Below are 115,343 nucleotides of genomic sequence, written 5' to 3'. Positions count from 1 at the left end.
GCACCGTCCGAGGGCAGCGGGGAACGCCGAAGAGGGTTCCGGGTACTGCGATGGCGAAGGGCATCTGGTCGGATGCCTTCGCGACGAGGACTGTGGGACCCCCTCGTATGCCTGCTCGACATCGGGCACGTGCGTCCTCGAGTGGTGCGACAACGCCATCTTTGATGATGCCTCGGGCGAGACGGCGCGGGACTGCGGTGGCCGGTGCCAGCCTTGCAGGGCAGGACAGCCGTGCACGGCCGACAGCGACTGCATCGAGGGTGCGTGCGGCTCGGACATGCTGTGCAAGGAGACGAGCTGCCGTGATGGCATCCTGAACGGCGCCGAGACCGACGTCGATTGCGGCGCGCCGTCGTGTCCCGCATGCGCCGCCAGCCGGCGGTGCGACGCTCACGAGTCCTGCCAGAGCGGTGTGTGCGCGGACGGCAGGTGCCGTCGCCCGACGTGCGAGGATGGCGTGATGAACGGCAACGAATCAGGCATCGACTGCGGCGCGAACTGCCCCACTGCCTGCCCGCTGTTCATCTCAGGCGAAGAGACATGAAGAAAGGCAACATGACCACGAGCAGGCACCTTTGGGCCGCCGGCGCGATGCTCTCCGTGGCCTCGCTGTGGATCGCGTGCTCGGAGGGGGCCCCGGCGCCTGCGCCGGAGCGCCCCGAGTGCGTGACCGAGTACGATTGCGACGACCCGCCGGACCCCGCCTGTGGCACGGTGACGTGCGTCGATGGCAAGTGCCAGCGAGAGGTGGGGGAGTACCGGGGCCAGTACCCCGGCGACTGCATGACGATCGCGTGCGACAGGGACGGGCAGAAGGTCGTCTTGCCCGCGCCGGACGACGTGCCGGACGACGGCAACCCTTGCACGGATGACTTCTGCGACGGCGCGCATCAGCTGAACGAATGGACCCGGCGAGGTCCGGCCCCTGACGGCTCGGGGCTGTGCGACGGCCAGCAAAACCTGGTCGAGTGCCTGTCGGACGCGGACTGCGGGGACACGACCATGTACTGCTCACCGCGCAGCAAGTGCATCCCGCTCGACTGCGACAATGGCGAGCTCGATGTAGGCACCGGCGAGTCCTATGTGGACTGCGGTGGCCTCTGCGATCCGTGTCGCCCGACGTACCCGTGTACCACGGGCGAGGATTGCAATACCGGTGTGTGCGGCTTCGATGACCGGTGCAGCTTTGCCACGTGCAGCGATGGTATCCAGAACGAGCATGAGGTCGACATCGACTGCGGATCCAACTGCCGTACCTGCGCCGCTGGAGACAAGTGCATCGACGGCCCGGATTGCCTGACGAAGGTGTGCTTCCAGGGCAGGTGCCAGCCGCCGAGGTGCGATGACGATCGCCAGAATGGCCTGGAAATAGGTGTAGATTGTGGTGGTGACTGCCCTCCCTGCCCGGAGGGGCTCCCCTGAGCGGAAGGCGCATCGTCGCCGTCTCCCTCAAAAAGCACGGGAGCGAGGCGGATATCATGAGCAATATCGCGAGGTCGGCCGTGATCGCGGCGCTGGGTCTTTCGGGAGTGGCGTGCGCGCCGGACGAGTACCGGCCGCTCGCGGAGAACGACGCTGTTCGCATCGACGTCTACGGGTTCGAGCCGCCCCTCGTCCGCGATGGCGTCACGTACCGGGGCGAGGTGGAGGGCTACGTCTGGAAGACGGACAACCCCAATGCCTTCGGTGTCCGGAAACACGACGACGGGGAGTATCTCCCCGACAGGTTCGTCGTGAGCAACGGCCTCGAGGAGACGACGCTCCGCTGCGTCCTCTACGAGGACAGCTATCCGGAGGACGACCTCATTGCCACCTTCTGTCGCGGTCAGTTCATCCAGGCCGAACCCGGCCGTGGGATCCGTGCCACCTTCAACGAGTTTGACGGCTGGGAGGTCGTGATGCCCGAGCTCTCGAAGCTCACGTCTCCCGAGCAGGACATCGAGTTCAGCCTCAGCTCCGGCGAGGATCTGGTGCTCTCGTGGGAGCCGCTAGGCGCGGACGACCGGATGGGATGGTCTCTCGGACCCGTCAGCTTCGACGACCCGGGGCCGTGTGTGGATGACGTAGAGTGGTACCGTTCGGACGGGTCCATGGATGACACCGGGGCGTTCGTCGTTCCCAGGGACTCGTATCCCACGGGCCTGCCCCCCGAGGGGTGTCAGGCTTTCCTTCGGTTCGACCGCGGCCGGCGCGGGACCATCGATCCTGGCGTCCAGAGGGGCTCGATCTTCGCGCGCCAGTCTTACGAGGTACGGATCACGCTGAATCCGTAGCCTCGTTCAAACGGGAACGTGCACAGGTTGGGTAGTGCTCAAATTTGCCCGGAGAGAGTTCACATGAAGGCGGGAAGATCATTGAGCTTTTCTTTCCGCCTTGCCGCCTCCATGTTCAATTTTGAGCACTACCCACAGGTTGCCCCGTGCGGCGCAGCCGTCTCTTGCAAAGACGTCGGATCGTGGAGGATCTCATGAGAGACATCGTGTGGTTGGCTTTGGTCGCCGTCCTGGGTCTTTCCGGGGCAGCGTGTGGGCCGGACGAGTACCGGCCCCTGGCGGATAACGAGGCGGTCGTCATCCGGGTCTACGGATACAACGTGCCGATCGTCCGCGATGGCGTCGAGTACCTGGGCGAAGCGGAAGCCTACGTTACGAAGGTGGACGCCAGCGGCGGGTTCGGTGTGCGAGATCCCGGGGACGGGGAGTACCTCCCCGACAGGTTCGTCGTGAGCAACGGCGCGGAGGAGGCGGAGCTCGCCTGCTACTGGTGGCATGACAGCAAGCCGGAGGACAACCTCATCGCCGCCAAGTGCCGCGGCTATCTCAAGCACGCCGAGCCGGGCCGCGCGATCCGCGCCCGATTCAACGACCTCGACGGCTGGGAGATCGTGATGCCCGAACTCTCGGAGCTCACGTCTCCCGAGCCGGAGAGCGTGTTCAGCCTCGGCGCCGGCGAGGATCTCGTGCTGGCGTGGGAGCCGCTGGGTAAGGACGACATGATGAGATGGTCCATCGGACCTGTCAGCTTCGATGAGCCGGGCCCTTGTCTGGATGACGTATCCTGGGTCGACTCGTCGGGGGAGGTGGACGACACCGGCTCGTTCACCGTTCCCGAAGGCTCGTACCCCACGGGGCTTCCCGCCGAGGGCTGTCAGGCCTTCGTGCGCTTGAGCCGCGGTCGGGACGGGACCATCGATCCTGGCGCCCCAGCGAGCGTGATGTTCGGCATGCAGACTTACAAGATGCGGATGACGCTGAGGCCGTAGCGCCGTCGGGCAGGCGCGCGCGCAGGTCGGGCCCGCCAGATCTTCGCTGGCCTTTCGCTGGCGCAGCGGAGGGAGGCGCTCCTCACCGCTCAGGCCTGCTCGACGGAGAGCGCCGGCGCTCGCTTCCTGCTTCCGCCGATGTCATCATGGCGCTTATGCCCTCCGCGCCGGCGATCCAGCGAGAAGACCTTGTGGGCGGGGGCCGAGCGATCTTTTGCTTCCGGCAGCCCTCGCCGGTGCAGCCGGCCATGCGGGCGTCCGTGACCCACGCCTTCGCCGCGCTGGCGTTCTACACGAGCGGCTCTTCTCGGATCGAGCAGCGCGGCCGATGGAACGTTGAAGCTGGAGACGTCCTCCTCGTGCCTGCCGGACAACCGCACCGCTCGATCGAGAAGGCGGCCCCGGACTGGATCGGCGTTGGCTTCTGTGTCCCCTGCTTGGCCGCCGAGGAGGCGGGCAGCTTGCTCGAGCCGTTCGAGCGCGTGCGCGCCGGCGCATCCCCCGTCGTTCGGGTGCCCGCGGATCGTCACGCGCACATCGACATGCTGCTCCGCGAGCTGATGCGCGCGACGGAATCGCGCGATGGCGGCGCTCCCGACGTCGTCCAGCGGAGCCTCCTTGTGCTCATCCTCAACGAGGTTCAGCAGGCAGCGCGCTCGCAACACCCTGCCTCGCCATCGCCGGGAGTCGTCGTCGATGCCCTTCGCTTCATCGAGCGAAACTGCCTTCGACCGCTCTCGCTCAAGGACGTCGCGCGATCCGTGGGGCGGAGCCCGGCGTACGTGACGACGGCGCTCTCCCGGGCGACGGGCCGGAGCGCGGTCGAGTGGATCGTGGCCGGGAGAATGGCGGAGGCTCGCCGCATCCTCCTCCACTCCGACGAGAGGGTCGAGCTCGTCGCCGAGCGCGTCGGCTACGCAGACGCGACGCACTTCATCCGCATGTTCCGTAGAGAGCACGGGGCGACGCCGGCGGCGTGGCGCGCCGAAGCGCAGAGCAAGGGCCGCACGCTCACCCAGGAGACGGTGTCCGGCCGCACACGCTGAAGACGAGGTCGCCGACGAAGGTGGTATTGGCCTTCGTCCGTTCGGCGGCGAGACGTTCTTCCAGGGTGTCCACGTCGACCTCGGCCTCCGACGCCACGCCTCGCTGGACGATCCGCGGGAGCATCGCGCGAACGATGAGCGCGAGCTGATGCTGGATCTTCGGCGTCTGCACGATGGCCTCGGCCCTCACGAGCTGCACGGTCAGGCCCGCTTCTTCAAAAACGCTCGGCATCTGGAATCCCATGTGGAGGCTCGCGCCCTCACGCTCGACGGTCCGCCAGATCCACTGGTGCACCTGGCGGTGCAGATCCATGGGCATCAGGCTGCCCTGGCCCATCGTCGGGTCGTTCTCCTGGAGCAGGATCAGGCCGCCGGCGCGCACGGCACCGGCCATGGCACGGACCGCAGCGACAGGATCCGGCTGGTACATGAGCACCCTCCGGCCGACGGCGGCATCGAAGCGCTCGGCGGCGGGGGAGAGCGCGCCGAGGTCCCGCTCTTCGAAGGCAACTCGGCGGAGTCCCAGCTCGGCGGCTCGCCGGCGAGCGACCGCGATGGGCGCCGGATCGCGGTCTACCCCGAGCACGCAACCCCCTTCGCCGACGATGCGGGCGACCATGAAGCTCACGTCGCCTCGGCCGCACCCCACGTCGAGGACGCGCATGCCGGGAGCGATGCCGGCATCGCGCAGAAATCGTTCGGTCATGTCGTTGACCAGGTCTGTCATCGTCGTCTCCGCCAGTTCGTGTCAGCTCGCCCGTCGTTGCTGGTTTCACGCCGGGCTCGCGGGTCAGCATCCCTGCTGTTTGCAGGACTGTACGGACTGTCTGTCCTGCGCGGCAGTGCGTGTCTTTGTGCTGGATCGGCGGGGTTTGTGATCGGTGGGCGGCGGAAGTCCCGGGCGCCCGTCGCGACCGCCGCGGTGCGCGCCGCCGGCCAGATCGGGCCGCGCGTACCGTGCTCCCCGGCGCTCCGCCGTGCGCGGGCCCCGCTGCGCGGCCTGTGGCCGGCGTGACGCTGCCCGGTCACCCCGCTCGGCCCCGCGCACAGCGGCTCAAGTTGCGCTACTCCTCCACCTAGATGGTGCTCCAACCGATTCGCGTGGCCGCGCTCGCCCTGGTGACGGGGCTTGTCTTCCTCGGATCTCCGGCGTGCAAGAAAGGCGGGGAGGCCTCGCCCGAGCAGGGGCGCAAGCCCGCGAAGCAGGGGCTCAGCTTCCCGGTCGAGGTCGTGCCCGTCGCGGCGGAGCGGGTCGAGTACGCCGTGCCGGCCGTCGGAGCGGTCGAGGCGTTCGAGCAGGTGCAGCTCACCGCGCGCGTCGCCGGCGTCGTCGAGGCAGTGCGGTTCATGGAGGGCGCCGAGGTCAAGGCAGGGCAGGTGCTCGTCGAGATCGACCCGGCCCGGTACAACCTCGCCGTCCGCGCGGCGCGCGCGACGCTCGATCGGATGACCGCCACCCAGGCCGAGGCCGCCGCGGGGCTCGAGCGGCGCGAGGCCGAGGGCGCCGACGGCGTCTTCAGCAAGGAAGACGTCGCGTCCTGGCGCTCGAGGGCGGCGACGACCGCCGCGCAGGTCGCCGAGGCGAAGGTCGCCGTCGATCAGGCGCTCCTGAACCTGCGCGACGCCTACGTGCGCGCCCCCATCCAGGGGAAGATCCAGACGCGCACCGTGCAGACCGGCCAGCACGTGCCCGTCGGCACCGTGCTCGCGACGCTCCTGCGCCGCGATCCGCTCCTGCTCCGCTTCCAGATCCCCGCCGCCGACGCCCCGCGGGTCAGGCCCGACATGGAGGCCCGTTTCACCGTGAAGGGCGACGCGCGGACCTACAGCGCCAGGCTGACGCACGTCGCCGACGCGGCGGATCCGGCGACGCGCATGGTCGCCGTGACCGGCGAGGTGCAGGGCGAGGGCAAGGAGCTGCTCCGCCCGGGGACCTTCGCCGAGGTGACCGTGCCCGTGGGCGCGAGCGGCGACGCTCCCGTGATCCCACTCACGTCCGTGCGACCGAGCGAGCGGGGGTTCCTCGCGTACGTGGTCGATGGCACCACCGCGCGCGAGCGCGTGCTCTCGCTGGGCCTGCGCACGCCCGACGGGCGCGTCGAGGTCAAGTCGGGCCTCTCCGTGGGAGAGCTCCTCGTGGCGCGCGGCGCGGAGGCGTTGCGCGAGGGGGCGCAGGTCCGCATCGCGGCGCCCGGCAGCGTGCCGGGAGGCCAGGCCGCGGGGCGCCACCCCGAGGGAGGCGCAGACGCCAGCGCGTCTGCGGCCGGCGCGTCGCCGCCCGCCTCGTCCGGCGCATCGCCGCTGACCGCTCCCGCCAGCTCGTCACGGAGCGTGCCGTGAGCCTCACCGAAGCCTGCCTCAGGAAGCCGGTCTTCGCCTGGATGCTGATGGCCGCGACCATCGTCTTCGGCCTCGTCGCCGTGTCGCGCATCGGCATCAGCCAGTTCCCCGACGTCGACTTCCCCACCATCACCATCTCCGCCACGCTGGAGGGCGCCGCCCCCGAGATCATGGAGCACGACGTGGTCGAGCCGCTCGAGGAGGCGGCCGTCCAGGTCGAGGGGATCCGATCGATCACGTCGACGTCGCGCCAGGGGAGCGCCTCGGTCACCATCGAGCTCGACCTGTCGCGCGACGTCGACGTCGCGCTCCAGGACGTTCAGACGAAGATCTCCCAGGCGCAGCGGCGGCTGCCGCTCGACCTCGACCCGCCTGTCGTCTCCAAGACGAACCCGGAGGACCAGCCGATCATGTGGGTCGGGCTCTCCGGCCCCTTCTCTCCCCAGCTCGTCGCCGACATCGCGCGTTACCGGCTGAAGGAGAAGCTCCAGACGGTGCCCGGCGTCGGAGAGCTCACGCTCGGGGGCTACCTCGAGCGCAACGTCCGCATCTGGATCGACGCCGATCGACTCGCGGCGAAGGGGCTCACCGTCGCCGACGTCACCGAGGCCCTGCGCCGCCAGCACATCGAGCTCCCCGCCGGCCGCATCGAGACCGAAGGGCGGGAGCTCAACGTGCGGGTGATGGGGGAGGCGCTCGATCTCGCGACCTTCAAGCGGATCGTCCTCCGCCAGGGCGATCCCGGCTCGGCCGCCCAGCCGGGCGCAGCCGCCCAGGCGGCGGGGCCGCCGTCGTCGGCGCGCGCCACGGTGTACCTGGAGGACGTCGCGCTCGTCGAGGACGGCTTCGAGGACGTCCGCCGGCTCGCCCGGGTGAACGGGGAGCCGGCCCAGGGCCTCGGCGTGAGGAAGCAGCGCGGCTCGAACGCGGTCGAGGTCGCCCGGGGGGTCCGGGCCGCGCTTGCCGAGGTCCAGAAGTCCCTGCCCGAGGGGATGGAGGTCGGCGTGAACTTCGACTCGACGAAGTTCATCGAGGAGTCGGTCCACGAGATCGAGCTCGAGCTCGGCATGGCCATCGCGCTCACGGCCCTCGTCTGCTGGATGTTCCTCGGCTCGCTCTCGAGCACGCTCAACGTCGTCCTGGCCATCCCGATGTCGCTGCTCGGCACGGTCGCCGCGATCTACTTCCTCGGCTTCACGCTGAACACCTTCACGCTGCTCGGGCTCTCGCTCGCCGTCGGCATCGTCGTCGACGACGCGATCATGGTGCTCGAGAACATCCACCGGCACGCCGAAGGGGGGAAGGACCGCGTCCGCGCCGCCCGCGAGGGCACGGCCGAGATCACCTTCGCGGCGCTCGCCGCGACGCTCGCCGTCGTCGCGATCTTCCTCCCGATCATCTTCATGGAGGGGGTGGTCGGCCGGTTCTTCCTCCAGTTCGGCGTGACCCTCTGCATCGCCGTGCTGCTCTCGTACCTGGAGGCGATCACCCTCGCGCCCGCCCGCTGCGCGCAGATCCTCGACGTCTCCCGCGAGGGCCGGGGCCGCCTCGGGCGGCTCGTCGATCGCGGCTTCGAGGCGCTCTCCCGCGGCTATGGCTGGCTGCTCGCCCGGGCGCTCCGGTTCCCGGTCGCGGTCGTCCTGCTCGGCGCGATCCTCTTCGCCGGCGCGATCGTCGCCATGCAGCGCCTCCCGACGGAGTTCGTCCCGTCGCAGGACCAGGGGCGGCTCCTTGTCCGCCTCCAGACGGCGGTCGGCTCGGACATCGAGGAGACCGACCGGCTCTTCCGTCGCGCCGAGGCGGCCGTGGGCGCGAACCCGGCGGTGGAGCGGGTCTTCGCCGTCGTCGGCGGCTTCGGCGGAGGGGGCGGCGTGAACACGGGCATCCTGTTCGTCACGATGAAGCCGGCGGAGGAGCGGGCGCTCTCGCAGGCCGATCTCCAGGGCGCGCTCCGCAAGGAGCTGAACGGCTACCCCGGCCTGCGCGCCGTGGTCCAGGACCTGTCGCAGTCGGGCTTCACGGCCCAGCGCGGGTTCCCTGTCGAGTTCTCGATCCGCGGCCCCGACTGGGACGAGCTCACGAAGCACAGCGAGCGCATCCGGGCCGAGCTCGCGCAGAGCGGCGTCGTCGTGGATCTCGACTCCGACTACCAGCTCGGCATGCCCGAGCTCCGCATCGTGCCCGACCGGGCGCGCGCCGCGGATCTCGGCGTGAGCGTCGAGGCCATCGCGACGACGCTGAACACGCTGATCGGCGGCGGGCGCGTCGCCAAGTACAACGACAGCGGGCGCCGCATCGACGTCCGCGCGCGCCTGCTCGCGGAGCAGCGGAGCCGGCCCGAGGATCTCGCGCGCATCCAGGTGAGGAGCGCGTCGGGCGCGCTGGTCCCGCTGACGTCGGTCGTCACCTACGACGAGCGCCCCGCGCTCCAGGCGATCACGCGCCGCGACCGCGAGCGCGCGATCTCGGTCTTCGGCAACGTCGCGCCGGGGCGCTCGCAGGGCGAGGCGGTGGCCCGCGTCGAGGAGCTCGGCCGGGACCTGCCGGCCGGCTACCGCCTGGTGCTGGGCGGCGCGAGCGTGACGTTCCGCGAGTCGATGGGCGGCCTCCTCTTCGCGCTGGTGCTCGGGATCCTCGTCGCCTACATGGTGCTCGCGTCGCAGTTCAACTCGTTCCTGCACCCGGTCACGGTGCTGACGATCCTGCCGCTGTCGATCGCGGGCGCCGCCTTCGCGCTGCTCCTGACCGGGCACACGCTCAACATCTTCAGCATGATCGGGATCCTCCTGCTCATGGGGATCGTGAAGAAGAACTCGATCATCCTCGTGGATCACGCGATCGAAGTGCGCCGCGAAGGCGGGCACGGCGAGGGGGAAGGGGAGGTGATGGACGCCCGCGAGGCGATGCTCCGCGCCGGCCCGGTGCGGCTGCGCCCCATCCTGATGACCTCGATCGCGACGCTGATGGCGGCGGTCCCGTCCGCGCTGGCGCTCGGCCCCGGCGCCGAGATCCGAGCCCCGATGGCCGCGGCGGTGATCGGCGGCCTCGTCGTCTCGACGGCGCTCAGCCTCCTCGTCGTGCCGGCGTTCTATGTGGTCGCGGACGACCTGCGGGCGCGCCTTGCCCGGCTCCGGCGGCCGGGCTCCCCGGCTGCCACGGGTTCACTTGGGGCCCTGGATCGGTGACCAGTCGGGGGGCGGGTTGAAGGCGAGGTCGATGAGTGATCCGAACGCCTCGCTCGTCAGGACGGTGGCTCCCGCTTCCACGTCTCCGCCCGCGACGAGCTCGGCCTTGGCGATCGCCGCCGCCGAACCGACCTTGGAGGGCAGCCACAGGTTCCCCTGCTGATCGAAGGCGATGCTCTCCGGAAGCGCCAGCACCCCCACTTCCAGTTGAACCTCGGGGGTGAGCTCCGCTGATGCTTCGAGATCGCCGGGCTCGAACCTGGCGATGGTGTTCGAGCCCCAGTAACCCACCCAGAGCGCGCCCTGCTCGTCGAACGCGAGCCCCGTCGGGTGGCCCAGCGGCCCGATCACCGGCTCGGGGGTGAGCGCCTTCAGCACCACGTCGGCGGGATCCCCGTCGTCCGCGGCGAGCCGCCCGGCCGCGTACATCAGCACCGCGTCCTGCTCGGCGCTCGCCACCCACAGGTTGCCCGATCCGTCGAACGCGAGCGCTTGAACGTTCTCGATCTCGTCTCCGGTGATGGTCACGGAGGGCTCCACCACGCCGGAGCCTTCGAGATCGGCCGCGTCGATCCTCAGCAAATGGTCGCGGATCCCCACCCAGAGGTTGCCGGCGGCGTCGAACGCCAGGCCGCCCGCGGCGCAGGGGGTGACGCCCGCGCACGCCTCGGCCACGTCGAGCACGCGGTCAGGGGCTGCCTCGCTGCTCTCGCCCAGCGTGTCGACGAGCCGCACGGTGATCTGGCCCGCGTTGGCCGACACCCACAGGTTGCCGGCCCCGTCGAAGGCGATCGCGCCCTGGTTGATGATCTCGGCGCTCCCCTGGAACGCGACGCTCGGCGTGACCTCGCCCGACTCGAGCAGCGCCTCGCCGTCGAGCGCGCCGACCAGCTGGTCGCCGTTCTGCGCGGTGAACCAGAGCTGGTGGCTCCCGGGCGTGGGCTCGTAGTTGAAGGTGACCTCGGTGGTCGCGCCGTCGGCGACGCAGGCGCTCTGCTCCGGGTCATCGGGCCGATAGACGAAGCCGACGCGTTCGTCGTCCGGGTACTCGGCCACGCTGCCTGCGCGCAGCGTGTACTCACCCGCCGGCGTGTCGAGGGACGCGCTCGAGACCACGCGCTCGTCCGGCACTCCCGGCGAGGTCACGGCGACGTCGCCGGTGTCGTTCGGGCTCACGATCTCGACGTCGAGCGTGCCCTCGCCTCCGGCTTCGCAAGCCGCGCCTCCACCTGCACCGCCGCCGCCGTCACCGCCCGAACCCGCCTCCGACGGGTCGTCGTCGTTGTCCCCACAGCCCACGGAAACCAGCGCCGCGAGCAGAACCCAGGAAAGTCGTCTCATGGGTCACGAGTCTAGGAACCCCGGGCAAACACCGCAAAGAGCGTGTGGCCCTCGAACGCTCGATTTCGAAAAAAAAGCGTGAATCCACCGCCGCGGGAACCGCTGTGCGGTCGGCCGTGATGCGCGCTCAACGGCGGTCGAAGGAGGCGGGAAGACGCTTGGCCGCCGAGAGACAGCTTCAGGGAGCGATGAGAGAGGGCAAACCTCCCTGAAATGCACGCGCTGCCAGAAATTCGCACGAAAATGGAGTGATCCCTCGGCTTTTGCCTCGGTCGACATGTGTTTGGTGCGAAGTCGCGTTTCTGCAAGGGCCTTGGTGGTAAATGCTTCAACCCAAACGAGAGATACGGTCGCCGTGGAGACTTGTGCTTCCCAAGAGTGACGCTAGAAGGTTCGAATCCTTCCCCTTGCACCAAGACGATCCATTGAAGCAGCACGCGTCCGACCGGTGGCTTCGACGAGCTTACCGTGAACGAGGAGATCGAATACGTCCAAGCGCTCTGGGAGCGGATCGCGGCGAGGGAGGAAGAGGTGCCGGTACCCGAGTGGCACAGCGCCGTGCTCGATCGCCGGCTCGCCGAGTACGAAGCAGCGCCAGACGTTGGCCGACTTCTACTTCGTGGTGAAGCCGACCAGCGGGCGGCGGTGATCCTTGCCGTACTCTATCAGCGGCGCAGCCCGTCTGTTTGGAAGAAACGCACTCGAGACCAAGGCGGAGCGGGCTAACTCGGCGCTGGCGCCGGATCGGGCCGGATCCTGTCGGTTCGTTTCCGCCCGCGCTCGCCGGACCCATGACCGAGACAAGGCGCTCGACATCCCGCTTCATGCGCGTCTAGCGTGCGCCAAGCCCGGCAAATGCCCCCATGACCGCTCCCCAGAACCCCCTCCTCAACGACCGCGACGTCGAGTTCCTCCTCTACGAGGTGCTCGACGCGCCGCGCCTCTGCGAGCTCCCCTATTTCGCCGATCACGCGCGCGACACGTTCGACCTCTACCTCCAGAGCTGCCGGCGGTTCGCGCGGGAGGTGCTGTTCCCGACCTACAGGCAGGTCGACGAGGCGCCGCCGCGCTTCCAGGCGGGCGCGATCACGGTGCACCCTGCCGTCAAGCGGGTCTTCCGGCCGATGGTCGAGCTAGGGGTGCTCACCGCGGCGCGGCCGGCCGCGGTGGGGGGCCAGCAGCTTCCGCTCGTCGTCGCCACGCTCGCGGGCGCCTACCTGCAGGCGGCGAACCTGAGCGCGTGCGGGTACCTGAGCCTGACGGCCGGCGCGGCGCACCTCATCGAGACGTTCGGCGACGACGCCCTGCGGTCCGCCTTCATGACCCGGATGTACGCCGGCGAGTGGACCGGGACGATGGCGCTCACCGAGCCCCAGGCCGGATCGAGCCTCGCCGACGTGCAGGCGAGCGCGGTGAAGACCGACGCGGGCCACTACCTCGTCCGCGGATCGAAGATCTTCATCTCGGGCGGCGACCACGACCTCACCGAGAACATCGTCCACCTCACGCTCGCGCGCATCGAGGGCGCGCCTCGGGGCATCAAGGGCGTGAGCCTGTTCGCCGTCCCCAAGCGGCGGCCCGAGGGCGGGCAGCTCGTCCCGAACGACGTCGAGGTCGCCGGCATGATCCACAAGCTCGGCTGGCGCGGGCTCCCCAGCCTGTCGCTCAGCTTCGGCGAGAAGGGGGACTGCCACGGCTACCTCGTGGGCAGCCCCCACCAGGGCGTGGCCTGCATGTTCCAGATGATGAACGAGGCCCGCATCCTGGTCGGCGCGAACGCCGTGGCGACCGCCTCCGCGGCCTACCACGAGGCGCTCGGCTACGCGCTCGTCCGGCCGCAGGGCCGGCCGCTCGGCGCGAGGGACCCGGGGGCGCCGCAGGTGCCCATCATCGAGCACGCCGACGTGCGCCGGATGCTGCTCCGGCAGAAGGCCATCGTCGAGGGTGGCCTCGCGCTCGTCTCCACGACCGCGCTGTACGCCGATCTCGCGGCGCACGCCGCGGACGCGGCGGAGCGGGAGCGCGCCCAGCGGCTCCTCGACCTGCTCACCCCCATCGCCAAGACCTTCCCCGCCGAGAAGGGCTTCGAGTCGAACGCCCTCGCGCTCCAGGTCCACGGCGGCTACGGCTACTCGAGCGAGTACCTTCCGGAGGCCTGGCTCCGGGATCAGAAGCTCAACTCGATCCACGAGGGCACGACGGGGATCCAGGGCCTGGACCTCCTCGGCCGCAAGGTCGTGGCCGGGAACGGCGCCGCGCTCATCGCGCTCGGCGGCGAGATCCGGCAGACGATCGTCCGGGCGCAGCGGGCCGGCGTCGAGCCCGCGTGGGGCGAGCGCCTCGGCGCGGCGCTCGCGCTGCTCGGTGAGGTGACGGTGCAGCTCGCCGAGGCGGGGATGCGCGGCGACACCGAGCGGATGCTGCGGCACAGCGCCGATTACATGGAGCTCGTCTCCGTGGTCGTGGTGGCCTGGCAATGGCTCGCGATGGCCGCGGCCGCCCGCGAAGGGCTGGCCAGGGGCGCCACTCCGGCCGGCTTCTACGAAGGCAAGCTCTGCGCGGCGCAGTACTGGCTCTCGACGGAGCTGCCCCGGGTCGAGGCGCTCGCCGCGCTCTGCCGCTCCGGCGAGGACTCGTACGCCAGGATGCAACCCGGGTGGTTCTGAGGCGGGCGCGCGGCCCCCGGCTTCCTCGGCCCCCTCGGGGGGTTCCGAAGCGGCGGCGCTCCCCCGGCTTCCTCGCCGCTCCGACGGTCCGCCGGCGTCTCGTTGGTGAGTTCGCTCACGGCCGGCGGTGCCAGCGATCGCGCGGGGACGAAGCGGAGCGGGCTGCTCCACACAGCTGATCGGCTGCTCCAGGTATGTCCTCGGAGCAACATCTTGGAGAGCTTACCTTGTTCCCGCCGGGTGCTTACGCTACCTGATTGACGCCACCTTCAGGGGTGGCCGGACAAGGGCAGGGCAGCGGGCGTACCAGGCGCGCTCCTTGCTTGACAGGCGACCCAGGATTCCTCCACCAGGAGAGCGAGATGCACGTCCCGACGACGGCGATCCGGCCTCAGCTCGATATTCGCGCCCAGGCGCCCGTGCCCACGAAGCACGGCGTCTTTCAGATGTTGGTGTTCCACTTCGGTGGGACGACGAGCCCCGACCAGGGGCTGTCTCCCGATCACGTCGCGCTCGTCATGGGCGACGTGCGCGGCCGGTCGGACGTGACCCTCCGCGTCCACTCCGAGTGCCTCACGAGCGAGGTGTTCGGCTCTCTCAAGTGCGACTGCCGCGAGCAGCTCGAGGCGGCCCAGGCCGAGATCGGGCGCCGCGGGCTCGGCGTGGTGCTCTACCTCCGGCAGGAGGGGCGCGGCATCGGGCTCGCCAACAAGATCCGGGCGTACCAGCTCCAGGCGTTCGGCCACGACACGGTCGACGCGAACCGCATCCTCGGCCTGCCGGACGACGCCCGCGGCTACGAGCCCGCGGCCGCGATGATCGAGCACCTCGGCATCGAGTCGATCCGGCTCCTCACGAACAACCCCGACAAGGTCGACGCGCTCCGCGCGCTCGGCGTCCGGATCGCCTCGCGCTCGGCGGCCATCGTCCCGGCCAACCCGTTCTCCGCGCCCTACCTCGAGGCGAAGCGCCTCCGGATGGGCCACGTCATCCCGTCGCTGCGGGACGGCGAGGGCGCCGCGGTCGGCGACGCCGAGTAGCCGCGGGGCCTGATTTCAGCCCCGCCGCAGCGCCACGGCCGCCGCGCGCTCCAGCACGCGGAACGTGAAGCTCTCGGTGAGGAAGAGCTCGACGACCTGTCTGTCGTGCCCGTCGTAGCCGATCGACAGGTCTTCCCCCACGGTCAGCTCGAAGTCGCCGCCTCGCGTGCTCAGGAGCACGCCGCCTTCGAGCGCGGGCGCCCACACGATCGGCCCGTCGATGAGCTGGCGCTCGATGTGCTTGAGGAGCGGGTACCCGTCCTCCGCGGCCGCGGCCAGCTCGTCGTACGCCTTCGGGCCCAGCGCGAGCGCATAAGGACCGTCGACGCCCGCGGCGCGGAGCACCTCTCTCGCCTCCACCACGGCGCGCGGCCACGCCTCCGGCGCGGGGATCACCACGGGCTTGTGCGGCGCGACCTCCAGGATCCCTTCGATCCCGGCGGCCGCGAGCCCGTTGAAGATGGCGCCGTCCTCGAAGCGCGCGGCGTGCTCGGCGGCGCGCACGACGTCCTCGATGTTGGGCTCCTGCGCGCCGCGTCCGACGGCGTCCAGCTCGGCGAGCTCGAGGCGGATGGGCGCGCGGAACTCGACGAGCGGCCGCACGAGGCGGACGCCCGCGCTCACCGAGGACGCCTCCGTCCGCTCGATCGCGCGCAGGCGGCCCGTGTTGACGGCGGCGACCTCCCAGCCGAACGGACCGCGGAAGTCGACGACCTTGCGGCCGGCGAGGTGCAGCTTGAGCACGCGCGTCGCCTCGTGATCGATGAGGTCCCACGCGGCGGGGAGGATGGGAGCGAGCTCGCGCTTGAGAAGATCCATGATCATGCCCCCTTCAGGCTCCCGATACCGAGCGCGCCGCTCGGCGCCATGGCGCCGGTCTTCGCCGTGGCGCCGAGCTTCGCCGCCTCCTCGGCCGCTTCCACCTCGGTGATCGGCCCCTGGCTGTTGAGGTAGATGTCGATCTTCTCCTGGAAGACGTGATCATTCCGCCGGAGCCACTCGAGGTTCATCATCGCGTGCTCCACCTCCTCCTCGAGGTGGTGGAGCAGCACGGCACGGAGCTCCGCGTCCGAGCACGCCTCGGCGCGCTGCTGGTACCAGTCGATCGCCTCGAGCTCCTCGATCAACGAGACGATCGCGCGGTGCCGTTCCTTGGTCGCCTCCGACAGGAGCTCCGGCAGCTCGTGGTAGTTCTCGCTCGACACGCCGCTTTGTCCTTCTGCCTAGGCGCTCTTTCGCGCCGTTTGCACCTGGAACGCCACGATCTCCGGCTCGACGTTCGAGCGGCCGCAGGCCGTGCACTGGACCGTGCGCTCCCGCTTCTGGCGCTCGAACTCGGAGAGCGACGCGACCACCTCGAACTCGGCGCCGCAGTCGTTGCACTTGAACTCGTACGTCGGCATGGGGCTCCTGTCCTGCAAATGTGAATTGAATCACATACGCGGGCACAGGCGAGATCCGTGCCCTCCCAGGATTCGAGCCGACCCAGGTTGCAGCCGGACGACCGCGGGGGCCGTCGGCGTCACGCGAAAATGACCTGCGCTGTCGTTGCCGGAGGCCGAGCTACAGCCGCGGCCGGAAGCTCGGGCCGGATCGCCGATGCGCCCGCCACGTCCCTCCGGGCGCTGGAAGGTGTGATCTCGACCGGCCGGCCGGTCGCCTCGCTACCGCCCCTCACCGTGCGTGAACAGCACGGCGCCCGCTACTTCTTCGCCGCGTCCTTCAGCCGCGCCTTGAGCCGCGTCGCGTAGCCCTCCTTGTTCTCCTGCTTCACCCGGCCGATCGCCAGCGCCTCGTCCGGCACGTCGCGGGTCACGGTCGTGCCCGTCGCCACGTAGGCGCCGGCGCCGATCTTCACCGGGGCGACGATCTGCGAGTCGCTGCCGATGAAGGCGCCGGCGCCGATCTCGGTCCGGTGCTTCCGGAAGCCGTCGTAGTTGCAGAAGATCGTCCCGGCGCCGACGTTCGCGCCCTCGCCGATGTCGCCGTCGCCGAGGTAGGCGAGGTGGTTCGCCTTCGCGCCCTTCCGGACCACGGTCTTCTTGGTCTCGACGAAGTTGCCGATGTGCGCGTCGGCCTCGATCTGGCTCTCCGGGCGGAGGTGCGAGAACGGCCCGATCTGCGCGCCGGCGCCGATCGACGACTGCGAGGCGACCGTGTACGGCTTCACCGAGGCGCCTGCCTCGACGACCACGTCCGTGAGCACCGAGCCCACGTCGATCCGCGCCCCCGCGCCGACGCGCGTCCGGCCCCGCAGGACCACGGCGTGCTCGATCACGGCGTCCGGCTCGACGGCCACGCCCGCGTCGATGCGGGCGCTCGTGCGGATCGTGACGCCGCTCTTGCGCAGCCGGTCGGCGATGCGGCCGTAGAGCACCTCCTCGGCGGCGGCGAGCTGCGCGCGGTCGTTGATGCCCACGAGCGAGCCGACGTCCCTGGCCACGACCGCCGCGGCGCCGCCGGCCTTCGCCGCCTGCGCGACGATGTCGGTCAGGTAGAGCTCACCCTGCGCGTTGTCCGTCGTCAGCCCGGCCAGCGCGCGCCCGAGGAACCCGCTGCGGGCGAGGTACACGCCGGGGTTCACCTCGGTGATCGCGCGCTCCTCGGGGGTCGCGTCCTTGTGCTCGCGGATGCCGATCACGCGGCCCGACGCGTCGCGAATGATCCTGCCGTACCCCGTCGGATCGGAGACCTCCGCGGTGAGCATCGCGATCGGCGCGTCGCCCGCGCGGTCGAGCGCCCCGCGGAGCTGCGTGAGCTGCTCCGGATCGAGCAGCGGCGTGTCGCCGCACAGGATCAGGACCGCCTCGGAGGTCGCGTCGATGTGCGGCATGGCGCAGCGCACCGCGTCGCCCGTGCCGCGCTGCTGGGCCTGGAGCGCGGTGCGGACCTTCTTCCCCTGGGCGCCGAACGCCTTGTCCAGGGCCGCCGAGACCTCGTCCCGGCCGTGGCCGACGACGACCACGACGTCCGAGGCGCCGGCGGCCAGCGCCGCGTCGACGACGTAATGGAGCATCGGCCGGCCGCAGAGCTCGTGGAGCACCTTCGGTCGGGCGCTCTTCATCCGAGTCCCTTGTCCAGCAGCGAGAACGACAGCGGTGAGCGGGGTGGGTTGGGTCGCCATCGCTCCGCAGCGTATACCCACGAGCCCGCCGCCGTCCTCGTCGCAGCGCAGTGACGCTGGAGAACTGGAGAACGCGCGCTCCGGCGCCACCCACCTGACACCCGCAGGCGCGCCAAGCCCCTACGCACCTGGGGTGGAATCGTCTACCCTGGGGGGAACTGGGGGAGGTTGTCGTCATGCGCAGGCGCGCGCTGGGTTCCTCGGCCGCTGTCGTACTCCGGCTCGTCGCGCTCATCGCGGCCGGCGGGGCGATCGCTTCGTGTCACGAGCCGCTCGACACGACGCGGAAGCCGCCTCCGAAGGTCACGGAGGGCGGCGGGCTGGGCGACGACGTCTTCGGCATGCTCTGCGACCGCGTGGGCGCGTCGAGCCTCCACGAGGACCCCACGGGCGCCTCGTACCAGCGTGTCTGTCACTACGACCGCGAGGGCCGGTACGAGGACGAGGTCGACGTCTCGCTGCTCCCGCCGGTCTCGGGCGAGCGGGCGGAGCAGGCGCGCAGGCTGGGCGTGGCCAAGGTGGAGGCCATGGCGCGGTGGCGCAACGCCCTCGTGGACGCCGTCAACGCCGCGGTGCCGGACATCGAGATCGACAACGTCGCGCCCGGCGAGGGGGGCGGCAAGATCCGGCTGCACGATGCCGTCCTGAGCCTCTCGCAGACCCTCGCGCCGCTCTACGAGACGAACCCGTTCGACGCGGCGGGGCCGCCGGTCCTGCCCGCGTCGACCCGGGGGATCGCCCGGCTCCTGGACGCGCTCATCCACGGCGGCGAGGAGAGCGCGAGGCCGGAGGGACCGGAGGAAGAGGAGGGCGACCAGAAGAGGCAGCGGGAGCGGGCGCCGATCGCCTGCGACCGGGCAGAGGGGCAGGAAACGCCCGTCTGTGCGCTCGCGAGCATCTGGGGGCGCCAGGGCTATCGCTCGGCGGAGGTGGGGCTCGGCATGGCGGGCGCGGCGCTCGCGTACCCCGGGCTGCGCCCGATGACCGTGGCGGCGCTCGACGTGCTCGGCCCCGGCGGCCCGGGGGCGCCCGCGCTCCAGGCGTTGCTCGCCGCCGGCGAGCAGGAGCTGGCCACGCTGCCGCTGCCGGAGCGGGCGCCGCTCGCGATCGACGCCGCCACCGCGCAGCCGAGCCGCCCGCGCACGGCCCTGGAGCTCGCGCAGGCGGCGCTGCTCGCGGAGCACCCCGAGCTCGCCGCGCCGCCGTCGATCTTCATCGCCCGCCGCGATGGGCGCGGGTGGGTCCTCCCCCAGGGGGATGGGGTCCCCGCGCCGTTCGCCGACGCGGACGGCGACGGCCTCGCCGACGTCGACGCGTCCGGCAGGTTCGTGGACCGGACCGGCGCGCCGCTCGCGATCGAACCGCCGTTCGCCATCCCCGGCGTCACCGAGCCGCCGCGGGACCCGTTCGGGGGCCTCTCGCCGGAGCTCTACGCCTACGTCGACACCTCCCGCACCGTCCTCGGCGCGGCGCTGCGGTCGATCGTGCCGCTCGTCGACGGGACCCGGTACGCGGGCAAGGGCGATCCGGAGCCGTGGAAGACCGAGCACGAAGGGCTCATGTACGCGCTCTCCGGCGCGTACCTGCTCTTCGGCGACCGCGAGGAGGCCCGCTACGACGTCCGCCGCGGCAGGCTCGTGCCGTCGGACGAGCGGTGCGACGGCTGCCTGTCGTACCGCCGCTTCCGCGGCGAGGACTCGCCGCTCGCCGACCTCGCGCACGCGGTCGGCCAGGTGCTCGCCGACAAGGACTCGGACGTCCTCCTCCTCACGCTCATCGATCTGCTCGAGAACCGCGAGGCGGAGCTCGCGCGCATGACCGCCGCGGCGCTGCGCATCCGGGACGTCGCCCGCGAGCACGACCGGCTGGCCGCCCAGGGCAAGGAGGCCCCCGCGCGGATCGATGACGAGGCGCCGCTCTGGGACGAGCTCGCGGCGGCGCTCGGCGGGGCCGTGGAGCAGCCGGGGCTCGTCGCGCGCTTGCTCGAGGCGATCGCGGGCGGCGCGCTCCTCACCCCGCACGGCAGCGCGCGGCACGCGGGCGACGCGATCGCGGCGATGCTCACGACCCGCGACCAGTACGCGTACAACCCGTCGGACCTGAACGGCCCGGCCATCAACCTCACGGTCGGGGCGCCGTCGACGGCGGCCCCGAAGACGCCGGTCGACCCGAAGAAGCCGAGGGGCGGCGACAACCGCTCGGGCATGGAGCGGCTGATGCAGCTCATGCACGACACCGCCGGCGTCAGGCAGTGCAACAAGGAGGGCGCCGTGGTGAGCGCCTTCGAGGTCACGGTGCCTTTCGTCGAGTTCGCCGAGTGCGAGCTGTTCCAGATCGACGACCTGGCGGCCTTCTACCTCGACTCGCTCCTCCCCGACGGGGATCCGAAGCGGGCCGAGCTCGAGGTGAAGCCCTCGGCCCTGGCGATGCTCGTGACCGACTCGGTGCTCGTGGACTCCAGCGGCATCGGCGGCCTGACGAGCCACCCCACGCCGGCCGCGCTCAGCCGGCTCATCTACTTCGGGGCGGACTCGGCCAGGTTCCCGGGGCTGCCGGACCTGGATCCCTTCCGGGCCGGCGCGAACCTGACGACGAACCTGTTCATCTCGGGGACGCTCGAGCCGGCCGGCACGATCCATTGCCCCAGGAACGCGCTGGGCGTGAACGAGTGCAGCTCCCCGGAGAACCTGATCCGGGTGCGCCACCCGGGGACGACCTACCTCCTGGAGCAGCTCGGGCTTGCCGCGTACCTGGGCCCCATCGTGAAGGCGTTCGCCGACGTCGACCACGGCACCACCGGCGAGGCGATCCTGACCGATCTCTTCAGCACGGCGTACCGCCACTGGCCGGGCAAGGAGCACGGGCCGGAGTGCATCAAGGCCGGCTCGCCCGAGACCAACACCGCGTACTGCTCGGAGGCAGGGGTCAACAGCTACGAGCCGCTCATGGCCGACGCGCTCCGGGCCGAGGACGTCCTGGCGTCGTCGGTGGCGTTCGCCCGGGTGGCGCGCGACACGTCCGTGACCGTGCGGCGCGGCCCCGCGGCAGATCGGCCGCTGACGAAGGCGCAGGTCATCGAGAAGCTCGCGCGCATCCTCTTCAGCACCCGTTACGCCGCCGGCGTGGGCATGGTCGACCGCTGGGGGAAGAAGAAGGCCACGTGGGCGGATGGCCGGGTCCAGGACCAGCTCACCGTGTTCACCCTCCTCGCCGGCGCTCTGAACGGCATCGACGCGCGCTTCGCGCAGCGCAATGCGCCCGACGCCGCCGAGCGAGAGGGCCAGTGGAAGCGCGGCGTGGACGAGCTCGTCGATGCGCTGCTCGCGGTCGAGGGGTCGGGGCCCGAGGCCCGGTTCAAGAACCGCGCGCTCCCGAGGATGGGCGCCCTCGTCCTGCGCGTCCTCCGCGAGCAGCTGAACGCCCACTGCCCCGATCGCGAGACGACGGGGCGGTGCGCCTGGGCGCAGAAGGAGCTCGGCGCCACGGTGAGCGACCTCCTGAGCCATCCGCTGTTCGCCGCCGCCGTCGACGTGATGGAGGCAGTCCGCGCCCACGAGCCGGCGCGGCGGGAGATCGAGCGGTTCCTCACCTACCTGCTCGACGCGGACGCAGCCGGCGCCTCGTTCCAGGTGCTGCCGACGACGCTCGCCGACGGCCTCCAGCTCCTCGCCGACGACGACGCCTTGCGCCGGATCCTGAAGGCCGCGTCGACCGCGCTGACCCCGGCGGGGGGCGCTGGCGGGCCGGGCGCGGTCGACGCGGGGCTCAAGGCGCTGAAGGCGCTCAACGACGATCGCTACGACAAATATCGCGCGATGGGTCGCGTGCTCCCGGCGCTGGTGACGCCGATGGCGGACGGCCGAGCGCCGCTCGACGTGTTCCTCGACGCGTTCGCGGACGTGAACCGCATCGAGGCCGGGAGCGGCGCGCCGCTGACGGCGGAGGACTACCGGCAGCTTTTTGTCTCGGCCAGGGACTTCCTGACGGACGAGACCCGCGGGCTCGAGCAGATCTACGCCATCGTCAAGAACCGGCCGCACGAGTGATCCACGTGCAAACGCCCACGATCCGCGCCGTGCTCTCCGTGGCGTCCGCCGCGGGGGCGCTCCTCCTGCCCGCAGGCGACGCCGGCGCCGCCGGGCTGTACTTCACCGACCGCGGCGTCCGCCCGTCGTCCCGCGGCGGGGCATACATCGCCGGCGGCGACGATCTCGGGGCGATCGCCTACAACCCTGCGGGGGTCTACGAGGCCGGCACCCAGGTCCTGTTCGACGTCGGGCTCTTCGAGTGGCGCAGCCGGCACACGCGCCAGGCGATCGTACGGCAGGTCGACCCGAACACCGGCGAGCCGACGGGCGCGAGCTTCGTGCAGACGATGGCGCCGGTGACCGGCAGCGCGCCGGTGCTGCCGATCCCCACGCTGGCGGCGTCGTTCAAGGTCGATCCGCGGTGGGTCGTCTGGGGCGGGATGTGGGCGCCGTACGCGGCCCTCTCCAGCTATCCGGAGCAGGTGAACGGCATGCCGGCGCCCCAGCGCTACGCGCTGCTCACGCTCGAGGGCTCCGCGCTCGCCCTCGTGGGGGTCGGGGCGGCGTACGCGCCGTCGCCCGCATGGCGCTTCGGCGCCGGGGTCAGCGCGCTGGTCGGCGCGTTCAACAGCCGGATGGTGGTCTCCGGGTGCCTCCCGGAGCGGATGTTCTGCGCGCCCGAAGATCCGGAGTGGGACATCCATTCCGAGCTCAGCGTCGCGCCCATCGTGGCGCCCACGGGCCAGCTCGGGGCGCTCTTCGTCCCGACGCCGCGCTGGCGCGTCGGCCTGGCCTTCCAGCTGCCCATCTGGGTGCGCGCGCCCGCCAAATTCAGGGCGCGGCTCCCGGCGGCGCCCGTCTTCGAGCGCGCCGTCCAGGAGGGCGAGGACGCCGACGTCGCGTTCGACCTGCCGTGGATCCTCCGCGCCGGGGTGGAGGCGCGGGTCGTGGACGACCTGCGCGTGGAGCTCGGGCTCGGCGTCGAGGGCTGGAGCATGCACGACGACATCCTCGTCGAGCCCGACGGCGTGGTGCTCCGGAACGTCGCCGGCTTCCCGGAGGAGTTCCGCGTGCCAGCCGTCTCGTTCCCGCGGCGGTTCGAGAGCTCGCTCTCGGCGAGGCTCGGGGGCGAGTATTCCTTCGATCTCGCGGGCGCGCGGTGGGATCTGCGCGCCGGCGTGAGCCTCGAGCAGAGCGCCGTCCCGCCCGGGTACCTTTCGGTCCTGACGATCGACGCGACGAAGCTGACGACGGCGGCCGGCCTCGGCGTCCACCTCGGCCGGTGGCGCCTCGACGCGAGCTACGCGCACGCGTTCGCCGCGGACGTGAGGGTCGATCCGAGGGAAGCGCGGCTCCCGCAGGTGAGCCCGGTGCGGGCCAATCCGCCGGAGAGCCCGAACACCATCAACGGCGGCGCCTACAGCGCCCGGGCGAACGTCGTCGGGCTCGGCGTCGCCTACACGTTCGAGGCAGCCGGGAGCGGCGTTATCCGGCCCGCAGCTCGCGCAGCCGCTCCGTGAGCCGGGGGCCGTCCAGCCAGCTCAGGTCCTTGTCCACGCTCGTCTCGATGTGGTTACTGACCTGCTTGCTCACCGTGCCGCGGAGCAGGCCGAGGAAATGCGGCGGCGCGACGAGCACCAGCGTCTCGTAGGCGTGCTCGTTCAGACCCTTCTCCAGCACCTCCGCGAGCTCCTGGGCGAACTTCTGCTTCTCGACCTCCTTGGGATCGGTGTCGGGGGCGGCGCCGGGACGGCCGAGGTACTGACCCCCCGGGCCGCCGCCGGGGCTGGCGTTCCCACCGGAGGTACCGTTCGGCTTGCGGCCGTGCGCGTCGGCCATCAGATCCCGCACGCGCGCCCGGCTCTCGTCATGGTTGTATGACTCGAGCAGGGTGAAGCCCTTGCCCGCAGGCTCTTCACGATAGAGCTGGGCACGGCTTGCGTCGGAGACCAGGATCCATGTCTTCCGTGCTGCCTTTTTCGCCATAAGCCTCCACGAGGGAATCAACCATTCCCTTTGTCTACGTTAAAGACCGACCCCACGCGGCGCAAGCGGCCGGAGAGCCAAGTCCGATATAATTCGGCCGGATCGCACCCCGAGAGGCAGGCTCCGGCAGACTCAACAACCTGCGCGCGGCCTGAATTCGTGGAGAGCGAGAGGGGGCGATCGGCTCTCGGGAGGTGGTTGACCGCGAAATACAGTGTTTGGTGTACCGGGTATGTCCAGCGAGCTCGGCCGCGCCGCCGCGGCCGCGCTCGTTGCCCGCGGGTCAACGGAACCGGTCGGTCGCCTCGACCAGCTCGTGCAGGATGCCCGGCTCCATCGCCGAGTGCCCTGCGTCCGCCACGATGCGCAGATCGGACTCGGGGAACGCGCGGTGGAGCGCCCACGCGCTCTCGGGCGGACAGACCACATCGTAGCGGCCCTGCACGATGACGGTCGGGATATGGCGGATCCGGCGCACGTCGTCGAGCAGCTGCGTCTCCGTCGTGAAGAACCCCTTGTTCATGAAATAGTGGCACTCGATCCGGGCGAACGCGAGGGCGAACTCATCACCTGACGTCTTCGCGACGAGCTCATGGTTCGTGAACAGGCAGCTCGTCCGCCCCTCCCAGACGCTCCACGCGCGCGCCGCCCGCTGCTGCAACCCGGGGTCCGGGCTCGTGAGGCGCCGGTGGTACGCCGTGAGCAGGTCGTCCCGCTCGGGCTCGGGGATGAACGCGAGGTACTCCTCCCACGCGTCGGGGAAGATGGCGCTCGCGCCCCGCTGATAGAACCAGTCGAGCTCCTGCTTCCGCAGGAGGAAGATGCCGCGCAGCACGAGCTCCGTCACCCGCTCCGGGTGGCGCTCGGCGTAGGCCAGCGACAGCGTGCTCCCCCACGAGCCGCCGAACACCTGCCAGCGCTCGATCCCGAGGTGCTCGCGGAGCTTCTCCATGTCCTCGACGAGGTGCCAGGTGGTGTTCTCCTCCAGGCACGCGTACGGCGTGCTCCTGCCGCAGCCCCGCTGGTCGAAGAGCACGATCCGGTAGGCGGCCGGGTCGAAGAAGCTCCGCTGCTTCGGCTCCGTGCCGCCCCCGGGGCCGCCGTGCACGAAGACCACCGGTTTGCCGCGCGGATTGCCCGACTCCTCGAAATAGATCTCGTGAAGATCGGAGACGCGCAGCCTCCCGGCGCGGTACGGCTCGATCTCGGGATACAGCGTTCGCCTCCGGGTGCCTGTCGTCGTCATGCCGCTCCCGTTCGTCGGTCGACGTCGCGCGTCGCGCGTCGCGCGCGCCGGCGCGTCCAGCGTACGCGAAGGCGCGCCGGGAGGGGAGAGGGCGTGGACGGGGGGGGGACGGCAGGTCGCGGCGGGGGACCGCCGGTCGGGGGGCGCGGGAGGCTCAGCCGGGCTGCGCGGCGTCGCGCGCAGCGGTCTTCTCCGCGCCGCCCGCGCCGCCCGCGCCGCCGTAGAGCGCCTCGAGCGCGGGCCCGTACTTCTGGAGCGCCACGCGCCGCTTCAGCTTCAGGGTCGGCGTGAGCATCCCGTTCTCCGCCGTGAAATCCTCGGCCGTGAGGGCGATCTGCTTGATCTTCTCGAAGGACTTGAAATCAGACGCGTACCTGTCGACCTCCGCCTGGACGTGCGCGACCACCCGCGGGTGCTTCAGCATCGCCTCCGTCGACTCGAACGAGAGCCCCTCGGCCCGCGCCCATTCCGTGAGCGCCGCCATCTCGGGCGCGATCACCGCCACGTTGAAGGGGCGGTTGTCGCCGTAGATCATCGCGCCGTTGATCAGCGGAGACAGCTTGATCTTCTCCTCGAGCGGGGCCGGCGCGACGTACTTGCCGTTCTCCAGCTTGTACTGCTCCTTGATGCGGCCCGTGACGAAGAGGTAGCCGTCGTCGTCGAGGTAGCCCAGATCGCCTGTGCGGAAGCCGCCATCCTCCGTGAAGACGGCCTTGTTCTCCTCGTCGCGCTTGTAATAGCCCACCATGACGTTCGGGCCGTAGACGACGATCTCTCCCTGCTTCGGATCGTGCGTCTCCGACCTGTCGATGACGATCTTCACGCCCGGGATCGGCTTGCCCACGCTGCCGAGACGGCGGGCCCCCGGGTAGTTCACGGTGGCGACGGGCGATGTCTCCGTGAGGCCGTAGCCCTCGTAGACGGTGATGCCGAGCGCGTCGACGAACTCGGCCACCTGATAGGCGAGCGCCGCCCCGCCGCTGATGGCGTACTTCAGCTTGCCGCCGATACTGGCGCGTATCTTCGAGAAGATGACGCGGTCCGCCGCGACGAGCGCGAGCCGCTCGACGAGGCCGAGGGGCTCGCCCTTCTGCTTCTTCGTCGCGGCGCGCATCCCGGCGCGGAACAGGGCCTGGATGACGGCGGGCTTCCCCGCCATCTTCTTCTGCACGCCCTCGTAGATGCGGTTGAAGATCCGCGGGACGCTCATCAGCACGGTGGGGCGCACCTCGCCGAGGTTCGCGAGGATCTTGTCGACCGACTCGCTCAGCGCCATCGACGCGCCCACCGTGATCATCACGTGGAGCTCGCCGGTGTGGCCGAACGAATGGGCCCAAGGGAGGAACGACAGGCTCCGATCGCCGCCGCCGAAGGGGATGAGATCCAGCACCGCGCAGACGTTGGAGGCGATGTTGCCGTGCGACAGGATCACCCCCTTGGGGTTGCCGGTCGTGCCCGACGTGTAGATGAGGCACGCCGTGTCCTTCGATGTCGGCTGGATGACCGGGGCCGGGCTCCCCTCGCCCGCGGCGAGGAGCTCCTTGTACGAGCTGGTCTTCGCCCCGGGGACGCCGTCCCTCGCCCCGTCGGGGTCGAACAGACAGACAACGTGCTTCAGCGAGGGCGCCTTCTCGGCGAGATCCTTGCATTTACCGTAGATCTGCGGCGTGGCGACGATCGCGGCCACGGCCTCGCAATCGTTGATGATGAACGCCCACTCGCTCGGGAGCTGCGCCTCGTACATCGGCACGACGGCGACTCCCATGCTGAAGCAGGCGTACGCCGAGACCGCCCACTCGACGCGGTTGTTGGAGATGAGGGCCACCCGATCCCCCCGCTGGACGCCGAGCGACGCCAGCCCACCGCGGAACCTGGCGACGAGCTGCCCGAACTCCGCATACGTGATCCAGTCCCAGCGGCCATCGGTCTTCGTGCCGAACAGCGGCCGGTGGCCATGAAGCTTCAGCGCGCGATCGAGCAGGTCTACCAGGTTCTCCAGTTTCGCCATCGGTCACCTCCCGACCCGATTGTTAACATGGTACTGCGCCGCGTCAGTGTCCTTTTGGCGGCACGTGGCGCCGGATGTTGTCGCGCCGACGCTGGAGCGGCCCCGCGCGCGTCGATCGGCGCGGGGTCGGCGGTGCCCGCGCGGGGTTGACGATGGGGGGAGCGGGAGCGCTCGCGCGGCGCGGCGTCGACGGCGGGGCTCCTGGCGCGCGAGGTGGCGGCCTCGGGCCCCTTCTGTTAGAGCGTTCATCGCCTCGATGCCCCGGTATTCCATCACGACGTTCGGCTGCCAGATGAACGTGCACGACTCCGAGCGGATGCACGACGTGCTCCGTTGCGCCGGCTACACGGAGGCCGGCAGCGCCGACGAGGCGGACGTGCTCGTGCTCAACACGTGCAGCGTGCGCGAGAAGGCCGAGCAGAAGCTGCGGAGCGAGGTGGGGCGGCTCGCGCGCTGGAAGCGGGAGCGCGCGGACCGGGTGCTCGTCGTGGCGGGCTGCGTGGCGCAGCAGGAGGGGGAGCGCCTCCTCAAGCAGATGCGCGCGATCGACGTCGTGGTGGGGCCCGACAACATCCCGGAGCTGCCCGGCCTGCTCGGCGACCTCGCGATCGGTGGGCTGCCGATCGCGCGCACGGTGTTCGACCTCGACGCGCCCCGGTTCCTCGTCGCGTCGCCGCCGTCGCCCTCGTCCTCCTCCTCGCCGCGCGCCGCGCCGACGGCGTTCGTGACCATCATGAAGGGCTGCGACGAGCGCTGCTCGTTCTGCATCGTCCCCCACACCCGCGGGCCGGAGCGGTACCGGCCGAGCGACGAGATCGTCGCCGAGATCGCGGCGCTCGTGGCCGCGGGGACGCGCGAGGTCACGCTGCTCGGCCAGACGGTGAACAGCTACCGCGACCCGCTCGGCGCGCTGCCGCGGGCCCCGGGCGCGAGCGCGGACGACCCGGACGAGAGCGAGTTCGCGGCGCTGCTACGGCGCGTCGCGGCCGACGTCCCCGGCCTCGCGCGCCTGCGCTACACGAGCCCGCACCCGCGGCACCTCACGCCCTCGCTCGTCCTCGCCCACGCCGAGCTCCCGGTGCTGCCGCGCCACGTGCACATGCCGGTGCAGTCGGGCAGCGATCGGGTCCTCCGGCGGATGATCCGCCGCTACACGCGCGCCGAGTACGTCGCGAGGACGCGGGCGCTCGTCGAGGCGGTCCCGGGGCTGACGCTCTCGACCGACATCATCGTCGGCTTCCCGGGCGAGACGGAGGACGACTTCGCGGCGACGCTGTCGCTCGTGCGCGAGGTGGGGTTCAAGGGGCTGTTCGGCTTCAAGTACTCGCGCCGGCCGCACACGCCCGCGCTGAAGCTGCCGGACGACGTGCCCGAGGGCGTGAAGGGCGAGCGGCTCGCGCGCCTGTTCGAGCAGAGCGAGGCGCTGCTCGCGGCCCACCTGTCGGCCCTCGTGGGGACGACCCAGGAGGTGCTCGTCGAGGGGCGCGACAAGGAGCGGGGTCACGGCGGAGCCGGCGGTGCGCTCTGGTCCGGCCGGACGGGGCGCCACGAGATCGCGCACATCGACGGCGCCGGGGAGCTCGATCTGCTCGGCGAGGTCGTCGAGGTCTCGATCGCGCGGGCGAACAAGCACTCGCTGCAGGCCGAGCTCACCGAGGCGGCGCGCGCCGCGGCCCGGCCGCGGCAGCGGGGCGGCCTGGAGCCGCGGCCCGCCCGGCGCTCGCTGCCGGTGGTCGCCGCCGAGGGCGGCTGAGGTGGCGCTCGTCCTCGACCTCGGCGGGGTGTCCCCGCGGCTCGGGCGCGACGTGTTCCTCGCGCCGAACGCGACGGTGATCGGCGACGTCGAGCTCGGCGACGAGGCGAGCGTGTGGTTCGGCGCGGTGCTGCGCGGGGACATCGGCGCGATCCGCGTCGGCCCGCGGACCAACGTGCAGGATCTCGCATGCCTGCACCTGACGGGCGGCGTCTCGCAGACGATCGTCGGCGCCGACGTGACCATCGGGCACAGCGCGATCCTCCACGGCTGCCGCGTCGGGGACGGGTGCCTGATCGGGATGGGCAGCATCGTGCTCGACAACGTCGAGATCGGCGAGTGCTCGGTGATCGCGGCGGGCGCGGTGGTGCCGCCGGGGCGGGTGATCCCGCCGCGCTCGATGGTGCGCGGCAACCCGGCCCGGGTGGTGGGCGAGGTGCGGCCGGACCAGGCCGAGCTCGGGAAGCTGGGCGCCGCGGGCTACGTGGAGAACGCGCGGCGCTTCCGGGCGGCGCTCGCCGGGGAGGCCGTCGAGCCGCCGGAGGTCGCGGCGCGCTTGGTGATGCGAGAGGTGAGGAAGCCATGAACATCACGGTGAACGGGGAAGCGCGCGACGTGCCGGCGGCGCTCACGGTGCGGAGGCTCGTCGAGCTGCTCGGGCTGACCGAGGGGCCGGTGGCGGTGGAGCGCAACGGCGAGGTGATACCGCGCGCCGAGCACACGGCCGCCGAGCTCGCCGAGGGGGACGTGATCGAGATCGTCCATTTCGTCGGCGGCGGCTGAGATCGCCTCGGCGATCTTGGCGTTCTGACGGTTTTTTCTCTTCTCAACGGTCTAGCGATCTTCCAGATCGTCCGCGATCCGGCTACCATGGCGAGCTGCCGTGGATACGAGGGCCCTCGTTCTGGTCTTGGCGCTCGGCGGGTCGGCCGGCGTGGGTGCCGCCATGGGGGTGCGCCATGTGTTGCCGGCCTCTCCGGTGGTCCACGGCCTCTCGGTCGGCGAGCGCTTCCTGCCGGACGGCGCCGCGCCGGCGGCCTGGCTCGCGGCGCGGCGTGACGCGCTTCGCGAGCGCGTGGTCCGGCTGCGCCACGACGACGTGGAGCTCACCGTCACGCTCGGTGAGGCGGGCGTCGAGGTCGACGTCGACGAGACGCTCGCGGCGGCGCAGCGCGTCGGCCACGAGGGGCCCTGGGCGCGGCGGCTCCGCGAGGCTCGAGGAGCGCGGCGCGGCGAGATCGACGTGCCGCTCGCCTGGGCCGTCGATGAGCCGCGGGCGCGGGTGTTCCTCGAGCAGCTCGCTCCGCAGATCTACCGGGCGCCCGTGGACGCGCGGCTCGACCTCGCGAACCGGCGCAAGATCCCGGAGCAGGCCGGCCGGGCGCTCGATGTCGACGCCTCCCTCGCGGCGCTGCGGGCCGGGGAGCACGGCGACGAGGAGCTCATCGAGCTCGCCGTCCGGCAGATCTTGCCGCAGGTCGTCGTCGCCGACCTGGTGAGCGTCGACGTCACCAGGGTCGTCGCGGCCTACGAGACGAAGTTCAAGCAGCACGGCAAGGAGGCGGGGCGCGCCCGCAACATCAGGAACGCCGCCTCCAAGATCGACGGCACCATCCTGGCCCCGGGCGATACCTTCTCGTTCAACGCCCATGTCGGCCCCCGGACGGCCAAGAACGGGTTCACGATCGCCCCGGAGATCCTGGGGGACGAGACCGTCCCCGGCTACGGCGGGGGGACGTGTCAGGTCTCGAGCACGCTCTACGCCGCGTCGCTCTTCGGCGCGCTCGACACGCCGGACCGCCAGAGCCACTCCCGCCCGAGCGCCTACATCCCCATGGGGCTCGACGCGATGGTGACCTACCCGGAGTCGGACCTGAAGATCAAGAACACGCTCCCGTTCCCGATCATGATCCACGCGTATCTCCCCGAGCCGACGGTGCTCCGCGTCGAGATCCTGGGCGGAGACCCCGTGGCGGAGGTCGAACACCACGTCTCGGCGGAGCACACCGACGATTTCATCCGGCGCATCTACGTGAAGTCCGAGCTCGCCGAGGGCAAGGTGAAGCGCCACCAGAAGGGCTCGTGCGGCTACGACGTGAGGTCCTTTGTCACCGTCCGTTACAAGGACGGCAGGGCCTCGGAGCGCAGCTATTCGAGCGAGTACAGGCCCGCGCCAGAGGTGTTCTGGGTCGCGCCCGACTACGACCCGCAGGCGCTGCCGGCGCTCTCCGAGCACGCGAAGGCGGTGGAAGAGCTCCGCGAGGGGGAGTCCCCCGCCGAGGCCCCCGCTGCGGCGGGGCAGGGCGGCGCCTACTCGATGTGAGCCCGTTCGAGGGCGCCGGACCCCTCGAACGCCGGCGCGACGGCAAGGACATTGGCTGTCCGCGCGCCCCTGGCGTCGCTTGACCAGGAATCGTCCTCAGGGGAAACTCTGTGTCCATGGCGGCGGGCGGCGCCCCTCTGTGCGCGGCCGATGCGCCGAGGATCGCCTGCTGCCAGGGACGACGACGGGCGTGATCTTCGCTTAGCTTAACTTCGCTGCTCGCGACGACAGACTCATGATGATCGTCATCTTCTTCTGGCTCGCTCAACGTGGCCGACGCGCGAGCTCGGCCATGAGGCCGAAGAGCTCGATCGGGCCCGGCGAGGGGAGCTTCCCGCCGCTGAACTCGCGGTAGAGCGTGTGCACGTTGACCACGATGCGCTCGGCGTCGCTCCAGCTCGCGTAGTCGGCGAGCGCGATGTCGCGGGCGGCGTCCGCCGGGGGCATGCCGGCGTCGTAGCGGCGCCGGGCCTCGTCGCGGATGTACACGAGATAGTCGCGGACCGCGCGCACACCCGCGCGATCCGTGATGGGGCCATGCCCCGGCACGATGACGTCGACGTCGGCCGCGAGGAGGATGTCGCAGGCCTTGAGCCAGTTGCCGACGGGCCCTGCCCACATGATCGGCGTCGCGTCGATGAAGAGGACGTCTCCCGTGTAGATCACCCGGTCCGCCGGCACGTGCACGAGCAGATCGCCCTTCGTGTGCGAGGGGCCCACCTCGATGAGGCGGACCTCCTTGCCCCCGACCGCGACGGTCAGCTCCCCGTCGAACACCCGGGTCGGCGGCGTGGGGGCGATCCCGTCGAAGTCGAAGGCGCCGAAGCAGTGGACGAGGTACTCACCCAGCGCGCCCGCGGCGCCGCTGCGCGCCTGTCGCATCAGCATGGCCAGCATCGGCGCGGGGACCTCGTCCATCTCGGCGGCGCCGGCGCGCGTGGCGATGAGGATCGCGCCCTCGACGAGCGCGTTGCCGTAGCAATGGTCGCCGTTCGCGTGGGTGTTCACGACGGTGCCTATCCGCGCCGCGGCGGGGGCCGCCGCGCGCATGGCGTCGAGCATCTCGCGCGTGCGCTTCAGGTCGAAGAGCGTGTCGACGAGCAGGGCCTCGCCGTCCGAGGTGACGAGCCCCGCGTTGCTGAGGCCCCAGGTTCCGGCCGGCTGGAGATAGGCAAAGCAGCCATTGCCGATGTCCTCCAGCCCTCGTTCATACCGCCATCGGCTCATGGCCACTCCCTCGTTCCCGGGCGCCGCCCGGCGCTTCTCCGAGCCTCGAAGGTAGGCCATCCGCTGGCCGCCATGGAATCGAAATCAACCCCCGCACGCCGCCGTGAGCGAGGGGGCCCGGGGGATTTGTCAGGAGGCGGTCGCGGTCGTCGTCACCACGCGTAGGCCTCCGGCGCCTCGCCGCCGGGGCCGGGGAACATCGCGTCGAGCCGCCCGAGGTGCTCCGGCGTCAGCGTGATCTCGAGGGCGCGCAGGCTCCCGTCGAGCTGCTCGGCGGTGCGCGGGCCGAGGATGGGCGACGTCACGACGGGGTTCCGGAGCAGCCAGGCCACGGCCACGTCGGCGGGCCGCTCTCCGATCTCGGCGCAGAACGCCTCGTACGCCTCCAGCTTGGCGCGGTTCTTCTCGATGCGCGCCTGCGCGTCGGCGGAGGAGCGCCGGCCCTCGCGCGCCTTCTGGAGGGCGCCGCCGAGCAGCCCGCCGGCGAGCGGGCTCCAGGGCAGGACGGCGAGGCCGAGCGCGCGGCACGCGGGCAGGACCTCCAGCTCGACGGTGCGCGCGTTGAGGTTGTACAGGCTCTGCTCCGAGACGAGGCCGAGGAAGTGCCGCTGCGCCGCGAGGCCGTTCGCCTGCGCGATCTGCCATCCAGCGAAGTTGCTGCTGCCGACATAGAGGACCTTCCCCTCGCGGACGAGCTGCTCCATCGCCTGCCAGATCTCGTCCCAGGGCGTCTCGCGGTCGATGTGGTGCATCTGGTAGAGGTCGATATGGTCTGTCTGCAGGCGGCGCAGGCTCGCCTCGCAGGCGCGCCGGATGTGATAGGCCGAGAGCCTCCTGTCGTTCGGCCCATCGCCCATGAGGCCGTAGACCTTCGTGGCGAGCACGATGCGGTCCCGGCGCCCGTCGCCCTGGGCGATCCAGCGCCCGACGATCTGCTCGGTGATCCCCTCTCCGCGCTTCCGCCCGTAGACGTTGGCTGTGTCGAAGAAGTTGATCCCGTGTCCGAGCGCTCGGTCCATGATGGCGAAGCTGTCGGGCTCGCTGGTCTCCGGGCCGAAGTTCATCGTGCCGAGGCAGAGGGGGCTGACCTTCAGGCCGGTGCGTCCGAGATTGCGGTAGTCCATGGCGCCGGAGGGTAGCAACGCGCTCCGCCGGCCGTCCACGCCCCAGGGCGGAACGCGTCGTAGGGTTTCGCCGGAGTCGCGCGGTCATGAGCCGGCCCGACGGGCGGCGGCGCGCGGCGTGTGGCGCGCAACAGGCACCGCGCGCCGCGCCGGACACCTTGTCGCGGCGTGGCGGCAGCGCGGATCCAGCGCGGAGGGCCGCTTCCTTGATGCGCAACGGTGCTTCACTTATGCTCGCTCGCCGGGGCGAGGAGACGACCATGTGGCAGCAGGAAGACACGGAGATCGCGCACGCCGAGAGCGTCCACGACGAGGCGCGGGGCATGCGCGGCGTCCGGTTCGTCATCGATATCGGGAACATCGACCCGCTCGACGCCGCCGCGATGTGGTGGGATCAGCACGGCTGCGCGCGGGAGCTCTTCCCCGGGACCGGGTGCGAGATGCAGTCGGGATCGTACCGTGAGCCGCGCTTCGTCGTCCGGATGAGCGTGCCTCTCCCGGGCGTCGGGCATTTCACGCAGACGTTGCGCTTCTCCGCGGAGCGCGCCTCGCCCGAGGTCTGCGTCATCGCCGTCGATGCGTTCGAGGAGAACGTGCTGTGGACGCGGGGGCTCGGGACTTACCGCTTCTCGCCGGGCTCGGGCGGCACGACGCTGATCGAGGTGACGAGCCTGTATGCGCCCAAGGTGCCGATCATCGTCCTGAATCAGGCGTCGCTGGCGGCGGCCCGCGCGCACCAGCGGCGCTACCTCTCGGGCCGGCGCCCGACGGACGAGGAGAGAGAGCAGTTCCTGTCGGCGATCGGCGCTGGCCCGCAGGCCGACGCCTGAAGCGCGCCGCTCGTCTCGGCAGCGACCCCGCCTCGCCCGCCGCGGGGGTGCTCCTCAGGCGCGCGGCTTGCCACGAGGCGATGACGGCGGCTCCGCGCGCGGCATCGAGGCGGCCAGCACCGCGGCCTCGTGCGCGGCGAAGCGCTGCTGGAGGAAGTCGACGAACAGCCGCGCCCTCGCGGGCAGGAAGCGCCGGCTCGGGTAGATGACGTTCACGGCCGAGCCCGGCGCGGGCAGGTCGGTGAGCAGCGGGACGAGGCGCCCGGCGTCGATGTCGGCGGCGACGTCCCAGATCGACTTGAAGGCGAGGCCATGGCCGGCGACGGCCCAGTCGCGCACCAGGTCGCCGCTGTCGGCCACGAGCCGTCCGGAGGGCCGGACGGTGTGGAGCCCCTGCTCGGTGCGGAAGGTCCACGAGAGGGCGCGCATGCCCGGGCGCTGCAGCACGATGCACTCGTGGTCGGCCAGGTCCGCGATCGTGCGCGGCCGCCCGCGCCGCGAGAGGTAGGCCGGCGCGCCGCAGACCACGCGGCGGCTCCGGGCCAGCCGGCGCGATACGAGGCGGGAGTCGGCCAGCGCGCCGATGCGCACGGCCACGTCGACGCCGGCCTCGAACAGGTCCACCACGCGGTCCGACAGGCTGACGCGCACGCTGAGCCGCGGGTGCGCCGCCGCGAAGTCGGCCGCGGCCGGCCCCACCCACTGGCGGCCGAGATCCACGGGCGCCGACACGCGCAGGACGCCTCGCGCCTCGGCCTTTCCGGCGGTCACCGCGAGCTCGGCCTCGCTCACGTCGGCGAGGATGGACATGCAGCGCTCGTGGTAGGTCGCGCCCTCGCTGGTCAGCGTGAGCCGCCGCGAGCTGCGCTGGAGGAGGCGCACGCCGAGCGCCGCCTCCAGCCGCGTCATGCGCTTGCTCGCCACCGCCGGCGAGAACCCGAGCTCGCGCCCCGCCGCCGACAGGCTGCCGCTCGCGACCGCGCACACGAACAGCTGCATGTCCTCGAGCTCGACCATCGCGCGCGCCCTCGGCGAACCCGGGCAGGGTAGGCGCGCCGGCGAACATCTTCAACTTTTTCGAAAAGCTGGTTCGGCCAATGCGCTCGTTCTCCTTCATGGAGGAAAGGATCAAGGTGTCCCTGTCGCCGTCCACGGCCCGCCGCGCTCGACGCTGCGCCCCGCCGTGCCGGCGGCGCCTCCTGTCGGCGCGTGCGCGCTGACCGGCTGCCCGAGATCGTCGTTCGAAGGAGACACGTCATGAGAAAGCCCTTGTTGATGAGCGCCCTCTCCCTCTCGCTCTTCGCCGCCGCGAGCGCCTGCTACGTGCAGGGCGCCGGCGCGGAGGACCTGCCCTCGCCGCGGTCGATGGTCGTCGACGCGAGCCTGCCCAGGGCGCAGGCGGACGCGGAGATCCTCGCTGCGCGCCGCTTTTACGCGTTCTGGGGCACCGGCGACACGCGCTACCTCGACGCGGCGATCGCGCCGACGTTCACCGACCGCACCTTGCCCGAGGGGCGCCCGCAGGGCCCCGAGGGCCCGGCGTTCGCGTCGAAGAGCTTCCGCGCCGCGGTGCCGGACCTGAGCTGCGAGGTGGAGCAGCTGATCGTCGCCGGCGATCGCGTGGTGGCGCACCTGCGCTTTCGAGGCCGCTTCACCGGCGCCTTCGGCGACAGGAAGGGCGCCGGGCAGGCCGTGGACTTCATCGCCACGGACATCCTGCGCGTGCAGGACGGTCGCATCACCGACAACTGGCACATCGAGGACAACCTGACGCTGTTCCAGCAGCTCGGCGTCGTGGCGCAGTGACCGCCGACGGGGGGCGGAGCGGGCCAGGGGTATTCGTCACATCGTGGCAAAACCATCGTGGCAATCTCGCCGGGAGCGCGACAGGCGCGCGGCTCACTTGGCCAGCTTGATCACCGACGCTGGCCGCTCGTCGGTGGCCCAGGTCGTCCAGTAGAGGGCGCCGCAGTCCTGGGCGAGATCTCGGATGTCCGCGCTGTCGGCGAGCGGCTCCGGCGCGCCGCCCGAGGTGCGCACCCGCTGGAGCTGCCCCTCGCGGCTGTACCAGTAGACAAAGGTGGAGTCTGCCAGCAGGCGCGTGGGGAAGTCCGTCGCCACGAGCGCCCCTGCGTCGGTACCGTCCTTGTTCACGGCGTAGATGGCGTAGCCGCTGATCCAGAAGATCCGCTCGCCGACCGCGATGTCTCCGGGGAGATCGCCGTCGTGGATGGGGATCGACGCGACGATCTCGGTCTGGCCGGGCTCTCCGAGCGCCATCCGCCGAACGGTGCTGTGCGTCCCGCCGGGCGGGAGCTCGGTCCAGTAGAGATGGGTGGCGTCGAGCGCGAGGCCTCCGACGTACGTGTTCCGGTCGAAGACGGGGAGGCCTGTCTGATCGGTCGCGTCGGCCCGCGCCGCCCAGATGCGCTTCGGGACATCGCGCGCGTCGGGATCCTGCTCCGGGTCCTCGATCACTCCGGTGATCCAGTAGACCCAGCCGCCGCCGGCCACGGGCCGCCGGTAGCCCGCCGCTCCCTGGGCGCTGGCGACCGTCGAGACGGTGACGTTCCCTGTGAGCGGCATCCGGTGCACGTCCGGCTCGGTCTCGTCGGTGATGAGCAGCGAGCTCTCCGAGCGCGCGAGCAGGGTCGCTAGCGAGTCGAGCACCACCAGCGGCTCGGTCGAGCCGGAAGCCGCCTTCTCGGTCGCGAAGATCGTGTTGCCGTAGCCGCTCGCCCAGAGCACGCGCCCATCGTCCCCGTCCCCATCCACAACGAGGCCGATCGCTTCGTGCTCCTCGTCGTTGGCCGTGGCGAGGACGACCGGCAGACACCTGCCCTCCTCACAGGCGCCGCCGAGGCAGCTCCTGCCGGGCACACAGCAGTTCTCCGGATCGGAGAGGTAATCGTTGTCGCCGTCGGCGGCCTGGCACGCGCCAGGCGCGCGCCCTGTGAACGGCTCAAACGGGCACTCCGCGGAGGGCGCGCCGGCCGCGCCGCCCTGTTACTGAGCACCGTCGTTGATGCCGATGGTGCGCCTGTCGATCCAGCTCTTTGATGGCAGGGTGCTCGACCCACCGAAGAACACCATCACCGAGGCGGATCAGGTGCGATGACGGGGATGTCCGAGGGCAGCAAGCTGCCAGGGGGCTCCCCGGCCATGCATTGCGCCGAGTCCGACAAAATTCTCAGCGTAGCTACTCCTGAGCATGCTCGCGTTGGTCGAATCCAGGAGCACAGGAAAAGAGGGAGCGCGCATTCCGTTCGCCTCTCGAAAATTACCAGCACGACTCCTCGCCCGTCGGCGTAACGAACGGAGTAGGTCAGCGGCAGGAGCGGAGCATCGGCGCGGCGCCGGCCACAAAATAGGCGACGGGAGGAGCTCGTTTGGCCGCGTGCCCCCTCCCGTCGTGCTCCGAATCGCTTGAAAGAGCGGAGCCCTCAACAGATCGTCCATTTGGACCTCGATGTCAAAGGCTGGCTCGCTTCCCCGCCCACCGTAGACCGCGCGCGGCCAGCCCGCTGCCCCCGTTGCGGCGCGGCGGGGTGCCCGCTGGGGGGCGGGTTGGGGCTGTGGGGTCACGGAACGCGGTCGCGGCAGGTGCGCGGGCCGCTGGCTGCCGGCGAGCGCGGCGGGCTCGTCACGATCGAGGCGCGCCGCTATCGATGCCGCCGCTGCAGCGCCGCGATCACGGTCGTTCCGCGGGGCGTCGCGCCGCGACGGCACTTCGCCGCGACGGCGATCGGTCTGGCCCTGCTGCTCGTCGGCGTCGCCGGTGCAGCGCTCATCGAGGTGCGGCGGCGCGTCAGCCCTTGGTCAGCCAGCTTCGATGCTGACAGCTGGGTGACCGTGCGGCGCTGGCTACGCGCCATCGACCAGGAGCGCCTCTTTGCGGCGGTCCGCCCCAGTCCCCTCGTTGCAACGCTGCGGCAGCGGGCCGAGCGGGCCGCGATGACGCTCGTCGCGATGGCGCCTTTTGCGGCCGAGGTCCCCGAGGCCGCCGTCATGGCGGGCGCCGTGCGGGCTGCGTGATGGCAAGCGGCCCGCTCGCCGAGCTCATGCCGGACCCCACCCGGTTGGATCCTCGGTCGGCGAAGCGCATTGCGCTTGGATGGCTGTGCGGCCGGTGCGGTGTCACCGGCGCGGAAAGGACACGACGTGCAAGACCCCCTCCAGCCGAAGGACCACGCCGAAGCGGTGGCGCTCTATCGCAGCGAGATCATCGGCTCGCTCATGCACCGCGAGCTCGACCGCGGAGAGCTCGCCGAAGCGCTCGCCGACCTGAGCAAGCAGCGGTTTCGCCCACCGCGCGCCCATTCTCCGTGCACTTACTCCGTCCCCACGCTCGAGCGCTGGTACTACGCGTACAAGACCGAAGGTCTCGAGGGCTTACGCCCCAAGCCCCGCAAGGACAAGGGGCGGGCGCGCGAGCTCACCCCCGAGCAACGGCAGATGCTGCTCGAGATCCGAGAGGAGCACCCGAGCGCTTCGGTCTCGCTCATCCTCGACACCCTGATCGCGGCGGGTCGCATCGACAAGGGCACCATCTCCGCCACCACGGTGCGACGGCTGTACGCCGAGCACCACCTCGATCGCGTCGCGCTGCGCGATCGTACGGGCGGCAAGGTGCGGCTGCGCTGGCAGGCCGAGCATCCCGGCGCTCTGTGGCACGGCGATGTATGTCACGCGTCGCCGATCCTCGTTAACGGCAGCCCGGCGCCGGTGCGCATTCACGCGCTGCTCGACGACGCCTCCCGGTACATCCTCGCGATCGAGGCGATGAGCGCCGAGCGGGAGGTCGACATGCTGGCGCTCTTCATCCGGGCGCTGCGCAAGCACGGCGCTCCCGACGCCCTCTACCTGGACAACGGCTCGACCTACCGCGGGCACACCTTGCACCTTGCGTGCGAGCGACTCGGCACCACCCTGATCCACGCCCGCCCGTACGACGCCCCCGCGCGCGGCAAGATGGAGCGCTTCTGGAGGACGTTGCGCGAGAGGTGCCTGGACTTCACCGGAGCGCTCGGGTCGCTCCACGATCTCAACGTCCGGCTCTACGCATGGGTCGACGAGCACTACCACCGCACACCGCACGCGGCGCTCTTCGGCAAGTCCCCCGCGCAGGTCTACGAGGAGTATCCCCACGTCACCGACGACCTCGACGAGCGGAAGCTGCGTGACGCGCTCACGACCCAGGCCCGCCGGCGCGTGCGGCGTGACAGCACGCTCTCGATGGATGGGCAGGACTGGGAGACCGATCTCGGCTTCCTCGCCGGCCACCTCGTCACGGTGTCGAGGTGCCTCGTCACGCCGAACGAGCCGCCCTGGATCGAACACGAGGGCAAACGCTTCGCCCTGCACCGGGTCGATCCGGTGAAGAACGCCCAGCGGCCGCGACCGGCCTGCAACCTCGATGTCGCTCACGAGGCGCGCGTCCCCTTCGACCCGCCGAAAGCGCTCCTGGACAAGGCTCTCGGACGGACGCCTCGCGGTGACGAGGAGGGATGACCATGGACTTCTGCAGCTACTTCAGCTTCACCGCAGAGCCATTTTCCAAGGAGGTCGAAGACGGCGAGCTCTGGCTCCCCCCGTCCAAGCAGATGCTCCTCGAGATGCTCATCGAGGCGGTGCACGCCAGAAAGAGCGTGCTGCTCGCCGGTGACCCCGGCGTCGGCAAGACGTGTCTGCTCCGCGCGCTCCGTCATGCCCTTTCGCCGCAGACGTTTCGCTTGACCTACTGCGCCAACGTGACGCTTGGACGCCGGGACTTCTATCGCCAGCTCTGTCTGGCCCTCGGTCTCGCGCGCTGCAGCACCGCTGGAGACGTCTTCTACGCGGTCAGCACGCACGTCGAGGAGCTCGCGAAGGAGCGCGTATTTCCGGTCTTCGTCCTCGATGAGGCCCATCTACTTCATCAGGACACACTCGATCATCTTCACATACTCCTTAATTACGCCTGGGATAGCCGCGCTTTGCTTTCGCTCGTGTTGCTTGGCTTGCCCGAGCTCGGCGAGCGGCTCCGCGTGCGCCGCAATCGCTCCCTGTATTCACGCCTCCATTACCGATTGACCATTGACCCGCTCACGCCGGACGATACGGCCGACTATCTGCGTGTACGTCTCGGCCGAGTCGGCTGCACGAAAGAGCTCTTCACCTCGGACGCGATCGCGATGCTGCACGAGGCGGCCGCTGGTAGCCTGCGCGACACCGATCGACTCGCCACCGCCGCGCTCCGCGCCGCTGCGCGCAAGAAGCGCAAGCTCGTCGAGCGCGACGTCCTGAGCCGCATCCTGCAGCTGGACGCAGAGGAGGCCGGATGAACCCCGTCCCCCTGGCCGAGGGGGACACGCGGCGCGGCGACGCCGCGGGCAGCGCAGCCGCCGCCCTCGTCGCGGCCCTCGCGCTCGCCCGCGACGCGCTCACCGCGCGCTACCCGGGCGACCCGGATCCGCTTTGCCCTCGCCTCTACGCCGTCGACGTCGTGCTCCACTACCTCAATCGGCTCGACGACGCTCTCGCTCGCTACCACGCCGTCCTCGACGGCGATGACCGCCTCCCCCTCCGCATCGACTGAGAGCGCCGGCGCTCTGCGACCGCCGCAGTCACCCGGCGCATCGCCTCGCTGCAATCGCGGTGAGCGGAGATCCAGCTCGATGATGGCCATCACAGAGCCGGATCTTCCGGCCATCAAACAGCCTGCTCGGTAACACGCCCCCGCCCCCGCCGGCCCCCGAGCCTGCGCTCGCGGTGGCCCCTGCGCCCCCTGAGCTGCCCGAGCTGCCCGCGCCGCCTGCCGCGGGATCCCCGCTGGCTTCTCCGTCGGGGATCCCCCAGATCGCGTTGCAGCCGAGCGCCGTGCTCAGGGCGGCGCACGCCGCCAGGCCGGTCCAATAGGTTTGTCGCATCGCGGTACTCTAGCGCCGCGTGCTTTCGGTGGAGAAGCCGGACGCGCGCGCGACGTCGGTTTCTGATCGACGCGCGTCGACTCCCGTCGGCAGGCAGACGCTCAAGGCGCCAGCCCCGCTGCCACGGTTGGAATTTGGCGACCACCTCGTCCACCATCACGCGATTGCGTCGCGTGCGTTCACATGCTTTCTAGTCTCTTCGTCAATCGCTCGCGCGGCGAGCGCCGCGTGACCAACACCATATGAAGAGGTACCTTGCTTTATCACAACGATTCGCTTCGATTGGTTCTTTGCCTGGCTCTCGGGCTCTCGGCGGTGGCTTGCTCCGATGACGATTCCACGGGCACTGGCGGCGGCGCCGCCTCCAGCACGACCAGCAGCGGCAGCGGCTCCAGCCAGGGCGGCGGCGGCGCTGGCGAGGGCGGCGGCGGTGCGCCGGCCGGCACGGGGGGCGAGGGCGGCGGTGCGCCGGCTGGCACGGGGGGTGAGGGCGGCGGCGGTGCGCCGGCTGGCACCGGGGGCGAGGGCGGCGGCGGTGCGCCAGCCGGCACGGGGGGCGAGGGTGGCGGCGCGCCTCCGAGCGATCCCGCCTGCGGCGCGGACACCGCGGCGTTCGCCGATGTGGAGCCCATCCTGACGAGGAGCTGCGCGAACCAGTACTGCCACGGCAGCGCCGGCGCACCGTCCGGCGGGCTCGACCTCCGCGCGAGCGCGGCGGTGGGCAAGCTCGTCGATCAGGACAGCGGGTCTTGCTCCCGCGAGCAGGCGCTCGTCGTGCCGTTCAAGCCGAGCAGCAGCTATCTCATGAACAAGCTGAAGGATGTCGGCCTGTGCGACCCTGACGAGAGCAGGATGCCGCCGGGCGCGCCGCTGCCCGAGGCCGATATCAAGACGATCAACGACTGGATCTGCGCGGGCGCTCCCGCCCGCTGATCTCTGCCTCGCTCAGCGCACGTTGGTCCAGCCCTCCCGGCAATCGTCCGGGAGGGCTCGGCAGCTACGGCCGCAGTCCAGGATCCTCGCAGCAGCGAAGCCCGATCTCGTGGAACCGGAGCATCGATCCATGCGAGTCGTCGATACCGGGCCATGATTGCCGTGCTCAGGAGTCGGCCCCACCGCGAGCGCGGGCGCCGGGAAGCCGAGATTGTGGCGATAAGCCCCGCGCACGTAACTGACGCGTCCGATGCTCCTCGCGCTCAGGGCCACGCGCCTGCCGGCGGTCGTCGAGCGCGGAAGCTGAGCGTGCCAAGCGCGGGGGATGGAGTTATGGGTAGCTTCATGGTGCGGCGCTTGGTGGGACTGCTGGTATTGGGGCTCGTAGCGGGCTGCGACGGCACGACGACGCTCTCGCCGGGCGAGGAAGAAGCGACGAACGACGGCAGCTCCAGCGCTTCCGGAGGCACTGGCGGTGGTTCCGCCGGAACGCCCGGCGTCGGCCCCATCGACGAAGCGGCGTTGCCGACACGGTTGCCGATGAGCTGCGGCGGCGGGCGCACGTCGCTCAGCTTCGCGCTGCCGTGCCACGTCGGCTTGAGCCTTCTCAGCGGCGAGGACGAGCCGGGCCATCACGTGGTGGAGTGTGAGCTGGCGGATTTTTCTGGTACCGCCGTCGCCTTCTCGCTGCCGTTGGTGGAGCTACCCCGGCTGTTGAACCAGCCCGTGCAGCTACCGTTCGACGCGTTTGCGCCGCCTTCGGGTCCGGGCGCGATGATCGATGGCGAGCGCTTCGTCGGCACGCTCGAAGGTACCGCCACCGTCCGCCAGGTCGATCTGAAGGGGCGAGCCTTCGTGGCCGACTTGCAAAAGGGCCACGTCGCTTGGACCGGCGAGCAGGGCAGCCAGTTCGAGTGCAATACCATCGACGGCCCGCTCTGGGCCGTCGCCGGCAATTTCTTGTGAACGGCTATTGGCGCGGCACGACGCGCATCGCCGGCCTGGGCAGATCCACCCTACCGGCGCCGATGTGGAAGCTGACGTTCGGCGACTGATTGTGCGCCGACGGTTCGGCACGGCTGTGCTCGACGCCGCGAGCACATGTCCTACGGCCCTGGCCGCGGATCCTTGCAGCAGCGAAACCCGATCTCGTAGAACCGGAACATCGGTCCATGCGAGTCGTTGGTCCCCCGGCACCCCGCCCACGGCTTGGACCAGTAGCCGCCCTTCAGCGACGAGCGGTGTGGCCACTCGGGGCGCGAGGTCGACACCCACTCTTCGACGTTGCCGACCAGGTCGACCACGCCGTAGGGGCTCACGCACGCTGGATACGAGCCCGACGGCTCCCCCTGCCAGAGCCGCTGCGTCTCGGCGGCCCGCACCGCCGGGTCGTCGGACGCGAGCCGCCGCTCGCTGATCCCACGGTACGGCTTGCTGACGTTGCAGGCGGCCGGATCGTGCGCGTAGCCGTAGGGGAAGGGGAGCGAGGACGGCCCCTCGCAGGCGAGCTCCCACTCGAACTCGGTGCAGAGGCGCTTGCCGACGGCGGCGCACTCCCGCTCGGCCTCGATGAAGCGGAGCATCACGACCGGCAGCGCGCCGGCCCGGTTCGGCCACTCGTGGCGGTCCATGCACGTGCGCACCGGCGTGAAGCGCGGCTCGGCGGCGAACAGGCCGGGGAAGAAGTCGAAGCAGTGGCCGCCGCGGTAACTCGTGCAGATGCGCTGCACGTTCTCGGCGTGGGTGCCCTCGACGAGCACCATGTCGGGCGGGCAGGACGCCGCGGGTCCGGGCCGGGGCGGCGCGTCGGCCTGGGCGAGCAGCGGGGCGAGCAGGAGGTCGAGGAGCACGCGGCGGGTCTCTATCGCAAAGCCGCGCGGCGGACGAGAGGCCGCGCGGCGGCTCGCCTCGATCCGCGCCCGTGCGCCCGTTGCGCCCGTGCCGCGCTCGCGCTCGGGCGCCCACCTGGGGTACTCTCGCGGTCTATGCGAATGGCGCTGCTCAGGATGCGCGCCGCTGCGCTCGCCGCCCTGGCGTGGGGAAGCGCCTGCGGTGGCAACGTGGTGGTCGACGGGATGCCGGACGGGTCAGGAGGCGCCGGGGCGACGAGCTCCAGCGCGATCAGCACGGGCGCGCTCGCGGTCAGCGCGGTCAGCGTCGGCGTGGGCGGTTCCACCTCGGTGACCGTCGGCGTGGGCGGCTCCAGCGCGATCAGCACCAGCGCGACCTGGATGGCCACGTCGGGGACAGCGAGCGCCTCCACCGGGGCGGGCGGCGGCGATGCCTGGTCGTCGTGCATGAAGTTCTGCGAGACCTATACGGATGCCTGCGGGCAGGTGGAGCCGGGGCAGTGCGAGGGGTTCTGTAAGGGGTATGTGAACGAGGCGCCCCAGTGCAACGAGCCGCTCGCGCTGTTCTTCGACTGCGCGACGAACGGCAGCATCGACTGCGACTTCGTCCTGGAACGGTGCCGGCCGTTCCTGGCCGAGTACGACGCGTGCCAGGCCAGCGGCGGCTGCACGCCGCTCGAGTGCTTCGCCGATCGCAACCGGGCCTGCTCCTGCAAGGGCTCGTGCCCGAACGCGGCGTTCGCGGTCGAGTGCCGCCCCGACATGCGCAGCGGGATCCTCTGCTCCTGCTTCGTCAACGGCGACGAGGTGGCCACGTGCCAGGATTTCGGCCCGGCGTGCGACCTCGCCCATGGCTGTTGCGAGCCGATCTTCGACGAGTTTCGCTGAGGGGCGCCCGCGGCGTTCGCCATGGAGGGCCAGCCGGGGAGCGCGGCGCAGGGCGGAGCGCTCGCCGAGACGAGCGCGCGCTGCGTGGGGGCGCGGGTCGACGCGGCGCTCGCGCCCGGGCGCGCTCCTGGGCTACTCTTGCGGCCCATGGGAATGACGATGCTCAGGATGCGTACCGCTGCGCTCGCCGCCCTGGCGTGGGGGAGCGCGTGCGGTGGCAACGTCGTCGTCGATGGGATGCCCGACGGGTCAGGAGGCGCCGGGGTGACGAGCTCCAGCGCGATCGGCACGGGCGCGTTCGGCTCCAGCGCGATCAGCACGGGTGCAGTCGCCGCAAGCGCGGTCAGCGTCGGCGTAGGCGGCACCAGCGTGGGCGGCTCCGGCGTGGGCGGGTCCACCGGGGTGACCGGCGGCGGGGGCGGCTCCAGCGCGGTCGGCACCGGCGTGGGTGGCGCCGGCGGGAACGGCTCCAGCGCGGTCAGCTCCAGCGCGACCTGGATGGCCACGTCGGGGACAGGGAGCGCCTCCACCGGGGCGGGCGGCGGCGAGGCCTGGTCGGCGTGCGTGCGCTACTGCGAGCGCTACGAGGAGGCGTGCGGGGCGCTGGAGCCGGGCGGCTGCGGGACGATGTGTGACACGGAGCTGGCCCAGGCGCCCCGGTGCAACGATCTGCTCGTCCCGTTCTTCGACTGTCTGATGAACGGCAGGTTCGACTGCGACCTCATCGGGCCCCGGTGCCAGCGGTTCCTGGACGAGTACAACGTGTGCGCGAACGGCGACGGCTGCCCGGGGATCGCGTGCGCCGGCAATCCCGGCGGGGCCTGCAGTTGCAAGGGAGCGTGCCGGGGCGTGGTCGTCGCGGCCGAGTGCCGCACCCAGAGCTTCGGCAGGACCCTCTGCTCCTGCTTCGTCAACGGTGAAGAGGTGGCCTCGTGCGAGGACCGCGGCGAGACCTGCGAGCTCGGGCTTCGCTGCTGCGGGCCGTACTTCGAAGCGTTGCGCTGAGGGGCACGAGCGGCGTTCGCCATGGAGGACCACACGGGGGGCGCGGCGAAGGGTGGGGCGCTCGCCGAGGCGCTCGCGCGCTGCGTGGGGGCGCGGATCGACGCGGCGCACGCGAACCCGGCGACGGGGCTCGTCGCGCTCGCCGTCTACGGCGGGACGCGGTGCGTGCTCGGCGCCGGCATCGGGCCGCGCGTTTCAGGGGTAGGGATCCTGCCGAGGCTGCCCCGGCTCCGCGCCGGCGCGTCGCACCCGCTCGTCGCCGCCATGAGGGCGCACCTGGTCGGCCGCCGCGTGCTGGCGATCGAGGTGCGGGGCGACGGCATCGTGATCGTCGCGGGTGATGATGATGCGGTCATGGTGGAAAATGACCGAGGTGGTGGAGAGGGCGCACCCGGGTTGAGGTTGGCCGCGCCCGAACCCGGGTTGAGGCCGGCGGCACCGGGGTTGGGGTTGGCCGAACCCGGGTTGAAGCCGGCGGTCATGGTGGAAAATGACCGAGGTGGTGGAGAGGGCGCACCCAGGTTGGGGTTGGCCGCGGCCGAACCCGGGTTGGGGCCGGCGGCCGCACCCGAACCCGGGTTGGGGCCGGCGGCCGCACCGGGGTTGGGTTTGGCCGAACCCGGGTTGGGGCCGGCGGCAGGCCCCGGACCCGGGTTGGGGCCGGCGGCAGTTCCCGAACCCGGGTTGGGGCCGGTGGCGTCCCCACCCAGGTTGGGGGCGTCCCCGGGAGGGCGGCTGGACCTCACGCCGGGACGCCGCGGCGAGGCGCGGCTGCTCGACGCCGCCGGCCACCTGATCCTCCGCTGGCCGCCTCAGGGGGGCGCCCCGCAGGCAGCGGTCGCTTACCCGGCGGATCCGCTGGCCGCCGGCGCGGCGCTCGTCGAGGCGAGCGACGACGCCGCCGCCGGGCAGGAGAAGGCGGCGCTCGCGCGCGCCGTGAAGACGCGGCGCGCGGCGCTCGAGCGCAGGGCCGAGGCGGTGCGCGGCGATCTCGGGCGGCTGGGCAGCGTCGCGCGCCTGCAGAAGACGGGGCAGCTCCTGCTCGCGCAGGGCGCCCGTGTGCCGCGGGGCGCCGCGAAGGCGCTCCTCGACGACTGGGAGACCGGCGGCAAGATCGAGGTCGCGCTCGACCCGGCGCGCCCCGCCAAGGCGCAGGCCGAGGCCTTCTTCGCCAAGGCGCGGCGCTACCAGCGCGGCGAGGCGGTGATGCGCGCGCGCCTCGCCGAGACCGAGCGCGCCCTCTCGGCGATCGCCGCGCTCGAGGCGGACGTCGCCGCGGCGGAGGCGCGCCCCGAGTCGCTCGATCCGCTCGCGCAGCGCGCCCGCTCCCTCGGCGTCTCGCGCGCGGAGCTCGCCGGCGAGCCCGGGACGTCCGGCGCCCGCGCCCTCGGGGCCGGGCGGCCCGCGCCGCGGCGGCCGTTCCACGCCTACCGCAGCGCGTCCGGCGCGGCGATCCTCGTCGGTCGGGGCGCCGAGGACAACGACGCGCTGACGACGAAGCACGCGCGGCCGCACGACCTCTGGCTCCATGCGAAGGGCGTCACGGGCTCGCACGTCGTCGTGCCGCTCGCGAAGGGGGCGAGCTGCCCCGCGGACGTGCTGGTGGACGCCGCGACCCTGGCGGCGCACTTCAGCGACGCGCGCGGCGAGGCGGTGTGCGAGGTGAGCTACGTCCAGCGCCGCTACGTGCGCAAGCCGCGCGGCGCGGCCCCGGGCGCGGTGGTCTACGACCGGGAGAAGGTCATCGCCGTCCGCATCGAGGACGGCCGCCTCTCGCGGCTGCTCGCGACCAAGGAAGAGGGCTGACGCCGCGCACGGCCGGCGGAGGCCACGCCCGGCGGCGCAGCGCTTCGCCCCCGGCGGAGCCCGCGCCGCCGGCGGGGGCCGCCGTCAGGTCGCGAACGCCGCCCGGACCTGCTCGTTCAGCTGATCGAGCCGGCGCGCGGGGAGCTCGGCCGCGCGGGCGAGCGACTCGATGACCGCGCGCTCCGCGTCGGAGATCCCCTCGCTCGCGTGGGCGACCGCCAGCGCGATGATGATGCCCTCCTCCACCGCGTCGCAGTCCATGAGGATCTCCGCGAGCAGGCGCACCCGCGGCTCGACGCCCGCCGCGGCGATCACCTTCAGGCTCGCCTCGATGAGGTAGCGGACGAGCTCGACGTTGAGCTGGGCGCCGAGCATCGGCTCGATGAGCTGGCGCAGGGCGTCGATCTCCTCGGCGTCGACGGTGCCGTCGGCGTTCGCCACGAGCGCGCCGAGGTCGACGATCGGGGTCGGGTTGTACTCGTTGAGATCGAAGCGGGCGCGGAGCAATCCGGCCGCCTGCTGGACCAACTCGGGAGGCTTCATGTCTCCACCGCCCCGGCGATTCGCCTCATGACTCACCACCTTTCGGGCCGCGGCGCCGCACCGTCTCGGATTCGCTGAGGCCGAGGCAGAGCTGCGCCCGGAGCGCGCGCAGCCGCGCGAGCACCTCGGCCGAGGCCGACTCGGCCTCGGCCCGCTCGATGGTCGCGTCGAGCGTCGCGAGCCTGCCTGTCTGGAGCGCCTTGAGCGAGTAGGTCATCTGCACGAACGTGTCGAACAGGTCCCCGAGCTCATCGCCCTTTCGCAGCCCCTCTCCGATGGTGAGCCGCGTCGTGCCGACCTGGCGGCAGAGGCGCTTCAGCTGGTGGACCGGCCCCACGATGCGCTGGGTGATGAAGACCCCGAGCACGCCGAGGACGGCGAGGAGGAACGCGCCGCCACCGACGAGGATGCCGAGGAGGCGACCTTGCAGCGCCTCGACGTCGGCGCGCCGCTTGGCGACCTCTGCCAGGTTGCGCTCGTACTCGCGGTTCGTCTTCTCGAGCTCCTCGTCGAGGGTGCTGCCGAGGTCGGCGCCGTCGCCGCCCAGGGCGGCGGTGCTCATCTTGAGGATCTTGGCGCTGTTCGCCGCCTCCTTGAGCGCGAGCTCCGCCTGCGTCGCCGCGTAGCGCGCCTGTTCGTTCGCGACGCTCGCGGTCTGCCAGATGACGAGTCCGAGCGCCAGCATGACGGCGAGCACCACCGAGACCAGGAGCCCGGTGTATTTGAGCTGGAATCGCGGATTCAGGAGCAGCTTGCGGCGGGATGCCGGGCGGGCCGTGGCGCGATCCTGGGCAGGTGAGGTCATGAGGGCTCGTCAGCGGGCGCGCGGCATCGTCGCGTGTCCAAGATAGACCAGGAGCGGGCCGCGCCGGTGCGACCCCCCACGAAAACGCACTGCGGTCTCCGTGGTACAGCATTCCGTGCGCCGGTCGCAAGGCCCAATCCGCGGGCGGGGCTCCGACGCGGTTCGCGGCTTGTGAGGGCCATGAGGCCGCGGCGCTGGTTGTCCGGGGCTGGCGCGGCACCGCCGCAGCGGCGCGGCGTGATGGTGCACCCGGCCGGGGCATCGTGTGAGCTCCTGTCGGGCCCAGTCGGGGCACAGGAGGTCGTCGGCGTCGCGCGAGGCGTCGTTCGGCCCCGCCCAGCTCAGGGAGAGCAGCGGCACGGGTGCCCCGGTGATTCCCGATCTCATCGTCATGAGTGATGAGCTCGACAGCGGCTCAGGGGTGGCGTTCGTTCCGGCGCCCGAGGCGCTGCCGCTCCACCACACGGCCTGCAGTCGCTAGAGGCAACCGCAAGCGAGCGAGCCTTCGCGCACCGAAAAGCCGTCGGCATCGGCGTCGTCGGTCCAGAAGAACGGCTTGACGCCGCCGCTGCACTCCGCGTCCGGCGCGAGCGCGATGCCTTCGTTGTTGGAGTCCGGCAGCCCGCTGGGGGGACTGAAACGCCGCTCCAGCACGAAGCGCCCGAGCGCGTCGTCGATACCGAAGACGGCGGATTGGTTGTCGCACGTGTCGTCGCAGGATGCCCACAAGCTCCCGGTGTCACGGTCGAGCTCGAGCCCCATCACGCCCGCGAGCGGCGTCGAGATGCTGGCCACCAAGGTGGCCGCGCCGCCCTCGTGATTCAGCGCGAAGGCGTACACCTTGCCGGTCTCTTCCACGCCCACCAGAAACAGGCCGGCGCCGTGCTCGCCGTAGTCGCTCGGGACGTAAGCTCGGGCCTTGCTCTCGTCGAAGAAGTGGTGCGCCGTGAGCAAGCTGTCAGCCGCCCAGGTGACCGCTTCCAGGCCCGCGTTCGCGTCGACCTCGGGCAAGAGCGCGGTGAGGTTCCACTCGTGAGTCGCGGTCAGCGTCGCTCCGGCGGCCGTCACGTCGTAGCGCAACACGGACAGCCGGCTCACGGACGGATCGTCCGTGTCGCGCTCGGTGCACACGTAGACGCCCGCGGCGCTCGTGGCGGCGAGCGTGACTCCCTCCGCGTCGGGGGTGCCCTTGCCGTTCGGGTAACGTAGCCGTTTGCCGGAGGCCCAGTCCTTGGAGGTGTCCGGCGCGTAGCTCGCTCCGCTCTTCAACAACCGAAACAGCCTGGCGGAGAGGTTGTCGGTCGCCCACAGCACTCCGGGTGCCTCGTAGGTCAGCCCGCTCAGATCGCTCTCGAACGCGTCCTCGCTGTCGAGCGTGCGTACCTCGGCCTTGCCAGGCCACGGCGACATCTGCGTCGAGCCCGCCGGGCACGCGCCGTCACCGCCCGCCCCCGCGCTCGCACCACCGGCTCCGGCGCTGTCGGCGGCTCCGGCGCCGCCAGCGTTCGGGCTGCCGGCCACGCCGGTCGAGCCCGCGACAGCCGCAGCGCCGCCGCTCGCTCCCGCGCCGCCTGCTTGTGCTGCGCTCCCGCTCGATCCTCCTGCCGCGGACGAGACGCCGGCCGCCGACGTACCGCCTGCTCCGCCCGACGGCGCTGGCAGCGGCGGCTCGCTCGACCCGCTGCCGCACGCGGCCAGCCATGCCATGGCGACGACGGTCGCATGAGGCCGGAGGTTCATCGTCCTCTTCCCCTCGGCCTTGAGCTCTCGCCAACCGGTCGCCGGCACCAAGCAACGATAGCACTCGAGCGCGCCACGTCACAACGGCTGATATTCGAGATCCTCCGCGCGAGCGCCAGCGTGGTGTAATGCCAGGGCGACGAGGGACTAGCGCAGCGGGGCCATGTCCCGCATCAGATAGTCGATGCAGGAATTCCAGGTGGAGGGCTCGAGGAGCTGCGCGAGCTCGTCGGATGAGCCGCCGAGCGCCGCTTCTTCACCCGTGCCCATCGCATCCATGAGCCGCCGCAACCTGGCGTCGTCGCCGCGAACGAAGCAGCGGACCATGCTGGCCGCTTGCACATAGAACATCAGGGCATCGTCCGTGCGGAGCGTGTAGGGGACCGCCTGCTCCATCAGCTGCAGGGGCATCGGAGCGTGCCTCACCTGCTCGAGCCTAGCCGGGGCGAGCCACCATATCTCTTGCGCGATAACCATGGCAATGCCCTCTTGCGCCCAGGCCGGCCCCAGCATGCCGTGGCTCATCAGCACGTGATGCGTGTACTCGTGCACGACGCTGGTCCGAGTGTCCGCGCGCGTCGTGACAACGTGCAGCGCGCCGTCGTAAAAGGCGACCACGTCGCGGTTGGTGCAGGCAGCAGCCGTGAGCAGGTCCGTATCGAGGTACGCGAAGACGTCAGGGCGCTCGGCTTTGAGCTCCAGCCGGTAGAACACCTCCCGTTCCGCATGCTCGAGGTGATCGAGAAGGCGCAGGTGCGCGTCGTCCGGCAGCCTGGGGTCGACGTACAGGCGCCCGGCATCTCCCCACGTCTCGTGGCGGAAGTGGGAGATCAACGTCTCTTGCGCGCCGGCTGCCTCGCTGGGGTCCGTGCACAGCCCGGGCTGTAACCTCCGCCGGAATGCGGACTGCTCCGGCGGGCGCGCGGGGCGCGGCGGGGCGGCTGGCTTCGTGGGGGCATGGTGGATCGGACGCTCGATCGGCTCCTCATTGAGGGGGGGAGACGGGGGCTCCTGGGGGGCTTGATCTTCCGGACCGCGCGCCGAAGCCCGCAGCGGTATGGGCTCGGTGGGAGGCTCGCCAGGCGCCGGCCGGCTCGGGACGGAGATGGCGCTGGGCTGCAGCGCGGGAGGGGAGGGTGGCTCGGGTGCGGAGGCGCCAGCTCGGACCACCGGCGGTCGCGGCCGCTGCGGGGTGGGGGTGCTCACGATACCTGAGGCCCACGCGATCACCGCGATGACCATGATGAATCCGAGGCCGAGCGCGAGGCGGCGAGCAAGTGTCACGGTGCGGTGATGGCAATCAGTGCGCCGCGTAGATTCACGTGATTCGAGGTACTGCACGCGGTTCGTGCTGCGTTATGGTGGACAAATCTTCGAACGCAAGCAGCATTATCGACGATCTGTGGCGACCCACCCAGGTTTGCGCGCCGCCGCTGGGTCAGTAGCGGCGGCCGAGGCCGTTCGCCGGTCATCCAGGGTGCTCTCACGCTGCGCCGCGGACGACAGGCACGATCGACCCCGCTCGCCCGCTACCGGTGCAGGGGTTAGAGCCATCGGAGCCACGCGCGCAGCACGGACTCCAGCGCCGCCTGCTTCGCCTGGACGTCCTCACCGTCGCTGAACGTCACGAGGCAGCGATCCTTGGCAAGCCACTCCAGGAGGCCAGCCGGGTCCGCGATCTCGAGCCCCTTCGCCGCTGTGTCCTTCACCTTGGCTCCGAGGTGAAGGATGAGCCGGACGCGGTCCTTTGCGCGCAAGTTGAACGTGGCGAAATGCTCGGTTGTCCGGAAGCTCGGTGCGTTCCACTTGATCTCCTCGCGGATCGCCGGGTTGACGCCGAGGATGATGTGCCGGAGGGCCACGATCGCCTCCTTCCGCGGATGATCCAGCTCGCGCAGGAACGCGACGACGGCCGGGCTCTCCTGCGCGCCGGCGGGCGTGGCGGGCGCGGCGGGCGCTCCGGGGGCCTCCCGAGGCTCGCGCCTTTCGGGCGACCCCTTCTGCGCCTTCGCTCGCGGCTTGCTCGGCTTCTCGGTTGCGCGCTTCATGATGTGTTGTACGCCTGACTCGATGGCCCGAGCTCCAGCGCCCTTTCAGGGGATCTCGCGTGACCCGACCGTCGTGATCGGACGCGCTTAGGGTGAGAAAAGACGAACCGACGCGAGGATGTCAAGGCGGTGAGGTCGGCCTCGGAGAGGGTGAGTGGCGTGGCCGCGCGGAGGCGGCCCCACTGCGCGGCGGAGAATCCCTCGTACCCGGCGGCGACGTCCATGCTCGGCCGGGGAGGATGATACGCCACGAGCGCTCCCGGCGAGCCGCTTCTCGCCGCGCGGTGGCACGTGCGATCATCGCGGCATGGACATGTCCTTTGCGCCCCGCGCCGCGTTCTCGGTTCTCGCTGCCGTGCTCTCCCTTCCCGCGTGCGGGGCGCGCAGCTCCCTCGAAGGCGACCTCGGCGCCGGCAGCGGCATGGGAGGCAGCGGCGGCGCCCCGGCCGCCTCGACCCACGCGGCGTCCTCGGCGTCCGCCGTGTCGACCGCCTCGGCCTCGATCGCCGCCTCCTCGTCCGCCGCGTCGTCTTCCACGGGCGGCGGCACGAGCAGCGGCTGCAGCGACGGCACCCGCGAGGGCTTCCTCGACGAGGCGGTCTATCCGCTCATCGCCGCCTGCTCCGGCGGCTGGTCCATCCCCGGGATCCTCACCGCCACCGCGCCGCGATGCGCCCACCTCGCCGGCAACGACAGCGCCAACCCCACGGGGCTCAGGTGCGGCGCCGCCGACCTTTGCGCGCCCGGCTTTCACGTGTGCGCAGGGGCCGAGGACGTCGCCCGCCGCTCGCCCACGGGCTGCGAGGGCGCGCAGTTCGGCCCCGACCTCTTCTTCGCCACGCGCCAGGGGAGCACTGGGTGCGCGATCTGCGCGACCGGCTCGCTCGAGGACTCCCCGTCCTGCACGGGCTGCAGCTGCGCCCGGGGCTGCGCGACCTCGCCGCTCACGGCCAACGATCTCTTCGGCTGCGGCTCCATGGGTGACGCCCGTGTCGCCGCGAGCTGCGGCGTGCTCGATCGCTTCTCGAACGATCTGTGCGGAGCCATCGGGTCGATGTGGAATTGCCGCGGAGATGGCAGCGGAGATGGCTGCGATGAGGCCAACGTGGTGACGAAGACGTCCGACAAGGGCGGCGGCGTGCTCTGCTGCGCGGATTGACCGCGCCGACGCGCCGCGCTCCCGCCGCCACGGGTCCAGCCCGGGTCGGAGCGCTCCGGCGCAACGTGCTTCCCTCCCTCGACGGCCGCTCGTCGTCCCGCGCTTCCCCCTCCTGCCGTCCACATAGCGTCCGTGTCAGGCCGCGACGAGCCCGCCATCGATGGGCAGGGCGACCCCGGTCACGAACGACGCTTCGTCGCTCGCCAGGAAGAGGGCCACCCGAGCCGGCTCGATCGGGTCCGCGAACCGGCCGATCGGGTGGCTCGCGAGGACGTGTTGCTCCACGGCCCCATCCTTTATCCACCTGTCGAACATTGCGGTGTGCGTGCCCCCGGGGCAAATCGCGTTCACCCGCACGTTGCGAGCAGCGAAATCGATGGCCGCGGCCTTGGTCAGCCCGATGACGCCGTGCTTCGACGTCACGTACGCGGACAGACCAGGCGTCGCCACGAGGCCTCCGACGGAGGACGTGTTGACGATCGCGCCCCCGCCGGCCTTGAGCATCTCCGGGATCTGGAACTTCATCGACAGGAAGACGCCCTTCAGGTTGATGTCGATCACGCGATCCCACTCGTCCTCCTCGAGCTCGGGCAGGCTCTTGATGACCTGCTCCACGCCTGCATTGTTGAACGCGACGTCGAGCCGCCCGTACCTCTTCACGGCGGCTGCGACCATGGCGGCGCAGTCGGACGCGCGCGACACGTCCGCCGGAACGAAGATGGCTTCTCCCCCTCGGGCGACGATCTCCGCGGCCGTCCTCTCGCCCTCGGCCACCCGGCGAGCGGCGATGACCACCTTGGCGCCTTCCTGGGCGAACAGCAGCGCTGCGGCCTTGCCGATTCCCATGTTTCCACCCGTGATGAGCGCGACTTTTTCTTGCAACCGTCCCATAGGATTCGCTCCGGATCTGTGGGCCTGATGAACGACAGGCCATGTCATGCCAGCGCGCGGCGCCGAGGCGCTCCGCCGCGCGTCGAGGAGGGCAGCGCCCGAGTCGAAACGCAGCGGATCGCCTGCGAACGCGACGTCCGTCAGATTCGCGCGCAAGCGGGTCGAGGATGAGCCGAGGATGACGAGACCCGCGACCTCGGGACGGAGGATGTCCACCCTCCGCCGGCGCGGCTTGGGCGAAATTGACGGGACCCGCGCAGCGTGCGATCCACGGAAATGGGCCTGGCGCGGTGCGCGCTGGCTCACTAGGATCCGGAGCATGCCGAGCGCTTTGCCAGCCGGCGACCCGGACGATCCGCTGCGTATCGAGATCGTGCGACCGAAGGCGCTTTCCGGCGTGACCGTGGCCCGCTGCCGCAGCGATGCTCGGCGCCACCGTTCCGTGAAGGACCGCTTCGCCTCGGTCTCCTTCACGGCCGGCCAATGCGCGTGGTGGGCGCGCGGGCGCGCTTGGACGGCGACGCCGGGCGCGCTCGCGCTCATGCTCCCGGGTGAGGTGCATCGCGAGGAGAGCCGCGATGGGCCGGCGCGCTTCCAGGTGGTGCTCTTCGACGACGCGCTGGTCGACGAAGCGCGCCTCTCGCTCGGAGGCCGGCCCTTCGCGCTCCCGCCAGGCCTGTTTCTCGAACGCGGAGAGCCCGAGGGCGCGCCGCTCCTCACCCTGCACGCGCTCGTCCGCGAGGGCGACGCCGAGCCCCTCGCGCTCCAGACCGCGCTCGCCGAGTCGCTGCGCTCCGTCGTCGCGCTCACCAGTCCGGGTCACGCCGGGCGCGGGCGCCCGTACGCCTGGGGCGCCCCCCTGCGCCGCGCATTCGAGCTCATCCGCGAGCGCTTCGTCACCGCGCTCTCTCTCGACGAGATCGCTCTGCACGTGGGGCTCGACAAGTTCCAGCTCATCCGCGCGTTTCGCGACCAGCTCGGCGTGACGCCGTATGCCTATGTGACGCAGCTGCGAATCGGTCGCGCCCGAGCGCTCCTCACGCGGGGCGTGCCGCCGTCCGAGATCGCCGCGCGCGTCGGCCTCTACGACCAGAGCCAGCTCAACCGGCATTTCAAGCGCATCGTCGGCATCACGCCGGGACAGTTCGCGCGCGCCGTGGTGTGAGCGCGCCTCCGCCCGCGGGGAGAGGGACGTCAGCGCAACTCAATAGAATTCGCTGCGGCAGGAATCAACGGACGATCACGCGCACCGGAGCGCCGGGCATACCGCTTCCAGATACGGCGCCTTGGCCAGCGCCTCGGGGTCCGGATCCGCGCCCAGCGCCGTCAGCTCGTCCTGCAGCCGGGGCAACACGGCTGGCGCGTGTCCGAGAAAATAGAGCGCCCAGGTGAGCGCGCCCGCGGTCGTGCTGTGCCCCGCGAAGAGCAGCGTGTGCAGAGCAGCTTCTCGAGGCGCGCCGCTTCCGTCGGCGCAGTGACCCCGAACACGAGGTGGATGATCGTCTGCAGCGAGATCGTCTGCATGAGGTCCTGCGCCACCAGCTCCAGACCCGGCTTGAGGTCCCGGGAGTGCTGCTGGGCCAGGTCGCAGATCTGCTTCCCATACTGCAGGCGGGCCGTACGCTCCAGAATGCCGCTTTACGCCGCGAGGAGCAATCGTTGGCGCAGGAGCCCCACGCTGGCGTGGCCGTACATCTGGCGCTTGAGCACCTTCAGCTTCGTCACCTGATCCTCGGTCTGCCCGTTGCTCCACGTCGACCGGGGCACGTTGCTCAATGTTGAGCACCACCGCGCCTTGTCCACCGGGAGATGAATGCGACCCATGTTCCGCGTGGACGAGCCAGCCCACCCGGATGGGTTCGCGGCGTCCCGCTCGCCCCTGCGCGGGGGCGAGCCAAACGACGCGGATCCCGCTCACGCCGCGCGACGCGGAGCACAGCCGCGACGCACAAAATGGAGGACCGCTCCAGGCGAAGCTTCCACGAGCCACGATCGGCTGTATGCTCTCGGGCATGAAGGACCCGAAGCACCTGCCCCGACCCGAGGGCCAGGCTCATGGCTGGTGAATCCTGCGGCATCTGCGGCGGCGACGGCCGCATCGCCAACTCGTTCTCCGGCACCACCGCCTCCTGTCCGGGCTGCCACGGCACCGGCCGGCGCTCGGACGACACCGGCTTCCGCGACGTCACCAAGACGAAGCCTTCCCACTTCCGGCAGCCGAACAAGCAGGCGGCCGTCGAGAAGCCGGAGGGACCTGCGTCGCTGGAAGGCATCCAGCTCGCCAGGGAGGTGAACGCGGCTGCACATCTCTCCAGCGGGACGAAGGCCAAGCTCACGCTCGAGATCATGGAGCATGAGGGCACTCACGGAAAGTGCACCCAGACCTTCATCAAGAAGGTCCGCAAGCAGCTCCGTCCGCCCGGATCGTGATCGGCGCAGGGCAGCCGCGAGCGCCATGTCATGCATCTGGTGCCGCGATCACTGGGTAGCAGTTTTCCTTCTCGGGTGGTGGCTACGTCACGAAATATCAAGGCGCCGGCGAAGCAAGGCGCTGCTCGTCGTGCACGATCACGACGAGCCCGCAGGCCACGCTCAGAGGTCGAACAACGTCCCCTGCCGGCTCGGCCGCCTGAACGTCGACTCGCCCTCTCGCTCGATGTACTCGCCGCTGCCGCGCGCCACGTTGAGCCCGAGCCGCTGGCAGTGGACCTCGAAGAGCCGCTGAATCGCCGCCCAGCGCGGGCCCGCGCCCTGGAAGCGCGCCCCGAAGGCGGCCTCGTTCATCTTGCCGCCGCGCATCTCCTGGATGCCGCGGCGGACCTTGGCGGCGCGGTCCGGGAAGGCCTCCTCGAGGCGCTCGTCGAAGACCGGGAGCACCTCGCGCGGCAGGCGCAGCGGCATCATGAACGCGCTGTCCGCGCCAGCGGCCCGGGCGCGCTCCAGGAGCTCCGGGACATCGCTGTCGTTCAGGCCGGGGATCATCGGCGACAGCGAGATCCCCGTCGGCACCCCCGCGTCGGAGAGCGCCCGCATCGCCTCGAAGCGCAGCGACGAGCGGCTCGCATACGGCTCCATCTTGCGCGCCACCGCGTCGTCGGCGAACGGGATGCTGAAGTGGACCCGAGCGCGGGCCCGGCGCGCCAGCTCGCCGAGCAACGCGGCGTCGCGCCGCACGAGCGCGCCCTTCGTGATGAGCCCGACCGGGTTCCTGAACGCGAGGCACACCTCGAGGCAGCGGCGGGTGAGCTCATAGCTCGCCTCGAGCGGCTGGTAGCAATCGACATTGCCCGAGAACACGATCGTGTCTCCCTGCCAGCTCGGCTTGTTGAGCTCCTTCTCGAGCAGCTCGGGCGCATTCGACTTGACCACGATCTTGCGGTCGAAATCCGTCCCGGCGCCCCACCCGAGGTACTGGTGCGACGGCCGGGCATAACAGTACGCGCACGCGTGGAGGCAGCCCCGGTACGGGTTGACGCTGAACCGGAATGGAAGATCGGGGCTGTCGTTCGCGGTCACGATGGAGCGGGCCTGCTCCTCGAAGATCTGCAGCGTCGCCGGGGGCGCCTCTTCGAGGTACTCGACCTGCGTCGACGACCAGGGGTTCGGAGGGTTGTTCACGGGGCGCGGCATGGTGCGGAGTACTCCGGGCGAAGAGGCGAGCGCTGCGAGCGCAGTCTAGCGCGTCCCGGTCAGGATGGGAGCATTTGTTCAGTAGAGGCCGGCGGGCTCCGCCGGGGCGCCTGAGACGCACCGGTCGTACCGGCGGGGAGGCCACGGCGGGAAGAGCGGATTGACGCGGTAGGGGAGCCCTGCTGGCATGGACGCCCTCAGTCGAGACGGGGGAGGGAAATATGGCCGAGCCGAGACAGCCTGGGTTCGATCTCCGCAGCACGTACCTGCACCTCGCGGACGCGGGGGATGCGCTGCAGATCGATGTGAAGCCGACGTTCTGGCAAGAGCTCATGTCCGACGAGCCGGCGGGCGCCGAGATCCGGCGGGTCAAGCGCGTGGATGGCTGGCTCGTGACGCGGTTTCACATGGCCGAGGACACGCCCCGGTGGGAGATGCACCCGGCCGGGGACGAGATCCTGTACCTCCTCTCGGGCGCGATCGACGTGGTGCTGCAGGACGAGGGCGGCGAGCGGGTCGTCGCGCTGCGCGCAGGGACGGCGTGCACGGTGCCGCAAGGGGTGTGGCACCGGATGATCGTCCACGAGCAGGGGGATTTCTTGGCGATCACGTTCGGCAAGGGGACGCAGCACCGAGCGGTGTAGTCGCCCCACGGCGAGCCCGCCGTCCGACGCCTCAGCCCCGCCCTGCGTGGCGGCGGTGCTCCACCATCAGGCAGCGGTCCTGCACGACCAGGATGCCTGCCTCGACCAGCCGCTCGGCCACCTGGTCGTTCCGGATGCCGCTCTGCAGCCAGACGGCGCGCGGCCGGGCGGCGAGCAGGTCGTCGAGGTGCCCGGCGACGTCCTGGCCCCGCCGGAAGACATCGACGATGTCGATGGGGCCCGGGACGTCGGCCACCCGGCGATAGACCTGCTGGCCGAGGATGGTCTTCACGTCAGGGTAGTAGACAGGGACCGGGATCACCTCCACACCCGCGCCCTGCAGATAGCTGGCCACGTAGAACGCTGGCTGATCCGACTGCGCCTCGGTCTTGATGCCGAGCACGGCCACCCGCCGCGCCGAGCGCACCAGCTCCGCCACCCGGGCCTCGTCGTCGCTTACATCGCGAATGTCGTCCATGGAAGGAGTCTACGCCCCCGGGCGCGGCTCGGCGACGGATCCCCGCGCTCGGGCCGTGGCAGAGTTGTGGCAGACTCGGCCGCGTGAACCTCGACCGGCTCCTCGCGCTCTGGGCCGACCTCATCCGCTCTCCCGCCTCGCTGCCCGTCGCGCTGGCGCTCTCGGCCTCCGTCCTCGCGCTCGGCTTCTTCGCCTACCGCCTGGTCTTCGCCTCGCTCTCGCGCCTCGCGGGCGCCACGCAGACGTCGCTGGACGACCTCCTGGTCCGCCGCATGCGGCTGCCGGCGCGCATGCTCGTCGCGCTGCTCGCGCTGCACGCGTTCATCTCCCTTCGCGGGGGAGAGCTGCCCACGCTCCACAAGGGCGTGCTCCTCCTGGAGCTCACCCTCGCCGCGTACCTCGCCATCGAGATCGCCGAGACCCTGGTCATCGACTACTGGCTCGCCGAGCGCAGGAAGGTGCTGCTCCCGGCGCTGGTGCGGCACCTCCTGCTCACGATCCTCTACCTCGTCGCCGGCCTCTCGATCGTCGGCGCGGTCACCGGGGTCGACCTCGTGCCGCTGCTCGCGACCTCGACCGTCATCACGGTGGTCCTCGGCCTGGCGCTGCAGGACACCCTGGGCAACCTGTTCGCCGGGCTCGCCCTGCACTCCGAGCGCTCGTTCGGCGTCGGGGACTGGATCCTCGTCGACGGGGTCGAGGGGCAGGTGATCTACGTGGGATGGCGCTCCACGCGCCTCCGGACGTTCTCCGGGGACGTCGTGATCCTGCCGAACTCGATCATCGCCAAGGCGCGCGTCCAGAACTTCTGCGCGCCGGACCGGAACTGCGCGCGCAACATCGAGATGCTCGTCGCGCTCGCCGCCTCCTCCGAGGCCGTGGAGCGCGCCGCCCAGCGCGCCTGCAGCGAGGTGCCCGAGGTGCTCCGCGAGCCCGCGCCCAGGCTCTGGCTCGCCGCCGTCACGCCGCTCTTCCAGCGCTACGTCATCAAGTTCTGGATCGCCGACTTCGAGCGCCACGATCTGCTGGAGTCCGAGGTCATGAAGGCGTTCTTCCGCGCGTGCCGCGACGAGGGCGTGGCGCTCAGCCCCGCGGTGGCGCAGCCGGCCCTCGCCGTCGAGATACGGCCTCCAGCTGGCGCCGCAGGGCCCGCCGAGGGTGCTGCAGGACCCGCCGGCGCCGCAGCACCCGCCGCCGACCCGAGGGCGGCGCCGGCGGTCCTGGCGGCGATCGTCGTGGCGCCGGCCGCCCCGCCGCCGGGCGGCCACGGCTGATCCCGCGCGGGCTCAGCGGCCCGATTTGCCTTGGTGCAATCGCCCCGGCGCTGTACCCCAGCGGTATGCCTGATCACCGGACCATCTCTTCCAGCAAGGTCGCGATCGTGGGTGCTGGCAGCGTCGGCGCGACGATCGCTTATGCGAGCCTGCTCCGCGGCGTGGCGAAGCAGATAGCCCTGTTCGACACGAACCGGGCCAAGGTCGACGCCGAGGTGCTCGACCTCAACCATGGGCTGCAGTTCGTCCCGGTGGCCACGCTCGACGGCAGCGATGACGTCGAGGTCTGCCGCGGGGCGGACGTTGTCGTGATCACCGCCGGTGCGAAGCAGAAGCCCGGGCAGAGCAGGATGGACCTCGCCACCGCGAACGTCGCGATATGCCGCGAGCTCCTGCCGAGGCTCCAGGCCGTCGCGCCGGACGCGCTCTACCTGCTCGTCACCAACCCGGTCGACGTGATCACGTATGTCACGCTCAAGCTGACAGGCCTCCCGCCCGCCCGCGTGATCGGCAGCGGCACGGTGCTCGACAGCAGCCGGTTCAGGTTCCTCATCGCGAGACGGCTCGACGTGGCCGTGCAGAACGTCCACGCGTACATCGCGGGAGAGCACGGGGACAGCGAGGTGCCGCTGTGGAGCAGCGCGAACGTGGCGAACATCCCGCTCGACGCGTGGTCCGTGCCCGGCCACGGCGCGCTCGGCGCGAGCGACCGGGCGGAGATCTTCTCCAACGTGAAGAACGCCGCCGCCCAGGTGATCTCCGGCAAGGGCGCGACGAACTACGCTATCGGCCTCGCGACCGCCAAGATCCTGGAAGCCCTGCTCCGCGACGAGAGCCGCGTGCTGCCCGTCAGCAGCCTGCTGAGCGGCTATCGCGGGATCGACGACGTTTGCCTGAGCGTGCCGTGCATCGTGAACCTGTCCGGCGTCGAGTCACAGCTGCCCATACCGATGAGCCCCGAGGAGGAGGCCGGCGTCCGGGCCAGCGCGGACACGATCCGCAAGGCGATCCGAGCGCTCGGATTCTGAGGCGACCCCGTGCGGCCGTTGCCCATCTTCAAATAGGCCTTCCTCGAGGTGTGCTGCGTGGCGGCGGCCGCGGCTCACGGCGCGCAGCGCGTCCCTGTCTTGAAGCTCCAGCAGGCGGCGCTGACGCCGGCGTGGCCTGCGCTGGATGACGACTCGAGTCCTCCCAGACCGCCTTCACCCGGCTCTCCAGGGATGAACTCCTTCAACGACGGCACGACAGCAGGGGCGGCGTCGTAGGCGATGCCGATCGCATGTCCGCCGCGCCCGCCGCCTCCGGGGCCGCCATCGCCGCCACGACCGCCCATCCCCCCAGCCCCGTTGTCGGGCGCATTCGTATCGTTCCGGGTCGTGCCGCCCGGCGCACCTCGCCCCCCTTCTCCGCCGCTCTGTCCTGCGGCGCCGATTCCTCCATGGCCGCCATGACCCACCGTGACGGTCACATCGGCCAGGCCCAGCTTCGTCTCGGTGCTCACGATTCCGAGGCTGGACCCGCCGGCTCTCCCGCCTGCGCCGCCCTTGCCGCCGCATCCGCCTGCGCCTCCACCCCCACCTCCAGGGGCAGCGCCGTCTGCCGGACGTCCGTCGATGAAGGTACAAACGACGCCCAGCACGCGTGCGCCAGCTCCCCCTCCGCCTCCCTGGCCCGGCTTGCCGGGCTGGCCGGGGGCGCCGTCGCCGTCTGTGATGCCGGCGAGGGTCAGCCTCCCGTCATGGCCGCCTTCGCCAGGCGTCCCGCTGGCGCCAGTGGCACCGGCGATGCCGGCTTGGCGGGTTCCCGAGGCGTCGACCGTGCCTCCAAATCCGTCCGGGGGCGTGCTCGCGAGCGGCTTGCCGCCCTCACCGGGTTGCGCGGGCGTGGAGGGCAGACTCACGGAAAGGGGCGACGTCTCCCCGGTCCCGCCCGGGCCACCATCGGTGACCACGTCACCGCACGTCATCCGTCCGGACTCACCACCGTGCGCGGGAACTACGCAGGCATTCGTCGGTGCGTGCGCGCCCTCTGTCGGAGCGTCTCCCCCAGCGTCTGCCGCGGTCGCCTCCGGCTCACCGTCGGCGCCGGGCATGCCGTCGCCGGCCCGCACCTCGAGGTGGCTCAGCTCGGCCGCGATGTCCGCCACGACGACCGCGATGGACGACCCGCCAGGCTCCGTCGCGCTCGCCGCGGAGATCACGAATCCATGCACCTTCGCCCCGTCCGCGTCGCCCGTCAGGGTCAGCGCGACCTGCCCCGCCGGCCCCGCGATCGTGCTCTTCGCATCCGAGCTCTGCTTCCACTCTCCATTGCACGTGAAGTCCCCACGCACCTCGATCCCCGCGGGCAGCGTCACGGCCTCGGCGAAAGGATGGCCGGCGCATGCGCAAACCGTCCCGCCCTTCGCGTCGTCGATCGCGTCTTGCAGGCGCGCGTGGGGAGCGTCGCGCGTCCCGGCGCCTCCGGGCGCAGCGCTCGCGCTCGCGAACACGTCGCACCCGACGACCGGCCTCGGTCCTACAGGCTCCTCGTACATTCGCGCCCGCTGGCACGCGGTCGCGCACAATGCCGCGGCGAGCACAGCGGCGCACCGGAATCGATGCGTCTTCTCCAACGGATTGCATCGCATGAAGTCACTCCTCCGTGTCACTGTCGTATGCTCAGCGAACGACGTGCGCCGGGCTCATGTACAGCGGAGACCCGACCGCCCCGCCTGGCATGGTGTGGAGTCCGCCGTTGATCGAGAGGTTCCTGGCGACGCTGAAGTCGAGCACCTTGACGACCCACCCGTCCTGTTCAGCCTCGACATGCGCCCCTCTCGCGGCGAAGCCAGCGCGCCGTGAACGGACCGCATCGGGTAGGCCGCGCCGGACGCAGCTCGACGTCCAGCGGTGTTGCTCCCCTGCAGGTGTCTCGCGATCGATGGTGGTCCGGTGACACGCTCGCCGCGGTGCAGACATGACGCGTGCCACGAACGGCCGTGCAACGTCATCGCACCTTCGTGAACGTCGAGGGCGTCTATCGTCCGTCGGCTGACCAGACCCAGCTCGTGCCTCTCCTCGGGCCGGTCAGCTCAGCAAAGCCCCCACACGCGCAACGAGCCGCCCCGCCTCTTCGTCAGCCCAGCAAAGCTCAGCCGCCAGCCGTCGCCTGGTCCGACTCCCCCCACGCCACCATGACCGCGCTCGTGTTGTAGAACCCCTCGACGCTCCCCCCGAACTTCGCGATCTGCCCGTAACACGCCATCCCGAACATCGGGTTCGACGCCGCGTTCGGCGAGAGGAACGCCCGCACCTCCTCGCGGTACCGCTCGCCCAGCATCCGGAACCGCGCAGCGCAGTCGAACACCAGCGAACCGGCCACCCCGGGCAGCGGCCCCAGCACCTTCGTCGACAGGCTCTTCGCCGCCTGGAGCACCGCGTCGGTCGCCGCGTTCACGACGCGCACCACCTGCCCGCGCGCCAGCCCCCCGGTCAGCACCACCGCGCCGTCTCCGCGGATAGCGATCGGCGACCTGATCTTCAGCGACTCGCCGAACGGCGTCTTCGCCCCGAGCGCGTGCTTCGCCATCGTCTGGAGCAGCCCCTCGCCGCTCGACCGGAAGCCGAGCCGCGAGAGCTCCTCCTCGTACACACGCGCCGCAGGCTGCCCGTCCAGCGTCCTGAGCACGTTCCGCTCGATGTCCGTGATCGTGAAATCCCGCCCGCCCTCGGCGGCGCGGAAACCGTGCACCACGTCGATGTTCACCCGCTGCCGGTGCGTCAACCGCACGAGGACCGCCGCGTCCGTAAGCACCTTGCGGCCGAGGAAGACCCGCGCCCCCTCGAACGTCCACCCGTCGCCCGCCGTCCCGCCGAAGACGCGCGTGTGCGGCGGCACGCCCTGGCGCAGCGCGGCCACCAGATCGTCGCCGTCGCACGCGAACGCGTCCGCCAGCACCAGGATCGAGCTCGTCGCCCCGCTCCGCCCGCTGCCGCTCGAGACAGCCTCGTCCATGTCGCTCAGCGCCGCCCTGATGCTCTTGCCGTGATCCGAGCGCAGCTCGCGCGCCGCGGTGCACGCCACCTCGACGTTCGCTCCCCCGAGGAAGGCGCACGTCACCCCGCTCCTGCTGAAGCCGCGCTCCGTGAACGACACCCCGCCGGTGGTGGCTCCGACCACCGGAACGCCCGTCGCGTCCTCGACCGCGGCGAGGTACTCCTCGTGCTTCGTCCCGCTCGGCATGGCCACGATCGCGAGCCGCGCGGGCTCCTTCCACTCCGCGACCGTCCGCTCGATCTTCCGGCCGAGCAGCCACGCGTTCCCGTCAAAGGGTCCGAGGGTCATCATCTTCATGCGCTGAAGCTCCTGAGTGCCCGGCGCCGGAGCGCGGGCTTCGGATCCAGGCCATCGCCGACGAACCGCGTCATGACGGTGATATCACGCACGAGGGAGGCCGCTCTACTCCTCATGGAGGGGCGCGCGATAGAGGGGTGCGCGCGGCCGCTCGCTCGGGTGACGAGCATCGGGCAGCCTCGGCTCAGCTCGGATGCTGTGTTCGGGCCGCATACCTCCGCGCCGGAGCACCGCGCGATGCTCCGCCCTGCGCGCAAGCGCGGCGTCGCGCGGCGTCGACAGCAGAGCGTACGAGCGCCGTCTCTGCGAGCGCGCTCACATGCCGAGCAGCATCGGCTCCCGCTGCCGCACGAACCCCTCCACGAGCTCCCGCTGCTCGCCCGAGAGCCGCACGAAGCGCGCCCCGAACCCAGGCGGGCCCTCCTCCTCTGCCTCGCGCGTCCATTCGACCACCCCCACGGCGTCGATCTCGCCGCCCTCCGCGAACGGGATCTTGAGCGCCACCGTCGTCCCGCGCGCCGGCGGCGGCCGGAAGGTCGGCACGAAGATGCCGCCGTGGTCGACGACGTCGGCCGCGGGCGCCGTCCGGTAGAAGTTCGCCGGCGACGCGGCCCCGACCCGCGCCTCGAAGCGCGGCGGCGGCGGCTGGCTCTGCGGGCGCGCCGCCGCGCGGACCTTCTCGTCGAGCGACCGGAGCGCCTGCGCGAGCTCCGAGACCTGGGCCTCGATCGCCCGGATGCCGAACGCGCTCTGCGTCGTCGCCTTCGCGAGCGGCGCCACGAGCCGCTCCACCAGCGACAGGTGGTGCCCCACGAACTCCGACACCGAGCGATCCGTCTCGACCTTCACGTCGACCCGCGGCTGCGCCGCCCCCCTGAGCGCCGTGGAGAGCCGCTCCATCTCGGGCGCGAGCCACTGCTTCATCTCTCGCGCCCGCGCGTCCCCCGCCTGCGCCACCGCGGCCGCCTTCCCGATCGCCCCGCGGATGCCCTCCAGCTGCTCGCCCAGCATCGACAGCGTGCCGGTCACGCGCACGACCGGGTCGTCCTCCTTGCCGCCCATGCGCTTGATGCGCACGAAGCCCTTCTTGATCTCGTCCCACCGCGCCGCCTGCTCCGGCGTCATCCGGCCGCGCAGCTCGGCGAGCTTGAGGAGGTTCTGCTCGGCGCCCGTCGTCAGCGTCTGCGACTCGCTCACGTAGTGATCGTCGATGAGCCGATCGACCTCCTCGGGCGTGTGCGCCGCCACGACCTTCTCGGCCAGCTTGTTCATGTTCCGGTAGCTGCCCTGCAGCTTGAACGGCGGCTCCGTCCGGAAGGCGTCGTCCTGCGACGCGCTCCGGATGTACTCGAGGTTCACGGACAGGAGCACCTTCTGCACCCGGAAGAGCCGATCGAACACGGCGACCATCTCCGAGACCTCCGCCGCGGAGTAGGCGTGCTCGAGCTCCGTCGAGGCGATGGCCTCGCCCTGCGCCATCCGGATGAGCTTGTGCGTGTCGCCCGGCGCGCGCCCGGAGAGCGGCGCGAGCGTCGGGTTCGACGTGAGCGCGTTCTCCAGGTAGCTCAGCGCGAACAGCGCCTCCTTGCCGTCGAGGACGTCGCCGAGGTTGTACGTGTCGGCCCGGTTCGACAGCATGTCGGGGATCTGGAACCGCGCGCCCGACTCCGTGTACGGGTTGCCCGCCATCACCACGCAGAACTTCTTGCCGCGCAGGTCGTACGTCCTCGTCCGGCCCCGCCACACGCCCTCGATCCGGCGCTGCCCGTCGCAGAGCGAGATGAACTTCTGGAGCAGCTCCGTGTTCGTGTGCTGGATGTCGTCCAGGTACAGCATCACGTTGTTGCCCATCTCGAACGCCAGGTTGATCTTCTCGACCTCCTGGCGCGCCGTCGCGTTCGGGGCCTCGGCCGGGTCGAGCGACGTCACCTCGTGGCCGAGCGACGGCCCGTTCACCTTCATGAACACGAGGCCGAGCTTGCTCGCGACGTACTCCATGAGCGTCGTCTTGCCGTAGCCCGGCGGCGAGATGAGCAGCAGCATGCCCATCAGGTCGGTGCGCTTCACGTCGCCCGCGGCGCCGAGCTGCTTCGCCAGGTTCGCGCCGACGAGGGGCAGGTACACCTCGTCGATGAGCCGGTTGCGCACGAACGACGTGAGCACCCGCGGCGCGAACTCCTCGAGGCGCAGCCGCTTCCGCTCCCGCTCCGCGATCTCGCTCCTCACCTTCCTGTAGGCGCGGTAGCGCGGCGCCCTCTCGTGCAGGAAGTCCTCGATCCTGCTCAGGAATTCGTCGAGCCGGAGCGCGATCGCGCGCTCCTTGATGCGCGGGTGCTGCCCGAGCAGCCCCTCGACGCGGGCCTCGGTGACGGCCCCGCTCGGCTCCCGCTCGATGTGCCGCTCCGTCACGACGACGACCGCCGCCTCGAGGGCGAGGTGCCTGAGCGCAGGGTTGCTCGCGGCGAACCCCCTTAGCCACGCGAGCGCGAGCTCCAGCCGCTCGGCCGGGTGCTTCTCGAGCTGCCGCAGGTCCTCCTCGAACGCCGCGCGGCCCCCCGCGAGGTCGAGGCGCGCGAGCAGCGCGTCGCGCAGCGCGAGCGCCGCGTCGCTCGTCACGAACCGGGGGCGCTCCGCCGCCAGCTCCTCCACGAGGTACCGCGCCGCCACGCGCACGTCCGCCGCGCTCGCCTCGAGCCGATGCGCCGCCGCCGCCGCGGCCACGCCCTGCGCGAGCTCGGCCGCGAGCGCCGCCCGCGCCTCGCTCTCGCCGAGCTGCGCGGCAAGCCGGCCGAGGCTCCGCGACCGCCGGTGCGCGAGGTCCCGGGCGCGCGCGTCGAGCCCCGCCCAGGTCAGGCAGGCGAGGGCCCGCGGCGCGCTCCCGAAGCGCAGGAGCCCCGCCGTGGACCGCAGCGCGAGCACCTTCTCCAGGATCAGCGCCGCGTCCGTGTCGTGGACGCCGCGCTCGTAGCCCTCGTCGTGCCGGCCCTCCGCGTACGCGCGCACCGCGCCGAGCAGCCCGCCCGGGCCGAGGGACGCCTCGCGCAGCCGCTCGATCGAGAGCCCGCCCCGCCCCGCCTCCGCGTCCGCGAGCATCGAGCCCGCGAGGAGCTCGCCCCGGTAGACCTCGGGGGTCTCGCTCGCGAGCTCCTGGCCCCAGAGATCGCGCGCGCTCTCGAGCGCCGGATCCTCGATCGGCTCGAAGAAATCGGTCCCGGTGAGGTGCAGCGCGAGCCCCTCGCCACGCGGGACCAGCGTGAGCTCCAGGGCCTGCGTGCTCACGTTGAAGCGGTGGCGGCCCAGCTTGATGACGTCGCCGCCGCCCTCGAACAGGTCCTCGCGGTCGCGCAGCGCCCGGAGCGCGTCCTGCCGCGCCGACTTGAGCCGCGCCTCGACCTCGTCCCCCTTCACGCTGTCGCCGAGCGCGTGGAGATCGGCCGCGAGATCGCGGAGCTTCGCGACCATGGCGTCGGACGCGAAGTACGTGTTGAGCTCGTCCACGCCCGCGAAGGTGCGCGCCCGCCGCGCCACCCCCTGGACGATCCGGTCCGCCGCGGCGACGAGGTTCGAGACGCGCCGCTGCCGCTCGTCGAGCAGCGCCTGTCTACGCGCCGCGATCGCGTCGTTCACCTCCTCGCGCTTGGCCGCGAGCTCGTCCAGGAACTCGTCGAACTCGCCGAACTTCCCCTCGAGCTCCTCGAGCTGGACGAGCAGCTTCGACAGCTCGGCGTCGCAGCGCTCGGGCGTGTCGCACACCGCGATCGCGCTCGAGACGCTCTGGCCGAACACCTTGAACTGCGCGCCGAACTCCGCGCGCCCCTCCGCGCCCCGCAGGTCCTTGCCGCGGGCGCTCAGCGTCGCGCGCGCGCGGTTCAGCTGCGCGTAGACCTCGCTGATCCCCTCCAGGATCCGGGTCCGCGCCGTGGGGTCGTCGACCTTGAGGCTCGCCACGATCTCGGCGAGGACCGAGAGCCCCTCGTTCACGGCGTCGAGATCCGCGGCGAACGGCGCGAGCTCGGGCGACTTCGCGACGGCCTCGATCTTCGCGATGAGGCCCGCGAGCCGGTCGGCCAGCGGGCGGAACGCCTGCTCGCCGAGGAGGAACGTCACGCACGCCTGGCTCACCTCGTCGGCGCGCGCGACGATCTCGGCCTCGAGCGCGTCGACGCGGCCGAGGTCCATGTACTTGAGCTCGCGGAGCGTGATGAGGTGCCCCCGCTGCCGCCGCAGCGCGGTCAGGGCCTTCAGGAACGCGTCGACGCTCGCCGCGTCCTCGGGCCGCACCCCGGAGAGCAGCTGCCGCTGCGCCGCCTCGGCCTCGGCGAGCGCGGCCGCGGCGCGCGCCTTGATGCCCTCGACCTTCTCGAACTCGTCGACGATGCTCTCGGAGACGCCCCGGAGCTCGTTCACGACGGACAGGAGATCGCCCGCCTCGGCGTGGCCGAGCCAGTAGTAGGCGTCGGCCATCCGCTCGGCGGTCTTGATGAGATCCTCGTACGTCTGGCGGGTCGGCGACCCGTCCAGCGCCGCGCGCCGCATGCTGAGCGCGTCGGAGATCCCCCGGACGAGGTCGGCGTTGCCCACCTTGGCGAGGTACGAGCCGTCGGTCGGCGCCGACGCCGCGAACTCCGCGGTCATGAACGGCGTCTGCCAGATCTGCATCGGGTGGACGCGGGTCGCCTCGTCGCTGGACGCCCGGAAGATCACCATCTTGCCGTCGTCGAAGAGGCTGTACCCGTGGCACTGGATCGGCGTCGCGATCTCCTTGCGGATCAGGTTGTACGGGAAGAGCACGTACCGCCCCTCGACGACCTGGTGGAACACGTAGAGCACGTCTTCCCCGTTCGGAGAGCGGATGACCCGCTCGAAGACGAGGCTCTCGGTGCTGCCCTCGAAGCGCTTCGTCTCGCCGGTGATGAGGTAGTAGCCGTTCGGGAAGACGATGCCCTGGTCCTCGGGGAGGCTCAGGCAGGCGAGGCCGATCGCGTCGATGCGCGTGACCTTCCGGGTGCGGCCGTTGTAGACGAGGTAGCGGTACGAGGGCTCCCGGAACGGCTTGATCTTGAGCAGGATGAGCGGCCCGAGCCGGGCGTACTGGATGTCGGCGTCGTCGAGCGCCTGGCCCGCGTCGTCGACCGGCTCGCGGTAGATGCCGAGCCCCGTGGTCGTGTTGTTCTCGACCTTGACCGTGAGATCGCCGCCGACCGTCTCGACGAAGATCTCGCCGAGGATCGCGACGTGCGGGTGCTTGCCCTGCACGTGGTCGTCGCGGGTGGCCTGGGTCCAGGCGAAGTCGTGGGCGCGCGGCCGGACGTTGTCCTCGTCGCCGCGCGCGTCGAGGTACCGGATGCGCCCGGTCGCGTCGATGCTCCACCGGAACACCTTGGTGTCGCGCTCGGTCGCGCCGACCTGGAAGATGGCGAGCAGCCGCGTGTCGCCGCTGCGCCGCAGCTGGAGCAGCCGGGGCTCCTTGACGTAGCGGTGGAGGTCCTTGAACTCCTTGACGAAGCTGGGGTCGCCGAGGAACGCCTCGCCCTCGTCGAGCGGCACGTGCGTCAGGTCGAACGCGCCGCCGTCCTTCGCGAAGCGGTGGAGGCTGAAGACGTCGCCGACGTTGACCTCCTTCAGCCCCATGAACACGAGGTAGCCGACGAGCAGCTTGCCCCGGATGCTCACGATGTCGCGCGGCACGCAGTTGTTCTCGGTCCTGACGCGGGCGTTCTCGAGGAGCGCGAGGTCCGTGCCGCCGAACACCTGTTTTCGCCGCGCGTTGAGCGCCTCGGCGCGGCGGGCGAGCTCCTCGGCGCGCTCGACGAGCCGCCGCCGGATGACCTCGTAATTGCCCCCATCCAGCGGCTCCGCCGCCTGCGGCGGGGACGCCCCCGCCGCTCGGGCCGCGCCGTCCAAGGCCCCTGTCGACACCATGCATGCTCCGTGTGGTCAGCCGAAAGGCCCGCCCCCGCGTCGAATCCGCGCGGGCCTCGGCCTGCCCGCGGCCAGGTTACAGCCGTTCGCCGCGTCCGGGGGGCGAGATGGCGACCGCGCGGCGGGCGGCGCGCGAGGCGGCGCGGCGCGCGAGGCGGCGCCCGGACCTCTTCCAGGGATGTCAAGCTCGAGCGCCGCCGCCGTCGCGCCGCCATGCCGCCGCGCCGCCCGCGGATTCCGTCGCGTCCCGGCGGGCGGCGCGTCGGGAACCCGCTATACCGTGAAATCCGCTTGCTCCACGCGGGTGGCTGCGTTGCGATGAGGCGGGAACGAGGGCGACCCACATGTCGATGCGAGCGCGCGCCTGTGCGACGTGCGCTCACTTTGCCCCCAGCGGCGCACCTCGTCGCTCGAGGCGCCTCGCGGCGTGGCATGGACAGCGTGACGACCTTCTGAAGCAAGTTGGGATGGTGGCGTCGATGGGCTTGGGAAAGAGACTTACTTCCGTGCTCCTCGTCGTGCTCGCCGGTCCGCTCGTCGCCTGCGGTGGCGGCGGCGAGGGCGGTGCGGGCGGCGGCGAGGGCGGTGCGGGCGGCGGCGAGGGCGGTGCGGGCGGCGGCGGGGCTTCAGGCACCGGCGGCGAGGACAGCAGCGGGGGCTTCGGCGGGTTCATGACGGTCGGATCGGGCGGGAGCGGGGGCGCCGGGGGCGATCCCTGCGAATCGCCGGATCCTCCGCCGGAGTGCGACGCGGTGGAGCCGGCGTGCGGCGATGGCGAGATCAACCAGGGGAGCGAGGCGTGCGACGACGGGAACAGCCTCCCCGGGGACTGCTGCTCTGGCGCCTGCAAGGTGGAGCCGTACTGCGTCTGCGAGCCCGGGGAGCTCTGTCACACGACGATCGCGTGCGGCAACGGGGCGGTGGAGCCCGGCGAGAGCTGCGAGGACGGCAACACCGCCTCGGGCGACGGCTGCGACGATCGCTGCCAGAGGGAGCCGGGCGACTGGGTCTGCCGGACGCCGGGGGAGCCGTGTTACCGGCTCCACTCGTGCGGCGACGCGCGCGTCTCGGGCGGGGAGAGCTGCGACGACGGGAACACGGTGTCCGGAGACGGGTGCTCCGAGGTCTGCGCGCTGGAGGACCCCGGCAGCGTCACGTGCCCTGTCCCCGGGCAGCCTTGCAAGCCGGTCGAGCGCTGCGGCGACGGCCGCCTGCGGCCGACCGAGCGGTGCGATGACGGGAACACGGAGCCCGGCGACGGCTGCTCGCCGAGCTGCCTTGTCGAGGCCGGCTGGAAGTGCCCGGACGGCGTGCACTGCACGTTCACGGTCGTGTGCGGCGACGGCCAGATCGGCGTGGGCGAGGCGTGCGACGACCGCAACACGGTCTCGGGCGACGGCTGCTCGTCGACCTGCGGCCTCGAGGCCGGGTTCGACTGCGCGCGCGCGGGGAGCCGCTGCACGGCGGTCTGCGGTGACGGGCGCGTCGTCGCGGGCGAGGACTGCGACGACGGCGACACGACGAATGGCGACGGGTGCGACGCCACCTGCAAGTGGGAGCCTGGCCTCGTGTGCCAGTCCGCGCCCGGCGGCTACGTCTGCCGCGATACCCTCTGCAACGACGGGAAGAGGGAGGGCTCGGAGCCGTGTGACGACGGCAATGCCAACCTCGGCGACGGCTGCACGCCGTTCTGCCAGGTCGAGCCGGATTGCGGCGACAGCGGGTGCTCGTCGGCCTGCGGCGACGGGCTGCGGCTCGGCGACGAGGCGTGCGACGACGGCAACACGAGGAGCGGCGACGGCTGCTCGAGCGGGTGCACGATCGAGCCGGGGTACAGCTGCCGGAACGATTCGACCCTGGGCGACGAGCTCCGCGTGCCGATCGTGTACCGCGACTTCAAGCACGACGCGCCGAACTTCGAGCCTGACTCCAACCCGCCGGACGCCATCGTCACGGGCATCGTGCAGAGCGCGCTCGGCGCCGACAACAAGCCCCAGTTCGCCGCGGCGCGACCGAATGCCTTCCTCACGAACGCCACCGATTTCAATCGCTGGTACAACGACTCGGACCTCTCGAAGACGGTCGTGGGCTGGCTCCCGCTCGCGCGTGTCGGGACGTCGGGCGTGTTCCTCTTCGAGGATCACCTGTTCTTCCCGCTCGACGGCAAGGGCTGGCAGGACCCGTCGGTGCCCGTGGAGCAGCGCGAGGCGAACCGCGAGGCCCGCGATCCGTTCAACGACTGGGTCGTGGCGGGCAATCACAACTTCTACTTCACGAGCGAGGTCCGCTACTGGTTCGAGTACCACGGCGGGGAGCGGCTCGATTTCTACGGGGACGACGACGTCTGGGTGTTCATCAACAACCGGCTCCGCATCGACCTCGGCGGCATCCACACCCCGATGGGGACCGGCGAGGTCGCCGGCGTCGAGGACGATCGCGGGACGGTGCGCATGGATGACCTCGGCCTCACGGAGGGGCGCGTCTACGAGGTCGTCGTGTTCCAGGCGGAGCGCCACACCACGGCATCCAGCTACAAGCTGACGCTCGGCGGCTTCAACGCGGCCTCGTCCGTCTGCGAGCCCGTGTGCGGCGACGGCATCGTCACGCCCGACGAGCAGTGCGACGACGAGGACGAGAACGGCCCGGGGTACGGGAAATGCTCGACGAGCTGCACGCTGGGGCTCTACTGCGGCGACGGGGTGACGACCTCGCCGTACGAGATCTGCGACGACGGCACCAACCTGGGCGGCTATGGCTCCGAGGCGTGCGCGCCGGGCTGCGTGGCGGCTCCCCGCTGCGGGGACGAGGAGATCGACAGCCAGTTCGGCGAGGAGTGCGACGACGGCGTGAACGACGGCCGCTACGGCGGGTGCACGCCGGAGTGCGTGATCGGGCCGCGGTGCGGCGACGCGGTCGTCCAGGAGCCCAACGAGACGTGCGACGACGGCGTGAACGACGGCCGCTACGGCGGGTGCACGCCGGAGTGCGGCGACGCGGCGAAGTGCGGCGACGGGGTCACCCAGGACGCGTGGGGCGAGGAGTGCGACGACGGCGTGAACGACGGCAGCATGGGCTGCCTCGGTTGCCGGATCGGCGCCGTCTGCGGCGACGGGAGCGTGCAGCGGGAGCTCGGCGAGGAGTGCGATGACGGCGAGAACGACGGCGGCTACGGCGAGTGCGCTCCGGGCTGCGTGTACGGCCCGCGCTGCGGCGACAGCGTGACCCAGGCGCCGCCCGAGCTGTGCGACGACGGCGAGAACGACGGCGGCTACGGCGAGTGCGCTCCGGGCTGCGTGTTCGGCCCGCACTGCGGCGACGGCGTGCGGCAGACGGCGTTCGAGGAGTGCGACGACGGCAACACCGCGAGCGGCGACGACTGCAGCGCCACGTGCCACAACGAGGTCCACTGATCCACCGCGAGCCCTGACGGCGACGGGAGCGCGGCGGCTCGCCTGGGGCCGCCGCGCTGCCCTCTCGACGGCTCAGGACACGTACCACGCGGGCTATCGAAAAGGGGTACCATGCGAAATTCGACATCTGGCGTGCTCACGTTGCTTGCGCTCCTTCCGGGGTTCCTTCTCGGGTGCTCCGGCGAGGAAGCGCCGGGCTCCACGGCGGCGTCTCCGACGTTCCATCGAGACGTCGAGCCGCTGCTGCAGAAGCACTGCATGAGCTGCCATTCTCCCGGCAACATCGCCCCGTTCAGCCTGACGGCGTACGACTCCGCGCACAGCGTGGCCAGCCTGCTCGCGCGCTCGGCGCGGGAGCGCACGATGCCGCCGTGGGGTGCGATGGAGACGGACGAGTGCCAGCCTCCTCACGGCTGGAAGGACGATCTCCGGTTGACGGAGGAGGAGATAGCGGTCCTCGAGGCGTGGGCCGCATCGGGGGCTCCCGAGGGGGATCCGGCGGACGCGCCGCCCCCGTTCGTGGCCGAGGCGCCGGGGCTGCCCGGCGTCGAGCTGGAGGTCGCGCCGCAGGAGCCGTTCGTCGCGAGCGGCGATGCCGACCAGTTCCGGTGTTTCGTGATGGATCCTGGGCTCACGGAGACGCGGTACATCAACGGCGTGCACCTCGTGCCGGGCAACAGCAAGGTCGTGCACCACGCGCTCGTGTTCATCGACAGGGATGGCGCGACCGACGCGCTCGTGGATGAGCACGGCGGATACGACTGCTTTGGCGGCCCCGGGTTCTCGGGCGAGCTCGTCGCCGCGTGGGCGCCGGGGGGCGTCCCCATCGAGCTCGAACCGAACATCGGCGCTGAGCTCCCCGCGGGGGCGCGGCTGGTGATGCAGGTCCACTATCACCCGGCCGGGACGACCGCCGAGCCCGACGCGACGCGCCTCCAGCTGCGCTTCACCCAGGGCGTGCCGGAGTGGCTCATGGGCATCGCGCTGATCGGCAACTTCGAGTCTCCCTTCGCGCAGGGGCGCGGCCTCCTCCCCGGGCCGAACGACGCGGATGGCGTGGAGTTCCTGATCCCCGCCGGCGAGACGGATCATGTCGAGACCATGCAGTTCAGGATGCCCGCTGCGGTATCTCTCTCGGAGACGTACCTCTATGGCGCCGGCACGCACATGCACTATGTCGGCACGGACATGAAGGTCACCCTCGAGCGCGAGGAGGGCGCCGCCGACGCGCCTGCGGAGCAGTGCCTGGTGCAGACGCCGAGGTGGGATTTCTCGTGGCAGCGCGGGTTCTACTACGACGCTCCCATCGAGCAGCTCCCGCGCCTCCGCGGCGGCGACCTGCTGACGATGCGCTGCACGTACGACAACTCGAACAGCAATCCATTCCTCGCGAAGGCGCTCAAGGAGCAGCATATCCCCGCCCCGGTGGACGTGCACCTCGGCGAGAGCACCCTCGACGAGATGTGCCTCGCCGCCGTGATCCACGTGACGAGGAAGCAGTAGCGGTCATGGCGCGATGACATCGGGAGATCGGTAGCGGTCGGCGAGAAGCTTGCCCTCGAGGCGGCCGGGAGCCCCGTCCGCTCGGGCGAGCTCTCGCGGATTCCGGACGAGGCCGTCGGCGACGCGCGCCGGCGTGCAGCGCCGCGTCGCCGACGCGCCCCGGCGAGCCGCCGCCGCGTCGGCGACGCGCCCCGGGGACACGGCAACGGCGGGGGGACCGCCGCCGCGTCGTCACGGCGCGGTCGAGCACGTGGAGGAACTGCGCGCGGGTTGCGATCGGCACGCCCGTCGCCGAGCATGCCCGCATGGCGCGAACAGCCCCGTTTCCCAACGCAGCGGTGATCCCCGGCATGAACCCCGGCGTCTTCATCCTCGGCGGCGGCGGGGGCGGCGGAGGCGGCAACGGCCGCGGCGGGAATGGTCGCGGCGACGGACAGGGCGGCGATGGGAAGAACGGCGGCAACGGCGCGCGCGGCGGCGGCAAGGACGCGGGGAGCTGCGGGCCCGGCAGCGGCGGCGGCTGCCCTAACCCCACCCACGGAAGCGGCGGCGGCACCCACGCGGGCGATCCGGTCGATCCCATCACGGGGCGCGTCACCACGGTGGCGGTCGTCGACCTCGCGCTGCCTGGCGCGATCCCGCTGGCGATCAAGCGCAGCTACAGCTCCGCGCTCATCGAGGAGGACTGCGGCCTCGGCTTCGGCTGGACGCACTCGCTCGCGTGGCAGGTCGAGGAGCGGCGCCGCGGCCTGCGGGTGCTGGAGCCGCACGCGGCGGCGACGGAGCTGCCGAGGAAGCTCGATCCCGGCGAGTCGGCGCGGCTGCCGTGCGGGATGCTGACGCGGTACGCATGGGGCTACGCGCTCGCAGCGGAAGGGCTGGCGTACCTGTTCGCGGAGCCGCGGGGCAGCCGCTGGCTGCTGAGCCGGATCGTCGACGTCCACGACAACGCCATCTCGCTCGCCTACGAAGACGGCCGCCTCGCGCAGGTCATCGACAGCGTGGGCCGTGTGGTGCGCGTGCGGCGGCACGCCGACGGGAGCATCGCCGCCTTCGAGGTCAAGAACGCCTTTGCGCACGGTCGGTGGGAGACACGGCGGCGGTACGCGTTCGACGCGCGCGGCGACCTCGTCGCGGCCGAGGACGCCGCGGGGCACGCGCACCGCTTCGCCTACGACGAGGACCATCGCCTGGTGCGGCGGGAAGAGCCCGGCGGGCTCGTGGCGGAGTTTCGCTACAAGGACAGGCGCTGCATCGAGGCGTGGTGTCACCGCGAGGGCAACGACGCGCTCGACGACGGCGTGCAGGGGACCTTGAGCGACGGTTCGCGGGCGAAGGGATTCCTGCACGTCAAGGTCGACCACCACGACGGCGTGCTCACGGAGGTGATCACCTCGCGCGCCATCCGGCGGGTCGACGGCAATGTGTTCGGCAAGCTCGACCGGATGGTCTGGGGCGCCGGCGGCGGCGTGCATCTGTTCGGCTACGACGACACCGGCGCGCTGTGCACGTACCGGGACGCGCTGGGGCAGGTCTTCCGCTGGGAGCGCGACGCCGAGGGGCGGCTCCTGGCCGAGGTCGATCCGGCGGCGAACAGGACCGCCTACGAACACGACGCGCGAGGGCACGTCTCGGCCATGACCGACGCGCTCGGCGGCGCCGCGCGCTACGAGCGCGACGCGCGCGGCGATGTGGTGGCCGTCTAAGACGACATGGGCTTCGTCGTCGGATTCTCCTACGACGCGCGCGGCCTGCTGGCCGGCGCGACCCTGCCGAACGGCGGCGAGACGCGCATGGAATACGACGCGCTCGCGAACCGCGTCCGCGTCATCGAGCCCGACGGCGCCGAGCGGCGCATCCGCTACGACTTCCTCGGCCGGGTGATGGGTTTCACCGACGAGCGCGGGCACGAGACCCGCTTCGCGTACGACGCCTGCGGCAGGCTCGCGGCCGTGTTCGGGCCGGGCGGCGCGGTGACGCGCTACGACTTCGACGCCGACGGCAACCTGGCGAGGATCAGCGACGCCGATGGGCGCACGACCACGCTGCGCTGGGGCGGCTTCCACGTCGTCACCGAGCTCGAGCGGCCCGACGGGAGCAAGGTGCGGTACCGCTACGACCGCGAGCAGGACCTGGTGCGCATCGTCAACGAGGCGGGCGAGGAGCACCGGATCGAGCGCGACGCCGAGGGGCGCATCACCGGCGAGCGGACCTTCGATGGGCGGGAGATCCGGTACAAGCTCGATCTGCTGGGCAGGATCGTCCGGAGGCAGTGTGGCTCCGAGAGCGTCGACCTCGAGGTCGATCCGCTCGGCAGGCTCGTGAGACGGAGCACCTCCGACGGGCGCGGAGATGTCTTTGAGTACGATCCGCTCGGCCGGATCGAGCGGGCGGTCAGCGGCGACATCGAGTGCGAGTACACCTACGACCGGCGGGGGCGGGTGACGACCGAGGTGACGCGGCGGGGCGCCGAGGTGCTCGCGGCGTTCGCGTGGACCTACGATGCCATGGGCAAGGCCACCTCCGTGCGCGGGCCGGGCGGTGAGATGAGCGTGCAGCGCGACGTCCGGGGGCGGCCCGTGGCCGTGCAGATCGGCGGGGAGAGCGCGCCGCTGCGCCTCGCCTACGACGCGCGCGGCTTCGAGGTCGAGCGGCTCTTGCCGGGCGGCGGCACGATCGCGACCGAGGTCAACGCGGAGGGGTGGATGGAGCGGCAGCGCGTGCTCGGCAGACCGGTATCGCCGCGCATCGGCCCGGGAGAGCCCGCGTGGGTCGGGCCGCTCATCGCACCTGAGACGTGGCGCAGGACGTATGCTTGGTCGCCCGCGGGGCTGCTCCGCGCCGACGAGGACCTCGGCGGCAAGATGGGAGAGCTGCTCCGCGATACGAACGGCCGCGTCGTCGAGCGGCGCAAGGCGGGCAAGGCGGCAGAGCGGTTCCGCTTCACCGCGGCGGGAGAGGTGGCGCGAGCTGGCGAGCAGCGGACGTACGCACCGGGAGGACGGTTGACGGCGCGCACGACGGGACAAGAGACCGTGCGGTACGACTACAGCGAGCGCGGCGATGTGGTGCGGAAGCGCGTGAGCGAGCTGGACGGCCAGGGGGAGGTGCGGCGCGAGCTCGTGTGGACCTACGACTGGAGCAGCGATGGGCGGCTCATGCAGGTGCGGACCCCGGAGGGGAGGACGATCGCGTTCGCGTATGACGCCTTCGGCCGCAGGATCGAGAAGCGCGTAGCGCGGCTCGGGAGGACCGAGAGCGTGACCCGATATGCCTGGCGCGGCGATGTCGTGGTGTACGAGCGCTGTGAGCGAGCGCCGCACGGAGAGGCCCCCGTCGTGGAAGAGCGGAGCTACGTCACGCTGCCGGAGAGCGTGCTGCCGCTCGCGCAGCGGGACGGTGCGGCAGGTGCGCTCAGGTACTTCGTCCACGGCGTGAACGGTTTTCCGGAGGCGCTGTTCGAAGGCGACGGGAGCGTCGCGACCGAGCTCGAAGCGGGGCTCTACGGCGACGTGCCGGCGGAGCAGGCGGGCATCACGCCTCTCAGGTTTCCGGGGCAATATGCGGACGAGGAGACGGGGCTCCACTACAACTGGCACAGGTACTACGACCCGGAGATCGGGGAGTACCTCAGCCCGGAACCGATCGGGCTGGAAGGGGGCCTCAAGGCGTATGCGTACGTCGACAGTCTGCCCTCCGAGCACGTGGACATCGATGGACTCGTAAAATGCACGCTCTTTCGCAAAGATGGCAGCACCCTCGAAAGGAGCAGCGCCGGAAGTCCGACCACGCTTCATCCCGCCGTTGAGAAGGCATTGCCGCGGCAGCCGGCAAGGCACCCCCTCGACCCACACCCCGCGACGAAATGCGCCGAACCGCACGTGCTCAGCGATCACATCAAAGATTGGGAGGCACGGACCGGGAAGTCTTGTAAACCAGGAATGCCGCGATGGCGCCAGAATCTCCGCGATGCGCTCGGTGACGTAGAGAGCATGCGCGCCGAAAGTGGGAGCGGGGCCATCCCTGCGTGCCCGAACTGCTCCCAGACGATCCCGAGGCTATGGACCATGGCCGGGCTCAAGCCGCCTCGACCGAGCGAGGTCGGTGGCGCCACAAACCCCAAGAATCCGGCATACTACGACAATCCGAGCAATCGACTGAGCCAGCCGCAGCGACCGGGCGGCATCCACGATGTCGGCACGTGGAAGGTCACGGGCAATCAGTTCCAGCGCGTGGGGAAACGATGAGCGGCAACTGGGAGTTCTCCGATGCCCTGTCTCACCTCGGCACAGCCGCGGTCATCAGCCGGCCGCACGACCGACGCGCGCTGTCGAAGCTGGCGCCGCCTGGTTGTACACCGCGATGGGGCGATGCGGCGGATCTGCTCTTGCAGCTCACGAGTGGTCGCGGGCTGCCCGTTCTCGGCGACTATGATTTCGGCGTCCTTGCCGAATTCGACTGTTCTCCTCGACAGCGGCGGTCGGATCTCCCTGGTCTCGTGATCGCGCGACACGCGTCCGGCCGACCTGTCGTGCTTGCCGCCAGGGATGGCGCGGTCTACCTCGGGAGATTCGAGCAGCGCCTGGGTGCGAGCCTGCGCATTTTCCTCGAGAGACTCGCGGCGGAGCGCTTTCCTGCACCGGCTGTCTACGGATTCCGGATCCACACTCGCTCTCGCGACGAGGCCAGGAAGCTAGCCAACAAAATCCATGTCGCCGAAAACTTTGCCGCTTCTTCTGCACATGACCATTGCTGGTCGGACGATCGGTGGTTCGTCCTGCAGGACCGTATTTCCGCGCGGTCCTTCGACGATCTGCCGGCATTGCTCGCTGCGGCGCAGGCTACCGGTGTCGAGATTGGACTGCACGACGGCCGCGCGGACGCGCTTCTCGTCGAAGTGTACCAGCCGGTGCCTGAAGCGCCTCAGTATCATATGAAGACCGGCATCGGTGAATTGTCGATATGCGCCACCGCAGACCGGCGCATCGAGCAGGCCCTCCACTACGGCGACATCGCGACGGAGTGGGCCGAGTGGAGCGAGGGCGAGCTCCTCGTACAGCGGAAGCGCCCGCTCGTGGAGCTCTTCAAGCCCATCCCCGATCTGCAAGAATACCTGGACGCGCGGCGAATCCAGAGGGTGGACTCCTTCCGGCGGACCGAGGAGGATCTTCGAAAGCTCCATGGCGCCGACCTCTGGCCTGTGCTCGCTGCGCTGGAGCGCGATTATGGTGGCCTTATTGCAGAGGACGATCTGACCTATTGGGCTCTCTTTCATATCAAGCCTCTGGTGGCGCCGGGCTTCATCGCCGAAACGGCTCCCGAACGCGAACGTATCGGGTCAATCAAAGGGGAGCCGGTCCATCGGGTGGGCACGGTGCGGTTGGACCATCAGCTCTGCGTTGACGCCAGAGGCCGATTCTACATCACCGATCACATGAGCTACGACATCGAGGCCGGCGGCGACGATCTCGAGTCGACCTTGCTGCGCCTCGCGCTCGACTGGAAGTACGAGCGCTGGCGCACGGACGCGTGCCTTGGTGGATTCCTCGACCCGCAGGACGCCGCGCGGTTGATCGGGGAGCTTCGCGGGGCGATCGTGCGCAAGCTCGACACGTTCGGCCACGCCTATTACGAAGGTCCAGGGTTCGTGCTGCGGCACCCCAAGGAAGTCCTCGGGCAGAAGTCCTTCTTTCACCTCGTCGCTGGTTCTGCGAAGCGATTTTCTGACGTCTTGCGGCCGCTCACGGCCAACAGACAACCGATCAAGGTCGAGCAGGACAACCTCTCGTTCCCGACGGATGACGAGATCGCTCTCTGCGCGCGCTCGGGCGTCCTGCTCGCCGAGTAGGAGGCATCGGGCGTCCTTCCCTGAGCGCGTGGAGCGCGCGACCGGGGAGCAACTGGTTTTCGTGGGGGCGTGGATGAGAGCGCCGGCGCGCTCCGGCGCGCCGAGCGCCGAAGACGCCGAGATGGGCCCGTATCCGAAGCGGGAGCGCCGCTCAGGCGCGCGGGGTGCGCAGCTTCGCGAGCTCGTCGATGCCGAGCTCACGCGCCTTCTGGGCCAGCGCCTCGAGCTTCTTCTTCCCGTCGGCGTCGGCGCTCGGCAGGAGCGACGTCAGGAGCCCCGACAGCGTGCCATCCGAGGGCTTTCCCCCGGGCGCGACGAGCTGCTTCAGGTCCTCCGTGACGCTCGCGTTGCCGTTCAAGTAGTCGCCGGCCAGGGCGCGCACCGTCGCGCTCTGGTCGACCAGCCCGTCGACCGACTGGCCCAGTGTGACCGCCTTGACGAAGCGATCGAAGAACGCCCCGTCGCCGCCGACGATGTTGATCTTCGCGTGCTCGAACGCCCCGTGCAGGATCTCGGCCTGCGCCTTGGCGATCTCGGCCCGGATGCGCAGCGACTCGAGCTCCACCGCCCGCTCCTTCTCGAGCCGGAGGCGGAACTCCTCGTGCTCGCGCCCGACGCCGTCGAGCGCCTTCATCGCCGCCGCCTTCTCCGCCGTGCCGGCCGCCTCGGCCAGGAGCCGCTGCTTGATCGCGGTCGCCTCGGCGAGGCCCGTCTTCTCCAGGGCGAGCGCCTCGGCCTCGCGCGTCCGCGCGGCCGCGAGCCCCTTCTGCTCGATGCCCGCCGCCTCGGCGAGGAGCCGCTCCTTCGCGACCGTCGCCTCGGCGCGCCCCTGCTTCTCGATCGCCATCGCCTCGGCCTCCTTGACCATCACCCGCGCGAGGCCCTGCTTCTCCTCGCCGGCGGCGGCGGCGTTCATCTTCTCGAGCGCCACGCGCGCCTCGGCGAACCCCTGCTTCTCGATCGCCTGCGCGTCGGCCTCCTTCACCCGGATGCGCGCCAGCCCCTCGGCCGCGGACTCGGCCTGCAGGCCCTCGGCGAGGCGGATCTTCGCGCGCGCGGCCTTGTCGCTCACCTCGAGCTCGGCGTCGGCCGTGATGAGCTTCTCGCGCGCCCGGAACTTCGCCGCCTCCTCGCTCGCCTCCGCGCCCTTGAGCTGCTTGACGAGCTGCTCCTGCGCCTCGGCCTCCGCGTTGATGCGCGTCACGTCCTTGAGGCGCGTCGCCTCGGCCACCGCGCGCACGTCCTTGATGCGCTCCTCCTCCTCGGCCACCGTCTTGTCGACCGCGATCCGAGCCCGGACCACGTCGGCGATGTCCTTCTTCTGGAGCTCGAGCTCCTTCTCGCGCGCGATCTGCTGGAGCGTCACGTCGCGCTCGCGGCTCACGATCTCGAGCTGACGCGCCTTCTCGACGCGCTCGGTCTCGACCGCGACCTCCCGCTCCTTGTTCTTCTGGGCGACCGAGACGCCGCGCTCCTTCGCCTCGCGGGCGACGAAGGCCTCCTCGTCGTTCTTCTCCTGGAGGAGCACCGTCTTCTTGCGCTCGTCGCTCACGATGCGCGCGGCCTCGTTCTGCTCGCGCGCCTGCGCCACCGCGATCTCCTTGGCCTTCTTCGCCTCGGCCTCGGCCCGGCGCTGCTCGAAGCGGAAGATGGCCTCGTCGGAGTTCAGGTTCTGGCTGCCGATCTCCATCCGCTCCTTCTGGCGGAGCTCGTTCGTCAGCACGTTCTGCGCGACCGTGAGCTCGGTGATCTTCCGGATGCCCTCGGCATCCATGATGTTGTCCTTGTCGAGCAGCTCGATGGGCGTCTGCTCCAGGTAGTCGATCGCCGCGTCGGCCAGCACGAACCCGCTCAGGTCCTTGCCGATGACGTCGATGATGTCGTCCTTGAACTTCTGCCGCTCCTTGTAGAGGTCCTCGAAGTTCAGGCGCTTGCCGACCGTCTTGAGCGCCTCGGAGAACTTCGCGGCGAAGAGCTGCTCGAGCGTCTCCGGGTTCGACGCGCGGACGCAGCCGATGGTCCGCCCGACCGTGCGCACGTCGTCCTGCGTCTTGTTCACCTGCACGAAGAAGGTGACCTTGATGTCCGCTCGGATGTTGTCCTTGCAGATGAGGCCTTCCTTGCCGCGCCGGTCGATCTCGATCGTCTTGACCGAGATATCCATGTACTCGGCGCGGTGGATGATCGGCAGCACCAGCGTCCCGGTGAAGGTGACGATGGGGTCCTGGCCTCTCGTGTTGATGATCAGCGCCTTGCCCTGATCCACCTGGCGGTAGAACTTGGCGTACATCACCAGCATCCCGAGGGCGACGAAGGCGAGGACGCCGACGAGGACGATGATTAAGGGGACGGTCACAGGGGGCACGCGGAGCTCCTTCGCGTTTCGGTGGAGGGGAGGTCGCCGGCCCCCGCGTTCACGTCGGTGAGGGTCGGACGGCCAGGCCCGCTCAGAGCCGGGTCGGGGGCCGAACGACGCCCCCTAAGGGATGAGCGTACACGAAACCGCCCGCCCGACAGCGGCGTTCAGCGCCGGCGTTCAGCCGCGGCGCTGCCGCTCGTCCGCTGCGCGCGCCGCGGGCGCGTCGTCCTCCTCGACGCCGGCCGGGCGTGCTTCCACGCGGGACGCACCCCGCTCGGCCAGGGGAGGGGGAGGGCCGAGGAGGGCGTCGAGCGGCTCGACGCTGAAGATCTCTCGGTCCGGGTCCCAGCTCACGAGCAGCGCGCGGTCGCCCCGGCGGAGCGCGCCGGGCGTGTCGCACCGGACGTCGAGGATGTGGCTCGCCCCGCCCTCGTCGATCGTCGCCTGACCGAAGCGCTCGTCGACGCGCCCGGTGGAGATGACGCACACGCGGCCCACGAGATCCTTCTTCGACTGGCCGTGCCGGGTCACGAACAGCGGGCCGAGCGGCCGCACCGCGAGCGAGGTCGAGAGCACGGCCGCGGCGAGCGAGCCGGCGAGCACCGCGACGCCGAGCGTCCAGCGAGGCAGCCCCCAGCCGAGCCAGAGCGGCTCGACGAGCACCGTCGACAGGGCGCTCGTGAACCAGCCGAACGCCGCGATCAGCGTGAGCGACACGGTCGCCGGCACGCGGTGGAGCCGGAGCGCGGCGAGGAGCGAGCCGGCATCTTCCGCGCCGCCGGCCCCGTCCGCCGTGCCCGTCGCAGCGCCCTCGAGCGAGCCCTTGGCGGCGCCTTCGAGCGAGCCCTTGACGGCGCCTTCGAGCGCGCCCTTGGCGGCACCTTCGAGGGCGCCCTTGGCGGCGCCTTCGAGCCCGCCGAGGTCGGGGGCGGCGTGGCCGTGGGCGCCGCCGAGCAGGTCGAGATCGACCGCGCCCAGGAGGACGAACAGCCAGTAGATGAGCGCGAGCGCGAGCGCGACCGTGAAGATCACGGCAGGGAACGCGAGCGATGCGGCGAGCACCTCGGCCATAGGCAGACGCGGGCAGGGCGCAGGATGCGGCGCCAGCGACCAGCGTCGCCGATAGGATCACAAGGAGGGGAGGGATGGGGCCAAATTCGGTCGCCCAGCGTGCGGCCGAAAAGACTTGACAGGCATGGACAGGCGCCTGGCGCGAGCCGCCCTACAGGGAGCCTACAGGGATCGCACAACCAAGATGCGATCCGGCCCTCATGGAAAGGTGACGCCAGCTCAACAAGTAGCCATGCACCGAGCGCCGTGGCTCAGCGAGCTTCCTGGCTTTCGAGGCTCGAGAGCACGCTGAGGTCCTCGGGCCCGCCGAAGACCGGCGCAGGCACGCCGAGGATCCCGAGCTCGAGCAGTTCCCCGAACGACCTCGCCGAGATAGCGAAGTAGCCGCTGCACCGGGAAGCTTTCAGATCGGGCCTCGCGCTCGCCAGCGCGTCGAGCCTGCGCGCGCGCTCGCTCAAGATCGCGCCGACCTCCCGCGGGCGCGAGGCATGTTCGGTGAGCGCCGCGTACCCGATTCGGACCCGCGGCTCGTCCTTCGGCAGCTTCGCGAAGGCGTCTCGCGCCTCCTTCTGAAAACGCTCGGGCACGATGCAGAGCCCCGCGTGATCCGGGATCAGCCAGCCCTTCGACAGCGAGGCGAGGAGGATCGCGCTCTCGTCGTCGAGCAGCGCCCGTGCTTGCTCCGTCGGCGGCGTCGCATAGGCCGAATCGAGGATCAGCATCCGCCGCTCGTCCGCGCGCGCCCAGCGCCGGAGCTGGGCCGCTTCGAGCGGCGACAGGTGCGAGCCCCACGGCTTCAGGGGCTCGCAGATCAACACCGCGTCGAGCCCGTCGAGGACAGGTAACCCGAGGCGCGCATTCCACGGCACGAGGGTCGCTCCCGCCTCGGCCGCGAGCTGCTGGTAGACGGGGTAGACGTCGGCGGGGACGCCGACGCGCGCTTCCCGCTTCGCGAGGAGCCCGAACAACGCGCGAAGCGAGCGACGGATACCATGGCTGACCTGCGTGCGCGGCTTGAGCGCCTGCGGGAGCTCGAGGTGCGCGAGGAACCGCTCCGCGAGGTGACAGCGATACGGCGCCTCCGGGTGGGTCGAGGGCGCGATGGCCGGGAAGAGACGCGCGAGGCTCCGGTAAACGTTGAGCTCCGAGAGATCGACGAGCGAAGGACGCGTGGCCCTGAGCTCCGCGCGGCGCGCGAGAAACGCTTCGTGCTTCATAACGTGGAGCTCGGATCTTCCAGGGAGGCGAGGCAGGACCCGTCAGCCATCACGTTCCACGAGCGGACGAGGCCATGTGTCCGTTCCCAGCCGACCGATGGCTCGGTGTAGGCAGCCACGCGGAGCATGCGGCCTCCAAGTGTTCCTTCGAAGACCGGGCTCCCCCAGGGGAGCTCCGCGCATCTCTCGAAGCCGAGGCCCGCGAGCGTGTGGAGCACGAGCGAGAGAGGCACCTGGTTTGCCTCGCAATACCGGTTGGCCGCGCTCGGCGCCCACGGGTTCTCCGAGAGGCTCGAGATGTAGAGCTCCTTGAAGCACACCTCCTGAAACCCCTCTTCGGCGCTCCGTTCGAGGTAGGCGCGCACCTTCGCGGCGTCGTCGACGCCGCCGCGCTGGAGCACGCAAATGGCCCGCGTGCGGAGGCCCGGCGCGCTCCCCAGCGCGCCGGAGTCGACCTCGATCCCCATGATGCGCGCGTCGTCTTCGCGCGTCACGCCGTGCCGGCTCACCGCGAGGGTGGTGAGCCCTGCGTCCCGGAGCCGTTCGACCTGCGCGAGGTCGAGGCGCGCGCCGTTCGTGATGAGGAGGGTCTTCGGTAGTAGCTCGGAGAGGCCACGAACGAGCGCGCGGAGTCGTTCGGGATCGAGCAACGTCGGCTCGCCGCCGCCGGTGATGACGGCGCGCTCGGCGCCGCGCTCCTTCGCGCGCTTCGCCCAGTCGACGTAGCGCTCCAGCGTGGCGCTCTGCTGGCGCGCGAGATCGGAGGCGCTCGCCTTCGAGAAGCAGAATGCGCAACGCGCCTGGCAAGCATTCGCGACGGGCAGCACCGAGAGGCTCCGCGGCCGGCATCTCGCCCAGTCGATGAGGCCGGCGTCATCGAGGCGAAAGGCCTCCGCGGTGATCTCCTCGTGCCGGGTGGGCACGAGGGCGCCATGCGCATCGACCCACGCCACGCCGCTCAAGGGGATCTCGCTCGACGGCCAGCGCCAGCCGATTCCCGTGCCCGTCACGTCGTTCGGGCGCATCGCGTCGTGCCCGACGGGGAGCCGCGCCCGCAGCGCCACGACGCGATCGTTCGGCCGTCCGAGCCTCGTCACGAGCCTCCGCGCCTTCTGGAGCCCGGGCGCAAAGGGCTCGTCTTCCTTCAGCATGTAGAAAGCGTCGGGGAAGGTCGATTCTCGGATCAACGCCTTCGAGTAACGCATCCCGTAGCGATCGAAGCCCCGCAGCCAGTTCGACAGCGGAATGAAGGCAACGAAGGGGACCATGACGACATGGTCGATGAGTCACCGAGTCGAGTCAACCGGACTCGAGGGGGCGGACGCGAGGCTCACGCCGCTGCGGGCGCGCGCCCGACGTCGGCCATCGCCGTGCGCCTGGCTCTTGCGAGGACGAAATGATCCGCGGGAGTGGGGACGAGCCACGGTGCGATTGGCGCACGTGCTCTCGAGAGCTCAGGTGGCGCGGCGGGGCCTCACGAGGCGCCGGCGCAGCCGCGTGGCGGCGAGCGCCCCGAGGGCGAGCAGCCAGGCCGGTGTCTCCTGAGGGCCATTCGCCGTGCGGCAGCCGCCGCCCCCTCCTGCGCTCGGGAGATCACCTCCGCCGCCGCTGGTCTGCGTGCCCGTCGCGCTCGCGCCGGTGGTCGTGGGGTCATCGTTGCCAGCGCCGGTCGTGGTGGATGTGGCGCCTCCTTGCTGGTTGGTGTCACCGCCTTGGCCGCCTGTGGCTGTGCCGCCAGCGCCACCTTCGCCGCCAGCGCTCCCGTCGCCCCCGCCGCTGGTTCCGCCGCCTGGGTTGCCACCGGTGCCACTGCCAACGTTGCCGCCGCCGGCGCCTGGATTGCCACCCACGCCACTGCTGCCATCGCCGCCGCCGCCGTCCGGATGACCACCGACGCCGCCGCCTGGATTGCCACCGACGCCGGCGCTGGCGTCGCCGCCGATGCCGCTGCTGGCGCTGCCACCGATACCACTGCTGGCATCGCCGCCGCCGCCGTCCGGATGACCACCGACACCGCTGCTGGCGCTACCGCCGATGCCACTGCTGGTGTCGCCGCTGCTGCTGGCGTCGCCGCCGCTGCTGGCGTCGCCGCCGCTGCCGCTGGTGTCGCCGCCGCCGCCGCCGCTGCCGCTGCCGGCGTCGCCGCCTCCGCCGTGGCCGCCCGCGGCCGTGCCGCCTGCGCCGCCGCTGCCGCTCACGGCCCCGCCGCCTTCGCCCGTGGTGGCGCCGCCGGCGCCGTCGCTGCCGCCCCCCGCGCCAGCGCTCTCGCTCCCGCCTCCGCCCGGCACGCAGGCGCCGCTCTGGCACATCCCGGGCGACGCCGGCTGCGCTGTGACATAGAGCCACGCATTGTCGAGACGTTGATACGTCGTACCGCCGCCGGCGATCAGGATACGGCCGTCGTGGAGCCGCTCCACCACGGCGCTCTGAGCCCTCACGTCCAGCGCCGGCGCGAGCGTCCAGGTGTCGCTCGCTGAGTCGTAGATCTCGGCCGTGAAGGCACCGTCCGTGGCTCTGGATGCGGACGGGAGGCCCGTCACCAGGACCCTGCCGTCGGGGAGGAGCGCCGCGCTGGGGGAGTGCCGTGGCTCGACCGTCGCTCCCGTCGAGGTCCAGGTGTCGCTCGCCGGATCGTAGATCTCGGCCATCTCCATGTTGCTTCTGCTGCTCCCTCCTCGTCCCCCGACGACGAGCACCCGGCCGTCCAGAAGCAGCGTTGCCGCGTGCTGTTGGCGGCTCCAGTTCATCGAGGCGACGCGCGTCCACGTGTTGGCCGCCGCGTCGTAGATCTCCGCGCTCACCCTCGGGGAGTCCTCGTCTCCGCCCGCGACGAGGACCCTGCCGTCCTGCAGCAACGTCGCCGTGGCGAGGCCTCGCGGGACGTTCATGGGCGCCGCCAGGGTCCACGTGTCCGTGACGGAGTCGTAGATCTCGACCTTTTCTGCGCCGGCGTCGACGTTGTTGTCGCCGCCGGCGACGAGCACCCGGCCGTCCGCGAGCGGCGTGACCGTCGCGCGGGCGATAAGGCGCGGCCCGGTGCTGGTCGCGGCCGGCGTCCACACGCCCGTCTCAGGGTCGAATCGCATCGTCGGCGAGGGGCGCCGGAGCGGGCGATCGGGGAGCCCCAGGGCCGTCCCGTCAGGAAGCGATACGAGCCTCGACGGCAGCTTCAGCCCGTCCAGCTTCTCGGGGGGCTGCCACGAACCCGTGCTCGGGTCGTAGCGGAGCCAGAAATTGCCCGCCTGCGGCGGATTGCCTGTCTCGCCGACGCCGATCATGAGCAGCGTTCCATCCTGGAGCAGCGTGGCCGCAGGCAGGTTGAGGAGGACGCCCATCCGCCCCGTCGCCTGCCAGCCCTCGGCGGAGCCCGGGAAATCGCAGGACGCACCGTCCGGCTTCGCGGACGCGGGCGCCGCGCACCCCGCCGCGGGGTCGCACACCGGCGCTTCATGACAGTCGTCGACGGGCAGGCACACCGCGAGGCTCGACCCCACGCAGGCGCCGCCCACGCAAGCGCTCGCCGCGGAGCACACGTCGCCGTCGCTGCACGGGGTCCCGTCCGGCGCGGCCGCGCCGCCGACGCACGCGCCCGCCTCGCAAAGACCCCCGACGACGCACGCGTCCGTGTCGTCGCAGGTGACGCCGGTGAGCGGGGTGCAGACGCCGTCCTGCGATGCGCCCGAGGCCGTCGCGCAGGCGTCACAAGACCCGGCGCAGGGCGCGTCGCAGCAGACCGAATCCGCGCAGGAGCCGCTCCCGCAGTCGCTGTCCGTCTCGCAGGCCGCGCCGAGCGGCGAGCGCTCGCGGAAGAGCACGGCCGATGCCGTCGCGGTCGTGGCGTCGACGTAGCCGCCGGCGATCAGCACGCTGCCGTCGTTGAGCCGCGTCGAGGAATGGCGGGCGCGCGCCAGGGTGGCGGGCGGCTCCAGATCGAGGCTCGACCAGGAGAGGGTCGCCTCGTCGAAGATCGCCCGGGTCGCGTGGAAGGGAAGGATGAGGTCTCTCGTCCCCTGCGCAAAACAGGGCTCCACACCTCCCGTGAGCAGCACCTTTCCGCTCGGGAGCAGCGATGTGCGCATTCCCCGGATGCCGGAGCCGCCCGCAGCGCACGGCGTCGAGGTCGGAGCATACGACCCGGAGGTCGGCGCCCATCGATCGTCCTGCGGGAAATAGACCTGTGAGAAGGCAGGATCAGCCGTGCCCGGACCGGCGGAGATGCCTCCCAGGACCAGGACCCCGCCACCCGGGAGCGTCGTCGCGCTGGGGGCCTCGTGCTGGGTCGTCGGCCTCACGGCCCCGTTCTCCCAGGTCCAGATCCCGGTCTCCAGATCATAGAGGCTGCAGCCGGCTCCGGTCACCATGACCCGGCCGTCCTGGAGCAGCGTTGCGCTCACGGGACTGGGCCCGTATGTCGTGTACCGGTCCACGGATTTGCAGAACGGCAATTCCGCCCAGCCGCGCGACTCCGGGTCGTAGATGGCCGAATTCATGTAATAGCGCAGCTCGGCCACGCCGTCCATGTTGCGATCCGCAAAGTCCCAGCCCAGGCCGACGAGCACCGGCCTGCCGCCGGCGAGCATCATCGAGGGCGCGGGGTGGGGTATCGACAGCGGCCCTGCGGGCGTCCAGGTGTCGGTCATCGGGTCGTAGATCTCGGCCGAAGGCAGGGACGTTCCCAGCGCCGCTGCGTTCCTCGTCCTGCCACCGGCCACGAGGACATGGCCGTCTGGCAGCAGGACGGCCGCGTGTCCGCTGCGGGCCTGGAGGAGCGGCGCCGCGGGCGACCACGTCCTGGCCGCCGGGTCGTAGATCTCGACTGCCTTGAGGCTCATCGCCTCTCTCGTCGTCAGCGGCGGTTCGTCCAGCTCCGGGTATCCACCCGCGACGAGCACCCTGCCGTCCTTGAGCACCGTGGCCGTATGCTCGCCCCGCGGGGTGATCATCGACGGCACGCTCTCCCAGGACGGCGCGCTGGCCGCCGACGCGACGCCCGCGCACAGTGTCACGAACCCGCAGGCAGCGGCGCTCCCGAGCCTTCCGATCGATCTCATGTCCCGATGGCCTCCGCTGCCTTCTGTTGCGCGCGGTGGCGCGAAGATTCAGGGCGTGCGGGTCGCGCTCCCGGAGCGGAATGGCGGGCGGCGTGGACTCGGAGGATGTCTTTTCCCCTTCAGGGGCCGGCGCCGCGACCAGCAGAGCAGGCCGAGGGCGCCGAGCCACGCGGAGCTGGCCGCCGTGCCCGCCGGCGTCGGGTCGCCGTTCGTGCTGCACCCGCTGCTGCTGCGGTCGGGGCTGTCAACGTCGGCGCCGGAAGAGGAGGCGCTGCCAGCGCCGGCGATCCCGGCGTCGCCTGAGCTGCCAGCGCCGGAGGAAGAGCTCGCGCCGGAGGAAGAGCTCGCAGCGGTAGCGCTGGACGAGCCTCCGCCTCCGCCGCCGGCACTGGCGGACGAAGCGGAGGTGCTCGAAGCGGCGTCGCCGCCGGCGCCGCCAGCGCCCGAGGAGGAGGTGGCCGAGCCAGCTGCGTCGCCGCCGGCGCCGCCAGCGCCCGAGGAGGAGGTGGCTGAGCCAGCGCCGTCGTCGCCGCCAGCGCCCCCGTCGCCCCCGCCGCTTGGATCGCCACCGATGCCACTGCCAACGTCGCCGCCGCCGGCGCCTGGATTGCCACCCACGCCACTGCTGGCATCGCCGCCGCCGCCGTCCGGATGACCGCCGACACCGCTGCTGGCGCTACCGCCGATACCACCGCTGGTGTCGCCGCCGCTGCTGGCGTCGCCGCCGCTGCCGTGGCCGCCCGCGGCCGTGGCGCCTGCGCCGCCGCTGCCGCTCACGGCCCCGCCGCCTTCGCCCGTGGTGCTGCCGCCGGCGCCGTCGCTGCCGCCCCCCGCGCCAGCGCTCTCGCCCCCGCCTCCGCCCGGCACGCAGGCGCCGCTCTGGCACATCCCGGGCGACGCCGGCTGCGCTGGGACATAGAGCCACGCATTGTCGAGACGTTGATACGTCGTACCGCCGCCGGCGATCAGGATACGGCCGTCGTGGAGCCGCTCCATCACGGCACTTTGATGCCTCACGTCCAGCGCCGGCGCGAGCGTCCAGGTGTCGCTCGCTGGGTCGTAGAGCTCGGCGGCGAAGGCACCGTCGTTGGCTCCGGAGGGGGACGGGAGGCCCATCACCAGGACCCTGCCATCGGCGAGGAGCGCCGCGCTGGGGTACTCCCGTAGCTCGACCATCTCTCCCGTCGAGGTCCAGGTGTCGCTCGCCGGATCGTAGATCTCGCCCGCCTTCATGTCGTCTCCGCCGCTTCCTCGTCCCCCGAGGACGAGCACCCGGCCGTCCAGGAGCAGCGTCGCCTCGTGCGAGCTGCGACTCCAGCGCATCGAGGCGACGCGCGTCCACGTGTTGGTCGCCGCGTCGTAGATCTCCGCGCTCATCCTCTGGGACTGCCTGTCACCGCCGGTGACGAGGACCCTGCCGTCCTGCAGCAACGTCGCCCTGGCGTGGCTTCGCGGAACGTTCATGGGCGCTGCCAGGGTCCACGTGTCCGTGACGGAGTCGTAGATCTCGACCTTCTCTCCGCCGCCGTCGACGTTGCCGTCGCCGCTGGCGACGAGCACCCGGCCGTCCGCGAGCGGCGTGACCGTCGCGGTGTTCATCTGACGCGACACGATGGTGGGCGCGGCCGGCGCCCACACGCGCGTCGCAGGATCGAATCGCACCGTCTGCGAGGGGCGCCGGAGCACGCTATCGGCGATCCCCAGGACCGTCCCGTCAGGAAGCGATACGAGCCTCGACGGGCGCCTCGGCACGTCCAACTTCTCGGGGGGCTGCCACGAGCCCGTGCTCGGGTCGTAGCGGAGCCAGACATCGTTCCACCGCGGCGGATTGCCTGTCTGGCCGTACCCGATCATGAGGAGCGTCCCATCCTGGAGCAGCGTGGCCGCAGGCCGGTTGAGGAGGACGCCCATCCGCCCCGTCGCCTGCCAGCCCTCGGCGGAGCCCGGGAAATCGCAGTGCGCACCGTCTGGCTTCGCGGACGCGGGCGCCGCGCACCCGGCCGCGGGGTCGCACACCGGCGCTTCATGACAGTCATCGACTGGCAGGCACACTGCGAGGCTCGACCCCACGCAGGCGCCGCCCACGCAAGCGCTCGCCGCGGAGCACACGTCGCCGTCGCTGCATGGGGTCCCGTCCGGCGCGGCCGCGCCGCCGACGCACGCGCCCGCCTCGCAAAGACCCCCGACGACGCACGCGTCCGTGTCGTCGCAGGTGATGCCGGTGAGGGGGGTGCAGACGCCGTCCTGCGATGCGCCCGAGGCGGCCGCGCAGGCATCGCAGGGGCCGGCGCAGGTCGCGTCGCAGCAGACCGAGTCCGCGCAGAAGCCGCTCCCGCAGTCGCTGTCGGCGTCGCAGGCCTCGCCGAGCGGCGAGCGCTCGCGGAAGAGCACGGCAGACGCCGTGGCGGTCGTGGCGTCGACGTAGCCGCCGGCGATCAGCACGCTGCCGTCGTTGAGCCGCGTCGAGGAATGGTAGGCGCGCGCCATGGTCACGGGCGGCGCCAGGTCGAGGCTCGACCAGGAGAGGGCCGCCTCATCGAAGAGCGCCTGGGTCCCATAGAAGGGAAAGACGGACGCTGACGAGCCCGCGGGCCTGCAGGGCTCCACGCCTCCGGTCAACAGCACCTTTCCGCTCGGGAGCACCGAGGTGCGCATCCCCTGGATACCCGAGGAGTCCCCCCCGCATGGGCTCGATGCCGGAGCGTACGGTCCGGGGGTCGGCTCCCAGCGGTCGTCCTGCGGCAGGTAGAGCTGCGAGAAGGCGTGAATCTCCGGGTCCGGGCCGGCGGGGAAGGTGCCTCCGACGACGAGGACCCCGCCGCCCGGGAGCGTCGTCGCGCCGGGATACGCATATTCGGTCGTCGGCTTCACGGCCCCCTGCTCCCAGGTCCAGAGCTGGGTCTCCAGGTCATAGAGGCTGCAGCCGCCTCCGGCCACCATCACGCGGCCGTCGTGGAGCAGGGTCGCGCTCACAGGCTGGGGCCTGTAAGGCAGCCTCACCCACCGGTCCACGGCGTCGCAGTGCGGAAGGTCCGTCCAGCCGCGCGACCCCGGGTCGTAGATGGCTGCGTTCTGGTAATAGTGCAGCACGAACTGGCCATCGAACTCGTCGTAGACGTCTTGCCAGGCCAGCCCGACGAGCACCGGCCTGCCGCCGGCGAGCATCATCGAGGGCGCGGGGTGGGCTATCGACAACGACCCCGCGGGCGTCCAGGTGTCGGTCATCGGGTCGTAGATCTCGGCCGAAGACAGGGAGGTCCCCTGCGCCTGTGCGTTCATCATCCTGCCGCCGGCCACGAGGACATGGCCGTCTGGCAGAAGGATGGCCGCGTGTCCGCTGCGGGCCTGGAGGAGCGGCGCCGCGAGCGACCATGTCCCGGTCGCCGGGTCGTAGATCTCGACCGCCTTGAGGCTCATCGCCTCTCTCGTCGTGTAGGGCGGTCCGTCCAGCTCCGGGTATCCACCCACGACGAGCACCCTGCCGTCCTTGAGCACCGTGGCCGTGTGCTCGCCCCGCGGGGTGATCATCGGCGGCACGCTCTCCCAGGACGGCGCGCTGGCTGCCGACGCGACGCCCGCGCACAGCATGACGAACCCGCAGGCCGCGGCGCTCCCGAGCCTTCCGATCGATCGCATTCCTGATGTCCTCCGCTGCCTTCTGTTGCTCGCGGTGGCGCGAAGATTCAGGGCGTCGAGGACGCGCTCCTGGAGCGGAAGGGCGGGCGGCGAGCCAGCACCGTCGCCGCCAGCGCCCGAGGAGGTGGAACCGCCGCCGCCGCCGTGACACGACCCGACGTCGCCAGGCACGCCGCCCGATGTGCCGTCGATACGGCAGCAAACGGCTCACCCTGGCGCAATCTCATCGTCTCACGCTTGGAAATCCGCGATTTGCACTGGCACATCCATTGCTGAGGGGGCGGCATGAAGACCTTTATCCGATGGCTCATTCCCCTCGCGCTCCTTCCTGTGTTCGCTTGCTCCGACGCGGTCGAGCAGCCTTCCGGCGGCGGTTCGGGGGGCGGCACGCCCGACGAGACCCTGTCCTCCAGCGTATCGAGCGGCGCCGGCGGCACGCCCGAGGACACCACGTCGTCCAGCGCCTCGACCGGTGGCGACACCCCCGTCGAGTGTGATTTCTCAGGAGGGGGCGCTCCGCCGGGAGCGCGCTGCGCAGTCGAGGGCCAGCTTTGCGACTACGCCTGCTCCCCCTGCAGCGTCACCTGCACCGACGGCGTGTGGGTCGAGCACTGCACCGCGTGTCCCAGTCTAGAGCCTGAGAACGGAACGGACTGCAGTGCCTATTACAGCGTGGGGCCGTGCAGTTATAAGCGCGCGTGTGGCACAGTGAGTGCCACTTGCGACGGACCGACCGGGTTGTGGGTGGTCAGCTGCAGTGACCAGAGCGACGGGAGCGGCGGGGGCAATGAAGGCGGCGGGGGCGCCGGCGGCGGCGAGGACACCGAAGGCGGCTGTGGCTAGTTCCGCGTGTCAGACTGGCCCGGTTCAGCGACCGATCGTCGCGTGCATCGCCGTCGGCTCCGCCTGCGTGGCAGCGAGAGCGCTGAGCGTGGTCGGCGGCGTGCGGCGTACAAGCGGCCCGCGGGGGCCGCATTCGCCTCCAGCGCTCGTCGCGGCGCCGGTTCCCTCCTCACCCGGGCTCGCCGGGGAGGACGATGTGCTTTTCGCGGAACGCCGCGAGCACCCGCTCTGTCAGGGTGGTCGCGTACTCCGCCTCGTACTTCACGTCGAGCACGTAGGCCTTGGCGACCAGGCGCACCGTGGCGACCTCGCTCAGGATCTGGCTCGTGACCACGCACCATGGCTTGCCGAGGAACACGTAGCGGTTGCTGGTGATGCACTCCTCGACGATGCGCCTGGCGATCGCGATGTCCTGCGCGGAGCTGATGAAGAACTCCACCGGGATCAGCATGTCGAGCCGCCCGTGGTTGGCCGACGCGACCGCCTCGGTCAGGAACTTGTTGTTCGGTATCGTGACGACGTGGTTGTCGAGGGTGATGATGCGCACGGAGCGCAGACCCATCGACGTGACCTCGCCATAGAACGCGTCGAACTTGACCCGATCGCCGACCTGGAAGGGGCGATCGACGATGAGCGTCACGCCGGCGAGGACCGACGCAGCGAGATCCTTCAGCGCGAAGCCGATGGTGACCGCAACCGTCCCGGTCAGGGCCAGGATCACCTCCCGGGAGAGGTTGATCGAGGCGCCGATGGCGATCGCGATACCACCGATGTAAAGGAAGAACCGGAGGAGGGTCGCGATCTGGTTGAGCAGCAGCCGCCGGTGCGCGAAGCGGGTGCCGCTGCGCTCGAGCGCGGCCGTGATCAGCCGGACCGCGAACCACGTGATGCTGAGGATGACGAGGCCAGTGATGACGCCGCTGACCTGGATGGTCTCGATGAGCTTGGCACCGTCGGGCACGTCCACGTCCGAATCCACGGTGGTCGTCCTTTCTCACGGTCTCACGGCTGAATCAGGTGCTTCCGCACGAGATAGTTGCTGACGGCGCGCTGCCATCGGGTCGTGACGCGGTGCCGGCCGCGCAGATCGTCGATGATGCCGAGCTCGACCATCTTCGCCAGCGCGTCCTGGCACGGGAGCGCGTCGACGCCGAGCGAGCGCGCCGCCTCGTCGGTCGTGAGGCTATCGTGCCAGACCACGCTCGCGAGCACGAAGCGCTCCACCTCGCTGAGCGACTCCAGCTCGTCCTCGTCCGGCGTGCGGAAGAGGCGGACGCGGAGGCGCCGCTCGCCGTGCGCGTCGTCGACCAGCAGCGATCGCTGCCAGAAGTGGAGCGCGACCCGCGGACAACCCTTCGCGTAGTCCCAGAGCAGCCGCGCGAAATCGCGCTCGGTCCTGAGCTCGCGCTGCACGCGATCCGTGGACTCGTCGTCGTCCATCACGAGGTCCTCGTACGAGACGCTGTAGCCGCTCGCCCGGGTGCGGGCGGTGAGGAGCTCGGCGAGCCGCTGCTCGGACCAGGGCGCGAGGTGCACGATCGTCCGGAAGACCGTGGCTCCGCCGCGCGCGAAGACGAGGTAGCGGTAGGGGTGCTCGGCGATCGCGCACAGCCAGAAGATGCTGGGCGCCGAGCGCTCGACGATCTCCAGGAACGCCTCCCAGGCGCCCCACGCCTCCAGCCCGCGGAGGAACAGGTGCTCCAGGTCGTCGAGGACGAGCAGCCGGCGCGGCTCGAGGCGGAGCCACGCGGTGAACGCCTCGACGCCGGTGCGCGCCTCGGGGGGCGCGTCGAGCGCATTCCCGAGCGTGGCGATGACGTCGGCGGCGGTGAGCTGCCGCCTGTCGAGCGCGACGCGGACGACCGGGACCGGCGCCTCGCGCTCGGCCGCCACGAGCCACGTCGTCTTCCCCGAGCCGGCGCCGCCGACCAGCAGCAGCGAGCCGATGCGGCGGCTGTCCTTCCACGCGGCGAGCGATGCCTTGAAGCGATCGAGGCCGGCGTAGTGATCGAGCCCTGTCGTCGGATCCAGGAGAGGCTCTTCGGACAGGTGCGCTAGCACATCCTGCGGGAGCTCCCGGGCGAGGCCGTCCGGGTGCGCGGAGTCGGTGCGGCGCTCGAGGCGCTTGCGGAAGATGAACGCGAGGACCCGGTGCGTCAGGTCGAAGCCGAGCAAGACGCGGCGGCCGGCGCGGCCCATCCTCGCGAGCACGAGGGCCAGGAGCGCCACGACGGCGACGAAGAAGCCATACCACCGGACGCGCGTCTTCCGTACCGCGCTGGCGAGCGTTCCCTCGTCGTGCCGGCGGAGGTACGCGTCGCTGATGTCGTCGCGCCACCAGCGGATCAGGACCCAGCCGAGGAGGAGCGCCCCGAGCGAGGCGGCGCGGAGGGCGGTGTTGTAGAGGTAGCCCCTCCCGGTCGCCGCCTCGACGGCGCCGACGAGGAGGCCGACCGCCAGCGCGAACCGCCCGACCGCCCGGAGCGACCGGAGGACCTTGCCGCTGGTCGCCTCGCCGATCGGCGCTCCGAGGTCGCTCGGTCTCCGCGCGATCCAGCCGTGCATGGCCGCCAGCGCGAGGCGGTAGAGCGCGTACCAGAGCAATATCCCGTAGGCGAGCTCGACCTCCCGGACGGCGGCGGCGTCCGGCCCGAGCGCCCGGTGTACCCCCCAGATCGTGGCGAGCAGGAGGAGCGAGCCGGAGAACATCGCGAGGATCGAGCGCGCGCTCTCGAGGATGCGCTGCGCGCGCGCCCTGCGGACCACGCGCAGGATCACGGGCCAGGCGGCGTCCATCCAGCGGCGCCTTCGCCGGGTCACGATCACGGCGAGCGCGATCACCGCGACGACGAGGGCGGCGCGGTACGCGAGCGCGGCGACGACGAACGGGTCGCTGAGCGCCGCGCGGCTCTCCTCGACGGCGCTGTCGCGGTGGAGCCGGTACCACCGCGCCCGCGCGCCGATGCGAAAGAGCTCCGCGCGGAGCTGATCGACGCCGGCGCGGCCCGGGCCGAGCGCCTCCTCGCGCATGCCGTCGGGCAGCCGCGACAGGAGCAGCACCCGCGCGGCATCGAGCTGCTCCTCATCCTCGAGCGCGCAGGTGAGCCGCTCGACGCCGGGCGGCGTGGCCGCCTCGCGGAAGTCCGCCTCGATGTCCGGCTGCAGCGCGCGCAGCTCGCCCATCACCTGCCCGAGCTGCGCGCCGGCCTCCGCGCTCTTGTGTGGGCTCAGCCGCGCCGCGACGACGAGCTGCTCGACCCGCCCCCGCCGCGCGCCGGCGGCAGCGTCTCGGCACGGCGCGCCCCCGTCCGCCGTCGCGGCAGCCGCCGCGTCAGGCGTGACGGCGGCCGCCGGGGTGCCGCCCGGCGGATAGCCCAGGGCCACCGCGAGGAGCGCGGCCGCAGCGGCGCCCCGCGCCCTGCGCGTGATCCCTTCGCGCTCGCGCGCCAGCGTGGGAAAGACCATATCGAGACCGCTCGGCTTATCGGATCTCCGCGAGGCGCCCCGTGTGCTGCGACCGCCAGCGATAAAACGTGCTCGCCGAGATGCCGAGCTCATCACACATGTTGTGCACGCTCTTGCCCTTGCTCGCCTGCGCGAGGATCTCGTGGATCTCGCGCTCGGTGAACCGCGGCCTCCGCGCCGCTCGGGTCGCGGTCGTCCGAGGCGACACGGCGACGGCATTGCGCTCCGAGCGCCGCTGCATCTCGCGGAGGAGGTCCACGTCGTGCCGCACATCCTGGGCGAGCTGGGAGGCGACCTTCACGAGGTCCGAGGGGGCGGCGCTCTGCGCCTCGCCCCTGCCGGAGAGCCCCAGCAGGCGCGTGCCCGCCCCGACGAGCCAGCGAGACAGCTCGTCGATGTGCCCTTCGATCCATGAGAGAGCCTTCATGACGGCGCCCTTCACCACCTCGAGCGGGGGGCGCTCCTGGGTCATTCGTTCGGCTTCCAGGCGGGCGAGCGCGCTCACGATCGCCTGCTCGACCTGGGCCGCACACGCGGCGATGTGGCTCTCGCTCTCCGGGCCCGCGCCCTGCGGCGCCCACACCATCGGCTCCAGGAGCTCGATGAGGATCTTGGAAGGCCACGGGATGTAGGGCGGGATGAACGGCCCGAGCGTCAGGCCCCAGGGGATGCTCAGCATGAGGGGCCACGCGTTGATGCCGAGCTTGCTCTTGGCCCCGATCGCGTCCGCCAGCCAGGGCAGATCGTCGAGGATCATGGCCGTCGAATGGCTGCCGACGGACACCACAGGCACGATCGGCACGCCGTATTTCATGGCCAGCCGGATATGAGAGGTGCGCCCGTTGAAGCGAAGGCGCGTCCTCTCCCGGTGCGGGCGCATGAGCTCCACCTCGGCGCCCGGATACAAGAGCAGCGGGTGCCCACGCTCCAGCACGCGCGCCGCGCATTGCCCGGACGCGCGGACGCAGCCGTACTTGGTGAAGATCTGGTTCAACAGCGGCAGCCTGATCGTCAGCTTGTGCGCGAGCACGTACGGAAACCGGCTTATCCCGTATTCATTGAAGAGCGCGGCCGTGAACAGCCAGAAGTCGGACATGTACGGATAGCCGTTGTGATTGCCGACGTAGATGAGCCCGTCCTGGCGGGGGATCCGCGAGAGCCCGCGGACCTCGGTCCGATGATAAGGCGCTATCGTGCTGTCGAGGATGCTCGTCATCCTCTTGATGAACCGGGGATCGCGGTTCTCGAGGGAATCGGGATCGTTCAGCATGGCGGCTCCAGGGCCGAAGGACCCCTCGGGGCCCACTTCAAGAAGATGTCAGCTGGCGGTGGAGATGAGCTTCGACTTCGACTTCCCGTTCTTGAGCGGCGAGGTCTTGCTCGCGCGCGCCGGCGCTCCGAGGGGGGGCGCCGCCCGCCGCTTCACCGGAATGTTGCCCGCGATCTCGCGGGCGACCAGGGACCACACGCGACGGAACTGCTCCTCGTCGAAACCCGCGCCGCACGGGAGCCAGTCGGCGTGGCGATCACCGCCCGAGTACGGAAAGTGCCCGACGACGTCGAGGTGGTCGCCGAGCACGATGTCCAGCACCTTTCCATAAGCCTGGCTCTGGCACGGGACCACGCCGTCGTTCGATGTCTTCGTGATCTCGATGGGGGCGGAGTGCTCGTTGAGGTTGAGCGTCTCGATGTCCAGCGCAGTGCAGGGGTATTGTCTGGGGACCGCCGAGGTGACGCGGTACAGGGCCCAGAACGCGAAGATGGAGACGGCCCGCACCGGCGAGAAGAAATCGGCCGGACGGAACGGGAACGAGCTCGGCGGCGGCGCTACGCAGATGATCGAGCTGTAGTGCGTCTCCGGGCGGTCCGCGACGGCGGCGTTGAACAGGTGCATGGCCTCCATCGTGAGCTGGATGGACGCACCCTGATCATTCGAGAGCTCGCTCAGGAATTTGAACATCAGATCATCGGCGTTCTTGCCGGTCCGCTTCAGCATCTTGTGGACGATGGTGTCGAGGAACGTATCGGTCCGGCCCGTCCAGTCGTCGGCGCGCGCCACCAGCTCGATGACGCGCGCCAGCGCCCGGAAGCCCTTCCTGCCATGGGGCTTGCCGAGGAGCCCGAGCATCTCGAACGCCCTCCGGAACGGCAGGCTCCCGAGCAGGTACGCTATCGGGCTCCCGTAATGGGGCGTCGACATCGTGACGATGGAGCTGATGCGCCGGCCAATCCGCTCCTCGAGGCGACCCGGCACGAGCCTCGCGCCCGGCGTCGCGAGGAGCCGCGCGTCGAGCCCACCGGTCGAGTGGCCGACGATGTGGATGCTCTCGGCCTGTTCCCCGCCGTGCGCCGCGATGAACTCGAGCGCTTGCTGCGCCCTGCGAGCGATGGATCCGGTCGGGATCGTGGGGCACTCGTGGACTTCAATCCTGTCGTGGCCGAGCTCCCCCAGGAGCTCCACGAGCATCTTCGGCACACGCCTGAAATAGGCGAGCTCGCCGAACGACTGAAAACCCATGAAGCCTGGCAGAAGATAGATCTGGGTCATCGTGTTCCTGCTGTGATCAGGCCCGAGTGCCGAACTCCGGATACCCGCGTTCTTGTAATGCTGCAATCGTCATCACAGACGCGGCGCATCATCGTTGCGCTTTTCGATCAGCTTGCGTTTTTTGATCAGCGCGCGCCGCCGCGTCGTCGTCCGGTCGGCCGGCGGCGCGAGAGCGTCTCGGATGGGCTCTCGCGGAAGTGCTTCCTGTAGTCGACGCTGAACCGCCCCGCGCTGCGGAAGCCCATCGCGCCGGCGACGTCGGCCACGGTCGTCTCGGGCAGGGCGGCGAGGAGCATCTGTCGCGCAAGCTCGAGCCGCCGGATCTTCAGGAACCCCATCGGCGTGACGCCGCGCGCCGCGCGGAACGCCGCCTGGAGCGAGCGGGCCGGCGCCCCCGCGGCGGCGACGACGTCCGCCAGCGTGACCGCTTCGCCCGCGTGCATGGCGATGTACTCCTCGGCCCGACGCACGACCGCCGGAGCGACACGCGGGGGCGCGAGCTCGAGCAGATGGGAGCCCGCGTGGCGAGGGATGGTCACGAGCGCGGTGAGCAGCACATCGCAGAACTGGGAGCGAACGAAGGGCGAGAGCGCCGGGCGCTCGAGCTCCTCCCGGAGCAAGCGCGCGATCCCCTGGAGCGTCGCGCCGCCGCCGCCGGTGAGATCCAGGTCGGGCTCGAACAGGATCGCCTCGGGCGGCGCGTGGCCCGTGAGCATGGCGAAGTGCGCCTCGAGCGCAGATCGCAGGACGGTGAGGCTTCGCCCGCTTCCGCCCGCCGGTATCTGGATCTTCACGGGCCATTCTGGGACGAGCAGGATGGCCCGCTTGCCATGGGCCATCGAAAGGCGCTGGCGCCTGACCTCCACCTCGGTGTCGCGGCTGCCCTCCCCGGCGAGCCCCAGCACGTAACGATCGTGCAGGGTGGCCGCGTCCATCCGACCGCCGAGGGTCCAGTCTGTCGTCACGAAGCTCACGGGACCGACCGTGGCGATACCGAGCTCGCACCTGAAAGCGGTTCCTTTCAAAGGCCGGAGCGTCACTCCCGGGCAGAGGCGGGCAAGGGCGGGGGCCAACTCGTCGGGATCGGAGGTGCTGAGACGGGTTCGCGAGACCGAGAGGGGCGGCGCCGCCGCGTGATCGGCCCCCCGAGCAGGCTCCGGATCGCGGTGGATCGTTGGTTGTTGGTCGAGACCCGGATTGAATTTGGTGCGAGTCATAGCCGCCGAATCTCGCGTGAAACGGCGCTCGACGACAATTGCGAAGCTCAGCCCCTCCGCCGTGCAGCGGGTGGTTTCCCCGGCACCCTTGACCGGGTAACATCAGGTCTCGCCATGCGAGGTGCACACATGGAACTGAGGATCCAGGACGTTTCGAGGACGTACCCGAACGGTGTGAAGGCGCTCTCTTCCGATCCGCCGAGATCGCTGCTCGAGCAATTGCTCGAGCACGTCACCCGCCGGCAATCAAGCGGTGGACGTTGTCGAACCGGCGACCGCGCAGCACCTTTTCAAGATCATGCGCAGCGTGGAGCTCGTCGGCTGCAAGGGGCTTGTCTCGGGGATACGTCCGAGCGTGGCGAAGATAATGGTCGAGCTCGGTATCGAGCTCTCGACCCTGGTCACGTATCCGACGCTCGTCGAGGCGCTGCGGAGATGGATCAACCGGCGCGCTGCTGCTGCTGCCTGCAGGCCTCAACTGCGGAGCGCGAGCCTCGACCTCGTGAAGGCGCGCCCGACGTCGTGAACAAGGCGGCGAGGGCGCCGCAGCCGGCCGAGCTGCTGAGCCCCCGCACCATCGAGCTCGTGCAGTGGTCCTGGTCGGCGTCCGCGACCTCCCACGCGGACGGCCCGCCATTTGCGAGCGGCAGGAGCACGCACGCCCGATCCGGAGCGCGAGACGAGGATCCCAGCCTCGGAGGGGGGCGCGTGTGAGGTGCGGTCTCTTGATCCGCTATGCTGAGTCCGTTTCTCCCCTTACAGCCTGCCCGAGACCTCCATGCATAACCGATCCGCTCGCCAGGGGCTCGAACGCCCTCCGCTCATCGATACGCGCGATCTGGAGGCGGCCCGCGTGCTCCTCGCGACGATCTACGGCGACCTCACCGCCGACACCGTCGGCCGCGGTCACCGTTTCGAGTGGCGTGCCACCCCCGTCGACATGGGGCCGGTCTCCCTCTTCTCGGGCGCCTTCGCCTCCGGCATGTGCCTGCGCGGCGTGAGCTCGGGCTACACCGTCAGCATGGCGACCGGCGGCTCGGTGCCGGCGGCCTCGTCGGGGGAAGCGGCGGAGATCGCCCCTGGCCGGAGCGCCGCCGTGTTCTCGCCGGGGGTCCGGTCCGAGTGGAGCGTGGAGGGCCCGGCCCGCCCCATGAACCTCCGCGTCGACGCCCGCTATCTCGAGGCGCAGCTCGAGGCGCTCACCGGCGTGGCCATCCGCGGGCCCCTTGCTTTCTCGCTGTCGATGCCCACCACCGACGGCCCCGGGACCTTCCTGGCACGACTCTGCCGCTTCCTCTCCACGGAGACCGAGCGGGCAGGGCGAGCCCTCGGCCACCCCGTGGTGATGGCCAGCCTCGGCGAGGCGGTGGCGCGCGCGCTGCTCTTCGGGCAGCCCCACGATCACGCCCACCTCCTGGAGAAGGCAGCGCCGCCGTCGAGCCGGAGCGTGGTGCGGCTCGTCGAGGAGTACCTCGACGCCCACGCGGAGGGCCCGATCGGCACCGCCGATCTGACAACGCTCGCGGGCGCGAGCATGGCCTCGATCGACGGGGCCTTTGCCTATCGGGGCGCCACCCCGTGGGACTTCCTCCGCAAGAGGCGCCTGCTCCTGGCGCGGGATCGCCTGCTCCTGGCCGAGCCGGGCGAGACGGCCGCGAGCGTGGCCCACGCTGCCGGCTACCTGCGCGTGGAGCGTTTCGGCGCCGCCTATGCAGCGGAGTTCGGCGAGACCCCGGCCGAGACGAGGCGGCGCGGGCTCCTCGCGGCCGAGGCGCCGCCGAGCCCGCGGCCCAGGGCGACGAGCCCGTCCCCGCGAGGAGCGGAGGCGGCGACCGTCTTCCTGGTGCACCGGGATCCCTGCTGGCGCGGGGCCGCGGCCGGGCTGCTCCAGGAGGCGGGGCACGTGGTGCAGGCGTTCGCGTCGTCGCTCGCCTTGCTGGAGGCCGCGCGCGCGGTGGTGTCGGGCTGCGTGGTGCTCGACGTCCAGCTCCCCGATCTGAACGGCCTGGAGGTGAGGGCCCTCCTGCGCGAGGAAGGGTGCGCGCTCCCCGTGGTCTTCACCAGCGACGACGGGGACGTGACGGTGGCCGTGGAGGCGATGAAGGCGGGCGCCGTGGACTTCCTCGCCGAGCCCCTCGACGCGGAGGCGCTGCTCGCCGCCGTGGCGCGCGCCCTGGCCCTCGATGCGGAGGCGCGGGCGGCGCGGGCCGAGGTGGAGGCGCTCGCCGCCCGGCTCGCGGCGCTCTCGCCGCGCCAGCGCGAGGTGTGCGAGCGGGTGGCGCGGGGGATGCTGAACAAGCAGATCGCGACGGAGCTCGGGATCTCCATGTCGGCCGTGCGGCTCTACCGGTCGGAGGGGATGGAGAAGCTCGGGGTGGCGTCTGCCGCCGAGCTGGCGAGCCTGTTCGCGAGGCATGAGCGGGGCACGGGGGAAGGCGGGGGGTAGGCGAGCCTCTCTTCCCGCGCGCGCCGCCCGGGGAGGGCGGCGCGCCTCTCGCGTGGGAGCTGGAGGCTCAGTTGCAGGTGACGTTCTGGGACGCCGCGAAGTTCAGGACCTCGGCCCTGCACGCCGCAGCCTGATCCGCCGTGAGGCCGTCGATGAAGTGGCCGCGCGCCCGGGTGGGGGCTCGTTCAGTGCGTGTTGATCAGTGCGTGTTGAGCCAGTCGTCCATGGCGCTGATGCTGCAGCCGTGGTTCACGTGCCCTTGGCCGAGGCCGAGCTCATCGATGATCTGCTCGCAGCTGCACCCGCCCGTGTCCTCGACCGTGTAGGTCCTGCCGGGGCCGGTTCCGTTCGACGACACCGTGTCGAACACGCCGTCGCCGTCGATATCGGCGAACCTGTTCACGCCGAGCTTCACGGTGGGGACGCCCTCCGGGAGCACGGTGCCGGCGCAGAGGTCCACGTCACCGCAGACCGCGTCGCCGTCCGCGTCGTTGTCCACATCGGCCGGGCAGCTGTCGCAGATGTCGCCGAGGCCGTCGCCGTCGGAGTCGGTCTGGGCGCCGGGCACGCCCTGGCAACTGTCACAGACGTCGCCCACGCCGTCGCTGTCCGCGTCCAGCTGGCTCGCGTTGGAGGTGGTCTGGCAGTTGTCGCAGACGTCACCCACGCCGTCGCTGTCCGCGTCCAGTTGGCTCGCGTTGGCGGTGCTCGGGCAGTTGTCGCAGGCGTTGCCCAGCCCGTCGGCGTCGTCCTCGGCCTGATCCGGGTTGGCGACGCCGACGCAGTTATCGACCGGGTCGCAGACGTCGTCGGCATCGGCGTCGACGCAGCAGACGTTGTCCTCGTCGATCGCGCTGTCGCAGTCGTTGTCCACGCCGTCGCAGGCCTCCTGCTCCCCGGGGTTCGCGGACGGGTTCGCGTCGTCGCAGTCGATGCATGAGCTGTAGCCGTCGGCGTCACCGTCGATGTCTCCGCAGGCGACCGTACCGGTGCAAGCGCCGACGCAGCCGCCCAGCCCACCGAGGAACACCCCGCTGTCGAAGGAGTAATCGCCGCCGTCGCAGATCACGATCTCCAGCACGTGCGCGCCGGGCGCCGCGAGCGCCTGCGTGGTGAGCAGGCCCGTCGATCCGTCGTACGCGGTCTCGGTCGCCGGGCCCACGACCACGCTCCCGCCGCTGAAGAACGGGCCGTTGATGGTGATGGGGGCGTTGTTCTGGTCGAAGACGATCTGCACCCCGTCGAGGTAGACGCCGTAGACGTCCGCGAACGCGCCGCCCACGAACTGCGGGTACTCCTCCGATCCGAAGATGGACTGGAACGAGATCCCGCTGAAGCCCGGCGCGAGATCGAAGTTGATCGTCAGCTTCGCGGCGTCCTGGCTCGGGACGCCCGGGATCAGCGCGTTGCAGAGCGGATCGCCGGGCAGGTTATTTTCCTGACTGACCTTGAAGGGCGGGCCCGGAGGCAGGGCGAGCGACGCGCCCCCGGACGTCAAGATCGCGCCGTCCGCGATGCCGAGCGGCCCCTCGGAGTACGTACCTGAGGCGGTCGCCGCGCCGCTATAGCTCACGGACGTCACGCTGATCGCGCTCCCGGACGCCACCAGGGCGGAGGTCAGCGTGGCGGCGTCATTGGTTGTCCCTATGGTGAGGCCGAACGCGCTTCCCCCGTGAACGAGGCACAACAGCGCTGCGCAGGTAGCTGCGAGATTTCTCATCATGTTCTCCGTAGGTGGATTCGTGGTCTCAACCTAGAGACCTACACCCGGAATGGCCGGGAGCGGCACCCTGCGCCGGCACGTCCGAGGTCGCGACCTGGATCGTGATCCAGCTTTCGGAAGTGCAGGCTCTCGTGGTAACGTGAAGGTCTGCCGGCGATCTGCTCCAGCGAGCCCGCCGTTGCCTGGAACAAGGAGGTCGCTCGGATGACACGCAGCGTTCAGCTTCGGATCGTTCTCATCGCTTCTTTCTCTCTCTTGCTCTCGTTCGCCGGGATCCGCCCGGGCGCCGCCCAGTCGGGCTTGCCCTACTGGACCGAGATTGCGCAGGGCGGCGATGTCCCCGACGCCATCTGGGACGGCGCGAGCGCCTATCACGAGGGCCTATTCTACATCTTCGGCGGGTTGAACGGGACCTACCCGGATGACGAGGCCGTGGCCGCTTTCAGCGCCTTCGACGTCGACACGCAGACCTGGTACGACCTCGGCCAGTACCCGGGCGGGCCGTCCGCCAGGGCCGAGTCGATGATGTGGTGCGTCGCCGAGGAGGACGCGCTGATCGTCTCCGGCGGGAGAGGTCCTTTCCGGCGCGGGCTCGACCTCACGCACCAGGACACGTTCAGGTTCGATCCGGCGCACGGGTGGACGCAGATCTCGCAGAGCGCGGCCGAGATCGGGCGCGCCAACCGCTCCACGGAGGCGGTCGCCGTGCGCAAGAAGGGGAAGCACAAGACCGTCGCGTACGCCTTCTCGGGCTCGTCGTCGACGATGCCGGCCTTCATCAATCGTCCTGACGGACTCCAGCACGACCTGGTCTGCTACAAGAACGGCTGGAAGCAGGTCGCGACCGGCTCGCCCGCCCCGCGCGCTCGCGCCCACCATCCGCTCATCTACTCCGAGGGCTGGAACGCCCTGCTCGTCTACGGCGGATACACGAACGACGCGGTGAACGGGACCGGCCTGTTCACGCCGGAGAACTACCTCGGCGACCTCTGGATGTTCGACATCGACACGGAGACCTGGGATCAGCTCGTCTTCGACGAGGCCGGCGGGCCGGGCCACCGCGACAACGCGAAGCTGATCGCCGATGAGCACGAGGGCCGTATCTGGCTCTTCGGGGGCAGCCAGTTCGACGGTACAACCCTGTCCGATCTCTGGTACTTCGATCTCCACACAGGGGCCTGGACGCGCGTGGACACCGCGATGACGGGGCCGGCGCCGGCGCCGAGGTTCGGCCAGTTCTACTTCACTCGCAAGACCGCCACGGCCTACGAGCTCTACATCTTCGGGGGAGCGACAGCGGAGTTCGCGCCGGTGCTGCTCAACGACATGTGGAGATTGACGATTCCCCTCGACTGCGGCGGCTGATCGCGAGCGAGCCCGGTGGGCTCACGCGTGGACGAGCCGCGCCGGAAGGAGGGAAAAATGAGGCGGTGCCTCAGGGAGACCTCCTCAGGTTACCACGAGAGCGTGCATCTCCGAAAGCTGGATCACGATCCAGGTCGCTCCCTTGGACGAGCTGACGCAGGGTGCCGCTCCCGGCGGGCGACCCGCGGATCGCGACCGCGCGTCCCGCCAAAGGAGAAGCGTCATGACGCATGTCACCTCTCTTCGCAGGCTCGGCGCGATGGTCGCGCTGCTCGGCCTGAGCTGCTTCACGTTCCTCGGTATCGGGTGCTCCAGCACGGACATACCCGACGAATCGGACTCCGAGCACGTCGGCGCGGCGGAGCAGCCCCTCGTCGGCTTGCTGTGCACGCTCTTGGCAGTCAACGGCAAGGTCCAGATTTGCCACCATGCCGGCTCGGGGAGCCACCCCTACACCATCCTCCAGGCCAGCAAGGACGCCTGCATCCTCGAACACGTAGGCCACCTCCACGACTACATCGCCGTGGGCAACCCGAGCTGTAGCGGCGACGGCTGCCTGCCCGCGAACGCGTCCTGCGACGGGACGCTCCCTTGCTGCGGCAACTCGTCGTGCACGAACGGCGTCTGCGGGTGTGACGCGGGCTGGGGCGGCGAGCGCTGCGAGACCCAGTGCCCGCCGGGGTTCACAGGCGCCGACTGCGACAGCCCTTCGCTCCCCTGCGAGCCCAACCCCTGCCAGAACGGCGGCGTCTGCACGCCGGGCGCGCCCCCCAGCTCCACGTACACGTGCTCCTGCGCGCACGGGTACACGGGCGTGAACTGCGAGATCGACGCCTTCGCCGTCAAGCACTGCGATTCGAACCCCTGCGTGGGGGAGGGCAGCACCTGCGTCGACGACGCGCAAGGCTACACCTGCCTCTGCGCCGCGCCCTGCCCCACCAGCACGAACGAGTGCGAGCCAGGGGGCTGCGATTCGAGGACCGGTGTGTGCGTGATCCCCGCGGCGGTGCCGGACGGCGCCGCCTGCACCGACGACGGGGACCCTTGCACGGTGGACACTTGCCAGGGTGGCGCGTGCGCGCACGTCGTCGGCCCCGATGTCTGCGGCGGCACGAGCTGCAACGGCACGCCGCTGGTCTGCGACCAGCACATGGGCGACTGCGCCACGGGCTCCTGCTTCGTCGCGCAAGACGCCGTCCCGGGCGCGTTCGTCGCGCAGACGATCACGCTCGGCGGCGCGGTCCTCCAGATCGCCCCCGAGACAGCCGTGCAGGTCGGCGGCGCCACATCGGCGGCTCCCGTCACCATCACGCTCCAGGCGACAAGCGATCCGTCGCTGCTCCCCTCGTCGCTGCCCACCGCGGATCCGGTGCTCTTCCCGATCTACCAGTTCGGCCCCTCGGGCACGCGGTTCTCGCCGGGGCTGCTGTTCACGATCCCCGTACCGCTCACGGCGACCACGCCGAGCGCGTGGCTCTGCGACGACACGGGCCTGAACTGCGAGCGACGCAACGGGTTCCTCACCCTCGACAGCTCGGTCTCTCCCCCGCGGCAGACGCTCACGGTCGCGATCGACCACTTCAGCACGCTCGTTGTCACGCAGTCGCCGACCGCTGTCGCACAGGCGTCGTGCGTCACCGTCCAGCGGGGGTTTTCAGGCAACGTCGTCGACGCCACCGCCCGATACCTGACCCCCCACGACCCCCCCACCCAGCTCGTCGCCGGCATCGCGGCCCAGAGCAACCTCTATGGACCGGGAAGTACGGGGGGCACTTCGAGGTACTTGCCGCACGTGCAGTGGGACCTGAGCTCGATCCCGACGTACGCGAACGTCACGTCCGCGTTCATCCAACTCTTCGTCGAGAACAACTTGAGCCCCTACGAGGCGAGCACGTTCTACGCGGCGGCCGGACCGTGGGACGAGGCGACGATTACCTTCGGCAACAGGCCTGAGCTCTACCGCCAGCCCAGCGCGACGCTGCAGTACGGTAAAGGCTTTGCGCGCGCCGACGTCACGCTGATGACGCAGCTTTGGACGATCGGGGACACCCCGAACTACGGCGTCGCGCTCTACGCGGACATCCTCGACACGTCCGCCACCTATATGAACTACGGCGCCACGTCGTTCTGGAGCAGCGAGGCGCCCACCGTGAGCGTACGGCCCAGGCTGGACGTCTGCTACACGGTGGCCTGCCCCGGGCCGGGCTGCGTGGTGCAGGCGGGCCCCGGTCCCGTGACCCAGGTCAGCGCGGGTAACGACTTCACGTGCGTCGTGAAGAACGACGCCAGCCTCTCTTGCTGGGGCGACAACACCTTCGGCCAGCTCGGCGCGCCGGCCGGCACCTTCACCCAGATCAGCTCGGGAGGCTGGCATAGCTGCGCCATCGGCACGAGCGGCCAGGTCAGCTGCTGGGGCGACAACTCCTATGGCCAGGCCAGCCCGCCGTCGGGCACCTTCTCGTATGTCGCGTCGGGCGAGCTGTATACCTGCGGTGTGCGGACGAACGGCGACCTCGCTTGCTGGGGGCTCCAGAACGACGGCCTCCAGTACGATTACGGCCAGGCCAGCCCGCCGCCGGGCACCTTCACGCAGGTCTCGGTGGGCGTTTACCGGGCTTGCGGCCTGCGAGCGGACCAGACGCCCGTCTGCTGGGGGAACAGCCCCACAACCTTCTCCCAGACCTACACGCAGGTCGCCACGAGCTCCGGACAGACCACGTGTACCCTCTTCGCGGGCCAGCTCACTTGCACCGGCAACAACGACGCGGACGCGGCCACCCCGCCCACCCTCGACTCTTTTGGCCAGCTCAGCCTGGGATACCTTTACGGATGTGCTCTGAGGACCACCGGCACCCTCCACTGCTGGGGGGACAACAGCCATGGTCAGGCGACTCCGCCCCCTACCACGTTCGTCCAGGCCGCGACGGGCCGACAGCACGCGTGCGGCGTGACCTCGATGGGCACCGTCTCTTGCTGGGGGCGCGGCAGCTCCGGTGAGACCGCTGTCCCGGCCGCCTTCTCCGGCTTGACGCCGACGTGCACGGACGGGGCGAAGAACGGCACCGAGACGGGCAACGATTGCGGCGGCGGCACGTGCCCGCAATGTGTCGTCGGAGGCGGCTGCAGCACGAACTCGGACTGCGTTACCGGGAACTGCGCGGGCGGGGTTTGCAACGCCAACCCGTGCACCGCGGCGCCCTGCCAGAACGGCGGCACCTGCGCCTCGAGCGGGAGCAGCTACACCTGCGCCTGCCCGTCCGGCTACACGGGGACGAACTGCCAGATCCCTCCCGCCGACCTGTGCAGCGGCGTTGTCTGCGCGCCCTCCGACGCGTGCCATGACGCGGGCACCTGCAACCCGATGACCGGGGTGTGCTCCAATCCCTCGTCGACCGCTTGCGCGACGGGGATGTTCAGCGACGGCGGCGGCCCGGCCAGCCACCGGACCGATGGCCCGGGCACCGTCGGCATGCTGTTCCAGGTGGGGAGCAGCGCCGTGACGATCGGCGCCCTCGGGGCGCAGGACGATAGCCTCTCCGGACCGGCCGCCGACGGCTTCGCCGGCGGCGGCGTCCAGGTGGGACTGTGGGACGCGACGGGCACCACGCTCCTCGCGTCGACCACGGTGCTGAGCGCCGATCCGCTCGTCGGTACGTACCGCTACCGCGCTCTCGCGAGCCCCATCACGCTCCAGCCGAACACCAGCTATCTCATCGGCGCGCTGGTGGGTGGCGCCTTCGAGCCGTTCGAGGACAACATCGGAGCCGCGAAGTTCAGCGCCCACGGCGTGACGATCGTCGGCAATCGGTTCGCCTCGGGCGGCTCGCTGACCGCGCCGACCATCGATGGCACCGGGACGCTCGGGCGCTGGGCGCCGGCCAGCGCGCTGTTCGGGTGCTCCGGCGCGGGTTGCCAGGCCGGGATGTTCAGCGACGGCGGCGGCCCGGGCGACCACCGGACCGATGGCCCGTACACCATCGGCACGCAGTTCCAGGTGGGGAGCAGCGCCGTGACGATCGGCGCCCTCGGGGCGCAGGACGACAGCCTCTCCGGACCGGCCGCCGACGGCTTCGCCGGCGGCGGCGTCCAGGTGGGACTGTGGGACGCGACGGGCACCACGCTCCTCGCGTCGACCACGGTGCTGAGCGCCGATCCGCTCGTCGGTACGTACCGCTACCACGCTCTCGCGAGCCCCATCACGCTCCAGCCGAACACCAGCTATCTCATCGGCGCGCTGGTGGGTGGCGCCTTCGAGCCGTTCGAGGACAACATCGGAGCCGCGAAGTTCAGCGCCCACGGCGTGACGATCGTCGGCAATCGGTTCGCCGTTGGCAATTCGCTGACCGCGCCGACCATCGATGGCACCGGCACGCTCGGACGCTGGGCGCCGGCCAGCGCGCTGTTCGGGTGCTTCGGTGCGGGCTGCCAGACCGCGCTCTTCAGCGACAGCGGCGCCCCGGCCAGCCACCGGACCGATGGCCCGTACACCCAGGGCGTCCTGTTCCAGGTGGGGAGCAGCGCCATGACGGTGAGCGCCCTCGGGGGACAGGATGGCAGCCTCTCCGGACCGGCCACCGACGGCTTCGTCGGCGGCGGTCTCCAGGTCGGGTTGTGGGACGCGACGGGCACCACGCTCCTCGCGTCGACCACGGTGCTGAGCACCGATCCGCTCGTCGAGACGTATCGCTACCACACGCTCGCGAGCCCGGTCACGCTGCAAGCCAACACGAGCTATCTGATCGGCGCGCTGGTGGGGGGCGGGGTCTTCGAGCCGTTCGAGGATAACGCCGGAGCCGCGAAGTTCAGCGCCCACGGCGCGACGATCGTCGGCAATCGGTTCGCCATCGGTGACTCGCTGACCGCGCCGACCCTCGATGGACTCGAGACGCTCGGGCGCTGGGCGCCGGCCTCCCTGCTTTTCTCGAGCCCGTGACCGGTGCTTCCGAGCACTCCCTGCCATATTGATGCTCGCAGTAATATTGCATTGAGAATCAAATGCCCAGTCGGGTGGACCTCGACGATTGCCCACCCGGCCGGGCGACCATCAAGGAGATCTTCATGCGTACATTCTTCCGCGGCGCCGCCGCGTTCATCGCTGTCTTGATCACCGCCGGGCCCCTGTCCGCGGCGGGCAACTCGATCCGGTTCGCGCGGGCGCAGCCCGAGGGGACGGTCGTCACTGTCAAAGGCGTCGTGTCTGTCCCCTCGGGCGCGTTCGCGCCCAACGACCAGGGGTTCGCCATCCAGCGCGGGCGCACGGGGATCTATATCCACGACGCGCTGGGTGGGAGCTATGCGCTCGGCCAGGAGGTCGTGGTGACTGGCACGGTGGCGAACAGCTACGGCCAGGTCCTCGGCGTCCAGCCCACGGACATCGCCGTCTCCGGCTCCCATCCAGTCCACCCGGCGAAGCCCATCGACACGGGCGACGTGGGCGAGGATTCCGAGGGGACCCTCGTCCGCATCGGAGGCACGGTGGTGGACGAGGTCTTCGACGACGGGGAGTATGGCTACCGGTTCCACGTCGACGACGGCTCGGGCGAGGTCACTGTGTTCGTCTATGCCGGGACCGGCATCGACGTGAGCGGCGTCGCCCCGGGGGACGACGTGGAGATCACCGGGTTCAGCGGTCAGTTCCTCGATCACTACGAGGTGAACCCGCGGGTGCCCTCGGACATCGAGGAGCTCCCCTGAGCCTGCCTCGGGACGAAGGGGTCTGACGGCCTCTCTCGTCCCCCCGGCCCACGACCGGGTACCGTGTCGCCCAAGGACACGACGAAGGCCCCGCGATCTCGCGATTGCGAGGCCCTCGCCAGACGAACCTCAGGGGACGAGCGCGCGGCGCGCGCGTCTTTGGGTCGGCGTGCGACTTCAGATTGCGATGAGCCCCGTTGACGTGGAGCTCGGTGGAACTCTCATGAGGCGTTCCGGCGCGACTCGTTGTTCTTCGTCTCCGGGGGCGACGTCGCGCTGATGGAGGTCCCGGAGCCCGCGGTGACGCCGCTCGTGCTCGCGGCCGTGCGCTCGCTCGACGACGACCCCATGCTCGTCCTCACCTCGCCCTGCTGCTGCTCGCGGTAGAGCCGGATCTCGTTCCGCACGTCGACCACGCCCGAGATCCGCTCGGCGAGCGCCTCCAGCTGGTGCTTGAAGCGACGCTCGCGGACGGTCCCGGAGAGGACGACCTCGCCGTTCTGCACCTTCACCTCGACGTCGCTCGCGTCGAGGTCCGGCTGATCGGAGATCTGGTCGC

Annotated in this window: 86 protein-coding genes and 1 tRNA gene (2 of these 87 cut by a window edge); 46 read left to right on the top strand and 41 right to left on the bottom strand. The window is 71.0% G+C overall.

The window, feature by feature from the left end; translation table 11 throughout:
* From WMF39_RS29095 to WMF39_RS29075, 5 genes are all read left to right on the top strand, one after another.
* On the top strand, positions 1-544 hold the 3' portion of the coding sequence (locus WMF39_RS29095) for a hypothetical protein (RefSeq protein ID WP_437739744.1). It extends 242 nt beyond the left edge of the window; the window shows 544 of its 786 coding nt (coding positions 243-786); its start codon lies off the left edge, out of view; the stop codon is at positions 542-544.
* Between the two features lie 11 nt (positions 545-555).
* Positions 556-1,422, top strand: a complete 867-nt coding sequence (locus WMF39_RS29090; protein WP_437739743.1) for a hypothetical protein — start codon at positions 556-558, stop codon at positions 1,420-1,422.
* 56 nt (positions 1,423-1,478) lie between these two features.
* The gene (locus tag WMF39_RS29085) at positions 1,479-2,273 is read left to right on the top strand and encodes a hypothetical protein (RefSeq protein ID WP_437739742.1); all 795 of its coding nucleotides are present in this window, start codon (positions 1,479-1,481) and stop codon (positions 2,271-2,273) included.
* A gap of 194 nt (positions 2,274-2,467) precedes the next feature.
* Positions 2,468-3,262: a hypothetical protein gene (locus WMF39_RS29080; protein ID WP_437739741.1), complete on the top strand. Its 795-nt coding sequence runs from the start codon at positions 2,468-2,470 to the stop codon at positions 3,260-3,262.
* 248 nt (positions 3,263-3,510) lie between these two features.
* Positions 3,511-4,308, top strand: coding sequence for an AraC family transcriptional regulator (locus tag WMF39_RS29075; protein ID WP_437739740.1), 798 nt, complete (start codon positions 3,511-3,513; stop codon positions 4,306-4,308).
* On the opposite strand, the gene WMF39_RS29070 is transcribed toward WMF39_RS29075, so the two are convergent.
* A complete protein-coding gene (locus WMF39_RS29070; protein ID WP_437739739.1) occupies positions 4,274-5,035 on the bottom strand; it encodes a methyltransferase domain-containing protein in 762 nt (253 codons plus the stop codon). The two genes, WMF39_RS29075 and WMF39_RS29070, sit on opposite strands and share 35 nt — an antisense overlap.
* 353 nt (positions 5,036-5,388) lie before the next feature.
* On the opposite strand from WMF39_RS29070, the gene WMF39_RS29065 reads away from it, so the two are divergent.
* A complete protein-coding gene (locus tag WMF39_RS29065) occupies positions 5,389-6,648 on the top strand; it encodes an efflux RND transporter periplasmic adaptor subunit (RefSeq protein ID WP_437739738.1) in 1,260 nt (419 codons plus the stop codon).
* Complete coding sequence (locus WMF39_RS29060) at positions 6,645-9,833, top strand: efflux RND transporter permease subunit (protein WP_437739737.1); 3,189 nt, start codon at positions 6,645-6,647, stop codon at positions 9,831-9,833. Before WMF39_RS29065 ends, WMF39_RS29060 begins: the two co-directional genes overlap by 4 nt.
* Here the strand turns inward: WMF39_RS29060 and WMF39_RS29055 are convergent.
* Entirely contained in the window at positions 9,810-11,174 is a 1,365-nt protein-coding gene (locus tag WMF39_RS29055; RefSeq protein ID WP_437739736.1) for a Vgb family protein, read from the bottom strand. The genes WMF39_RS29060 and WMF39_RS29055 overlap by 24 nt on opposite strands.
* 304 nt (positions 11,175-11,478) lie before the next feature.
* On the opposite strand from WMF39_RS29055, the gene WMF39_RS29050 reads away from it, so the two are divergent.
* The 4 genes from WMF39_RS29050 (at position 11,479) to ribA (ending at position 14,880) form a co-directional block, all read left to right on the top strand.
* Positions 11,479-11,589, top strand: a tRNA-OTHER gene (locus WMF39_RS29050).
* Between the two features lie 53 nt (positions 11,590-11,642).
* Positions 11,643-11,900 carry an addiction module protein gene (locus tag WMF39_RS29045; protein WP_437739735.1) on the top strand — a complete coding sequence of 86 codons (258 nt, stop codon included), beginning with the start codon at positions 11,643-11,645 and terminating at the stop codon, positions 11,898-11,900.
* Between the two features lie 137 nt (positions 11,901-12,037).
* Entirely contained in the window at positions 12,038-13,840 is a 1,803-nt protein-coding gene (locus WMF39_RS29040; protein ID WP_437739734.1) for an acyl-CoA dehydrogenase, read from the top strand.
* 362 nt (positions 13,841-14,202) lie between these two features.
* The gene (gene ribA, locus WMF39_RS29035) at positions 14,203-14,880 is read left to right on the top strand and encodes a GTP cyclohydrolase II (RefSeq protein WP_012237912.1); all 678 of its coding nucleotides are present in this window, start codon (positions 14,203-14,205) and stop codon (positions 14,878-14,880) included.
* A gap of 15 nt (positions 14,881-14,895) precedes the next feature.
* Here ribA and WMF39_RS29030 read toward each other — a convergent pair whose 3' ends face one another.
* The 4 genes from WMF39_RS29030 to glmU all read right to left on the bottom strand — a co-directional run bounded on the left by WMF39_RS29030 (position 14,896) and on the right by glmU (position 18,004).
* On the bottom strand, positions 14,896-15,699 hold the full coding sequence (locus tag WMF39_RS29030; RefSeq protein ID WP_437739733.1) for a family 1 encapsulin nanocompartment shell protein: 804 nt from the start codon (positions 15,697-15,699) through the stop codon (positions 14,896-14,898).
* Positions 15,700-15,701: 2 nt separating this feature from the next.
* On the bottom strand, positions 15,702-16,085 hold the full coding sequence (locus WMF39_RS29025) for an encapsulin-associated ferritin-like protein (protein ID WP_437739732.1): 384 nt from the start codon (positions 16,083-16,085) through the stop codon (positions 15,702-15,704).
* A gap of 18 nt (positions 16,086-16,103) precedes the next feature.
* Entirely contained in the window at positions 16,104-16,283 is a 180-nt protein-coding gene (locus WMF39_RS29020) for an FmdB family zinc ribbon protein (protein WP_437739731.1), read from the bottom strand.
* Between the two features lie 299 nt (positions 16,284-16,582).
* Positions 16,583-18,004 (bottom strand): bifunctional UDP-N-acetylglucosamine diphosphorylase/glucosamine-1-phosphate N-acetyltransferase GlmU, encoded by a 1,422-nt coding sequence (glmU, locus tag WMF39_RS29015; protein WP_437739730.1) that lies wholly within the window; start codon positions 18,002-18,004, stop codon positions 16,583-16,585.
* A gap of 176 nt (positions 18,005-18,180) precedes the next feature.
* On the opposite strand from glmU, the gene WMF39_RS29010 reads away from it, so the two are divergent.
* Both WMF39_RS29010 and WMF39_RS29005 read left to right on the top strand, forming a co-directional pair.
* Positions 18,181-22,050, top strand: a complete 3,870-nt coding sequence (locus WMF39_RS29010; RefSeq protein ID WP_437739729.1) for a hypothetical protein — start codon at positions 18,181-18,183, stop codon at positions 22,048-22,050.
* A 5-nt stretch (positions 22,051-22,055) separates the two neighbouring features.
* Positions 22,056-23,552, top strand: a complete 1,497-nt coding sequence (locus WMF39_RS29005; protein WP_437739728.1) for an OmpP1/FadL family transporter — start codon at positions 22,056-22,058, stop codon at positions 23,550-23,552.
* Here the strand turns inward: WMF39_RS29005 and WMF39_RS29000 are convergent.
* The 3 genes from WMF39_RS29000 to WMF39_RS28990 form a co-directional block, all read right to left on the bottom strand.
* Positions 23,518-24,018 (bottom strand): host attachment protein, encoded by a 501-nt coding sequence (locus tag WMF39_RS29000; protein WP_437739727.1) that lies wholly within the window; start codon positions 24,016-24,018, stop codon positions 23,518-23,520. The genes WMF39_RS29005 and WMF39_RS29000 overlap by 35 nt on opposite strands.
* Before the next feature lie 283 nt (positions 24,019-24,301).
* Entirely contained in the window at positions 24,302-25,264 is a 963-nt protein-coding gene (gene pip, locus WMF39_RS28995; RefSeq protein WP_437739726.1) for a prolyl aminopeptidase, read from the bottom strand.
* Positions 25,265-25,418: 154 nt separating this feature from the next.
* Complete coding sequence (locus tag WMF39_RS28990; RefSeq protein ID WP_437739725.1) at positions 25,419-27,272, bottom strand: AMP-dependent synthetase/ligase; 1,854 nt, start codon at positions 27,270-27,272, stop codon at positions 25,419-25,421.
* Positions 27,273-27,528: 256 nt separating this feature from the next.
* Here WMF39_RS28990 and miaB point away from each other — a divergent pair, with 256 nt between their 5' ends.
* The 4 genes from miaB (at position 27,529) to WMF39_RS28970 (ending at position 31,348) form a co-directional block, all read left to right on the top strand.
* Positions 27,529-29,025 (top strand): tRNA (N6-isopentenyl adenosine(37)-C2)-methylthiotransferase MiaB, encoded by a 1,497-nt coding sequence (gene miaB, locus WMF39_RS28985; RefSeq protein WP_437739724.1) that lies wholly within the window; start codon positions 27,529-27,531, stop codon positions 29,023-29,025.
* Position 29,026: 1 nt separating this feature from the next.
* On the top strand, positions 29,027-29,611 hold the full coding sequence (locus WMF39_RS28980) for a gamma carbonic anhydrase family protein (RefSeq protein WP_437293205.1): 585 nt from the start codon (positions 29,027-29,029) through the stop codon (positions 29,609-29,611).
* Positions 29,608-29,808: a sulfur carrier protein ThiS gene (gene thiS / locus WMF39_RS28975; RefSeq protein ID WP_437739723.1), complete on the top strand. Its 201-nt coding sequence runs from the start codon at positions 29,608-29,610 to the stop codon at positions 29,806-29,808. Before WMF39_RS28980 ends, thiS begins: the two co-directional genes overlap by 4 nt.
* A 100-nt stretch (positions 29,809-29,908) precedes the next feature.
* Complete coding sequence (locus WMF39_RS28970) at positions 29,909-31,348, top strand: VanW family protein (RefSeq protein WP_437739722.1); 1,440 nt, start codon at positions 29,909-29,911, stop codon at positions 31,346-31,348.
* Between the two features lie 264 nt (positions 31,349-31,612).
* Here WMF39_RS28970 and WMF39_RS28965 read toward each other — a convergent pair whose 3' ends face one another.
* The gene (locus WMF39_RS28965) at positions 31,613-32,575 is read right to left on the bottom strand and encodes an MBL fold metallo-hydrolase (RefSeq protein WP_437739721.1); all 963 of its coding nucleotides are present in this window, start codon (positions 32,573-32,575) and stop codon (positions 31,613-31,615) included.
* Between the two features lie 152 nt (positions 32,576-32,727).
* Positions 32,728-33,699, bottom strand: coding sequence for an aldo/keto reductase (locus WMF39_RS28960; RefSeq protein ID WP_437739720.1), 972 nt, complete (start codon positions 33,697-33,699; stop codon positions 32,728-32,730).
* 260 nt (positions 33,700-33,959) lie between these two features.
* On the opposite strand from WMF39_RS28960, the gene WMF39_RS28955 reads away from it, so the two are divergent.
* On the top strand, positions 33,960-34,529 hold the full coding sequence (locus WMF39_RS28955; RefSeq protein WP_437739719.1) for a hypothetical protein: 570 nt from the start codon (positions 33,960-33,962) through the stop codon (positions 34,527-34,529).
* 54 nt (positions 34,530-34,583) lie between these two features.
* Here WMF39_RS28955 and WMF39_RS28950 read toward each other — a convergent pair whose 3' ends face one another.
* Positions 34,584-35,546 carry a LysR family transcriptional regulator gene (locus WMF39_RS28950; RefSeq protein WP_437739718.1) on the bottom strand — a complete coding sequence of 321 codons (963 nt, stop codon included), beginning with the start codon at positions 35,544-35,546 and terminating at the stop codon, positions 34,584-34,586.
* A 240-nt stretch (positions 35,547-35,786) separates the two neighbouring features.
* On the opposite strand from WMF39_RS28950, the gene WMF39_RS28945 reads away from it, so the two are divergent.
* Positions 35,787-36,335 (top strand): ester cyclase, encoded by a 549-nt coding sequence (locus WMF39_RS28945; RefSeq protein ID WP_437739717.1) that lies wholly within the window; start codon positions 35,787-35,789, stop codon positions 36,333-36,335.
* Between the two features lie 93 nt (positions 36,336-36,428).
* Here WMF39_RS28945 and WMF39_RS28940 read toward each other — a convergent pair whose 3' ends face one another.
* Positions 36,429-37,409, bottom strand: a complete 981-nt coding sequence (locus tag WMF39_RS28940; protein ID WP_437739716.1) for a hypothetical protein — start codon at positions 37,407-37,409, stop codon at positions 36,429-36,431.
* Between the two features lie 546 nt (positions 37,410-37,955).
* On the opposite strand from WMF39_RS28940, the gene WMF39_RS28935 reads away from it, so the two are divergent.
* The 4 genes from WMF39_RS28935 (at position 37,956) to WMF39_RS28920 (ending at position 41,106) form a co-directional block, all read left to right on the top strand.
* A complete protein-coding gene (locus tag WMF39_RS28935; protein WP_437739715.1) occupies positions 37,956-38,564 on the top strand; it encodes a hypothetical protein in 609 nt (202 codons plus the stop codon).
* A 126-nt stretch (positions 38,565-38,690) separates the two neighbouring features.
* The gene (locus tag WMF39_RS28930) at positions 38,691-40,040 is read left to right on the top strand and encodes a helix-turn-helix domain-containing protein (RefSeq protein WP_437739714.1); all 1,350 of its coding nucleotides are present in this window, start codon (positions 38,691-38,693) and stop codon (positions 40,038-40,040) included.
* 104 nt (positions 40,041-40,144) lie between these two features.
* A complete protein-coding gene (locus tag WMF39_RS28925) occupies positions 40,145-40,852 on the top strand; it encodes an ExeA family protein (RefSeq protein ID WP_437739713.1) in 708 nt (235 codons plus the stop codon).
* A complete protein-coding gene (locus WMF39_RS28920; RefSeq protein WP_437739712.1) occupies positions 40,849-41,106 on the top strand; it encodes a hypothetical protein in 258 nt (85 codons plus the stop codon). The genes WMF39_RS28925 and WMF39_RS28920 overlap by 4 nt, the downstream gene beginning before the upstream one ends.
* A gap of 28 nt (positions 41,107-41,134) precedes the next feature.
* Here the strand turns inward: WMF39_RS28920 and WMF39_RS28915 are convergent, their stop codons facing one another.
* Positions 41,135-41,437 carry a hypothetical protein gene (locus WMF39_RS28915; RefSeq protein ID WP_437739711.1) on the bottom strand — a complete coding sequence of 101 codons (303 nt, stop codon included), beginning with the start codon at positions 41,435-41,437 and terminating at the stop codon, positions 41,135-41,137.
* A 315-nt stretch (positions 41,438-41,752) separates the two neighbouring features.
* Here WMF39_RS28915 and WMF39_RS28910 point away from each other — a divergent pair, with 315 nt between their 5' ends.
* The gene (locus WMF39_RS28910) at positions 41,753-42,370 is read left to right on the top strand and encodes a hypothetical protein (protein ID WP_437739710.1); all 618 of its coding nucleotides are present in this window, start codon (positions 41,753-41,755) and stop codon (positions 42,368-42,370) included.
* A 345-nt stretch (positions 42,371-42,715) separates the two neighbouring features.
* Positions 42,716-43,336 (top strand): hypothetical protein, encoded by a 621-nt coding sequence (locus WMF39_RS28905; RefSeq protein ID WP_437739709.1) that lies wholly within the window; start codon positions 42,716-42,718, stop codon positions 43,334-43,336.
* Between the two features lie 140 nt (positions 43,337-43,476).
* Here WMF39_RS28905 and WMF39_RS28900 read toward each other — a convergent pair whose 3' ends face one another.
* The gene (locus WMF39_RS28900) at positions 43,477-44,220 is read right to left on the bottom strand and encodes a formylglycine-generating enzyme family protein (RefSeq protein ID WP_437739708.1); all 744 of its coding nucleotides are present in this window, start codon (positions 44,218-44,220) and stop codon (positions 43,477-43,479) included.
* A 135-nt stretch (positions 44,221-44,355) separates the two neighbouring features.
* Between WMF39_RS28900 and WMF39_RS28895 the strand changes: the two genes are divergently transcribed.
* The 3 genes from WMF39_RS28895 to WMF39_RS28885 all read left to right on the top strand — a co-directional run bounded on the left by WMF39_RS28895 (position 44,356) and on the right by WMF39_RS28885 (position 47,919).
* Entirely contained in the window at positions 44,356-45,108 is a 753-nt protein-coding gene (locus tag WMF39_RS28895) for a hypothetical protein (protein ID WP_437739707.1), read from the top strand.
* 21 nt (positions 45,109-45,129) lie between these two features.
* Positions 45,130-46,113 carry a hypothetical protein gene (locus WMF39_RS28890; RefSeq protein WP_437739706.1) on the top strand — a complete coding sequence of 328 codons (984 nt, stop codon included), beginning with the start codon at positions 45,130-45,132 and terminating at the stop codon, positions 46,111-46,113.
* Positions 46,114-46,806: 693 nt separating this feature from the next.
* Positions 46,807-47,919 carry an NFACT RNA binding domain-containing protein gene (locus WMF39_RS28885; RefSeq protein WP_437739705.1) on the top strand — a complete coding sequence of 371 codons (1,113 nt, stop codon included), beginning with the start codon at positions 46,807-46,809 and terminating at the stop codon, positions 47,917-47,919.
* Positions 47,920-48,003: 84 nt separating this feature from the next.
* Here the strand turns inward: WMF39_RS28885 and WMF39_RS28880 are convergent, their stop codons facing one another.
* Together WMF39_RS28880 and WMF39_RS28875 are read right to left on the bottom strand one after the other, a co-directional pair.
* Positions 48,004-48,462: a tellurite resistance TerB family protein gene (locus WMF39_RS28880; protein WP_012237886.1), complete on the bottom strand. Its 459-nt coding sequence runs from the start codon at positions 48,460-48,462 to the stop codon at positions 48,004-48,006.
* A 25-nt stretch (positions 48,463-48,487) separates the two neighbouring features.
* Positions 48,488-49,267 (bottom strand): sensor histidine kinase, encoded by a 780-nt coding sequence (locus tag WMF39_RS28875; RefSeq protein ID WP_437739704.1) that lies wholly within the window; start codon positions 49,265-49,267, stop codon positions 48,488-48,490.
* A gap of 265 nt (positions 49,268-49,532) precedes the next feature.
* Between WMF39_RS28875 and WMF39_RS28870 the strand changes: the two genes are divergently transcribed.
* Positions 49,533-49,748, top strand: coding sequence for a hypothetical protein (locus tag WMF39_RS28870; protein WP_437739703.1), 216 nt, complete (start codon positions 49,533-49,535; stop codon positions 49,746-49,748).
* On the opposite strand, the gene WMF39_RS28865 is transcribed toward WMF39_RS28870, so the two are convergent.
* The 3 genes from WMF39_RS28865 to WMF39_RS28855 all read right to left on the bottom strand — a co-directional run bounded on the left by WMF39_RS28865 (position 49,745) and on the right by WMF39_RS28855 (position 53,055).
* The gene (locus tag WMF39_RS28865; RefSeq protein WP_437739702.1) at positions 49,745-51,055 is read right to left on the bottom strand and encodes a lamin tail domain-containing protein; all 1,311 of its coding nucleotides are present in this window, start codon (positions 51,053-51,055) and stop codon (positions 49,745-49,747) included. The two genes, WMF39_RS28870 and WMF39_RS28865, sit on opposite strands and share 4 nt — an antisense overlap.
* Positions 51,056-51,154: 99 nt before the next feature.
* On the bottom strand, positions 51,155-51,841 hold the full coding sequence (locus WMF39_RS28860) for a translation initiation factor IF-2 (RefSeq protein WP_437739701.1): 687 nt from the start codon (positions 51,839-51,841) through the stop codon (positions 51,155-51,157).
* 710 nt (positions 51,842-52,551) lie between these two features.
* Positions 52,552-53,055 (bottom strand): DUF1801 domain-containing protein, encoded by a 504-nt coding sequence (locus WMF39_RS28855; RefSeq protein WP_437739700.1) that lies wholly within the window; start codon positions 53,053-53,055, stop codon positions 52,552-52,554.
* 307 nt (positions 53,056-53,362) lie between these two features.
* On the opposite strand from WMF39_RS28855, the gene WMF39_RS28850 reads away from it, so the two are divergent.
* Entirely contained in the window at positions 53,363-54,214 is an 852-nt protein-coding gene (locus WMF39_RS28850) for a hypothetical protein (RefSeq protein WP_437739699.1), read from the top strand.
* A gap of 135 nt (positions 54,215-54,349) precedes the next feature.
* On the opposite strand, the gene WMF39_RS28845 is transcribed toward WMF39_RS28850, so the two are convergent.
* Positions 54,350-55,105 (bottom strand): SDR family oxidoreductase, encoded by a 756-nt coding sequence (locus WMF39_RS28845; RefSeq protein WP_437739698.1) that lies wholly within the window; start codon positions 55,103-55,105, stop codon positions 54,350-54,352.
* Between the two features lie 208 nt (positions 55,106-55,313).
* Between WMF39_RS28845 and WMF39_RS28840 the strand changes: the two genes are divergently transcribed.
* The gene (locus WMF39_RS28840) at positions 55,314-56,270 is read left to right on the top strand and encodes a helix-turn-helix domain-containing protein (RefSeq protein WP_437739697.1); all 957 of its coding nucleotides are present in this window, start codon (positions 55,314-55,316) and stop codon (positions 56,268-56,270) included.
* A 75-nt stretch (positions 56,271-56,345) separates the two neighbouring features.
* On the opposite strand, the gene WMF39_RS28835 is transcribed toward WMF39_RS28840, so the two are convergent.
* Together WMF39_RS28835 and WMF39_RS28830 are read right to left on the bottom strand one after the other, a co-directional pair.
* The gene (locus tag WMF39_RS28835; RefSeq protein ID WP_437748045.1) at positions 56,346-56,543 is read right to left on the bottom strand and encodes a cytochrome P450; all 198 of its coding nucleotides are present in this window, start codon (positions 56,541-56,543) and stop codon (positions 56,346-56,348) included.
* Between the two features lie 200 nt (positions 56,544-56,743).
* Positions 56,744-56,872 (bottom strand): hypothetical protein, encoded by a 129-nt coding sequence (locus WMF39_RS28830; RefSeq protein WP_437748151.1) that lies wholly within the window; start codon positions 56,870-56,872, stop codon positions 56,744-56,746.
* Positions 56,873-57,160: 288 nt separating this feature from the next.
* Here WMF39_RS28830 and WMF39_RS28825 point away from each other — a divergent pair, with 288 nt between their 5' ends.
* The gene (locus WMF39_RS28825) at positions 57,161-57,535 is read left to right on the top strand and encodes a molecular chaperone DnaJ (protein ID WP_437739696.1); all 375 of its coding nucleotides are present in this window, start codon (positions 57,161-57,163) and stop codon (positions 57,533-57,535) included.
* A gap of 162 nt (positions 57,536-57,697) precedes the next feature.
* Here the strand turns inward: WMF39_RS28825 and WMF39_RS28820 are convergent, their stop codons facing one another.
* A complete protein-coding gene (locus WMF39_RS28820) occupies positions 57,698-58,735 on the bottom strand; it encodes a PA0069 family radical SAM protein (RefSeq protein ID WP_437739695.1) in 1,038 nt (345 codons plus the stop codon).
* Between the two features lie 221 nt (positions 58,736-58,956).
* Between WMF39_RS28820 and WMF39_RS28815 the strand changes: the two genes are divergently transcribed.
* Positions 58,957-59,379, top strand: a complete 423-nt coding sequence (locus tag WMF39_RS28815; protein WP_437739694.1) for a cupin domain-containing protein — start codon at positions 58,957-58,959, stop codon at positions 59,377-59,379.
* 31 nt (positions 59,380-59,410) lie between these two features.
* Here the strand turns inward: WMF39_RS28815 and WMF39_RS28810 are convergent, their stop codons facing one another.
* A complete protein-coding gene (locus WMF39_RS28810; protein WP_437739693.1) occupies positions 59,411-59,857 on the bottom strand; it encodes a CoA-binding protein in 447 nt (148 codons plus the stop codon).
* Positions 59,858-59,940: 83 nt separating this feature from the next.
* On the opposite strand from WMF39_RS28810, the gene WMF39_RS28805 reads away from it, so the two are divergent.
* Positions 59,941-61,131, top strand: coding sequence for a mechanosensitive ion channel family protein (locus WMF39_RS28805; RefSeq protein ID WP_437739692.1), 1,191 nt, complete (start codon positions 59,941-59,943; stop codon positions 61,129-61,131).
* Between the two features lie 65 nt (positions 61,132-61,196).
* Positions 61,197-62,159 (top strand): L-lactate dehydrogenase, encoded by a 963-nt coding sequence (locus WMF39_RS28800; RefSeq protein ID WP_437739691.1) that lies wholly within the window; start codon positions 61,197-61,199, stop codon positions 62,157-62,159.
* 74 nt (positions 62,160-62,233) lie between these two features.
* On the opposite strand, the gene WMF39_RS28795 is transcribed toward WMF39_RS28800, so the two are convergent.
* From WMF39_RS28795 to WMF39_RS28785, 3 genes are all read right to left on the bottom strand, one after another.
* A complete protein-coding gene (locus WMF39_RS28795; protein WP_437739690.1) occupies positions 62,234-63,760 on the bottom strand; it encodes a hypothetical protein in 1,527 nt (508 codons plus the stop codon).
* 503 nt (positions 63,761-64,263) lie between these two features.
* Complete coding sequence (locus WMF39_RS28790; RefSeq protein ID WP_437739689.1) at positions 64,264-65,466, bottom strand: FIST signal transduction protein; 1,203 nt, start codon at positions 65,464-65,466, stop codon at positions 64,264-64,266.
* A 315-nt stretch (positions 65,467-65,781) separates the two neighbouring features.
* A complete protein-coding gene (locus WMF39_RS28785; RefSeq protein ID WP_437739688.1) occupies positions 65,782-71,388 on the bottom strand; it encodes a DNA repair ATPase in 5,607 nt (1,868 codons plus the stop codon).
* A 479-nt stretch (positions 71,389-71,867) separates the two neighbouring features.
* Between WMF39_RS28785 and WMF39_RS28780 the strand changes: the two genes are divergently transcribed.
* The 5 genes from WMF39_RS28780 (at position 71,868) to WMF39_RS28760 (ending at position 82,149) form a co-directional block, all read left to right on the top strand.
* Positions 71,868-74,798, top strand: coding sequence for a DUF4215 domain-containing protein (locus WMF39_RS28780; protein WP_437739687.1), 2,931 nt, complete (start codon positions 71,868-71,870; stop codon positions 74,796-74,798).
* 111 nt (positions 74,799-74,909) lie between these two features.
* Positions 74,910-76,301: a hypothetical protein gene (locus WMF39_RS28775; RefSeq protein ID WP_437739686.1), complete on the top strand. Its 1,392-nt coding sequence runs from the start codon at positions 74,910-74,912 to the stop codon at positions 76,299-76,301.
* Between the two features lie 305 nt (positions 76,302-76,606).
* Positions 76,607-78,007, top strand: coding sequence for a DUF6531 domain-containing protein (locus WMF39_RS28770; RefSeq protein WP_437739685.1), 1,401 nt, complete (start codon positions 76,607-76,609; stop codon positions 78,005-78,007).
* A 6-nt stretch (positions 78,008-78,013) separates the two neighbouring features.
* On the top strand, positions 78,014-80,548 hold the full coding sequence (locus WMF39_RS28765) for an RHS repeat-associated core domain-containing protein (protein WP_437739684.1): 2,535 nt from the start codon (positions 78,014-78,016) through the stop codon (positions 80,546-80,548).
* Positions 80,545-82,149 carry a hypothetical protein gene (locus WMF39_RS28760; RefSeq protein ID WP_437739683.1) on the top strand — a complete coding sequence of 535 codons (1,605 nt, stop codon included), beginning with the start codon at positions 80,545-80,547 and terminating at the stop codon, positions 82,147-82,149. Before WMF39_RS28765 ends, WMF39_RS28760 begins: the two co-directional genes overlap by 4 nt.
* A 151-nt stretch (positions 82,150-82,300) precedes the next feature.
* Here WMF39_RS28760 and WMF39_RS28755 read toward each other — a convergent pair whose 3' ends face one another.
* From WMF39_RS28755 to WMF39_RS28730, 6 genes are all read right to left on the bottom strand, one after another.
* Complete coding sequence (locus WMF39_RS28755; RefSeq protein ID WP_437739682.1) at positions 82,301-84,514, bottom strand: hypothetical protein; 2,214 nt, start codon at positions 84,512-84,514, stop codon at positions 82,301-82,303.
* A gap of 171 nt (positions 84,515-84,685) precedes the next feature.
* Positions 84,686-85,579, bottom strand: a complete 894-nt coding sequence (locus WMF39_RS28750) for a glycine zipper family protein (protein ID WP_437739681.1) — start codon at positions 85,577-85,579, stop codon at positions 84,686-84,688.
* A gap of 251 nt (positions 85,580-85,830) precedes the next feature.
* The gene (locus WMF39_RS28745; RefSeq protein ID WP_437739680.1) at positions 85,831-86,796 is read right to left on the bottom strand and encodes a hypothetical protein; all 966 of its coding nucleotides are present in this window, start codon (positions 86,794-86,796) and stop codon (positions 85,831-85,833) included.
* Positions 86,793-88,064, bottom strand: a complete 1,272-nt coding sequence (locus WMF39_RS28740) for a radical SAM protein (protein WP_437739679.1) — start codon at positions 88,062-88,064, stop codon at positions 86,793-86,795. Before WMF39_RS28740 ends, WMF39_RS28745 begins: the two co-directional genes overlap by 4 nt.
* A 186-nt stretch (positions 88,065-88,250) precedes the next feature.
* Positions 88,251-91,847, bottom strand: a complete 3,597-nt coding sequence (locus WMF39_RS28735) for a Kelch repeat-containing protein (RefSeq protein ID WP_437739678.1) — start codon at positions 91,845-91,847, stop codon at positions 88,251-88,253.
* Between the two features lie 48 nt (positions 91,848-91,895).
* The gene (locus WMF39_RS28730; RefSeq protein WP_437739677.1) at positions 91,896-95,483 is read right to left on the bottom strand and encodes a Kelch repeat-containing protein; all 3,588 of its coding nucleotides are present in this window, start codon (positions 95,481-95,483) and stop codon (positions 91,896-91,898) included.
* Positions 95,484-95,768: 285 nt separating this feature from the next.
* Between WMF39_RS28730 and WMF39_RS28725 the strand changes: the two genes are divergently transcribed.
* The gene (locus tag WMF39_RS28725; protein ID WP_437739676.1) at positions 95,769-96,326 is read left to right on the top strand and encodes a hypothetical protein; all 558 of its coding nucleotides are present in this window, start codon (positions 95,769-95,771) and stop codon (positions 96,324-96,326) included.
* 169 nt (positions 96,327-96,495) lie between these two features.
* Here WMF39_RS28725 and WMF39_RS28720 read toward each other — a convergent pair whose 3' ends face one another.
* The 5 genes from WMF39_RS28720 to WMF39_RS28700 all read right to left on the bottom strand — a co-directional run bounded on the left by WMF39_RS28720 (position 96,496) and on the right by WMF39_RS28700 (position 103,556).
* Complete coding sequence (locus WMF39_RS28720) at positions 96,496-97,305, bottom strand: mechanosensitive ion channel family protein (protein WP_437739675.1); 810 nt, start codon at positions 97,303-97,305, stop codon at positions 96,496-96,498.
* A gap of 23 nt (positions 97,306-97,328) precedes the next feature.
* Positions 97,329-99,791 (bottom strand): AAA family ATPase, encoded by a 2,463-nt coding sequence (locus WMF39_RS28715; protein WP_437739674.1) that lies wholly within the window; start codon positions 99,789-99,791, stop codon positions 97,329-97,331.
* Between the two features lie 16 nt (positions 99,792-99,807).
* Entirely contained in the window at positions 99,808-101,061 is a 1,254-nt protein-coding gene (locus WMF39_RS28710; protein ID WP_437739673.1) for a 1-acyl-sn-glycerol-3-phosphate acyltransferase, read from the bottom strand.
* Between the two features lie 48 nt (positions 101,062-101,109).
* Complete coding sequence (locus tag WMF39_RS28705) at positions 101,110-102,339, bottom strand: esterase/lipase family protein (protein ID WP_437739672.1); 1,230 nt, start codon at positions 102,337-102,339, stop codon at positions 101,110-101,112.
* Between the two features lie 125 nt (positions 102,340-102,464).
* Complete coding sequence (locus WMF39_RS28700) at positions 102,465-103,556, bottom strand: AraC family transcriptional regulator (RefSeq protein WP_437739671.1); 1,092 nt, start codon at positions 103,554-103,556, stop codon at positions 102,465-102,467.
* 253 nt (positions 103,557-103,809) lie between these two features.
* Between WMF39_RS28700 and WMF39_RS28695 the strand changes: the two genes are divergently transcribed.
* Positions 103,810-104,082, top strand: coding sequence for a hypothetical protein (locus WMF39_RS28695; RefSeq protein ID WP_437739670.1), 273 nt, complete (start codon positions 103,810-103,812; stop codon positions 104,080-104,082).
* 252 nt (positions 104,083-104,334) lie between these two features.
* A complete protein-coding gene (locus WMF39_RS28690) occupies positions 104,335-106,002 on the top strand; it encodes a response regulator (RefSeq protein ID WP_437739669.1) in 1,668 nt (555 codons plus the stop codon).
* Positions 106,003-106,201: 199 nt separating this feature from the next.
* Here the strand turns inward: WMF39_RS28690 and WMF39_RS28685 are convergent, their stop codons facing one another.
* On the bottom strand, positions 106,202-107,722 hold the full coding sequence (locus WMF39_RS28685) for a choice-of-anchor L domain-containing protein (protein WP_437739668.1): 1,521 nt from the start codon (positions 107,720-107,722) through the stop codon (positions 106,202-106,204).
* Positions 107,723-107,929: 207 nt separating this feature from the next.
* Between WMF39_RS28685 and WMF39_RS28680 the strand changes: the two genes are divergently transcribed.
* From WMF39_RS28680 to WMF39_RS28670, 3 genes are all read left to right on the top strand, one after another.
* Positions 107,930-109,090, top strand: a complete 1,161-nt coding sequence (locus tag WMF39_RS28680; protein ID WP_437739667.1) for a Kelch repeat-containing protein — start codon at positions 107,930-107,932, stop codon at positions 109,088-109,090.
* Positions 109,091-109,313: 223 nt separating this feature from the next.
* Positions 109,314-114,023, top strand: coding sequence for a DNRLRE domain-containing protein (locus WMF39_RS28675; protein WP_437739666.1), 4,710 nt, complete (start codon positions 109,314-109,316; stop codon positions 114,021-114,023).
* A 62-nt stretch (positions 114,024-114,085) separates the two neighbouring features.
* Positions 114,086-114,784, top strand: coding sequence for a hypothetical protein (locus WMF39_RS28670; protein ID WP_437739665.1), 699 nt, complete (start codon positions 114,086-114,088; stop codon positions 114,782-114,784).
* Positions 114,785-115,005: 221 nt separating this feature from the next.
* On the opposite strand, the gene WMF39_RS28665 is transcribed toward WMF39_RS28670, so the two are convergent.
* Positions 115,006-115,343 carry the 3' portion of a BON domain-containing protein gene (locus WMF39_RS28665; protein ID WP_437748044.1) on the bottom strand. The gene runs 16 nt beyond the window's last position, so 338 of the gene's 354 nt are visible here — the last part of the coding sequence; the start codon falls outside the window, past its right edge; its stop codon occupies positions 115,006-115,008.

This window comes from Sorangium sp. So ce1504 (assembly GCF_051521635.1).
Taxonomy (GTDB): domain Bacteria; phylum Myxococcota_A; class Polyangia; order Polyangiales; family Polyangiaceae; genus Sorangium; species Sorangium cellulosum_B.
The sequence above is the reverse complement of the archived record's forward strand: the minus strand, read 5'-3'. Positions and strand labels throughout refer to the sequence as shown.

Bases quoted from the DNA above. Each gene is read 5' to 3' on its own strand.
- WMF39_RS28690 (WP_437739669.1), top strand. From the start codon at position 104,335: ATGCATAACCGATCCGCTCGCCAGGGGCTCGAACGCCCTCCGCTCATC.
- WMF39_RS28920 (WP_437739712.1), top strand. From the start codon at position 40,849: ATGAACCCCGTCCCCCTGGCCGAGGGGGACACGCGGCGCGGCGACGCC.
- WMF39_RS29070 (WP_437739739.1), bottom strand. From the start codon at position 5,035: ATGACAGACCTGGTCAACGACATGACCGAACGATTTCTGCGCGATGCC.
- WMF39_RS28950 (WP_437739718.1), bottom strand. From the start codon at position 35,546: ATGGTCGAGCTCGAGGACATGCAGCTGTTCGTGTGCGCGGTCGCGAGC.
- WMF39_RS28955 (WP_437739719.1), top strand. From the start codon at position 33,960: ATGTGGCAGCAGGAAGACACGGAGATCGCGCACGCCGAGAGCGTCCAC.
- WMF39_RS29085 (WP_437739742.1), top strand. From the start codon at position 1,479: ATGAGCAATATCGCGAGGTCGGCCGTGATCGCGGCGCTGGGTCTTTCG.
- WMF39_RS28800 (WP_437739691.1), top strand. From the start codon at position 61,197: ATGCCTGATCACCGGACCATCTCTTCCAGCAAGGTCGCGATCGTGGGT.
- WMF39_RS29010 (WP_437739729.1), top strand. From the start codon at position 18,181: ATGCGCAGGCGCGCGCTGGGTTCCTCGGCCGCTGTCGTACTCCGGCTC.
- WMF39_RS28785 (WP_437739688.1), bottom strand. From the start codon at position 71,388: ATGGTGTCGACAGGGGCCTTGGACGGCGCGGCCCGAGCGGCGGGGGCG.
- WMF39_RS28700 (WP_437739671.1), bottom strand. From the start codon at position 103,556: ATGACTCGCACCAAATTCAATCCGGGTCTCGACCAACAACCAACGATC.
- WMF39_RS28815 (WP_437739694.1), top strand. From the start codon at position 58,957: ATGGCCGAGCCGAGACAGCCTGGGTTCGATCTCCGCAGCACGTACCTG.
- WMF39_RS28960 (WP_437739720.1), bottom strand. From the start codon at position 33,699: ATGGACTACCGCAATCTCGGACGCACCGGCCTGAAGGTCAGCCCCCTC.
- WMF39_RS28760 (WP_437739683.1), top strand. From the start codon at position 80,545: ATGAGCGGCAACTGGGAGTTCTCCGATGCCCTGTCTCACCTCGGCACA.
- WMF39_RS28685 (WP_437739668.1), bottom strand. From the start codon at position 107,722: ATGAGAAATCTCGCAGCTACCTGCGCAGCGCTGTTGTGCCTCGTTCAC.
- WMF39_RS29080 (WP_437739741.1), top strand. From the start codon at position 2,468: ATGAGAGACATCGTGTGGTTGGCTTTGGTCGCCGTCCTGGGTCTTTCC.
- WMF39_RS29075 (WP_437739740.1), top strand. From the start codon at position 3,511: ATGCGGGCGTCCGTGACCCACGCCTTCGCCGCGCTGGCGTTCTACACG.
- WMF39_RS28825 (WP_437739696.1), top strand. From the start codon at position 57,161: ATGGCTGGTGAATCCTGCGGCATCTGCGGCGGCGACGGCCGCATCGCC.
- WMF39_RS28775 (WP_437739686.1), top strand. From the start codon at position 74,910: ATGCGAAATTCGACATCTGGCGTGCTCACGTTGCTTGCGCTCCTTCCG.
- WMF39_RS29040 (WP_437739734.1), top strand. From the start codon at position 12,038: ATGACCGCTCCCCAGAACCCCCTCCTCAACGACCGCGACGTCGAGTTC.
- WMF39_RS28725 (WP_437739676.1), top strand. From the start codon at position 95,769: ATGAAGACCTTTATCCGATGGCTCATTCCCCTCGCGCTCCTTCCTGTG.
- WMF39_RS28990 (WP_437739725.1), bottom strand. From the start codon at position 27,272: ATGGCGAAACTGGAGAACCTGGTAGACCTGCTCGATCGCGCGCTGAAG.
- pip (WP_437739726.1), bottom strand. From the start codon at position 25,264: ATGACGACGACAGGCACCCGGAGGCGAACGCTGTATCCCGAGATCGAG.
- WMF39_RS28945 (WP_437739717.1), top strand. From the start codon at position 35,787: ATGAGAAAGCCCTTGTTGATGAGCGCCCTCTCCCTCTCGCTCTTCGCC.
- WMF39_RS28780 (WP_437739687.1), top strand. From the start codon at position 71,868: ATGGGCTTGGGAAAGAGACTTACTTCCGTGCTCCTCGTCGTGCTCGCC.
- WMF39_RS28880 (WP_012237886.1), bottom strand. From the start codon at position 48,462: ATGAAGCCTCCCGAGTTGGTCCAGCAGGCGGCCGGATTGCTCCGCGCC.
- WMF39_RS28735 (WP_437739678.1), bottom strand. From the start codon at position 91,847: ATGAGATCGATCGGAAGGCTCGGGAGCGCCGCTGCCTGCGGGTTCGTG.
- WMF39_RS28850 (WP_437739699.1), top strand. From the start codon at position 53,363: ATGGACATGTCCTTTGCGCCCCGCGCCGCGTTCTCGGTTCTCGCTGCC.
- WMF39_RS28925 (WP_437739713.1), top strand. From the start codon at position 40,145: ATGCTCATCGAGGCGGTGCACGCCAGAAAGAGCGTGCTGCTCGCCGGT.
- WMF39_RS28840 (WP_437739697.1), top strand. From the start codon at position 55,314: ATGTCCACCCTCCGCCGGCGCGGCTTGGGCGAAATTGACGGGACCCGC.
- WMF39_RS28820 (WP_437739695.1), bottom strand. From the start codon at position 58,735: ATGCCGCGCCCCGTGAACAACCCTCCGAACCCCTGGTCGTCGACGCAG.
- WMF39_RS28670 (WP_437739665.1), top strand. From the start codon at position 114,086: ATGCCCAGTCGGGTGGACCTCGACGATTGCCCACCCGGCCGGGCGACC.
- ribA (WP_012237912.1), top strand. From the start codon at position 14,203: ATGCACGTCCCGACGACGGCGATCCGGCCTCAGCTCGATATTCGCGCC.
- WMF39_RS28890 (WP_437739706.1), top strand. From the start codon at position 45,130: ATGGAGGGCCAGCCGGGGAGCGCGGCGCAGGGCGGAGCGCTCGCCGAG.
- miaB (WP_437739724.1), top strand. From the start codon at position 27,529: ATGCCCCGGTATTCCATCACGACGTTCGGCTGCCAGATGAACGTGCAC.
- WMF39_RS28855 (WP_437739700.1), bottom strand. From the start codon at position 53,055: ATGAAGCGCGCAACCGAGAAGCCGAGCAAGCCGCGAGCGAAGGCGCAG.
- WMF39_RS28790 (WP_437739689.1), bottom strand. From the start codon at position 65,466: ATGAAGATGATGACCCTCGGACCCTTTGACGGGAACGCGTGGCTGCTC.
- WMF39_RS28675 (WP_437739666.1), top strand. From the start codon at position 109,314: ATGACGCATGTCACCTCTCTTCGCAGGCTCGGCGCGATGGTCGCGCTG.
- WMF39_RS28710 (WP_437739673.1), bottom strand. From the start codon at position 101,061: ATGCTGAACGATCCCGATTCCCTCGAGAACCGCGATCCCCGGTTCATC.
- WMF39_RS28740 (WP_437739679.1), bottom strand. From the start codon at position 88,064: ATGGTCCCCTTCGTTGCCTTCATTCCGCTGTCGAACTGGCTGCGGGGC.
- WMF39_RS29030 (WP_437739733.1), bottom strand. From the start codon at position 15,699: ATGGATCTTCTCAAGCGCGAGCTCGCTCCCATCCTCCCCGCCGCGTGG.
- WMF39_RS28715 (WP_437739674.1), bottom strand. From the start codon at position 99,791: ATGGTCTTTCCCACGCTGGCGCGCGAGCGCGAAGGGATCACGCGCAGG.
- WMF39_RS28915 (WP_437739711.1), bottom strand. From the start codon at position 41,437: ATGCGACAAACCTATTGGACCGGCCTGGCGGCGTGCGCCGCCCTGAGC.
- WMF39_RS28845 (WP_437739698.1), bottom strand. From the start codon at position 55,105: ATGGGACGGTTGCAAGAAAAAGTCGCGCTCATCACGGGTGGAAACATG.
- WMF39_RS28810 (WP_437739693.1), bottom strand. From the start codon at position 59,857: ATGGACGACATTCGCGATGTAAGCGACGACGAGGCCCGGGTGGCGGAG.
- WMF39_RS28895 (WP_437739707.1), top strand. From the start codon at position 44,356: ATGCGAATGGCGCTGCTCAGGATGCGCGCCGCTGCGCTCGCCGCCCTG.
- WMF39_RS29090 (WP_437739743.1), top strand. From the start codon at position 556: ATGACCACGAGCAGGCACCTTTGGGCCGCCGGCGCGATGCTCTCCGTG.
- WMF39_RS28745 (WP_437739680.1), bottom strand. From the start codon at position 86,796: ATGAAGCACGAAGCGTTTCTCGCGCGCCGCGCGGAGCTCAGGGCCACG.
- WMF39_RS29055 (WP_437739736.1), bottom strand. From the start codon at position 11,174: ATGAGACGACTTTCCTGGGTTCTGCTCGCGGCGCTGGTTTCCGTGGGC.
- WMF39_RS28965 (WP_437739721.1), bottom strand. From the start codon at position 32,575: ATGAGCCGATGGCGGTATGAACGAGGGCTGGAGGACATCGGCAATGGC.
- WMF39_RS28750 (WP_437739681.1), bottom strand. From the start codon at position 85,579: ATGGCCGAGGTGCTCGCCGCATCGCTCGCGTTCCCTGCCGTGATCTTC.
- WMF39_RS29020 (WP_437739731.1), bottom strand. From the start codon at position 16,283: ATGCCGACGTACGAGTTCAAGTGCAACGACTGCGGCGCCGAGTTCGAG.
- WMF39_RS28765 (WP_437739684.1), top strand. From the start codon at position 78,014: ATGGGCTTCGTCGTCGGATTCTCCTACGACGCGCGCGGCCTGCTGGCC.
- WMF39_RS28705 (WP_437739672.1), bottom strand. From the start codon at position 102,339: ATGACCCAGATCTATCTTCTGCCAGGCTTCATGGGTTTTCAGTCGTTC.
- WMF39_RS28770 (WP_437739685.1), top strand. From the start codon at position 76,607: ATGGCGCGAACAGCCCCGTTTCCCAACGCAGCGGTGATCCCCGGCATG.
- WMF39_RS28905 (WP_437739709.1), top strand. From the start codon at position 42,716: ATGGTGCGGCGCTTGGTGGGACTGCTGGTATTGGGGCTCGTAGCGGGC.
- WMF39_RS28730 (WP_437739677.1), bottom strand. From the start codon at position 95,483: ATGCGATCGATCGGAAGGCTCGGGAGCGCCGCGGCCTGCGGGTTCGTC.
- WMF39_RS29065 (WP_437739738.1), top strand. From the start codon at position 5,389: ATGGTGCTCCAACCGATTCGCGTGGCCGCGCTCGCCCTGGTGACGGGG.
- WMF39_RS29000 (WP_437739727.1), bottom strand. From the start codon at position 24,018: ATGGCGAAAAAGGCAGCACGGAAGACATGGATCCTGGTCTCCGACGCA.
- WMF39_RS28875 (WP_437739704.1), bottom strand. From the start codon at position 49,267: ATGACCTCACCTGCCCAGGATCGCGCCACGGCCCGCCCGGCATCCCGC.
- glmU (WP_437739730.1), bottom strand. From the start codon at position 18,004: ATGGCGACCCAACCCACCCCGCTCACCGCTGTCGTTCTCGCTGCTGGA.
- WMF39_RS28795 (WP_437739690.1), bottom strand. From the start codon at position 63,760: ATGCGATGCAATCCGTTGGAGAAGACGCATCGATTCCGGTGCGCCGCT.
- thiS (WP_437739723.1), top strand. From the start codon at position 29,608: ATGAACATCACGGTGAACGGGGAAGCGCGCGACGTGCCGGCGGCGCTC.
- WMF39_RS28680 (WP_437739667.1), top strand. From the start codon at position 107,930: ATGACACGCAGCGTTCAGCTTCGGATCGTTCTCATCGCTTCTTTCTCT.